We start from the raw sequence: 115,343 nt of genomic DNA, 5'->3' as shown, positions 1-115,343 counted from the left end.
GATCTCGGCCAGCTCCAGCGGCAGGTCACGCGTCACCTCGTAGCAGAGCAGCATCCCGATCTCGTTCAGGATCTCGCGAAAGCTCTTGGTCGAGCGGTCCTTCTCCCGCATCAAGGAGAGCTTGTGCTGGACCAGGGGGTGGGCGACGACATTGACGCTGCTTGTGCTCATGAAACCGCTCTACACGGTTCCGTGAAATTGCGCCAGATCGGGCAGGCCCTTTCTGCGGGATAGCTGGCCTCAACCGGGCATTGCGGCTGCGCTGCGCGCGCGGTTGCTCGCTTCAAAGGCAGCCATGGTCAGCTCGCGTGCAGTTGCCGCGCGCGGCGGCGCGACCCTAAACGCCCAGGCCCCGTGCTGCCAGCGCGATCACGAGCGTCAGCACGGCGCCCCAGATCATGCTCAGCGTCATCGTCAAGACGATAACGGTGACCACCCGCTCCAGATTTCGCCTGCCGGTCTGCATGCGGGTTTAACCGACATTGTCGCAGCCGATCGGCTCGTAGAGCGGATCGCGGACCGGACGAACAGAGGGAACGCTCGGCCGGGCTGCCTCCGCGGTCCGCACCTGCACCTCGGCAAAGGCCGACATCAGAGAGAGCGCAAGGTCGGCATGGCGGGCCTCGACCGCCGAGTCCAGCCAGTCCGGCAGTTCGCGTTGGCGCGACAGGGCGCAATGCCACTCCCCATCGTCATAGGCGATACGGCGGACTTGCCAAAGCGGCAGCTCGAGCTCCATCAATGTGAGCGCGGCATCGGCCCAAGCCTCGACGTCGATCAGGCTCATGACGCGCGCGGTGCCTGCGCTTTGCCTGAGCGAGGGGAAGCGTCGGCACGCCGTATCGATGATCTCGATCATCAACGGCCGAGTCACTGCACTCGCGGCGCGAATGCGTTCACCCAGCAAGAGCAGATCACGGCGTTCGAGAGCGGCGGTCACTTAGACCTCGTGGACATCTGCGTCGGTCAGTCGGCCGGCGTGTCCAAGATGGCTGGAACGGCATTTGAAAACGAGGTGAGAAAGGGGCTGAAGATATAAGGATTTCATAAAGGCGCGGATGCGCTTGCCTGACCAAACACGGCAAGCCAGCTCGCAGGCCTTTATGAGATTCCTATAACTTCGCCGCGGCCTCCGTCTCGAAAACCTATGTCCGCAGTGGCACGTCAGCGTCGTGCTGCCGGCAGGCCGAGAATAATTGCCGGGCATAGGGACAGACGAGGATCATCTCCATGATGGACATTCTGATGCTGGCGCTGGGCTTTGCCTTCTTCGCGCTTGCGGTCGGCTACACCTACGCCTGCGAGCGGCTGTGACGGAGCGGGCCATGATCTTCGATTATGCGCTCGCGGGCGCCGTCTCGTTCGGCCTCCTGATGTATCTCACCTACGCGCTGTTGCGGCCCGAACGGTTCTGAGCGGGCGCCGCTCAAACGATTCCACAAAGGCTCTCTCCATGACCGTGATCGGTTGGCTCCAGATCATTCTCTATTGTGCCATCATCGTCGCGCTGACCAAGCCGCTGGGCTGGTACATGACGTGCGTCTTCAGCGGCGAGCGGACGTTCCTGTCGCCGGTGTTGCGCCGGATCGAGGCCGGCATCTACCGGATCTCCGGCGTCGACGAGAAGCGCGAGCAGCACTGGCTGACCTACACGGTCGCCATGTTGCTGTTCCATGTCGGCGGCTTCCTCATCATCTACGGCGTGATGCGGCTTCAGGCCGTGCTGCCCTTCAATCCGGCCGGGCAGAGCGCGGTCGCCGAGGATCTCTCCTTCAACACCGCGGTCTCCTTCATCACCAACACCAACTGGCAGAACTACGGCGGCGAGAGCACGCTGTCCTATCTCGTGCAGATGCTCGGCCTGACGCACCAGAACTTCCTGTCGGCCGCGACCGGCATCGCGCTGGCGATGGCCCTGATCCGCGGCTTCTCGCGCGCCTCGATGCGCACGGTCGGCAATTTCTGGGTCGACGTCGTCAGGTGTACGCTCTACGTGCTGCTGCCGATCTGCGTCGTCTATGCGCTGTTCCTGGTCTGGCAGGGCATGCCGCAGACGCTCGGGCCGTACATCGAGGCGACCACGCTCGAAGGCGCCAAGCAGACCATCGCGGTCGGGCCGGTCGCCTCGCAGGTTGCGATCAAGATGCTCGGCACCAATGGCGGCGGTTTCTTCAACGCCAACGCCGCGCACCCCTTCGAGAATCCGACCGCGCTGTCGAACTTCGTGCAGATGCTCTCGATCTTCGCGCTCGGCGCCGCGCTCACCAACGTATTCGGCCGCATGGTCGGTAACCAGCGGCAGGGTTGGGCGATCCTCTCCGTGATGGGCGTGCTGTTTCTGGCCGGCGTCGCCATCACCTATTGGGCGGAGGCGCACGGCACCTCGACGCTCCATGCGCTGGGTCTGACCGGCGGCAACATGGAGGGCAAGGAGGTCCGCTTCGGCATCGTGGCGTCCTCGTTGTTCGCCGTCGTCACCACCGCTGCCTCCTGCGGTGCGGTCAATGCGATGCATGACAGTTTTACCGCCCTCGGCGGCATGATCCCGCTGATCAACATCGAGCTCGGCGAAATCATTGTCGGTGGCGTCGGCGCCGGCATGTACGGCATGCTGCTGTTCGTCATTCTCGCGATCTTCGTCGCAGGACTGATGGTTGGCCGCACCCCGGAATATGTCGGCAAGAAGATCGAGGCGCGCGAGGTCAAGATGGCGATGCTGGCCATCCTGGTGCTGCCGCTGATGATCCTCGGCTGGACCGCCGTCGGCGTGGTCTATCCGGCGGCAGTCGCCTCCATGGCAAATGCCGGACCGCACGGCTTCACCGAAGTGCTCTACGCCTTCACATCGGCGGCCGGCAACAACGGCTCGGCTTTCGCCGGGCTCACCGGCAACACGTTGTTCTACAACCTGACGCTGGCAAGCGCGATGTTCGTCGGCCGCTTCTTCATGATCGTCCCGGCCATGGCGATCGCGGGATCGCTTGCGGAGAAGAAGTCGATTCCACCGTCCATGGGCACGTTCCCGACCACCGGCGCCCTGTTCGTCGGCCTCGTCGTCGGCGTCATCCTGATCATGGGCGGCCTGACCTTCTTCCCGGCGCACGCGCTCGGCCCGATCGTCGAACATCTGGCGATGAACGCCGGCAACCTGTTCTGATTGTTGGAGTGGCCTCCATGGATACGTTGAAACTGCAAAAACGTGCGCCGATGTCGGCAATGCTCGATCCCGGAATCGTGATGCCCGCGATCAGCGCCTCCTTCACCAAGCTCGATCCGCGGCTGATGGTGAGGAACCCTGTCATGTTCGTGGTCGAGGTCGTGGCTGCGCTCACCACGGTGATCTTCCTGCGTGACGTCGTCACCGGCGGTGCCAGCCTCGGCTTCACCTTCCAGATCATCGTCTGGCTCTGGTTCACGGTGCTGTTCGCCAATTTCGCCGAAGCGGTGGCCGAAGGCCGCGGCAAGGCGCAGGCCGAATCGCTGCGCAAGACCCGCACCGAAAGCCAGGCCAAGCTCCTGACCGGTGCCGAGCAGCCCTTCAAGCTCGTGCCTGGCACGAGCCTCAAGGTCGGCGACATCGTGCTGGTCGAGGCCGGTGACACCATTCCTTCCGACGGCGAGGTGATCGAGGGCGTCGCCTCCGTCAACGAGGCCGCCATCACCGGCGAATCCGCACCCGTGATCCGCGAATCCGGCGGCGACCGCTCTGCGGTCACCGGTGGCACGCAGGTGCTGTCGGACTGGATCCGCGTCCGCATCACCGCAGCCCAGGGCTCGACTTTCATCGATCGCATGATCAAGCTGGTCGAGGGCGCCGAGCGGCAGAAGACCCCGAACGAGATCGCGCTCAACATCCTGCTCGCCGGTCTCACCATCATCTTCGTGTTCGCCACCGTCACCATCCCGAGCTATGCGGCCTATGCCGGCGGCTCGATCTCAGTGATCGTGCTGGTCGCCCTGTTCGTGACGCTGATCCCGACCACGATCGGCGCGCTGTTGTCGGCGATCGGCATCGCCGGCATGGACCGCCTGGTGCGCTTCAACGTGCTGGCGATGTCCGGCCGCGCCGTCGAGGCTGCCGGTGACGTCGACACGCTGCTGCTGGACAAGACCGGCACCATCACGCTCGGCAACCGGCAGGCGACGGCCTTCCGTCCTGTGCGCGGTGTTACCGAGCAGGAACTGGCGGACGCGGCCCAACTCGCCTCGCTCGCCGATGAGACACCGGAGGGCCGCTCCATCGTCGTGCTGGCGAAGGAGAAATACGGCATCCGTGGCCGCGACATGGCCGAGCTTGGCGCCACTTTCATCCCGTTCACCGCGCAGACCCGCATGAGCGGCGTCGATGCCGGCAGTTCGTCGGTACGCAAGGGCGCGGTCGATGCCATGCTGAATTACGTCGGCGGCGGCGCGCCGCTGGCCGTTGCCTCCGGTAACGCGGCGCGGGCAATCCAGCCGGCCGCGCTGTCGGATCTCGGTCGCGAGATCCAGGCCATTGCCGATGATATCTCGAAGGCCGGCGGTACGCCGCTGGCCGTCGCCAGGGACGGCAAGCTGCTCGGCGTCATCCAGCTCAAGGACATCGTCAAGGGCGGCATCCGCGAGCGCTTTGCCGAGCTTCGGCGCATGGGCATCCGCACCATCATGATCACCGGCGACAATCCGATGACGGCGGCTGCGATCGCGGCGGAGGCCGGCGTCGACGATTTCCTGGCGCAGGCAACGCCGGAGGACAAGCTCAAGCTGATCCGCAACGAGCAGGCCAAGGGCAAGCTGGTCGCCATGTGCGGCGACGGCACCAACGATGCGCCGGCACTCGCGCAGGCCGACGTCGGTGTCGCCATGAACACCGGCACCCAGGCCGCCCGCGAGGCCGGCAACATGGTCGACCTCGATTCCAATCCGACCAAGCTGATCGAGGTGGTCGAGATCGGCAAGCAGCTCTTGATGACGCGCGGTGCGCTGACCACGTTCTCGATCGCCAACGACGTCGCCAAGTATTTTGCGATCATCCCGGCGATGTTCCTGGCGTTCTACCCCCAACTCAGCGTGCTCAACGTCATGAACCTGTCGAGTCCGCAGAGCGCCATCCTGTCGGCGATCATCTTCAACGCGCTCATCATCATCGCGCTGATCCCACTGGCGCTGAAAGGCGTTGCCTACCGCGCCGTCGGCGCCGGCGCGCTGCTCCAACGCAACCTCTTGATCTACGGCCTCGGCGGCATCGTCATTCCCTTTGTCGGCATCAAGGCGATCGACCTCGTCGTCACCGCCTTGCATTTGGCATAGCCGCGTCATTGCGAGGAGCCCTTGCGACGAAGCAATCCAGGCTGCCTCCATGGAAAGACTCTGGATTGCTTCGCCTCGCTCGCAATGACGGAAGACATAGGAGAACCAAGATGCTCAGAGAAATCCGCCCCGCCATCGTGCTGTTGCTGGCGCTCACCGCCATCACGGGCCTTGCCTATCCGCTGGCAATGACTGCCATCGCCGGCACGTTGTTTCCCGTGCAGGCGCAGGGCAGCCTGATCGAGAGGGACGGCGAGGTGGTCGGCTCCGCCCTGATCGGGCAGGAGTTCAAGGAGGACAAATACTTTCACGGCCGCCCTTCGGCGACGGTTGCGCCGGACCCTAATGATTCAACCAAAACGGTGCCGGCGCCCTACAACGCCGCCAATTCGGGCGGCTCCAATCTCGGCCCGACCAGCAAGGCGCTGGCCGACCGGCTCAAGGAAGATGTGGACAAGCTGAAGGCTGAGAACCCGAATGCGGCCGTGCCGGTCGATCTGGTCACGACGTCGGCCAGCGGCCTCGACCCTGATATCTCGCCGGAGGCGGCGCAATTCCAGGTGCCGCGCGTGGCGAAGGCGCGGGAGATGCCGGAGGATCAAGTCGAGCAACTCGTGGCTGCCAACACCGAAGGCCGTTTGCTCGGCCTGATCGGCGAGCCCCGCGTCAACGTGCTGGCGCTGAATCTCGCGCTCGACCGCGCCGCGAAGTAGTCTAGGCTCGGCACGCGGGGGTGATTATATTGGCCTGATGGTTCAACAGCGCCGTGATCCCGAACAACGTCCGTCGCCCGAGGCGCTGCTGGAAGCAGCGCGGCGGGAGGAGAGCGCGAGCGGCAGGCTGAAGATCTTCGTCGGCGCCGCCCCCGGCGTCGGCAAGACCTACGAGATGCTGCAAAGCGCTCACGCCAAGCGCAAGGCGGGTGTCGACGTCGTGGTCGGCTTCGTCGAGACCCACGGCCGCGCTGAGACCGAGGTGCTGGTGCGCGGGCTCGAGGTGGTCCCGCGCAAGCGGCTCGATTACCGCGGCCAGGTGGTCGAGGAGATGGACCTCGACGCCGTGATCGCGCGCCGGCCGCAGATTGCATTGGTCGACGAGCTCGCCCACACCAACGCGGCGGGCAGCCGCCACCCCAAGCGCTATCTCGACGTCGAGGAGCTGCTCTCCCACGGCATCGACGTCTATACCGCCGTCAACATCCAGCACATCGAGAGCCTGAACGACGTCGTCGCCCAGATCACCCATGTGCGGGTGCGCGAGACCGTGCCGGATTCGGTGTTCGACCGGGCCGATGCGATCGAGCTGATCGACCTCACGCCTGATGATCTGATCCAGCGGCTGAAGGAGGGCAAGGTCTATGTGCCCAAGCAGGCTGAGCGGGCGCTGGAGCATTATTTCTCGCCAGGCAACCTGACCGCGTTGCGCGAACTCGCGCTGCGGCGCACGGCCGAGCGGGTCGACGAGCAACTGCTCATCCATATGCAGGCGAACGCCATCGCCGGTCCGTGGGCTGCGGGCGAGCGCATCCTGGTCTGCGTCAGCGAGGATCCGCGCGCGGCTGGCCTCGTGCGCTATACCAAGCGGTTGGCCGATCGGCTGCACGCCCCGTTCACCGCGCTCTCGATCGAGACGCGGCGATCCCTGCAATTGTCCGACGATGAGCGCGACCGGCTGGCCGATACGCTGCGGCTGGCCGAATCGCTCGGCGGCGAGGCGCTGACGATTCCCGCCGTCGGCCGCCGCATCGCCGACGACGTCGTCAACTTCGCGCAAGGCAACAACGTCACCCAGATCGTGATCGGCAAGTCGACGCGTTCGCGCTGGTTCGAGATGACGCGCGGCTCAGTCGTGCATGACCTGGTGCGCCGCGCCGGCAACATCACGGTCCATGTCATCGCCGGTGACGAGCTGCCCGGCGAGGCCGTGCCCAAGACCGCGGTGCAGACCGCTGCTCGCTCGGAGCCGTTCAACCCTCGGCCCTATCTGAAGGCGCTCGGCATCGTGCTGATCGGCCTCGGCGCCGCCGAGCTGATCCAGCCCTATTTCGGCCTCGAGAACGTCGATCTCGTGCTGCTGACCTCGGTCGTCGCGGTTGCCGTCCGCTATGGCTTGTGGCCGTCCCTGATGGCAACAGTGGCGGCGTCGCTTTGCTACAACTTCTTCTTCATTCCGCCGATCTACACCTTCACGATCACCGACCCGACCAACGTTGCCGCCTTCGTGCTGTTCATGGTGGTGGCGATGATCGTCTCCAATGTCGCGGCGCGCGTGCGCATCCAGGCCGACACCGCGATCGGTCGGATCCGGATGACCGAGCAGCTCCATGCCTTCAGCCGCAAGCTCGCCGGCACCGCAACGCTCGACGACGTCTTGTGGGCAACCGCCTACCAGATCGCGCTGATGCTGAAGGTCCGCGTCGTGTTGCTGCTGCCGGAAGAGGGCCTGCTCACGGTGAAATCCGGCTATCCGCCGGAGGATGAGCTCGATCAGGCCGACCTCGCCGCCGCCAACTGGGCCTGGAGCAACGACCGCCCCGCAGGCCGCGGCTCGGACACGCTGCCGGGTGCGAAACGGCTGTTCCTGCCGATGCGCACCGGGCGCGGGCCGATCGGCGTCATCGGCATCGACAACGACCGCACCGGCCCGCTATTGACCCCGGACCAGCGCCGGTTGCTCGACGCGCTGGTCGACCAGGGCGCACTCGCGATCGAGCGCGTGCTGCTGGTCGAGGACATGGACCGCGTCAAGCGCACCGTCGAATCCGAGCGGCTGCGCTCGGCGCTCCTGACCTCGATCTCGCACGATTTGAAGACGCCGCTGGCCTCCGTGCTCGGGGCGGCCTCCACCATGCGCGACCTCGCCGGCGCGCTCTCGGACACCGAGAAGCGCGACCTGCTCGCGACCGTGATCGACGAATCCGAGCGGCTCAACCGCTTCATCGCCAATCTGCTCGACATGACCAAGCTCGAATCCGGCGCTATCGTGCCCAACACGGCGCTGCACGATCTCGGCGAGATCGTCGGTAGCGCGCTGCGGCGGGCGGCCAAGATCCTCGCTGCCCACAAGGTCGAGCTCGTGCTGGCGGCCGATCTGCCGATGCTCGAGCTCGATGCCGTGCTGTTCGAGCAAGTGCTGTTCAACCTGCTCGACAACGCCGCGAAATATTCGCCGCCCGACACCACGATTGCGATCCGCAGTCAGCGCGAGCGGGATCACGTCGTTCTCCAGATCGCCGATGAGGGCGGCGGCATCCCACCCGACGAGCTTGAGAGCGTGTTCGACAAGTTCTATCGCGTGCAGAAGGGGGACCATGTCCGTCCCGGCACCGGGCTCGGCCTTGCCATCTCCCGCGGCTTCGTCGAGGCGATGCGGGGCACGATCTCGGCCGCCAACCGCAGCGACCGGAGCGGCGCGATCCTCACCATCCGTCTGCCCGTCCCAGTGCAGACCCACGCATTGGATACCGCTGCATGAGTGCTGCCCTGATCAAGGTTCTGGTCATCGATGACGAGCCACCGATCCGAAAATTGCTGCGGATGGGGCTGACGACGCAGGGCTATGAAATCCTGGAGGCGTCGAACGGCAAGACCGCGCTGGACAAGCTTGCCGAAGAGCCGGCGCTGATCATCCTCGATCTCGGCCTGCCCGACATCCAGGGCCACGAGCTGCTGCGCACCATCCGGGCTCGCAACGAGGGCGTGCCGATCGTGGTGCTGTCGAGCCGCGGCGATGAGGCCGGCAAGGTGCAGGCGCTCGACCTTGGCGCGGACGATTACCTGACCAAGCCGTTCGGCATGGACGAGCTACTGGCCCGCTTGCGTGCCGCGCTGCGCCACCAACTTCAGGTCAAGGGCGAGCGCCCTGTGTTCCGCACTGGCGACCTCTCCGTCGATCTCGTGCGCCGCATCGTCAAGGTCGGCGAGCGCGACGTGAAGCTGTCGCCGAAGGAATACGATCTTCTTCGCGTGCTGGTGCAGCACGCCGGCAAGGTGCTCACCCACCGCTTCCTGCTCAAGGAGCTCTGGGACGAGCTGACGGATGCTCAATATCTGCGCGTCTATGTCCGTCAGCTCCGCCAGAAGATCGAAGCCGACCCGGAACGGCCGCAATATGTACTGACGGAGACGGGGATCGGATACAGGCTGAAGGCCGGGGATTAGGGTCAGCCGTCATTCCGGGGCGCGCGTCAGCGCGAGCCCCCGGAATCCATTTCTCCGCCAGTCGCGCTTGGCACGATGGATTCCGGGCTCGATGCTTCGCATCGCCCCGGAATGACAGTCAACCCGCCTTGCGATGCCGCGCTGGCGACCGGTGCGCCTTCCTGGCGGCTCGGTGCCGCCCCTGCGCACGCCGCGCATGGGACTTCGCCGCAGTCTTTTTCCCTCTTCCGCGTCCCTTCAGGCTCTGCTTCAGCGCATCCATGAGGCTGACGACGTTGCTCGGCCGTTCTTCGGGCTCCGGCAGCTCGATCTTCTTGCCGCTGGCCTTGCGCTTCACCAGCGCCTTCAGCGCGTTCTCGTACTCGTCCTTGAATTCGCTAGGATCGAAATGCGCGGCCTTGGAGTGCAGGATGTGGCCAGCGAGCTCGACCATGTCCTTGGTGATTTTCGGGCTCTTGATGTCCTCGAAGAACTGGTCCTCGTCCCGCAACTCGTAAGGATAGCGCAGCGTGGTGCCGAGCAGGCCCTTGCCGAGCGGCTCGATCGCCATCACGTGCTCGCGGTTGGTGAGCACGATTTTTGCGAGTGCCACGCGGTCCTGATCTTTCATGGCGTCGCGGATCACCGCGAAGGCGTCGACCGCGGCTTTGCCATCGGGGGCGATGTAATAGGGGTGGTTGAGGTAGCGCTGGTCGATTTCCTCGCTCGGCACGAAGCTCTCGATGTCGATGGTGTGGTTGCTCTCGATCTGGACCGCCTCGAGCTCCTCCGGTTCGACCTCGACATATTTGCCCTTGCTCAGCTCGTAGCCGCGCCCCTTCTGGTCGCTCTCGACGACGTCGCCGGTCTCGGAATCGATCATCTGCTGCTTGAGCCGGTTCCCGGTCTCGCGGTTGATGAGATGAAACCGAGTCTTCTCCGCGGCGGTCGCAGCCGGATAGAGCATGACCGGACAGCTGACCAGCGAGAGCTTCAACGTTCCCTTCCAATAGGCACGCGGGGCCATTCCATTCTCCAGCGTTTTCAAGGCGTTTTGGAACCCCAACCCGTCCGTGGGGTTTTGGTTCCGGGTGGGACTTTCGCCGTGATAGGCTTGGAATGCCGAAAGAGAAGCGGGACCGGTCGTGCTGCAAAAACTCTCCACTTACCGACAGAAGCGTGACTTCGAGAAGACGCCCGAGCCATCAGGCAAGACCCCTGTCGCGCCCTCGAAGCAGCGGCGCTTCGTGATCCAGAAGCATGATGCCAGTCGGCTGCATTACGACTTCCGGCTCGAGTTGGACGGCGTCTTCAAGTCCTGGGCGGTGACGAAGGGGCCCTCGCTCGATCCGCACGACAAGCGGCTGGCGGTCGAGGTCGAGGACCATCCGCTCGACTATGGTGATTTCGAAGGTACGATTCCAGAAGGGCAGTACGGCGGCGGCACCGTGATGCTGTGGGATCGAGGCACTTGGGAATCGGAAGATCCGGAAGCCGGCTTCAAGAAGGGCGATCTCAAATTCACCCTGCATGGCGACAAGCTGCACGGAAGCTGGGTGCTGGTGCGCATGCGCAACCGCGACGGCGAAAAGCGGACCAACTGGCTGCTGATCAAGCACCGCGACGAACATGTCCGCGAAGGCGCCGACAACGACATCCTCGACCAGGACAAGTCCGTCGCCTCCGGTCGCGCGATGGAGCAGATCGCCGAAGGGAAGGGCCGCGCGCCCAAACCTTTCATGCTGGCCAAGGGTCTTAGGGGTCCCAAGGGCAAGGCCAATGCGGTCTGGCAGTCCAACCGCGCCGAGGAGGCGAAAGGGCGAACGGTGAAGCCGGCGCCGCGCACGGCGTTGAAGGCCGGAACGACGGCAAGGAAGAAGGCGACGACAGCAGCAAACGCGAAGAAGGTTTCAGAGATACCGGATTTCGTGGCGCCGCAGCTCTGTACGCTGGTCGATCGGCCGCCGGCCGACCGGGGCTGGTGTCACGAGATCAAGTTCGACGGCTATCGCGTCCAGCTCCGGGTCGAGGACGGCGAAGCAACGCTCAAGACCCGCAAAGGCCTCGACTGGACCGGCAAGTTCGCCTCCATTGCCAAGGATGCGGGCGTGCTGCCGGACGTGATGATCGACGGCGAGATCGTCGCGCTCGATCACAACGGCGCGCCGAACTTCTCCTCGCTTCAGGCTGCGTTGTCCGATGGCAAGACCGACGAGCTGATCTTCTTTGCCTTCGACCTCCTGTTCGCCGAGAACCAGGATTACCGCCGACTGCCGCTCGGCGAACGCAAGGCCCGGCTGAAGGAGCTCCTGGAATCGCGCGAGCGGAAGTCGAGCCAGATCCGATATGTCGAGCATTTTGAGAGCGGGGGCGATGCCGTGCTGCAATCGGCGTGCAAGCTCGAGCTCGAGGGGGTGGTATCGAAGAAGCTGGATGCCCCGTATCGTTCCGGCCGCACCGAGAGCTGGGTCAAGTCGAAATGCCGCGCCGGCCACGAGGTGGTGATCGGCGGCTACAAGACCACGAACGGCAAGTTCCGCTCACTGATGGCCGGCGTTCAGCGCGGCGATCACCTCGCCTTCGTCGGCATGGTCGGCACCGGCTTTGGCGCGGACAAGGTCAAGCGCATCATGCCGTCGTTGAAGGCCATGGCGACCAAGGAAAGTCCCTTCGGCGGCAAGAATGCGCCGAAGAAGACCCGCGAGATGCACTGGCTGAAGCCGGAGCTCGTTGCCGAGATCGAGTTCGCCGGCTTCACCGCCGACGGCAATGTCCGCCAAGCAGCTTTCAAAGGCCTGCGGCAGGACAAGCCTGCCGAGGAGGTCGAGGCCGAAACGCCAGTCGACACCGAGCTCGCCAAACCCTCAGCCAAAGGAGTGAAGCGCGCAAAAGCGAAGCCAGGCGCGCGATCGGCCCCCAGCGGCAGCAACGCCGAGGTCATGGGTGTCGTCATCTCCAAGCCGGACAAGGAGCTCTGGCCCGACGACGGACATGGCGATCCCGTCACCAAGCTGGACCTTGCCCGCTATCTCGAAGCCGTCGGCGAATGGATGATCGTGCACCTGAAGGGCCGGCCTTGCTCGCTGATCCGCGCTCCTGACGGCATCAAGGGCGAATGCTTCTTTCAGCGCCATGCCATGCAGGGCACGTCGAACCTTCTGGAGCTCGCAAGGGTCTCCGGCGACCGTAAGCCGTACCTGCAGATCGATCGGATCGAAGGGCTCGCTGCAGTGGCGCAGGTCGGCGGCGTCGAGCTGCATCCATGGAATTGCGCGCCTTATGCCTATGACACGCCGGGACGGCTGGTGTTCGATCTCGACCCTGCGCCCGACGTCGACTTCGCCGACGTCGTCGAGGCGGCCAAGGAGATGCGGCAGCGGCTCGCCGATATCGGCATGGACAGCTTCTGCAAGACCACTGGCGGCAAGGGCATCCATGTGGTGGTGCCGCTGCTCTACGGCGCGCGCGACAAGGTGAGCTGGAAGGAGGCCAAGGCGTTTGCGCAAGGCGTTTGCCAGTGGATGGCCAATGACGATCCCGAACGCTATCTGCTCAACATGTCCAAGAAATTGCGCAAGGGAAAGATCTTCCTGGACTATTTGCGCAACGACCGTATGTCGACGGCGATTGCCCCGCTGTCGCCGCGCGCGCGCGCCGGTGCCACGGTGTCGATGCCGCTGACTTGGGCGCAGGTGAAGAGCGATCTCGATCCGAAGCGCTATACGATGCGCACCGTGCCGGGCCTGCTGGCGCGATCGAAAGCGTGGGAAGGTTATGATGATGCCGCCGCCTCAATCAAGGCGGCCATGAAGAAGCTGGCGTCGAAAAAGTAGGGTGGGTTAGCCGAAGGCGTAACCCACCAACTTCGTTCTATATTCGCAGGAAGCGTGGTGGGTTACGCTTCGCTAACCCACCCTACAAGCGTGCCTATATCCGTCCCATCAGGAGCAGGATTAGCAGGATGACGATGATGAGTCCGAGGCCGCCGCCGCCGTAATAGCCGGTGCCGTAGAACGGCCCGCCGCCAATGCCGCTGAAGCCGCCGAGCAGGGCGATGACCAAGATGATCAGAATGATCGTGCCGATAGACATGCGAGTCTCCTCCAGCCCTTTCTTGAAAGGGTCGTTGCACCTGTCCCGTCGTGCGGGGGCAACTTGCCGCAGGTTTTAAAGTTCCGCGTTCGCAAATGGGTCCCAGCTCCGGCATGCATGGAACTTTTGCCGTTTCATGCGGCATGATCAGGTGAGGGGCAGTCAGCAGGGGCACGGCCATGTCAGAACCGCTCGTCGTCTCAATTCCACATCGTCTCGGCCGCGATGAGGCGGTGCGCCGGCTCAAGACGGGGCTTGGCCGCGCCGCAGCAAGCATTCCCGTGTTGCAAGTCGAAGAGGAGCGCTGGAGCGGCGACAGCATGAATTTCCGCATCCGCGCGCTCGGGCAGATCGCAACCGGCCAGGTCGACGTCACCGAAGATCACGTCCGGGTCGAGGTGGTGCTGCCCTGGCTGTTGCAGCGCTTTGCCGAGATGGCCCAGATCGCAATCAGGAAGCGCGGACAGTTGCTGCTGACCAAGGACGGGGGCAAGTAGCCTCAGGCGCGCACGCGCTGCCGTATCGGCTTTGCTGCACTGGCGGTGCGCGCCTCGATGATTGTCGCGGGAAGATCGCGCAGAGCCTGCGCAAGCGGCAGTTCGTTGCTCGCAAGATCCGTCGCGGCATAGCCGGTGATGTCGACGGTGGCATCGAAGCCCTCCAGCGCGGGCCATTCCCGGCCCGCTTGCGTGAACGGCGCGAAGTGACGCCCGACCACGACGATCGCGGCCGCGCGGCCATGGCGGCGGGCGAAGGCGATGACGTGGTCAGCATGCCCGCCGCTCACCTCGAGCGGCTGATAGTCGCCCCGCACGAAGATGTCGGGAAGCCGGTTGCGCAGCTCGAGAAGATGACGCGTCCAGGCCAGCTTGAGCTGGCCGTCCGGCCAGGCCTTGATCAGGCCACGCCAATCCGGCTGGTCCAGTGAGCTCAGCGCTGCACGGCAGGCGACAAAGTCCACGGGACGACGGTTGTCGGGGTCGACCAGCGACAGGTCCCAGAATTCGGTGCCTTGGTAGAAGTCCGGCACGCCCGGCAGTGTCGCCTTGAGCGTGAGCTGGCTCAGCGAGTTCAACATGCCGAGCAGTGCAACGCGGCGGGCCAGGGTCTGCAGCGCCTCCAGGAATTCTGCGGACTGAGCGGGGTCGAGGATCTTGCCGATGAAGCTCTTGACGCCGTTTTCATACGCTTCGTGCGGATTGAGCCAGCTCGTCTCCTCCTTGCCTTCACGCGCGGCCTTGAGGGCATAGGCCTGGATGCGCTCGATGAAGCCGGCATCCGGTCCCTGGAGCGGCCAGGCCCCCAGCAGGGTCTGGTAGAGCATGTACTCGAAGGTCGCCGACGGCGCGCGGAAACTGCCGTGGTGTGTGAGATGCGGCGCGTTCAACACCTTCCAGCGCGCCACCGCGCTGGTCCATTCGCCGGGAATCTCGCTGAGCGCAGCAATACGCGCGCGGGCATCCTCGCCGCGCTTGGTGTCGTGGGTGGCCGTCGCGGTCATGCCGTGCGGCCATTCCTTGGCGCGCGCGTGCATCGCCTGATGGAAAGCGGGAAGGGTGAGGCCGATGCTCGCGGGATCGCCGCCGACCTCGTTCAGCGCGAGCAGCCGGTGGAACTGGTAGAACGCGGTGTCCTCCAGCGACTTCGCCATCATCGGTCCGGTGAATTGCTGCACCTTCAGCGCGAAGCGGCGCACGCGCGGGGCGCTGTGCGGGGGACGGCCGGGCTTGAGCAGGTCCATGGTCAGGGCGTCGCGCAGGAAATCGAAAATGCCGTCATCCGCGGCGAACCATTCTGCGCGCGCCCGCGCGATGGTCTCCTCGATCAGCTTGCGATCGTGCGCGGTCGGCGCGCTCGTCGTGAGGTAGGTGCGGTAGACCGGGAAATGCAGCACATAGAGTTCGAGCGCCTGGCGCAGGCTGTCGGCGGAGAAATCGCGCGTCGAGTAATGCCCGTTGGCGATGCGCGCCAAAAGCCGCGTCAGCACGGTGAACTCGCTGGTCAGCAGCGTCTCCAGCACCCGCCGCTTGGCGTCCTTGACGTAAGGCGCAAGCCGGGGCGGCCGGTTGCTGATCTGCCGCCAGGTCTCGTCCAGCGCCGCCAGCCCCTTGGCGTCGACCAGGACCTGGGTGAGGACGTTCATCCATTCATAGCCGGTGGTGCCCTGGACGCCGGCGAAGTGCGGCAGGCGTTCGTGCTCGCACAGGATCTTCTCGATCAGGGTATAGAAGGGCTTCGTCGTACCCTGTGCATCGCGGACCAGCCGGCGCAGCCGCTGGCAATATTGCGCGGGATCGCGCAGGCCGTCGATGTGATCGAGGCGGATGCCTTGCAATCTGCCGTCGGCGATGAGTTGCTTGACCAGCCGATGCGTGGCGGCAAACGTGCCGGGATCCTCGACGCGCAAGCCCGCAAGCCCGTTGACGTCGAAGAAGCGGCGATAGTTGATGTCACTGGAGGCGAGCCGCCAGTGACCGAGCTTGTAGTGTTGACGCTCGAGCAGGTGATGCAGCGCCAGCGTCTGCGCGGGACGGTCTTTGGCGGCGCGATAGGCGGCAAGACCTCGCGCGATGATGTCGGCAGCACCCGCAATGCCCTTGAGTTCTGCCTTAAAGGCGGGAGCTTCCTTGCGGTTGGGACGGCGCAGTCCGGTGTAGCGCGCCGCGAGCGCGAGCAGGCGCTTGCCGGGCTCCGTTTCTGCCGCCTCCGCTTCCTTGACGATCATCCGCAGCACTTCGCCATAGCGCTCCGGCGCGACAGGTAAGCGATGCTCGAAATACCAGGCGGAAAGACTTCCCTCATCCGGATCGTAGCGAAGCTCGATCTCGCCGCGCTCAAGCGCCTCGCCATAGGATACGCCGAGAATCGGCAGCAGCACGCCGCCGCGGGCGCGGAAGGCCAGTTGATCCCAGTCGATGTCGAAGGAGACCGCATGCGGTGAAGCTTGACCCCACTCCAGCACGTCGAGCCACCAGGGATTGTCGGCGAAATGCACGCCGACATGATTGGGCACGAAGTCAATGATCAGGCCGAGATCGTGCTGCTGAAGCGCCTCGCTCAGCCGCGCGAAGCCGGCCTCGCCGCCGAGTTCGGGACTGAGCTGGCTATGATCGACGGTGTCGTAGCCGTGGGTCGAGCCCTTGCGCGCCTTCATCACCGGCGAGGCATAGAGGTGCGTGATCCCCAGCGCCTTGAGATAGGGCACGACCGCGGCGGCCTTGTCGAAATCGAAATCCGCGGTGAGCTGGAGCCGGTAGGTCGCGAGCGGAATGGCGGGAGGCATGCTAACCTCCGAGATGCCAAACCACCGACCAGGGCGGAAGCCGCTCGCCGGCCTCGCCGCCCCAGATCGGCGTGCCCGCATTGCTGTTGGAATACGCGACATCCTTGTCCGAGAGATTCGCGGTCAGGCGGAGCGTCGCGCCGTCCCCCATGCGCCAATGTGCCGTGAGCAAGCCGGTATCTGCTGCCTCGGCATGGCCGAACCTCGCTCCTTTTAGCCGCGGCATGATCTCCTTGCGCCGGAGCGCGAGCAGCTCGCGCACCAGCGCAAGCCGCGCGTCCTGCTCGGGCGTGCGGCCGTTCCAGTCGAGCACGGCCAATTGCAGCGTTGCCGGATCGAGCGGATCAGGCACCTCATCGCCGTATTTCTCATAGGCCCAGGCATATTCCTGCTTGCGCCCCTTGCGCACGGCATCGGCCAATCCGTCGTGGAAGTCGCAGAAGAATGGGAAGGGCACCGTGGAGCCCCATTCCTCGCCCTGAAACAGCATCGGCACCATGGGCGCGAGCAGGGTGACCGCGAGCGCGGCCTCGATCTGTTTTGGCGATGCCAGGCTCTCGAGCCGGTCGCCGAGCGGGCGGTTGCCGATCTGGTCGTGGTTCTGGAGAAAGTTGACGAAGGTCGCCGGCGGCAGCTCGCCGCTCGGCTCGCCGCGCGGCTTCTTGCCCCAGAATTCCGAGATCTCGCCCTGGTAGACGAAGCCGGAGGCGAGCGCGCGCGCAAGATCCATGCGCGGCGTCTGGTAATCGCCATAATAGCCGGCATGCTCGCCGGTCAGCATCACGTGCCAGACGTGATGATAATCGTCGTTCCACTGGCCGCGATATTTGCCGTTCGGCGGGTCCTGCGCAGCGTCGAGCAGGCTGGCGCGATTGTCGCCGTTCTCCAGCACGAGGTGGATGTGGCGTCCCGTGGCCTTGGCGAGCTCGCCGGCGGCAACGCTGAGGTCCTGCAGCATGGACTGCTCGCCCGGGACAGCCATGATGTGATTGGCGGCGTCGAGCCTGAGGCCATCGAAGCGGTAGTCGCTGAGCCAGCACAGTGCGTTCTCGACCGCGAACGCGCGCACCTGCGGCACGCGATAATCGATTGTGCTGCCCCATGGCGTGTGCGCGTCGGTAAAGAAGGTCGGCGCATAGCGGCCGAGGTAATTCCCCTCGGGGCCGAAATGATTGTAGACGACGTCGAGGAATACCATGAGTCCGCGCAAATGCGCCTCGTCGATCAGCGTCTTCAGGTCTTCAGGGCGGCCATAGGCGCTGTCGGGCGCATACCACAGTACGCCGTCATAGCCCCAGCCGCGGCGGCCGGCGAAATCGGCCAGCGGCATCAATTCCAGTGCGGTGATGCCGCTCGCTGTGAGATGATCGAGCTTGTCGATCATGGCGCGGTAGGTGCCCTCTGGCGTGAAGGTGCCGACATGGGTCTCGATCAGCACCGTCTCTTCCCAGGGACGGCCGCGCCAATCGCGCGCGCGCCACACAAAGGCGTCGTGATCGATCACCTCGCTCGGGCCGAACACATCCTCGGGCTGGAACGCCGAGGCGGGATCGGGCACGTCGATCTCGTCGTCGATCCGGAATTTGTAATTGCTACCGGCGCGCAGGCCGGCAATGTCGGCCACGTACCAGCCATCCTGCCGGCGCTGCATCGCGTGCCTTCTGTCGAGCAGGAGATCGACGCGGCGCGCGCCGGGCGCCCACAGCCGGAACGACGCGCCGTCCTTGGTCGGCCTCGCCCCGAAGGATGGCCTCATAGCGCCCCCGCGAAGGCGAGCACGGATCGCGGCGGCGCCTTGCTGTCGCTTCCGGGCAGGAAGTCGATCGAGTTCAGCCTGGCCTCGGTCGTGTTGAGGATCTGCTGCCAGCTCTTGTATTCGGTCATTTTGGGCAATTTGAATGCGATCTCTTCGGGAGCGGCGTTCAGAACGATAAAGATCGCGGCGCTGCCCGGTTCCATCGGCCCCATCACATAGGAGAGAAACCGCCCTTCCGGGAATTTCCAGTCGTTCTCCGTCATCTCGTCCCCGGCGGGCGTCAGCCACAGCGCGCCGTAGGAGATGCCGTCCTTGGTGCGGCCGTCGAGCCAGCGATGGCTGCGGAGTTGCGAGAACCGGCGGCGGATGTCGGCGAGATGGGCGACGAAATCGACCATGTCGTCGCCCTCCTTGCCGAGATTGTCCCAGCCGACCCAGCCGATCTCGTTGTCCTGGCAATAGGCGTTGTTGTTGCCGGATTGAGAATTGCCGACCTCGTCGCCGGCGAGGATCAGCGGAACGCCTTGCGCCAGCATCAGGCAGGCCAGCACGTTCTTGCGAAGCTGCCGACGCAGGCCGAGGATTTGGGGATCGTCGGTCGGGCCCTCGACGCCGCAATTGTTGCTGTGGTTGTCGTTGGAGCCGTCGCGATTGTCCTCGCCGTTGGCCTCGTTGTGCTTCTCGTTGTAGCTGAAGAGGTCGGCGAGCGTGAAGCCGTCATGCACGGTGATGTGGTTGATGCCGGCGCGCGGCCGCCTTCCGTCATGGTTGAACAGGTCTGATGACGCCGTCATGCGGCTGGAGATGTCGCCGATCAGGCTGCCTTCGCCGCTCCAGTAGCGGCGCATGGCGCTGCGATAGCGATCGTTCCACTCCGACCATTGCGAGGGGAAGGCGCCGACCTGATAGCCGCCGAGCCCGAGATCCCACGGTTCGGCGACGAGCTTGACGGTCGCCAGCACCGGATCCTGCCGGACCGCAGTCAGGAACGAGATGCCGCGATCAAAGCCGTTCGGGCCGCGCGCCAGCGTGGTCGCAAGGTCGAAACGGAAGCCGTCGACATGGCAGACCTCGACCCAGTAGCGAAGCGAATCCATCACCATCTGGAGCACGCGCGGATGGGTGAGGTTCACCGACGAGCCGCAGCCGGTGAAATCGTCGTAATAGCGCGGGTTCTCGCGGTTCAGCCAGTAATAGGAGGCGTTGTCGATGCCGCGATAGCACAGCGTCGGGCCGAGGTGATTGCCCTCGGCGGTGTGGTTGTAGACAACGTCCAGCATCACCTCGATGCCGGCATCGTGCAGCCGCGCGACCGTGGTGCGGAAGGAATCCAGCGCGTTGTCCTGGGCGTAGCGCGGCTCGGGCGCGAAGAAGGATAGCGTGTTGTAACCCCAGTAATTGGCGAGCTTCTTCTCCACCAGGATGCGGTCGTCGACGAAGCTGTGGATCGGGAGAAGCTCAATCGTGGTGACGCCGAGCCTCTTCAGATGCTCGATCATCGCCGGCGATGACAGGCCACCATAGGTGCCGCGCAGATTCGGCGGCACGTCGTCGCGCTTCTGCGTCAGGCCCTTGACGTGGGCCTCGTAGATGATGGTGTCTTCCCAGGGGATGTTGGGACGGATCTCGCGCCGGCCCCAGTTGAAGGTCTCGTCGACGACGACGGCCTTCGGCATGCCGCGCGCATTGTCGCGCCGGTCGAACGACAGGTCCTCGCGCGGCGAGCCGGTGCGGTAGGCGAAATGCGCATCGCTCCAGACCAGCCGTCCGGCCAGCCGCTTGGCATAGGGGTCGAGCAGCAGCTTGTTGGCGTTGAAGCGGTGGCCGTGCTCGGGCTCGTAGGGGCCGTGCACACGATAGCCGTAGAGCTGGCCGGGCGAGACGTCGTTGAGATAACCGTGCCAGACGTCCTCGGTCCTCTCGGGCAATTCGATGCGTTCGAGCTCGCGGCGGCCTTGCGTGTCGAACAGGCAGAGCTCGACCTTCTGCGCGTTGGCGGAGAACAGCGCGAAATTGGTGCCGCGTCCGTCCCAGCTTGCGCCGAGGCGTGCGGGCGATCCAGCAGTCAAGCGCATGTGTCAGCTTTCTGGAACGAGGAAGATCGCGGCAAGTGGCGGAATTGTGAGGCGGAGCTCGCCGCCCTCGGCATGGACTTCGCCGATGTTGCCGACGTTGCTGCCGCCATAGTGGGCGGAATCCGAGTTGAGCACTTCCTTCCACTTGCCGCCAAAGGGCACGCGAACGCGATAGTTCTGGTAGACGTTCGGCGAGAAGTTGATGATCACCAGGCACCGCGCTTGCTCGTCGAAGCCCTTGCGCAGCCAGGCGAACACGTTGCGATTGGCGTCGTCGGTGATCAGCCATTCGAAGCCGGCCTGGTCGCAATCCATCTGGTGCAGCGCCGGCACCGCGCGATAGAGCCGGTTGAGGTCGCGGATCAGCGCCTGGATGCCGGAATGGTACTTGTATTCGAGCAGGTGCCAGTCGAGCGACTGGTCATGGTTCCATTCGCGGCTCTGCGCGATCTCCGCGCCCATGAACAACAGCTTCTTGCCGGGATGGCCGAACATGAAGCTGTAATAGGCGCGCAAGTTCGCGAAGCGCTGCCACTCGTCGCCAGGCATGCGGCCGAGGATCGAGCGCTTGCCGTGCACGACCTCGTCATGCGACAGCGGCAGGATGAAGTTTTCCGAGAACGCGTAGTGCAGGCCGAACAGGATCTCGCCGTGGTGGTGCTTGCGGTAGATCGGATCCTTGCTGATGTAGCTCAGCGTGTCGTGCATCCAGCCCATGTTCCACTTGTAGCCAAAGCCGAGCCCGCCGAATTCGACCGGGCGTGAGACCTGAGGCCAGGCGGTGGACTCCTCGGCCGCCGTGGTCGCCTGCGGGAAACGGGCGAAGACTTCCGTGTTGAAACGGCGCAGGAAGTTGATCGCCTCGATGTTCTCCCGCCCGCCATACTGGTTCGGAATCCACGCGCCGGGCGGCCGGCTGTAATCGAGATAGAGCATCGATGCCACGGCATCGACGCGCAGGCCGTCGATCGCGTAGCGCTCCAGCCAGAACAGCGCGTTCGACACCAGGAAGTTCGTCACTTCGGTGCGGCCGTAATTGTAGATCAGCGTGCCCCAGTCGAGGTGGCGGCCCTGGAGCGGATTGGCGTGCTCGTAGAGCGAGGTACCGTCGAAATGGCCTAGCCCGTGCGGATCGTCCGGGAAATGGCCGGGCACCCAGTCGAGCAGCACGCCGACGCCTTCGCGGTGGCAGGCATCGACGAGAACGGCAAAATCCTCCGGCGTGCCGAAGCGGCTGGTCGGGGCATAGAGGCCGGTCGGCTGGTAACCCCAGGAGCCGTCGAACGGATGCTCGCTCACCGGGAGGAATTCGAGATGGGTGAAGCCCATGTCGCGGGCATAGGCCGGCAGCTGCTCGGCCAGTTCGCGATAGGTCAGCCATTCATTGCCGTTCTTGCGCCGCCACGAGCCGAGATGGACCTCGTAGATCGACATCGGCGCCGACAGCGCGTTGATGCCGTCGGGCGCCGGCCGCGGCCGCGGCAGGCGCGCCTCGTCGAACACGATCGACGCTGTCTTGGGTCGCACCTCGCTCGCAAAGGCCAGCGGATCGGATTTCAACGGAAGCATATGGCCGTGCGGGCCGATGACTTCGAACTTGTAGTGATCGCCAATCTTCGCATGCGGGATGAACAGCTCCCAATAGCCGCTGCCGCGTACCCGCATGGGATGGCGTCGCCCGTCCCAGAAATTGAAATCGCCGACCACGGACACCCGCCGCGCATTCGGCGCCAGCACCACGAAGCCGATACCGTCGACACCTTCGTGCCGCATCGGATGGGCGCCGAGCTTGTCGTAGAGGCGCTGGTGGGTGCCTTCGCCGAGCAGATAAAGGTCGAAATCGGTCAGGATCGGCGGAAAGCGGTAGGCGTCCTCGAACTCGACGACGTTGCCGCCGAATTTCGCGCGCAGCTGGTAATGCTTCGAGCCGTTGGGCAGGGCCCCGATGAACAGGCCGGAATCGTGCACACGGTCGAGCGGGGCGACTTCGCCATGCTCGCCGACCGCCTCGACATTGGAGGCTTCGGGGAGAAAGGCGCGCACCACGCTTCTACCGCCCTCGGGATGCAGCCCGAGATAGTGGAAGGGGTCGGAGTGGCGGCCTTCGATGATCGCGTAGGCCTCAGCAGGGAGTTTAGGCATGGGCTTCGCTCTCGGCACTGGACAGAATGCGAAGCAGTCCGGTCAGCGGCGCATTGAGCCCCTCAGGCCGGTGGGACAGCTCGTACTCTACTTCGTTGAACGCTTGATCAAGCAGGAAGAAACTTATCAGGCCGTCCGCGGACTGCGGATCTTGCGGCCATAGCCGCCGATCGGTCATGGTTTCGCGATAGGCGGACAAGAAGGTTGCGGTAGCGCGCTCGCGCCATTCGTCGAGCGCGGCCGCGAGCCGGCCCTGCTCGTCGGAAGCGCCCGTCAGCGCGCGACTGAGGGCCGCGTTGACCGAAACATCAATCGAGTGGATCAGGCCCGCGACGTCGCGCGCCGCCGGCGCCTTGCGCCGCTTGTCGGCCAGTGGCACACGCGGATCGCCGTCGAAGTCGATGATGAAGATATCGTCCTTCACGATCAGAGTTTGCCCGAGACGGAAGTCGCCATGATGACGGATGTTCAACCCGCCGATCCCGGAAGGCAATAGCGCATTCAGCCGGTCGGGCAGGGTCGCGCGCGCCTCCGTGAGCTGATCGATCAGCGGCCGGTCCGCCTCCCGCAGACCGTCGCGGCTGTCGGCCAGCCATTCGAAGACCCGCTCGGCGCGCGCCTTGAGGTCGGAGACGAGGCGCGTGATGTACGAGGAGCCGATCGGCTCCGGAGCGAGTTCGTCCGGCTTTGCCGCGGCCAGCGCGACATGCAGCTCGCCGAGCCGCCGGCCGATCTGCGCGATGAAGTGCAGATAAGGCGCCTGCTCCTGGGTTTCGCGGAGCGTTTCGCCCGCCGGCAATACGCGCTGCTCGTCGATATAGCGATCGAGATAGCCCGTTGTCACAGTCCAGCCGTCGCCCTGGTTCTCGACATAGGCATGCAGCACGCCGAGCGCGCTGCGCTGCTCGCCCTCGACCAGCTCGACGCTACCCAGCAGGGCCGGCGTGTTGGCAAAGCGGGCGACCTCTGTGAGATAGTGGCCGATCTCGATCTCGGGACTGATGCCGCTTTCGAGCCGACGATAGATCTTGGCGACGTATTGATTGTCGATCAGCGCGGTGCTGTTCGACTGCTCGATCGCGCGGATGCGTTCGGGCTCCTTGATGATGTAATCGGCAAACCGGCTGGTCGCCTTGAATTCCAGCCGCAGGTTGTTCTCTTCCACTGCCAGGTTCTGCGACAAATTGCGCAGGAACAGGCCGATGAAGATCTGCTCGGTCGCGACATCGAGCAGCGTGCCTTCGCGCGCGCCCTGACGCACTGCGGCGAGCGCCTTCGGGTTGAAGCGTTCGCGATCGAAGCGCACCCACTCGATCTGCAACGGCAGCACGTAGCGTGTCGTCTCGTTCCCCTGCTTGGTCTCGAAGAACGCGATCCAGGGCCGGTTGTCGCCGATGTCGCAGAACGGCGCCGCCGAGGTCAGCGTGGTCTTGATGTGCTTGGCATTGTGCTCGGGATACCATCGCGTCCGCGACAGGAATCCCGGCAGCACGTCGCGCTCGAACACGCCGCGCTCGCGGGCGAGCGACACCCAATTGGAGTTCACCGGCACCACCAGCGTCTCGAACTCAGGCACCGCGCGCGGCGTCACCGGCTCGGACTTGTCGCGCTCCTGAAGCTGGAACCAGTAGAAGCCGTAGGGCCCCAGCGTGATCATGTAGGGCAGCTCGCCGATCGCGGGGAAGCGCGTGCGGCCGAGCATTTCCTGCGGGATGCGGTCCTTCCAGGGTGACAGGTCAAGCTCGGTCGCCTGCGCGGCGCGCGACAAATTGGCGACGCAGAGGATCACCTCGTCGCGATATTGCCGGACGTAAGCCAGCACGGCGCGGTTGGCCGGGCGGATGAAGGTCATGGTGCCGCGGCCGAAGGCAAGCGTCGACTTGCGCACCGAGATCAGCCGCTTGGTGGCGCTGAGCAGCGAGGACAGGCTGCGCGATTGCGCCTCCACGTTCACCGACTCGTAGCCGTAGACCGGGTCCATGATCAGCGGCGCGTAGAGGCGGGCCGGGTCGCAGCGTGAGAAGCCGCCGTTGCGGTCCGGGCTCCACTGCATCGGCGTGCGCACGCCGTTGCGGTCGCCGAGATAGATGTTGTCGCCCATCCCGATCTCGTCGCCGTAGTAGACGATCGGCGTGCCGGGGAAGGACAGCAGCAGCGAGTTCATCAGCTCGATCTTGCGGCGGTCATTGTCCATCAGCGGCGCAAGGCGCCGGCGAATGCCGACATTGATGCGCGCGCGCGGGTCGTTGGCGTAGGTGGTCCAGAGATAGTCGCGCTCGACGTCGGTGACCATCTCCAGCGTCAATTCGTCATGGTTGCGCAGGAACAGCGCCCATTGGCAGGTCGCCGGAATGTCCGGGGTCTGGCGCAGGATGTCGGTGATCGGGAAACGGTCCTCCTGTGCGATCGCCATGTAGATCCGCGGCATCAGCGGGAAGTGGTAGGCCATGTGGCATTCGTCGCCACGGCCGAAATATTCCTGCACGTCCTCCGGCCATTGATTGGCCTCGGCCAGCAGCAGCTTGCCCTTGGAGTAGGCGTCGAGCTCCTGGCGCAAGCGCTTGATGATCGCATGCGTCTCGGGCAGGTTCTCGTTCGAGGTGCCCTCGCGCTCGCACAGATAGGGAATGGCATCCAACCGGAAGCCGTCGACACCGGCATCGAGCCAGCGCTTCATCACCTGGATGAGCGCGCTCACCACGCGCGGATTGTCGAAATTGAGGTCCGGCTGGTGCGAGAAGAAGCGGTGCCAGTAGAAGGCGCCGGCCTCGGGGTCCCAGGTCCAGTTCGACTTCTCCGTGTCGGTGAAGATGATGCGCGTGCCCTGGTATTTCTGATCGGTGTCGCTCCAGACATACCAGTTGCGGGCGCTCGAGCCCGGATGGCTGCGGCGCGCGCGCTTGAACCACTTGTGCTGGTCCGAGGTGTGATTGACGACCAGCTCGGTGATGACGCGCAGGCCCCGCTTCTGCGCCTCCTGGATGAAGCGCTTGAAATCCTTCATCGTCCCGAAATCGGGATTGACCGCGCCGTAATCGGCGATGTCGTAACCGTCGTCGCGGCCAGGCGAGGGATAGAACGGCAGCAGCCACAGCGCGGTGACGCCGAGTTCCTGGAGATAGGGCAGCTTCTCCGTCAGCCCGGCGAAGTCGCCGATGCCGTCATTGTTGCTGTCGGCAAACGCCTTGACGTGGAGCTGGTAGATGATGGCGTCCTTGTACCAGAGCTCGTCCACGATCTCGGCAGCCTCGGCTTTCTTGGTGTCGACGGAAGACAGAACATTCATGGCATGAACCCTTACGCCAGGCCGCGGAACAAGAGCGCCGGATCGCGCTCGGGATCGATACGCAGCCTGACCCCGCCCCATTCGATGCGGGACTGTTCGCCGGTGAGGAGGTTTTCGAGTGCCGTCACATGTTGTCGCTGCCCGCCGACGTCAACGGTGACGTCACCGAGCGGCAGCCAGAATTCGCGCACATGGCGCGACAGCGCGATCACGACGATGACGGTGTTGGCGGGCTTGGCTGCCTCCTTGGCGAAGGCAATGGATTCGCCATCCTCGACGCCGAGGAAGCGCAAATTGGCCGTCTGCTGAAGCGCCGCATTCTCGTTGCGGACACGATTGAGCGCGGTGATGTAGGGCTTGATGTTGCCGGGCCTGTCCCAGTCGCGCTGCTTGATCTGGTATTTTTCGGAATCCAGATATTCTTCGCGGCCGGGAATCGCCTCGTGCTCCAAGAGCTCGAATCCGCCAAAGATGCCGTAATTGCCCGACAGCGTCGCGGCCAGCGCGAGGCGCGACTTGAACGCCCAGGCTTCGCCGCTCTGGAGGTGATAGGGCAGCAGGTCCGCTGTGTTGACGAACAGGTTCGGTCGATAGAAGTCGCGTTCGGGATAACGCGTCAGCTCGCCGAGATATTGCTCCAGCTCCCACCGCGAGGTGCGCCAGGGGAAATGGGTGAAGGACTGCGCAAAGCCGAGCTTGGCGAGGCCCTTCATCAGCTTCGGCCGCGCAAAGGTCTTGGAGAACAGGATCACCTCGGGATGGCGGCGGCGGATGTCGCGGATCAGCCATTCCCAGAACGGAAGCGGCGCGGTGTCGTGATTGTCGATGGCGAAGATGGTCACGCCATGGTCGATCCAGAACAGCATGGCATCACGAAACGCGTTCCACAGTCCAGGCCTGTCTACGGAGTTGAAATCTGGGATGACGATGTCCGAATAGGGGCCATCCGCCGTCCGTACCGAGCGATCCGGCCGCCACTTGAACCATTCCGGATGCTGCGTCAGCCAGGGATGGTCCGGCGAGCATTGCACGGCGAAGTCGAGCGCGAGCTCGACGCCGTATTCCAGGCAGGTCGCAACCAATGCGCGGAAATCCTCGATCGTGCCGAGCTCGGGATGCAGCGCATCGTGGCCGCCTTCCGTCGTGCCGATCGCATAGGGCGAGCCGGGATCGCCTGCACTCGCCACCTGCGCATTGTTGCGGCCCTTGCGGCGGGTGTGGCCGATCGGGTGGATCGGCGTGAAGTAGAGCACGTCAAAACCCATCGCGGCGATCTCGGGCACGCGGGCGATGCAGTCGCGAAGCGTGCCGTGCTGGCCAGGGATCCGGCTCTGGCTGCGCGGCATCATCTGGTACCAGGCGCCAAAGCGCGCCTTGTCGCGGTCGATGATCAGCGGAAAGAGGGCCGAGCGAGTGAGGTCGGGCCGCGACTGGCTCTCGGCCATGGCTTCGCCGAGCTCGGTTGCGAGCAGCGGGCCGACCTCGCCGCTCTGCAGATAGTCCTCGCATTGCCTGATGATGACCACTGCTGCGTCTTGCCGTGCGCCATGCGCCTTGGTCAAGAGGCCGGCGCCCTCGATCGCGTCGAGAGTGACGTCCGCACCGGCGCGTTGTTTGCGCGCGACGCCGTGGGACCAGGTGGCGAACTCGTCGGTCCAGGCTTCGATGGCGTAGATGTATTGACCGGCCGTGGTCGGGACGAAGGCGCCCGACCAGCGGTCATTGCCATGATGGCTCATCGGCTCACGCTGCCATTCGCGGTCCTGCTCGCGGCGCCACAGCAGCGCGGCGCCGATCACGGCATCGCCGTCGCGATAGATGTCGGCCCAGACCTCGACCCGGTCGCCCGCGATCCGCTTCACGGCGAAGCGGCCGCCATCGATCAAGGGATAGACGTCTTCGATGAGGAAAGCGCTGCCGGCGGCGGCACTTTCGACAGTTTGAATTGTCTTGTTCACGGTGATGCCATTGACAAGAAAGCAGGGGCCCGTTTCCCTTGTCGGGAACCTACGCTTGATACCTATATAAAAAGCCGCTTGTGTGTCATTAGTTCCGGCGGGGAACGGCAGGCGCGGTTTGTGAGTTAAGCCCGACTAACGTCTTTCGCTGCCTCGTTAAATCGATGCCCCCGGCAAAAGGGTGGCCTGCAAGCTGCGTGCCGAATGGATCTCATAACTCAAGCCCGGATCAAGGGCGTCCAGTCCGAATTCATCGATGCCCTGGGCAAGCTGCGGGTCACCGACCCCGTGGCCCTCAAATCCATCCTCGACGCCCTGCCCGAGAAGCGGGTTTACCGCTTCGTTGGCGGGCCGGTCGTGGTGCGCGCCTTGGGGCATCCGCGGACGGAATTGGCGGCCATCGGTGCGCCACCGCTGCAATGGAAATTGGCCGCAAACGGCAAATCGATCGCGCAAGGCGAGACGCGCGAGCCCGTGATCGCCTGGCCGGCCGGCCTGCCGCTCGGCTATCACCGTTTGACGCTGACCGATGCCGAAGGTGTGACGGAAGAGGTGCCGATGATCGTGGCGCCCGAGCGCGCCTTCGGCGGCGATTTCGACCGCGGCTGGTTGCTTGCCGTGCAGCTCTACAGCGTCCGCTCCAACCGCAATTGGGGTATCGGTGACTTCACGGACCTGGCCGATCTCGTCCGGCTCGCCAAGCAATTGGGGGCCGACGGCGTTGGGCTCAATCCGTTGCATGTGCTGTTCGATGACCACCCCGCCGATTGCAGCCCCTATTCGCCGAACAGCCGGCTGTTTCTCAATCCGCTCTATATCGACGTCGCAGCGATCCCGGAATTTGCGCCCGACCTCGTGCCGGATGCCGCCGCGACCGCAGCACGGCTGCGCGAGGGCGATCGTGTGCCATACGCGGACATGGCGGCGTTGAAATGGCTGGGCCTGCGCGCTGCCTTCAACAGTTTCGTGACGAGCGCGAGCGAAGCACGCCGCCGGGAGTTTGACGCCTTCCGCGCCGCCCGCGGTCCGCTGTTGTCCCGCTTTGCCTGCTTCGAAGTGCTGCGCCATCGTTTCACCGCGCCATGGTGGGAATGGCCGGTGGAATGGCAAAAGCCCGACGATGCTGCATGCGCTGCGCTGCGCAATGGGTCCGACAAGCGCGATGTCGAGTTCGTCGAATTCGTGCAATGGACGGCTGACAGCCAGTTGCATGCGGCCAAGGAGCTGGCCAGCCAGCTCGGCATGCCGGTCGGGCTCTATCTCGACGTTGCCGTCGGCGTGCAATCCAACGGCTTCGATGCCTGGAACGAGCAGATGGCGATTTCGCGCCATCTCGCCGTCGGCGCGCCGCCCGATGTGCTCAATACCGTCGGCCAGGACTGGGGCCTCGCCGGCTTCAACGCCGGCGGCCTGGAGGCCCAATCCTTCGTGCCGTTCGCCGACATGCTCGCGGCCTCGATGCGCCATGCAGGTGCCATCAGGCTCGATCACGTGCTCGGCTTGAAACGGCTTTATCTGGTGCCGCGCGGTTTCAAGCCCGACAACGGTGCCTATGTGCAGATGCCGTTCGAGGCGCTGCTGGCGGCGGTGGCGTGCGAGAGTGCGGCTCATAAATGCATCGTGATCGGCGAGGACCTCGGCACCGTGCCGGAAGGCTTCCGCGAGACCATGCAGGATTTCGGCATCTGGTCCTACCTCGTCATGATGTTCGAGCGGGACGATGCCGGCCACTTCCGCAATGTCGACCACTACCGGCCCAACGCACTCGTCACGCTGAATACGCACGACCTGTCGACCTATGCCGGCTGGCGCTCCTTCAGCGACCTCAAGATGAAGCTTTCGCTCGGGATCGATCCCGGCGAAAGCGAGCAGGCGCGCTGGGACGCGCTCGGCAGGCTCGACGAGGTTTTGCGCCAGAACGGCATCAACGCCAACGATCTCTATTCCGTACTCGCCTTCCTGTCGCGCACGCCGTCGCGGCTGCTCGCGGTCTCGCTGGAGGATCTGCTCGGCGTGATCGATCAGCCCAACATCCCCGGCACGATCGACGAGCATCCGAACTGGCGCCAGCGGCTTCCTGTTACACTCGACAAGATCGCCTCCAAGGTCGATCTCGCGGCTTTGAAGGCCGCGACACGGGAACGTTCATTGACCGGCGGGAGTTGAACAGCCGGGGTTTCTCAGGCTCGAACGACATTGTCTCAGAGGATCGAGGACTATGCGCTGATAGGCGACTGCGAGACCGCGGCGCTGGTCGGGCGCAACGGCTCGATCGATTGGCTGTGCTGGCCGGCCTTCGATTCCGACGCCTGCTTTGCCGCGATCCTCGGCACGCACAAGAATGGCCGCTGGCTGATCGCACCCAGCGAGGATGTCACGGCTACGTCGCGCCGTTATCTTGGTCATTCACTCATCCTCGAAACCCGCATCGAGACGAAGAGCGGCACCGTCGCGCTGATCGACTTCATGCCGCCACGCGGCAAGGCATCCGACATCGTGAGGCTGGTCCGCGGTATCAGCGGCGCGGTGAAGATGCGGATGCAGCTCGTCATCCGGTTCGGCTTCGGCGCCGATATTCCCTGGGTGCGGCGGATCGACCATTCTCTGATGGCAATCGCCGGCCCGGACATGATTGTGCTGCGCACGCCTGTCGAGACCCGCGGCGAGGATCTGACCACGGTTTCCGACTTCGAGGTGACGGCCGGCCAGACCATACCCTTCGTGCTGACCTACGGGCCCTCGCATATCGAGCCGCCGGCGCCAATCGACCCGGAGATCGCGCTACAGGAGACCGAAAGATTCTGGCACGACTGGTGCAGCCATTGCACCCGCGACGGCGGCTATCACGATCTCATCGTACGCTCGCTGATCACGCTGAAAGCGCTGACCTTCGCCCCGACCGGCGGCATCGTGGCGGCACCCACCACCTCATTGCCGGAAAAGCTTGGGGGCAGCAGGAACTGGGATTATCGCTTCTGCTGGCTGCGCGATGCCACCTTCACGCTGCTTGCGCTGATGAACTCGGGCTATACCGACGAAGCCTTGGCCTGGCACAATTGGCTCTTGCGCGCCGCCGCCGGCTCGCCCTCGAACATGCAGATCATGTACGGCATCTGGGGCCATCGGCGACTCTTGGAATGGGAGGCGGGCTGGCTCGACGGCTATGAGGGCGCCCGGCCGGTGCGCGTCGGCAATGCCGCGCATGCGCAGCTTCAGCTCGACGTCTATGGCGAGCTGATTGACGTTTTCCACCAGTCGCGCATGGTCAAGCTCAAGCTCGACGAGCAGAGCTGGGCGCTGGAATGCGCAGTGCTCAATCATCTCGCCGAGGTCTGGGACCGGCCCGATCACGGCATCTGGGAGCGCCGCGGCCAGCCCAAACACTACGTCTTCTCCAAAGTCATGACCTGGGTCGCCTTCGATCGCGGCATCAAGAGTGCGGAGACATTTGGCTTCAAGGCGCCGGTGCTGCACTGGCAGGCCTTGCGCGAGGCCATTCATCGCGACGTCTGCAACAACGGTTTCGACGCCGACCAAAACACGTTCGTCGAGTCCTACGGCACGAAGCTGCTCGATGCCAGCGTGCTACTGCTGCCGGCGGTCGGCTTCCTGCCGGCGGCCGATCCGCGCATCTGCGGCACCATCGCTGCTGTCGAGAAATCCCTGATGCGCGATGGCTTCGTGCTGCGGCACGATCCGCGCGAGCTGCCTGCTGGTCAGCCGCCGCTCGAAGGCGCGTTCCTGGCATGCACGCTGTGGCTGGCCGATGCCCATGTGCTGTCGGGCAATCTCGAAAAGGCGCAAGTCTTGTTCGATCGCGTGGTGGGCATCGCGAACGATGTCGGGCTGCTGGCGGAGGAATACGATTCCGTGGCGCGGCGCCAGACCGGCAACTTCCCGCAGGCGCTGACCCACATCGCGCTGATCAACACCGCGCATAATCTGTCGGCGGCCAGGCGGGAGAGCGAGAAGCCGGCCGTGCAGCGGTCGCAGTAAGGTGAGCGCGTAACAGTGCCAAGTGCGATGAAATGCGGCTTGATCGCTGTCAGGGCGGAGGTGCGCCCCCTCTCCCGCTTGCGGGAGAGGGTTGGGGAGAGGGTGCCTCCACAATGGGACAATCCCCAAGAGGAGAAAGCCCTCACCCGCCGCTACGCGGCGACCTCTCCCGCAAGCGGGAGAGTTGAACGAGCGGCAGGCCCCCTTAACCAACCCCATTCAGCTTCAATATCATCTCCATCGCCTCGGCAAAACCATCCTGCTCGTTGGTCGCGGTGACGTGGGTGGCGTGGTCCTTGACGTTGTCGGTGGCATTGCCCATGGCAATCGAGACGCCGCTGACGCGGAACATCGCGAGGTCGTTCTGCATGTCGCCGATGGTCGCGACGGCCTCGGTCGTAATGCCCACGCGCTTGGCAATGGCCTGAACGAAGGTGCCCTTGTTGAATCCGGGCGGGGTGATATCGAGATAGTAGGTTTGCGAGCGCACCGCGGTGGCCTCGCTGCCGAGCGCCTCCTGCATCGCCTTCTCGCAACGCTCGAGGCCGACGGCATCGGCACTGGCGCCGACGATCTTGCAGGCGCTCGCAAGGTACGGCGAAAAATCCGTCACGATGGTCGGATCGGCGCGGATCGTGCGCTGCTCATGCGCGACATAGCTGCCCTCGGGATTGTCGATCAGCCATTTGTCGGTGGTGAAGAGCCACGCGTCTGCGCCGAATTCGCGCAGGATTCGCAACGACCGCTCGGCCACGCCGGCTGGGATGAGGTGCTGCTCGACCGGCCTCATCTCGGGATCGACGATCGAGGAGCCGTTGAACGGCCCGACTGGCAGCCAGAGCGCCAGCGGCTCGATCAGGAAGCGCATGCCGATCGCGGGCCGGCTGGAGGTGATGGTGAAGCCGATACCCGCCTGGTGCAGCCGCTGCACGGCAGACCTCGCACGCTCCGTCAGCGTCTTGTCCTTGGTCAGCAGCGTGCCGTCGACGTCGGAGACGATCAGTGAGATCTTCGTCATGGCATGACCTTAAGGTTCAGGTTTCTTGAAGGTTCAGCTTCCTGGCCTCAGCGCCTGGCCCCACTCAACCTCAATTGCCGCACCACGCCGTCCACGATCGCCTCGACGGATTCGTCGATCGAGACGGTGATGGCGTGCTCGCCGGCTTCCGGCGGCTCCAGCGTGTTGAACTGGCTGGTCAGCAGCTCGGGCGGCATGAAATGACCCTTGCGGTGCGCGAGCCGCTCGGCGATCAGCTCCTTGGTGCCCTTCAGGAAGACGAAGCGGACGTCGTCGCGACCACGCAGCAGCACGTCACGATAGGCGTGTTTCAGCGCCGAGCAGGCGATGATGACGTGCTCGCCTCGCCCGCAGACCCGTGCGATCTCGTCGGCGATGGCGTTGAGCCAGGGCCAGCGGTCTTCGTCGGTGAGCGGATGGCCCGCCTTCATCTTCTCGACATTGCTGGCGGGATGAAAGCTGTCGCCGTCCTCGAAGCGCCAGCCAAGGCGCTGGCCGAGCGCTTCCGCGATCGTGCTCTTGCCCGAGCCAGACACGCCCATCACGATCAATGCACAAGGTGCTTCAACGCCCGCCACGAATTCCCTCCGGAAGCGCGGCCTGGTCGACCAGCCAGACAGTCTCACCATTCGAGCGCGCGCGTAACGCCGGCAGAGTCTCGCCATTGAGGAGGCGCGTCAAGATCGCCTGCTTGTCGTGCCCGGCAATCTCGAACAGCATTTCGCGGCAGGATGCCAGAACGGGCAAGGTGAGCGAGACCCGCGGCACGAAAGGCGCGACATTGGCGTTGGGCACCCCGATGACCCAGCGTTCGGTCTCCTCGATTTCGGGATAGCCGGGAAACAGTGAGGCGGTGTGGCCGTCCGGCCCCGCGCCCATCAGGACCATGTCGAACAGCGGCCGCACCGAATTGAGCCGGTCAGCGCCGTAGAAGGCTTGCAGCTCGCGCGCATAGGCCTCGGCGGCGCGATCGGGATTTTCGGTCGTGGTCGGGATCGGGTGGATATGGCCTGAGGGGGCACTGCGATCAAGAAATGTCGCGCGGGCCACTGCCATGTTGTTGAGGGGATCGCTTTCCGGCACGAAACGCTCGTCGCCGATGAACCAGTGCACGCGCTCCCACGGAATTTTTTCACACCAGGCATCGCTGCCGAGCAATTGATAGAGCTTCTTCGGGCTGGAGCCGCCGGTGAGGCAGATTGCGATGCGCGAGGGGTTGGCGGCGATCCGCGCCATCACCCGTTCGGCCGCGGTCTGCGCCAGCGCCTCGGCGTCGGCCGCGACGATCAGCTTCGGCTGCTCGGCCGCCATCACGAGTACTTCCGCCAGCTTCGTCCGTCGCGCCGGAGCAGCTCGTCCGCGCAGGCCGGGCCGTCGCTGCCGGCTTGATAGGTCTCGATGCCGTTGGTGCCCGCACTTTTCCAGGCGTCCAGGAACGGCTGCACCGCCTGCCATCCGGCCTCGATACCGTCGGCGCGCTGGAACAGGATGTTGTCGCCGATCATGCAGTCGTAGAGCAGCGTCTCGTAGCCGGTCGAGGGATCGGCGCGGAAATAGTCACCATAGCGGAACTTCATTTCGACGCCGTCAATGGTGACGCTCGGTCCCGGGATCTTGGCGTTGAACTGGAGCTCGATGGTCTCGGTCGGCGCGATGCCGATGGTGAGGAAGTTCTGCGACAGGCGGTCGACTGTCGTGCCTGAGAACATCGACAGCGGCGCCTGCTTGAACTTGATCGCGACCTCCGTGCGCTTGTGGCCCAGCGCCTTGCCGGTGCGCAAATAGAAGGGCACGCCGGCCCAGCGCCAATTGTCGATCATCAGCTTCAGCGCGACAAAGGTTTCGGTGGTGCTGTCGGGCTTGACGTCCGCCGTGGTGCGATAGTCCGGAATCTCCTCGTCGCCGATGCGGCCCGCGAGATACTGCGCGCGCACCGAGCTCCTCAGCGCTTCTTCTTCGCTCGGCCGCTGGATCGCGGTGAGCACTTCGGCCTTCTCGGAGCGGACCGAATGCGCGTCGAAACGGCTCGGCGGCTCCATCGCGACCAGCGACATCAGCTGGAACAGATGGTTCGGCACCATGTCGCGAAGCGCACCAGTGGCATCGTAGAAGCCCCCGCGGTGGCCGACGCCGAGCTTCTCCTCCACCGTGATCTGGACGTGGTCGATATGGTTGCGATTCCAGATCGGCTCGAACATGCCGTTGGCGAAGCGCAGAACCAGGATGTTCTGCACCGTTTCCTTGCCGAGATAATGATCGATCCGATAGATCTGGTGCTCGTCCATGATCTTCAGCAGCTCGGCATTCAGCGCGCGCGCCGAGGCGAGGTCCGTGCCGAACGGCTTCTCGATCACCAGCCGCCGCCAGGCGCCGTTCTGCTTCGTCAAGCCGGTGCGTCCTAGCTCGCGCGCGGTCGGCGCGAAAGCCGCGGGCGGGGTCGCGAGGTAGAACAGCCGGTTGCCGCCGGTGCCTCGCGCGCATTCCAGCGAATCCAGATGCTCGCCCAAGCGATCGAAGGAGGGCGGATCCTTCGCATCGGCCTCGACGAAGGTCACGCATTGCAGCAGCTGTTTTGCGACGTCGTCGTCGACCGGGCGGGTTGCAAACTCGCGCAGGCCCTTCATCAGGCTGTCGCGCAGCTCGCCATCCGACTGAGCCTTGCGGCCGACGCCGACGACGCAGAATTTCTCCGGCAAAAGGTCTTCGGCGGCGAGATTGTAGAGCGATGGCATCACCAGCCGATGGGTCAGGTCGCCGGTCACGCCAAAGATGACGAAGGCGCAATTTTCCGGCCTGCGCTTTGGCTGCTGGTCTTTTGTCACGAATTGTGGCCTTCGCTTGAGTAGGTTTTACTTCGGCTTCGGCGCGCCGGGCTGCTTCGGCTCCTTGTGGCCGCCGAACCCTGCGCGCATCGCGGAGAGAATTTTCTCGGCAAAGGTGTGTTCCTTGCGGGAACGGAAACGTGTGTAGAGTGCCGCGGTCAGGACCTCGGCGGGCACCGCCTCGTCGATCGCCGCATTCACGGTCCAGCGTCCTTCGCCGGAATCCTCGACGAAACCGGAATATTCCGACAATGCCGGGCTGTCGGCGAGCGCCGTCGAGGTGAGGTCGAGCAGCCAGGACGGGATCACGCTGCCGCGCCGCCACACCTCGGCAATGTCGGCGAGATCGAAATCGTAGCGATGGTCCGCCGGCAGCGCCTCGATATTGGCGTTTTTGAGGATGTCAAAACCTTCGGCATAGGCCTGCATCAGGCCGTATTCGATGCCGTTATGGATCATCTTGACGAAATGGCCGGCCCCGACGGGGCCTGCATGGATGTAGCCCAGCTCGATCCGGGGATCGCGGCCATCGCGCCCCGGCGTGCGCGGAATGTCGCCGGCACCGGGCGCGAGCGCGGCGAAGATCGGATCGAGCCGGTCGACCACCGGTTTCTCGCCGCCGATCATCATGCAATAGCCGCGGTCGAGCCCCCAGACGCCGCCTGACGTGCCGACGTCGACATAGTGGATGCCGCGCTCCTTCAGCGCCTTGCCGCGGCGGACGTCGTCCTGCCAGAAGGTGTTGCCGCCGTCGATGATGACGTCGCCAGCCTGCATCACGCCCGCGATCGTCTCGATCGTGGTCTCGGTGATCCGCCCCGCCGGCAGCATCACCCAGGCCGTACGCGGCCGCTCCAGTTTCGAGATGAATTCCTCGAGCGTCGCGGCGCCGACTGCGCCGTCTGCGGCCAGGCCGGCGACGGCCTTGGCGTCCTTGTCGTAGACCACGGTCGAATGGCCGTGACGCATCAGGCGGCGAACGATGTTGCCGCCCATCCGACCGAGGCCGATCATGCCGAGTTGCATGTGAGAGCTTCCTTTAGTTCAGTGCATCGTTAAGCGCCGCATTGAGCGCCACGAGACCTTTCTTGAGCCCGCCCTTGAGGTGGACGCGCAGCGCGCGCCGGCCGCGTTCGGTAAGCACGTCGAAATCGCCGCGCGCCTGGGCTGCCTTGATCACACCAAAACTCGCCTTCTGGCCCGGCACCGGTAGATCCTTGGCATCGTCTGCCGTGATCTGGAGGAACACGCCGCTGTCCGGTCCGCCCTTGTAGGCCTGACCGGTGGAGTGCAGGAAGCGCGGTCCGAACTCGGCGCAGGTCGCGACATGCCGCTTCTCGCGCACTTCGAGCCGCATGGCCTGGAGTGCGTCGATGGTCGCCTTGTCCCGCGCGATGTAGCCGAGCAGGGCGACATAATCGCCATGGCCCGAGCGCGACAGATGCGCCTTCAGCCAGGAGGAGAGATCGCCATTGGCGCCGGCGGCACGCAGCGCCGTGGCGTTAGCCTCATCGGTGTAGAGATCGGCTTCATCGGTGCTGACCACCGGCTCCTCGGCCGGCAGCGCGCCGGTCTTCTCGAACTCTGAAGTGAGCTCGCGGGTCTTGATCTTGGCCGCTTCCACGTCCGGCTGGTCGAACGGGTTGATGCCGAGAATACTGCCGGCCACGGCCGTCGCCATCTCGAAGCGGAAGAACTCCTGGCCGAGATGGTCGATCGACTTCATGACGATGCGCGCCACGGGATGGCCGGCCGCCTCGATCGCGGCAAGCTTGGAATCATGGGCCGCGTCCGCCTCGCCGTCGATGCGGATGTCGATGAAGAACCGGTCGTTGCCGTAAATCGCGGGTTCGCCCAGCGGCTCGCCTTCGATCGGGATCAGGCCCTTGCCCTCCTTGCCGGTCGATTCCGCGATGAGCTGCTCGGCCCAGGCGCCGAAATCGGCGATCTTCTTCGATGACAGGATCGTCACCTTGTCACGGCCTTCGAGGCCGGCGAGGCCCATGGCAAGGCCGAGCTGCACGCCCGGGTTCTCGGATGGCGGCACGTCCGGCCCGCAGGAGCGGGCCATCGCGAGCGTATGCTTGACGAAGGTCTTGACGTCGATGCCCGCGGTTGCCGCCGGCACCAGGCCGAACGGCGAGAGCACCGAATAGCGGCCGCCGATCGTGGGCTCGCCATGGAAGATGCGGGCGTAGTTCAGTTTCTTCGCCGCCTTCTCCAGCGACGAGCCGGGATCGGTGACCGCGATGAAGCGATGGCCGGTCTTCACCTTCGGCCCGACCGCCTTGGCAACCTGCTCATGGAAATAGTCCTTCATCGCGTTCGGCTCGGTGGTGCCGCCGGACTTGCTGGAGACGATGAAGACGGTGTTGGCGATGTCGATCTTCGCCTCCATCGCCCGCACTTCCGCCGGATCGGTGGAATCCAGCACATGCAGTTTCGGGAAGCCGGGCTTTTTCCCAAAGGTCTCGGCCAGCACCTCCGGCCCGAGGCTCGATCCGCCCATGCCGAGCACGACGGCGTCCGAGAATTTCTGGCCCTTCACGCGGCCCGCATAGTCCTCGTAGTCGGCGATATCGGCCTTGGCCACGCTGTCGAGCCAGCCGAGCCATTTGTCCTCATCGGTGCCGGTCCAGACCGACTTGTCGCGCTGCCATAGCCTGCGGATCTTGGCGGATGCGCGCCATTCCTCGGTGCTCTTGGCCACGGCCTTGCCGAGCCCATCACCGAGCGAGAGAAGCTGGCGGTCGAGCGCGGGCCCGAGTACCACGGCGCGCTTATGGGCGACGGCGCCATAGAGCTTGTCGGCGGCGTCGGCGAACAGCTTGACGCCGTCCTTGACGAGTTCCTCGGTGATCGCATCGAGCGAGATGCCGGAGCGTTCCAGCTCCTCCAGCACGCGCCTTGCGTCGTCGACATTCTCCTCCAGGGTGTCGCGCAGCTTGCCATGGTCGCGGAACGCCTCCAGCGTCGCCGGCGGCATCGTGTTGATGGTGTCGGGGCCGATCAGCTCCTCGACATAGAGGACGTCGCTGTAGTCCTTGTTCTTGGTGCCGGTGGACGCCCACAGCATGCGCTGCGGCTTGGCGCCCTTGGCGGCGAGCTTCTCCCAGCGCGGGCCGGAGAACAGGCGCTTGTAGTCCTGATAGGCGAGCTTGGCATTGGCGATCGCGACCTTGCCCTTCAGCGCTGCGAGGCGCTCCTTTTCGCTGGGGTCGTTGGCGCGGGCGATCTTCTCGTCGAGCTGCTTGTCGACCAAGGTGTCGATCCGGCTGACGAAGAAGCTCGCGACGCTCGTCACATGCGACGGATCGCCGCCGCCCGCGACGTATTTTTCCAGACCGGCGAGGTAGGCCTCGGCGACATCAAGATAGACCTCCTTGGAGAACAGCAGCGTGATGTTGATGCTGATCCCGTCGCCAATGAGCTGTTCGATCGCCGGCAGGCCCTCCGGCGTCGCAGGTACCTTCACCATCAGGTTCTTGCGATCGACGTCCTTCCAGAGCCGTCGCGCCTCGGCGACCGTGCCGGCCGTATCCATCGCCAGATAGGGCGAGACCTCCAGGCTGACATAGCCGTCGCCTCCCTCGAGCCGGTCGTAGACCGGGCGCAGCACGTCGGCGGCGTTCTGGATGTCCTCGACCGCGACGGCCTCGAACAGGTCGGCCACGGCCCGGTCGCCGCGCTTCAGCGCCTTGCCGATCGAGGCGTCATATTCGTCCGAGCTGCCGATCGCCTTCTCGAAAATCGAGGGATTGGAGGTGACGCCCTTGACGCCGTCGGTGTCGATCAGTCCCTTCAGGTCGCCCTTGGCGATGAAGCCACGGGCCAAGAAGTCCAGCCAGACGGCTTGTCCGTGCTTTTCCAGTTCTTTGACGGGATTCATGATGTTTATTTATCTCCAAGCCTGCGGGCGAGGGGGTTCCGCGCCGGTCCTGACGCGCTATCCTCTAGCCTACATGCTCCCGGGAGGGAACCAATCAAGAGGATAAGCGTCATACCCTCGGGTGTAACTCCGTCGCGATCATGGCGATCCAGGGGCCGTAGGTGTGTTGCGTAAAGGGCGTTGGCCGGGAAGACTCGGCCGGCGGTTTCGTTGCGTAACGTCAGCCGGCTACGTCTCGCCGGTCAGGGGTTGTGTGGCGTGCGATCGACAGATTCCGGGGCGTCGGTGGATTTGTCGCGAACGGCCATGCGGGGGGAAGCATGCACGCACATCATGGTGGGTGCTCGCTGTCACTGACAGTGCTCCGCATCGGCAATGAATTTCTGCCGTCGGATTTGATTGCAGAGATCTCTGCTGAAGAATGTCGCGACCACAAGATGATCGTGCTGACGCCGACGCCGGGCTTGCGGCCGATTTTGGTACACTGATGCGCTTGCCGCGACGGTGCACGCAGCCGACGGTCCACGCACTGCATTGCAGCAGGAAGATGAACGCGGCGCTCAAGGCTTCGCCCTACAAGCGTCATAAGATCGCCGCTGGCAGATCGCTATGCTGCAGCGCCGGATGGTCCAATCCCCGGTAATGCCCGGATGTTGCGACCAAGTGACATTTCCTGGAAATGAGCCAATATGGATGTAGATTCGCTCAAATTACAGGCATGTGCCTGTTCGTAACTCAACGAGTGCCTACGTTGTGCATTGCGTCGAGTCGTCACCCGGGTGTCCAATGATCGTCATGTGCTCACGCTGATTCGAAACGGCCTGAGGAACGGTCCGGTAACTGCTTTCGTTTCAGCTTGTAGCGGAACTCACGCGGAGAGGGATCATGTACAACGATTCTCTATTCAACGCTTTCGCTCGGTCGTTCGAGGCGAGAAGCCAGCACGACATGTCGATGGCGGAATATCTGGAATCGTGTCGAAGCGATCCCATGAAATACGCGAATGCGGCCGAACGACTACTAGCGGCGATCGGTGAGCCTCAGACGATTGACACGGCCAAGGACCCACGCCTTGGCCGCATTTTTTTGAACCGCACGATCCGCACCTATCCGGCCTTCGCCGGCTTCTACGGCATGGAAGAAACCATCGAGCGCATCGTCGGCTTCTTCCGTCACGCGGCGCAAGGCCTCGAAGAGCGCAAACAGATCCTCTATTTGCTCGGTCCGGTCGGTGGCGGCAAATCCTCGCTCGCCGAGCGGTTGAAGTCGCTGATGGAAGTGCAGCCGATCTACGTGCTGAAGGCCGGCGACGAGCTCTCGCCCGTGTTCGAGAGCCCGCTCAGCCTGTTCGATCCCGATCAGCTCGGGCCGATGCTGGAAGAGAAGTACGGCATTCCGCGCCGCCGCCTCACCGGCCTGATGAGCCCGTGGTGCTACAAGCGGCTGGAATCCTTCGGCGGCGACATCTCGCAATTCCGCGTTGCCAAGATCCAGCCGTCGAGGCTGCGCCAGATCGCGGTCGCCAAGACCGAGCCCGGTGATGAGAACAATCAGGACATCTCCTCGCTGGTCGGCAAGGTCGACATCCGCAAGCTCGAGACCTACGCGCAGAACGATCCCGACGCCTACAGCTATTCCGGCGGCCTCAACCGCGCCAACCAGGGCATCCTCGAATTCGTCGAGATGTTCAAGGCGCCGATCAAGATGCTGCATCCGTTGCTGACCGCGACGCAGGAAGGCAACTACATCGGCACCGAGAATATCGGCGCGATCCCCTTCACCGGCATCATCCTCGCGCACTCCAACGAAGCCGAGTGGTCGAGCTTCAAGGCCAACAAGAACAACGAGGCGTTCATCGACCGCATCTGCGTCATCAAGGTGCCGTACTGCCTCAGGGTCACCGAAGAGCAGAAGATCTACGAGAAGCTGATCCAGGGTTCCGAGCTCGCCTCGGCTCCTTGTGCGCCTTCGACGCTGGAGACGCTGGCACGGTTCTCGGTGATGTCGCGCCTGCGCAAGCACGAGAACTCCACCCTGTTCGGCAAGATGCGGGTCTATGACGGCGAGAGCCTGAAAGAGTCCGATCCGAAGGCGCGCAGCGTCCAGGAATATCGCGATGCCGCCGGCGTCGACGAGGGCATGGACGGTGCCTCCACCCGCTTCGCGTTCAAGGTTCTGGCCGCGACCTTCAACCACGATCCGCAGGAGGTCGCCGCCGACGCCGTGCACCTGATGTACGCGCTGGAGCAGGCGATCCGCCGCGAGCAGCTTCCGGAGGAAACCGAGAAACGTTATCTCGAATTCATCAAGGCGGAACTCGCGCCGCGCTATGCCGAGTTCATCGGCAACGAGATCCAGAAGGCCTATCTCGAATCCTACTCCGATTACGGCCAGAATCTGTTCGACCGCTACGTCGACTATGCCGACGCCTGGATCGAGGATCAGGACTTCAAGGATCCCGACACCGGCCAGCTGCTGGATCGCGAGTTGTTGAACCAGGAACTGACGAAAATCGAGAAACCGGCGGGCATTGCCAACCCGAAGGACTTCCGCAACGAGGTCGTCAAATTCTCGTTACGCTCGCGGGCCCAAAACGCTGGCAAGAATCCGACCTGGACCTCCTACGAGAAGATTCGCGACGTGATCGAAAAGCGGATATTCTCCCAGGTCGAGGACCTGCTTCCGGTCATCTCCTTCGGGTCGAAGAAGGACGGCGAGACGGAGAAGAAGCACGGCGAGTTCGTCGCACGCATGGTGGAGCGCGGCTACACCGAGCGTCAGGTTCGCCGGCTCGTCGAATGGTACATGCGCGTGAAGCAGGCCGGTTAAGGCGGATGGGACAGTGGCCATTCACATTATTGACAGGCGCCTGAATCCAGGCGGCAAGAGTCTTGAGAACCGGCAGCGGTTCTTGCGTCGGGCCAAATCCCTGGTGCAGGGCGCCGTCAAGAAGACCTCGCAGGAACGCGACATCAAGGATGTCCTGGAGGGTGGCGAGGTCACGATCCCGCTCGACGGCATGCACGAGCCGCGTTTCCGCCGCGAGGGCGGCACGCGCGACATGGTGCTGCCCGGAAACAAGAAGTTCATCGAGGGCGACTATCTCCAGCGCTCCGGCCAGGGCAGCGCCAAGGATTCCGGTCCCGGCGAGGGCGACAGCGAGGACGCGTTCCGCTTCGTGCTGAGCCGCGACGAGTTCGTCGACCTCTTCCTCGACGACCTCGAGCTGCCGGATCTTGCCAAGCGCAAGATCGCGCAGACCGAGAGCGAGGGAATCCAGCGCGCCGGCTACACCACCTCGGGCTCGCCCGCCAACATCTCGGTGAGCCGGACGGTGCAGCTCGCGCTCGCCCGCCGCATCGCGCTCCGCCGTCCCCGCAAGAGCGAGATCGACGAGCTGGAAGCCGAGATTGCCGCCTGCACCGACGAGGACGTGCGCGCCGAGCTGCTGGCCAAGCTCGAAAAGCTCAAGGCGAAATCCAAGCGCATCCCGTTCATCGACCCGCTCGACATCCGCTATCGCCGCTTCGAGACCGTGCCGCGGCCGGTGGCGCAGGCCGTGATGTTCTGCCTGATGGACGTCTCGGGCTCGATGTCCGAGCACATGAAGGATCTGGCCAAGCGCTTCTACATGCTGCTCTACGTGTTCCTGAAGCGCCGCTACAAGCATGTCGAGATCGTCTTCATCCGCCACACCGACCGCGCCGAGGAGGTCGACGAGCAGACCTTCTTCTACGGCCCGGCCTCGGGCGGCACGCTGGTGTCCAGCGCGCTCCAGGCGATGCACGAGATCGTGCGCGAACGCTTCAATCCGGCGGACTGGAACATCTACGCCGCGCAAGCCTCCGACGGCGACAATTCCTATTCCGACGGCGAGCTCACGGGCCTGCTGCTGACCGACAAGATCCTGCCGGTCTGCCAGTTCTTTGCCTATCTCGAGGTCGGCGAGTCCGGCGGCAGCGCCTTCGATCTTTCCGACTCCTCGCTCTGGACCCTCTATGAGCGCCTGCGCAGCAGCGGCGCACCGCTCTCGATGCGCAAGGTGTCGGAGCGCAGCGAGATCTTTCCGGTGTTCCACGACCTGTTCCAGCGCCGCGAAACCAGCCAGGAGAAGGCCGCTCCATGACGGAACGCTTGTTCGAAGGCGCGGATTGGGATTTTCGCACCTTGCAGCGCATCACCGATGCCTGCGAGGAGGTCGCGTTGAAGGATCTCGGTCTCGACGTCTATCCGAACCAGATCGAGGTCATCACCGCCGAGCAGATGCTGGACGCGTACTCGTCGGTCGGCATGCCCTTGTTCTACAAGCACTGGTCGTTCGGCAAGCATTTTGCGTTTCACGAGGCGTCCTATCGCAAGGGACTGATGGGCCTTGCCTATGAGATCGTGATCAACTCCTCGCCCTGCATCTCCTACCTGATGGAGGAGAACACGGCGACGATGCAGACGCTGGTGATCGCGCATGCCGCCTTCGGCCACAACCACTTCTTCAAGAACAACTATCTGTTCAAGCAGTGGACCGACGCCGACGGCATCCTGGATTATCTCGACTTCGCCAAGAATTATGTCGCGAGCTGCGAAGAGCGCTATGGCCGCATCGAGGTCGAGCGCACGCTCGACGCTGCACACGCGCTGATGTCGCACGGCATCGACCGCTATCCCGGCAAGAAGAAGCTCGATTTGCGCGCCGAAGAGAAGCGGGCAGGGCGCCGCCGCCAGCATGAGGAGGAGGTCTTCAACGACCTCTGGCGCACAGTCCCGAAGGGCGCCGCCAAGAGCCGGTCCGCGCTCAGCATCGAGCGCCGCCGCAAGCTGCTCGGCCTGCCGCAGGAGAATTTGCTCTATTTCCTGGAGAAGAGCGCACCGCGGCTGGCGCCCTGGCAGCGCGAGCTGCTGCGCATCGTGCGCCACATCGCGCAATATTTCTATCCGCAGAGCCAGACCAAGGTCATGAACGAGGGGACGGCGACCTACGTCCACTACCGCATCATGACCATGCTGCACGAACGAGGCCGCATCACCGACGGCAACTTCCTCGAATTCCTGGGATCGCACACCAACGTGGTGTTCCAGCCCGAGTTCGACGATCCACGCTTCTCCGGCTTCAATCCCTATGCGCTCGGTTTTGCCGTGATGCAGGACATCGAGCGCATCGTCACCAAACCGGAAGACGAGGACCGCGAATGGTTCCCGGACATTGCCGGCAGGGGCGACGTGATGGGCGTGCTGCGCGACGTCTGGGCCAATTACCGCGATGAAAGTTTTATCGGCCAGTTCCTAAGCCCCAGGCTGATGCGGCACTTCCGCATGTTCCACCTGCATGACGATCCCGAGGAGCGCGCGGGAATCCGGGTCGACGCCATCCACGACGAACGCGGCTTCCGCCGCGTCCGCCGCGAGCTGGCACGGCAGCATGACGTCGGCTTCATCGACGCCAATATCGAGGTGGTCGATGTCGATCTCTCCGGCGACCGCCGGCTGATCCTGCATCACCACGTCATCAAGGGCTCGCAGCTCAACGAGACCGACGCCAAGCGCGTGCTTCAGCACCTGGCCGATCTCTGGACCTACGACGTCTCACTGATCGAGGTCGACGCCAACGACAAGGTCCTGCGCGAATACGTCGTAAGCCCGCGCCCGATCCCGGCGGCAGTGGCGTAAAGAGGCCAGCCGCTAGCTCCTAGAGCACGATGAAACTGGCCCTTGTGATTACCGCGAGGCAGATGCGCTCCCTCCCCCGCTTGCGGGGGAGGGCTGGGAGAGGGTGTCTCCGCAGTGGGACTCTCCCAGAGGAGAGAGCCTTTACCCGCGCCTTCGGCGCGACCTCTCCCGCAAGCGGGAGAGGTTGAAGCCAGCCCGCGGCTCATCCTTCGAGACGCTCGCCTTTGGCGGGCCCTCAGGATGAGGACGGAATGCGCGGCAGCACTTTCAACGGGCACGGATGCCGATTAGCCTCATTCTGAGGAGACCGCGGCGCGGTCGTCTCGAAGGACGAGGCGGTTGCTTTGGCCGTCGCCAAGAATTTACATCAACCTAGGTCGATCGGTTCTTGGCCGGCTTCTTCTTGGCCTTGGACGCATTCAACTCCACCGCCGCGCGAATGAGCGCCTTCAACGCCTTCTCGTTGATCTTCTCGCCCTCGCGAATATCGATCGCGCGGCGCACGTTGCCGTCGAGGCTGGAGTTGAATAGCCCCGCGGGATCCTCCAGCGCCGCGCCCTTGGCAAAGGTCATCTTCACCACTTCCTTGTAGGTCTCGCCGGTGCAGATGATGCCGTCGTGCTCCCACACGGGAACGCCGCGCCATTTCCATTCCTCGACGACATCAGGGTCGGCTTCCTTGATCAGGCCACGGATCCGCCCCAGCATCTCACCGCGCCAGTCGGCGAGCTCCTTGATCCTGCCGTCGATCAGCTTGGAGGGGGAGGCCCCATTCGCTTCCTTCGCGCTAGCCTTCTTTGTCGTCACAGCCTTCTTCATCATCTCGCCTCGTTACGCGTTGCTGCGGCTGACATAGGGCCGCGCGAACAGATATAACCCGGTCGCGAGCAACGGAATGAGTGGGACGAGCGCCAGGAAGCCGATCCAGATGGCCTGGACCTGCGTTATCATCGCCACGATGTTCGCGATGACGGCGAGCGTGAAAGCCATCGACAGCCAGCGATGAATCTGCCGAATCCACATCTGCGTGCTCATTGGACCTCTCCTTTGAAAATGATCGGAATGGATGGCGGGGGGCTAGCCTGTCCGCGCCAGTAGCTCATCGAGCTTGGCAAAAAACTGCTTCCAGCCGGCATGCGCGCCACCATAAGCCTGCTTCTGCGTCGGGCTGAAGCCCGCTTGCTCGACGCGCAGATGCGTGCCGGCGCCGGTCGGCGTCAGCGTGAAGGTCACGACGCTTTTCAGGTCGAACGCCGCATCCTCATGCGAGAAATTCCAGGTGTAGGCGAGCCTCTTCTGCGGCTCGATGGTGAGCACCTCGCAGTCGAGCACGCCGCCCCATTCGCCGCGCAGATTGAAGCGATGGCCGACGACCGGCTTGAAGTCGTTCTTCATCAGCCATTCCTCGATCAGATGCGGCTGCGTCAGCGCGCGCCACAGCCGCTCCGCCGGAAAGGCAAATTCGCGTTCGACGACTACGGAGCGTGTTTCAGTCATTGGTCCATCCTCTTCAGGAGATCGTCGAGCGCATCGAGCCGGTTCTGCCAGAAGCCGGCCATCTGGCTGGTCCAGTCGATCAGTGGATTGAGCGCACCGGGCAGCGCGCTGTAATGAGTCTGGCGTCCTTCATGGCGGTCGCGCACGAGGCCGGCCTGCTTCAAGGCGCCGAGATGCTTTGAGACCGCCGGCTGGGACACGCCCGACCGCGCCGTCAGTGCCCCGACCGTCTGCTCGCCCTCCCGGCACAGCCGTTCGAAGATCGCTCGCCGGGTCGGATCGGCGAGTGTCCTGAACAGGAGGTCGTGAGTGGCGGACATGCAAGATACATAACTCATAGGTTATGGATCAACCTCATAACCGGGAAGTTATGGATGAGTCAAGCGCGATGCGAATGAATCGGGAAGGGCGGCCACAAACTCCCCTTACCTCTCCCGCTTGCGGGAGAGGTCGACGCGAAGCGTCGGGTGAGGGTTTCTCCTCTCGGGGAGTCCCACTGCGGCGACACCCTCTCCCCAGCCCTCCCCCGCAAGCGGGGGAGGGAGCGCACCTCCCTTTGCGGCGCCTTACGGCCGCAGGTACAAATACCCCTGCGCCTGCAGCTCAGCCAAACGGACCACGCCGCCGTTCTCCGCGCTGACGAAGCCCGGCAACAACTCCTTCAGTGAGACGTTCTGCGCCTTCATCGTGTTGCCGCAGGCGGCGAGCTCGACGCCGTCCTTGGAGAAGTCACCGACACGCTTGCTGACGTCGGGGTTGGCCTGCGCCGCGTGAAACGCCTTCAGCGCCGGTCCGTGGATCACCAGCGCGATCGTGACATGGTCGGGACCACCGACGCCGTCGATGTGGTTCTGGATGTTGCCGAGCACGAAATTGACCTTCTCGGCGTCGCTGAGGTGATAGGCCACCTTGAGCTTGTTGCCCGCGCTTGCCTCAGTGGCGGCTCGTGCACGCGAGACGCCAAAGGCCGCGCCCAAAGCGGAGACGGCGCTCCACAACATGTTCCGGCGATTCATGGCGATCTCCCTCGACCAAGACTTTGCCGGACACAAATCATTTGTGGCGCAGCGCGGCGAGTTCCTTGCGGTCGGTCACGAGCGAAGCGCACTCGCCGGTGTCGGTGCGGTCGAGGCGGAAGATCTTGTCGTCGGCGCCGGCGACCAGCGATTGCTCCGCCTCGTCATCCGGCTTGTTGTTCTGCCAGACCCTGACCTGTTCGAGCCGGATGATCGCGGACTTGTTGTCCTTGGCGAGCGCCACCTCGATCCCGCCGCCCTCGCAGTCGACGCCACAGCCCATGCGGACCTCGTCCCCCTGACTGAGAAGCACCGCATGACTGCCGCACGAGCCGCTGGAGTCGAAGTCGCCCGAGCGATGGCGATAGCGAAAACCGAGTCGGAAGGAATTGTGCAGCTGCTTGTCCTCCTTGTCGGTTTCCGCCGAAATCAGCAGCTTCATGGAAGCGACTTTCTGCTTGGGATGCCGCGCCAGATGCTCGGCATCGTAGCGGCGGACGAAGCAGGCATAGGCCTTGTCCGCAGGCGCTCCCGCATAGAGCCGCGCATTGAAGGCGTCGGCTTCGGCCTTTGTGGTCTCGCGGACCTTGTCCTCATCGGCGTGGGCGACGCTGGTTAGCGCAGCCAAAGTGAGGGCAGCAAAGATGGAAAGCTTCATGACAACCTCGGGCGCGTGACAACCTTGCCGCAGCAGGACAGAACTCCTGTCCGTTAGACGCAGGCGAGGTGCATCGCGTTCAAGCTTCAGAAGTCGCTTCGTGCGACCATCGCGGCGCCGATTTGGGCCAGTGGGTTCGCGCCGGGCCTTAGTCTTTGATGGGATCAAGAAGGTTCAAGCGGTGCAGCGCCTCGATGCTTCGGAACCCGATGCCGGCGATTGCCGCGACATTGTCTTGGTTCGTCAATGTGATAGCTTTCACAGACGACCGCCTTTGGCGGTCGTAAGCTGGGACTGCCTTGTAAGCTTGTGGAGTCCCCCGCATGGGCGAAATTCGCAACTTCAGATCCGGCAACCAGGATGAGCCGCCTCCACACGGGCCCATGCCTCGCCGTCTTGCGGCGATCATCGTCGGTGACATCGCTTCCTACAGCCGCATCATGCAGGCCGACGAGGAGGGGACGCATGTCCGCGTCAAGCGCATCGAGCGCGATATCATCCAGCCCACCATCATCGAGCACCATGGAAGTCTGGTGAAGACGACGGGCGATGGCTTCATCGCCATTTTCGATAGCCCTGTTGAGGCCGTTCGCTGCAGTATCGTCATCCAGCAGAACCTCATCGGCCGCAACGCCTCGCTTCCGAAACATTCGCGCCTTGAATACCGGATTGGCGTCAATCTCGGCGATGTGATCGTAGAGCCGGACGATGTCTACGGCGATGGCGTCAACATCGCCACCCGCATCGAGGGCATTGCCGAGCCCGGCCAGGTCTATATCTCGGGCGCGATCTACGAGCAGATCAAGCACAAGGTGGTGTGCGGCTATGAGTCGCTCGGGGATCGCAAGGTCAAGAATATCACCGATCCGGTGCGCATCTATCGCGTGCTGCCGGATGCCGATGCGGTCGGCAGGACGCGAAGCCGGCGCGAGAGCGTCCTGCTATTTCTTCTGATCACGGCATTGCTGGTGATTGCCGGCTACGTGCTTTGGTACGTGCTGACGCAGCCCGGCAGGATGGGCGAGCAGGCCGCTACGCCAACCGCTTCCCCGGCCGCGTCACCGATCCCGCAGCCGTCGCCGCGCGAGGCGGCGACGCAGACGCCGCAACCATCTCCGTCATTGGCTTCGGCCCCTCCGTCGCCGTCACCGGTGCCCAGCCCATCGGCGACGCCACCTCGCGAACCCGAGATGATCGGCATTCGCGGCGGCAGCTTCGCGATGGGAAGCAATGACGATCCGACCGAACGGCCTGTCCACCAGGTCTCGATCAAGCCGTTCTCGATCGCAAAATATCCGGTGACGGTGCAGGAATGGAACGAATGCGCCGCCGCCAAGGCGTGCGGATTCATCGCCACCGGCAAGGATGATTCCCCGGTCGGCAATGTGAGCTGGACCGACGCGCAGCAATATGCCGCCTGGCTCGCGCAGGCGACGAAGAAGGCCTACCGGCTTCCGAGCGAAGCCGAATGGGAATATGCCGCCCGCGGCGGAACGCAGACCAAATATTGGTGGGGCGACAAGCTTCAGCCGGGCATGGCCGGGTGCAAGGATTGCGGTGATCTTGCGGCCGAGCAGCCGGCCAAGGTCGGCAGCTTCAAACCCAATCCATTCGGGCTCTACGACATGGGCGGCGGCATCGATCAGTGGGTCGAGGACTGCTGGCACAGGACCTATCAGGGCGCGCCGAGCGACGGCTCGGCGTGGAGCAGCGCGGACTGCAGCTCTCATGTCCTGCGGTCGGGCTCCTGGAAGAACGATTCAAGATATGTCCGGCCGTCAAACCGCGATGGTTACGACACCAATGTCCGTTACCCCACGCATGGATTCCGTGTCGCGCTCAGTCCATAAGTGCTGGAGTAGATTTGATGAAGATCATTTCCTGCGCCGCCCTGGCGGCCGCGATCGCATTGCTCCCGGGCGCGGCCTACTCGCAGGGCAAGAGCGCGCACAAGGACGCCAAGCTCTATTTCATCACGCCGCATGACGGGCAGAAAGTTCGCGGTGGAGTCTGGGTCCGGTTCGGCTTACGCAACATGGGTGTGACGCATGCCGGTGATGACTACCAGAACGCCGGTCATCACCATCTGCTGGTCGACGTCAATGATCCCATCGATCCCAAGGAGCCGATCCCGCAGGACAAGTCGCACCTGCATTTCGGTGCAGGGCAGACTGAAACCATGCTGGACCTTCCGCCGGGCACCCACACGCTGCAGCTGGTGCTCGGTGACGCCAAGCACTATCCGTTCGTTCCGCCGGTCGTGTCGGAGAAGATCACGATCCGCGTCAGGCCGACTGCTTCAGCGCGGAGTAAATGATCACCGCAAGCTGGCGTTGATCTTGTCCAGCACCGCCGAGCCTGGGCAGAGCGCATCCGCTTCCAGCGTGTTAAGCGGCGTCTCGACCGTGTTGAGATGCTCGTGCAGGTCTTCGGCGTCGGGGTCGACATAGAGCAGCCCGGTGACGATCTGCCCCTTGGCGGCGTGCTTTTGCAGGAAGGTCATCGCGCCCAAACGGTCATGCGGATCGTAGTCGGCGTCGATCTTGCGCAGCGCGACCTTGCTGCCGTCGTGCTGTTCCACCACCTGCACCGTGCCCGGCGCATAGTCCACCGCGATAGGATCGCGGCCGACCAGCACGTCGAGCCGGTTCACTGCGTCATTGTGCTCGCGGACATAGTCGAAGCTCTTGGTCGAGCCGGCGTGATTGTTGAAGGCGATGCAGGGGCTGATGACGTCGATGAACGACGCGCCCTTGTGGCGGATCGCCGCCGCAATCAGCGGCACGAGCTGGGTCTTGTCGCCGGAGAAGCTGCGCGCGACGAAGGTGGCACCGAGTTGCAGCGCGATCGCGACGAGGTCGATGGCGTTGTCGGTGTTGGTGACGCCCTTCTTGCTCTTCGAGCCGCGGTCAGCGGTGGCCGAGAACTGACCCTTGGTCAGGCCGTAGACGCCATTGTTCTCGACGATATAGGTCATGTTGACGGCGCGCCGGATCGAATGGGCGAACTGGCCGAAGCCGATCGAGGCGGAATCGCCGTCGCCGGAGACGCCGAGATAGATCAAATCGCGGTTGGCGAGGTTGGCGCCTGTCAGCACGCTGGGCATGCGGCCATGCACCGAGTTGAAGCCGTGTGAGTTGCCGAGGAAATAGTCCGGCGTCTTCGACGAGCAGCCGATGCCGGAGATTTTTGCCACCCGATGCGGCTCGATCGAGAGCTCATAGCAGGCCTCGATGATCGAGGCCGTGATCGAATCGTGGCCGCAGCCGGCGCACAGCGTCGAGATCTTGCCTTCGTAATCGCGGCGGGTATAGCCGAGCTCGTTCTTCTTCAGGCCCGGATGGTGGAATTTCGGTTTTGCGATGTAGGTCATGCGAGCACCTGAAATTTCCGCGGCGTCATGGCCGGGCTTGTCCCGGCCATCCACGTCTTGGCCAGGAGAAAGAAAGGCGTGGATGCCCGGGTCAAGCCCGGGCATGACGGAGGAGAGCGCAAGGTGTTGTTCATGACACGGCCTTGCGGAGCGGGGTCACCTTGAGGTGATCCTGATGGTCGCCAATGGCTTTTGCGATGAAGCGGGCGGTGATCGGGGTGCCGTCGTAATGCACGATCGGCACGAGGCGGACGGGATCGATGCCATTCTCGTTGACGATGAGCTGGCGGAGTTGGCTGTCGCGGTTCTGCTCGACCACATAGACGAAGTCGTGCTCGGCGAGGAAGCTCGCCACGCTAGAGTGGAACGGGAAGGCGCGGATGCGCAGACGGTCGAGCTGGTGCCCGCGCGCTTCCAACAGGCCGACCGCTTCGTCCATCGCCGGTGAGGTCGAGCCGAAATAGATCACGCCATATTTGGTCGGCCGTTCCGCATTGGCCTGCAGCGGGCGCGGCACCAGATCCTGCGCGGTCTCGAACTTGCGCACCAGGCGCTGCATGTTGTCGGCATAGACCGTGCCTTCCTCGGAGTAGCGCGCATAGCGGTCGCGCGAGGTGCCGCGGGTGAAGTAGGAGCCCTTGGTCGGATGCGTGCCGGGATAGGTGCGGTAGGGGATGCCGTCACCGTCGACGTCGAGATAGCGGCCGAAGTCGCGGCCTTCCTCCAGCATCTCCGCCGTCATGATCTTGCCGCGGTCATATTGCCGCGCATCGTCCCACTTCAACGGACGGCAGAGCCGGTGGTTCATGCCGATGTCGAGGTCGAGCATCAGGAAGATGGTGGTTTGCAACCGCTCGGCGAGATCGAACGCGGCAGCGGCGAATTCGAACGCCTCGGCGGGATCTTCGGGGAACAGCAGCACATGCTTGGTGTCGCCGTGCGAAGCATAGGCGCAGGCGATGATGTCGCATTGCTGGGTGCGCGTCGGCATGCCCGTCGAGGGGCCGGCGCGCTGGATGTTCATGATCACGGCCGGGATCTCGGCGAAATAGGAGAGGCCGATGAACTCGGTCATCAAGGAGATGCCGGGGCCCGAGGTCGCGGTGAAGGCGCGGGCGCCGTTCCAGGAGGCACCGATGACGATGCCAATCGAAGCCAGCTCGTCCTCGCCCTGCACGATGGCGTATTTCGCCTTGCCGGTCTCAGGATCGTGGCGGTACTTCTTGCAGTGGGCGGTGAAGGCCTCTGCCACCGACGACGATGGCGTGATCGGATACCAGGCGCACACCGTGGCGCCGCCATAGACCGCGCCGAGCGCGGCGGCGCTGTTGCCCTCGATGAAGATGCGGTCGCCGACCTTGTCGGACTTCTTCACCCTGAGCCCGATCGGGCATTTCAGGTTTTGCAGCGCCCAGTCGCGGCCGAGATGCAGCGCGTGGACGTTGGAGGAGAGCAGCTTCTCTTTGCCCTTGTACTGCTCGCCGATCAGTTGCTCGATCAGCTTCGGATCCATGTCGAGCAGTGCACTGAGGCTACCTAGATAGATGATGTTCTTGAACAGCTGGCGCTGGCGCGGATCGGTATAGGTCGAGTTGGTGATCGCGGTGAGCGGCACGCCAATCACGGTGATGTCGTCGCGGAATTTGGTCGACGGCATCGGCTTGGTGGAATCGTAGAACAAATAGCCGCCGGGCTCGATGCCGGCGACGTCCTTGTCCCAGGTCTGCGGGTTCATCGCCACCATCATGTCGACGCCACCGCGGGCGCCGAGATGGCCCTCTTCGGTCACCCGCACCTCGTACCAGGTCGGCAGGCCCTGGATGTTGGAGGGGAAGATGTTGCGTGGGGACACCGGCACGCCATGGCGCAGGATCGCGCGCGCGAACATCTCGTTGGCGCTGGCCGAGCCCGAGCCGTTGACGTTGGCGAAGCGGACGACGAAGTCGTTTACGCTGCTGAGCGGCTTTTTGTCGGGCATGTCGAACCTGCGTGGGTCATCTCGATGAAATATTTCTGCATGTCCCAGGCGCCGGTGGGACAACGCTCGGCGCACAGCCCGCAATGCAGGCAGACGTCCTCGTCCTTCACCATCACGCGCCCGGTCTTGAGATCCGAGGAGACGTAGAGATCCTGGTCCGGATGCGGCGCGGGCGCCTTCAGGCGCTGGCGCAGGTCGTTCTCCTCGCCGTTGTCAGTGAAGGTGATGCAATCCATCGGGCAGATGTCGGCGCAAGCATCGCACTCGATGCAGAGCGAGGTCGAGAACACGGTCTGGACGTCGCAGTTCAGGCAGCGCTCGGCTTCACCCAGTGCGAGCTTGACGTCGTAGCCGAGCTCGACCTCGGCGCGGATGTCCTTCAGCGCGATGACCTTGTCGCGATGCGGCACCTTGAAGCGCTTGTCGTTGGAGATGTCGTTGTCATAGCTCCATTCGTGGATGCCCATCTTCTGCGAGGAGATTTGCACCTCCGGCAGCGGGCGCTCGGTGATGTCCTCGCCCGAGAGCATCTTGTGGATCGACAGCGCAGCGTCATGGCCGTGCGCGACCGCCCAGATGATGTTCTTCGGCCCGAATGCGGCATCGCCCCCGAAGAACACCTTTGGATTGGTCGACGCGAAGGTCTTGGGATCGACCTTGGGCATGTGCCATTTGTCGAACTCGATGCCGCAATCCTGCTCGATCCAGGGGAAGGCGTTTTCCTGGCCGACCGCGACCAGCACGTCGTCGCATTCGAAGGTCTGGTCGGGCTCGCCTGATGGAACGAGGTTGCGGCGGCCCTTGGCGTCGTATTCGGCCTTCACCTTCTGGAAGGTGATGCCGGTGAGCTTGCCATTGTCGTGGATGAAGGCGACGGGAACGAGGAAGTTGAGGATCGGGATGTCCTCGTGGATCGCGTCCTCCTTCTCCCAGGGCGAGGCCTTCATCTCCTCGAAGCCGGAGCGCACGACGACCTTGACGTCTTCGCCGCCGAGGCGGCGCGCGGTGCGGCAGCAATCCATCGCGGTGTTGCCGCCGCCCAGCACGATCACGCGCTTGCCTATTCCGTCGGTATGGCCGAACGACACCGAGGCCAGCCATTCGATGCCGATATGGATGTTGGCAGCGGCTTCCTTGCGGCCGGGAATGTCGAGCTCGCGGCCGCGCGGCGCGCCGGAGCCGACGAAGATCGCGTCGTACTTCTCCGCGAGCAGCGCCTTCATGCTCTCGATGCGATGGCCGCCCTTGAAGTCGACGCCGAGACCCAGGATGTAGCCGGTCTCCTCGTCGATGACCGAATTGGGCAGGCGGAATTTCGGGATCTGCGAGCGCATCATGCCGCCGGCTTCGGGATCGCCGTCGAACACGGTGCAGTGATAGCCGAGCGGCGCGAGGTCGCGCGCCACCGTCAGCGAGGCCGGACCGCCGCCGACCAGCGCAACGCGCTTGCCGTTCCTCGGCGAGGGGCGCGGCAGGCGCTGCTTGATGTCGTCCTTGAAGTCGGCGGCGACGCGCTTGAGGCGGCAGATTGCGACCGGATTGTCCTCGACACGTCCGCGGCGGCACGCCGGCTCGCAGGGGCGGTCACAGGTGCGTCCCAGGATTCCGGGAAACACGTTCGATTTCCAATTGATCATATAGGCGTCGCTGTAGCGGCCTTGGGCGATCAGTCGGATATATTCGGGAACCGGGGTGTGCGCAGGACAAGCCCACTGGCAATCGACCACTTTGTGAAAGTAGTCGGGGGCCGCAATATCGGTCGGTTTCATTCCTACCCTGTCCGCGCAGGCCCCAAAGACCCCGCGGCCTTTTCTTGAGCTTGGCGAGCGCTTAATGCGCTTCGATCTGGTTTCTGAATGACGTCATTGGGTTAGCTTATTAGAACGGCTCCGAAGTACAACGGCAAATTTGCGCGATCACCGCCTTTCATGGGAGCTACGCGCGCACAGCATTAACGCCGCGCACGATGTGCGTGCGGTGCAGCATATTGCGGTGCGTGTGTGCGCGCTAGCCGCGCGGGATGTCGCTCTTGGCCAAATCCCACATCAGGCAATAGGTGCCGACGGAGATGGGAAGCGGCAAGGGCGCGGCGGCGGGGCCGGTGAAGCGTTCGGCGATGACGGCCGAGACCGCGCCGACATGCGTGCCGTCGATCAGCACGAACCAGTCGTGCGCGCCTTCATTGCGCACCGCCGGAATGTCCGCCGTTGCACCCGACAATTCGGGCTCGCTCTCCAGAAGATGCATGGAGATGATGCCGTCGCGCTGGTCCGGCGCCAGCTTGTCTTGCAATGCATCGCGCCATCGCGCTGCTTGGTCGGGTGTCGGCCGCAGCCGTACCACGCCGAGCGCGGCGCCACGTCCGGTGCCATTGCTGATGGTGACGCGCGCGACGACGCGGAGCATATCCTTGAAACGTGCCATGCATTGCCGCGACCAGTCGGTCGGGCTCGCGAGCCGCGCGCGGTAGGCGGGGCTATCGAGCACGTCGAGCGTGGCGGTCGAATACAGGCAGAGATATTTGGGATTGGCGGCATGCGCGACATAGCGCCGCGCCTCCAGGAATCCGTCGATCGCGACGCGTTCTTCCAGATGCTCGCGATTGTACCAGCGGTTGAAATCGGCCTCATCGGCCGCGTCGATGTTCATCGACGTCAGCAGCATGCCTTTCCCGGCGAGCGGCATTCTTCTTATCCTGTTATCGCGCGGTTTTCGATGCGAGATCCGCGATCGACTTCATGACCGCGTCCCGCACGCCGGCATCATAGAGCGAATGTCCGGCTTCTTCCACGACGCGAAGCTCGGAATCCGGCCAAACCTTCGCGAGTGCCTGCGACGTCTCGGGCGGGCACAACAGATCGTAGCGGCCTTGGACGATGATGCCGGGGATGCCGGCGAGCCGCCCTGCATTGCGCAACAGCTGGTTCTCGGTCATGAAGCTGTCGTTGACGAAATAGTGCGCCTCCATGAACGGTGTCGCAGGCAGCGTGCGCCAGACGTTCAGCGAGGCCAGGTCCAGCCGCGTCTTGGCGGGCTTGTGCTCGGACAAGGTGCGCTCGGTGTCGTGCCAGGCCCGCGCGGCGGGGCCGTGCACGGCCGGGTCGCTATCGAGGATGCGGCGCCAATAGGCCTCCACCGGCCGCGTCCGCTCCTCTAGCGGCAGCACGCTGAGAAAATCCTCGTACAGCGCGGGATAGAATTGCGACAGGCGCGAGGTGAACGCCGTCTCGACCTCCGCCCGCGTGCCGAGAAACGTTGCGCGCAGCGCGATGCCGGAGACGCGCTCGGGATGCGCCTCTGCATAAGCCAGCGCCAGCGTCGCGCCCCAGGAGCCACCGACCACCATCCAGCGCTGGAAGCCAAACTTGTCGCGGATCTTCTCCATGTCCGCGATGAGGTGCGCCGTGGTGTTGTGCTCGCGCGATCCCTTCGGACGGCTGCGGCCGCAGCCGCGCTGGTCGAACAACACGGCACAGAAGCGATCAGGATCGAACAGGCGGCGATGGTCGGGCTGGCAGCCGCTGCCAGGCCCGCCATGCAGATAGATCGCGGGGATGCCGTCGGCGCGGCCGATGCTTTCGACATAGAGCTCAAAGCCGTCGCCGACATCGAGCATGTCGGAGGTCAGCGGCGCAAACGGATCGGCCCGCCTGATCGAGCTGGCCGCGTCGGCGTCAGGTCCCATTCTCGGATTCCAGAGTGCCGCCGGCGAAGTTGCGATAGAGGAAGCGGTTGGTCTCGCCCTCGGCCTCGCGCTCGGCCTGCTTGAAGATGGTCTCGTGCAGCGGCGACAGCGCGCAGGCTGGATCTGTGTTGGCGGCATCGCCCGTCAGCGCGAAGGCTTGGCAGCGGCAGCCGCCGAAATCGATCTCGCGGAATTCGCAAGACTTGCACGGCTCCTTCATCCAGCCGGTGCCGCGATAGCGGTTGAAGGCGTCGGAGTTCTGCCAGATCCAGGCAATCGAGTGATTGGAGCGCACGGATTCGAACTCGAGCCCGGTGATGCTCTCGGCGGCGTGGCAGGGCAGCACCTTGCCGGCGGGCGAGATGTTGAAGAACTGCCGGCCCCAGCCGCCCATGCACTTCTTCGGCCGCAGCGCGTAATAGTCGGGAACGACGTAGTCGATCGCGAGTGTCCCCTTCAGCCGTTCGCGCGCCTCCTCGACGAGGCGGGTGCATTCGTCGAGCTGCGCCACCGTCGGCATCAGCGCGGCGCGATTCTTCAGCGCCCAGCCGTAATATTGCACGTTGGCGACCTCGAGCCGGTCGGCATCGAGATCGACCGCCATCTGGATGATGTCGGGGAGCTGGTGCAGGTTCTGCCGATGCATCACCGCGTTCACGGTGAGCGGCAAATCGAGCTCGCGCGTCCATCTGGCGACTTCGAGCTTCTTGCGGTGACCGTTTTTGTAACCGGCGACGCGATCGGCAAGGCCCTCTTCAACGCCCTGGAAGCTGATCTGGACGTGGCAGAGCCCGGCATCCGCAAGATCGCTGAGCTTGTCGCGCGTCAGCAGCACGGCCGAGGTGATCAGGTTGGTATAGAGGCCGGCGTCGCTGGCGTGCTTGACCAACTCGACCAGGTCCTTCCGCGCCGTCGGCTCGCCGCCGGAGAAATGCACCTGGAGCACGCCGATCTCGGCGAGCTCGCTCAGCACCTTCTTCCATTCCTCTGTCGTGAGCTCCTTGCTCGAGCGGTCGAGCTCGACCGGGTTGGAGCAATAGGGGCATTGCAGCGGGCAGCGATGGGTGATTTCGAGCAGCACGGCGAGCGGAATGCCGAAGGTCTCGGCCGTCGAGCGCTGCTTCTCCAGCACCGCGAGGCTGTCGCTGACATCTGGCGGGATGGTGGGATTGCCGAGCACATCGCTCATGACGTCTTCTCCCGGGCCTCCGTGAGAAAGCCCTTGTCGGCGAGATCCTGCAGCATGACGATGACGTCGGCGAGGATCGCCTCGCGCGGCGCGGCGTATTTCGCCGCCAGCTGATCGGCGACGTCGCCGACATTGCGCTGGCCGTCGCAGAGCTGCAAGACCTCGACCGCGATCTCGTCCGGGGCCAGCACCCGTTCTGGCGCCAGGATCACCCAGACTTGTCGCGTCTCGTCGTATTTCAGCTTGGCATGCCGCGGCAGCACGGGGCGGCTTGCCTCGCTGACGCTGATGTTCCGCGGCCCGGCCATTGCTGTTCCTCGTTAGCTCGCCTTCTTAGTTTTCTTTGGGCACGAAGGCGCCCGGCGGAATGTGACCCTCGACATAGGCGTGTTGGAGTGCGTCCAGCTGCACCCACAGCACGTTGGTCTTGAAGATCAGCGCGTTGCACACCTGCGCGCGCTGCTCCGGCGTCGTGGCATGCGCCTTGACATAGTCGAGCGCAAAGCCGGCATCGCGCGGCGCCTGGGTCAGGCGTCGCTTGAAGTAGCTCATGATGTCGGGGTTGACGAAGTCGTAATGCGCCAGCATGCCCGAGATGCGCTCTTCGTGCAGGTTCGGCGCGAACAACTCGGTGAGCGAGGAGGCGATCGCCTCCAGCGGGCTCTTCTCGCGGCAGTAATGGACATAGGCTTCGACCGCAAAGCGCGTCGCCGGCAGGATGCCCTCGGTCGATTCCACGTAAGCCGTGTCGAGGCCCAGGCCTTCGGTCAGTTTCAGCCAGCGCTCGATGCCGCCCTCGCTTCCGACGTCGCCGTCATGGTCCTCGATGCGGTGGCGCCATTCCAGGCGCGTGGCGCGGTCGCGGAAGCGCGAGATGACGACCGCGTCCTTGATCGGGATCGTGCTCTGGTAATAGTAGCGGTTCAGCGCCCAGGCCTGCACCTGACCCTTGTTCAGCTTGCCGCCATGCAGCAGCTTATGGAACGGATGCAGGCTGTGATAGCGCGTCGCCCCGATATGGCGCAGCGTCGCCTCGAGCTCCTCGGCGCTAGTGAGCTTGATGTCCTTGCCGATCGAGAGCGCGGTTATTCCTGTCAGTGACGCGGCATTCACAGCACAATCTCCGTTCCATCCGCGGGTATCTGCCAGCCCGCCTCTTCAGTGGCTTTCCGCTCGGGTGAAGCGGGCAGCAGCGCCGGATTCGAGTTATTGATATGCAGAAAAATCTTCCTGTCGATAGTGAGGTCAGCCAGCCGCGCGATCGCGCCGTCGGCGCCGGACATCGCGACATGGCCCATGCTCTTGCCGGTCTTGTGGCCGAGCCCGGCCCTGATCATCTCGTCGTCGCGCCAGACCGTGCCGTCGAAGAACACCAGCGCCGCGCCGTCGATCTCGGCCTTGAGCGCATCGGTGACCTCGGCGCAGGCCGCGATGAAATAGAAGCACTTGCCGCTTGTCTTGTCGGTGATCTTCAGGCCCAGCGTATCGCCGTCGCCGGTCTCTCCGCCAGGATGGGCCTTGCCTTCCAGATACCAGGCCGACTTGCCCGGCACCGCAAACGGCAGCACCTCGATCCCTGAACGCGCGCCGTCCGGCAGTCGCGGCTCGAACGGCTCGCCGATGTCGGTCGGCTGGCGCCGTACGTTCTTCTCGTTCAGCACGTTGAAGATGCTGTTGCTCTTCAGGATCGCCAGCACCTTCTCATGCGCGTAAATCGTGAAGGGCGAGCCCTCGCGCATCGACAGCAGGCCTGCGACCGCGTCCACTTCGCCGTTGGTCAGGATCACGCCGGCAATCGGCGTATGGCGCAGCGCGCCCGCCTTCGGGTGCAGCTGCGGCGTGGCGTTCAATTGCTGGCGAAGGTCGGGGGAGGCGTTGATCAGGAACCAGTGCTCGCCGTCGCCGCTGAAGGCGACCGACGCCTGTGTTCGCAAGAGGTTATGGCCGCTGGCACGGGCCGCTCGGCAGCCCTCGCAGCCGCAATTCCATTGCGGCACTCCGCCGCCGGCTGCGGCGCCCAGGACGACGACGCGAAGCATGATCCGTCTCCTGGAGGGAACATACCCGGTGGATCTCAAGCCGACGCAAATGCCGACACAGATTCTTTCTTTCGGCAACGCGTCGTGACTGAAAGATCCACCGGCGCAGAACGCGAAATCGCCCGCCGCTTACTTGCGGGTGGCGCTCACATACATGTTGATTTCCATGCCGCAGGGCACTTCGACGATCTTCGGGGCTTTCCAGGCCATTTGGCTCTCCATTTTCGCGAAACCGGACGTATCCGCCCGCGCTCAAGTTAATGCGGGCGGAGAAGTTCGCCAGTGAAATTTTCCCGACCAAGGTAGTAGGCCGGCGGAATTGTTGCGCTGCAAAGAGAGCATATTGCCGCCGCAAGATCAGCTACTGACAGACGCAAAAAAACGCCGATAGGTCGTGATCCCTGTCGGGATAAAGCAGTTGTGAGTATAGAACGGCTTCCAATCGGCTACAGGCGACCCCATTGGATCAGGCATGCCCAGATATTTCTTCAACACCCGTATCGGCGACGAACTGATCGTGGATCCTGACGGCGAGGATCTGCGCAACCCCGATCGCGCGTGGGAGGTCGCCCGCCAGATGATCCTGGAGGTGGTGAAGTCGGAGGGCGCCCAGCCGGCCCTGCTCGAGGCCGTCATCGAGGTGACCGACGATGACGGGGAGATCGTGCTGGAGTTTCCCTTCACCGAGGCGCTCCTGGACATGCCGGACCAGTCCGCGACAAGGCATTGAGGCCCGCGGACGGGTAAGGGGCGCGCAGCTCCCTCCACGTCATTGCGAGCGTAGCGAAGCAATCCAGAATCCCTCGGCGGAGGCAGTCTGGATTGCTTCGTCGCAAGGGCTCCTCGCAATGACGGAGAATGAGGCACCACTCCGGCACCAAACCCGCCCTTCCTCCCTGCGAAATCCGCATGGCTTTGCCGCGGTCCCGGCGCTAAAAGACGCCGGTCATACGGAGCAAGCCATGCAAGATCTCTGGCGCCTGTCGGCCGCCGACCTCGCCACCCTCGTCAAGTCCAAAAAGGTGTCCGCCAGGGAGGCCGCCAAGGCCGGTCTCGCCCGCCTGGACGCCGTCAATCCCGCGCTCAACGCGGTGATCGACCACCGGCCGGACGACGTGTTCAAGCAGGCTGACGCCGTCGACGCCGCCATCGCGCGGGGCGAGGACCCCGGCGTGCTCGCGGGCGTGCCCGTCACCATCAAGGCGAATGTCGACCAGGAGGGCTTTGCCACCACCAACGGCCTGAAACTCCAGCGCGACTTGATCGCGCGCGAGGACAACCCGGTGGTCGCCAATTTCCGCAAAGCCGGCGCCATCCTGCTCGGCCGCACCAATTGTCCGGCCTTCTCCTACCGCTGGTTCACCACCAATCTGATCCATGGCGACACCAAGAACCCCCGCGATGCTTCGCTGACCCCCGGCGGCTCCTCCGGCGGCGCCGGCTCGGCGGTCGCGGCCGGCATCGGCCATATCGCGCATGGCACCGACATTGCCGGCTCGATCCGCTATCCCGCCTATGCCTGCGGCGTGCACGGCCTGCGCCCGACGCTCGGCCGCATTCCCGCTTTCAATCCCGCGCTGCCGGAGCGCCCGATCGGGCCGCAGATCATGGCGGTCTCTGGCCCGCTGGCGCGCACCGTCAACGACTTGCGCATCTCGCTCGCCGCGATGTCGGCCCGCGACATCCGCGATCCCTGGTTCGTGCCGGTGCCGCTGGAAGGCCCCGCACGGCCGAAGCGTGCCGCGCTCTGTCTCAATCCGGGCGGCCTTGCCACCACGCCGGAGGTGAAGGCGGCGGTGAGCGATGCCGGCAAGCGGCTGGAGCGCGCGGGCTGGACCGTCGACATCATCGAGGATACGCCGCCGACGCGCGAGGCGGTCGAGTGGCAGATCAAGCTGTGGCTCGGCGACGGCTACGAGGCGCAGCTGGAGGCGGCCGAGCGCGAGGGCGATCCCGGCGCGCTGGCGTGCCTACGCGGCAACCGCAGCAGGGTCACGCCGATGGACCAGGCGAATTACGCGAAGGCGCTGACCCGCCGCGCGACGCTAACCCGCGAATGGATGCTGTTCTTCGAAAAATATGCCGTGCTGCTGACGCCGGTCTCCGGCGAACTGCCGTTCCCCGATCATCTCGACCTCAAGGATGACGCGTCTTTCAAGCGCGTCTGGGAAGCGCAGCTGCCGCAGATTGCGATTCCCTTCATGGGCTTGCCGGGGCTCGTGGTCTCCACCGGTCTCGTCGGCAAGGCGCCGGTCGGCGTGCACATCGTCTCCGGCCGCTACCGGGAGGATCTGTGCTTGCTCGCAGGCGAAGCGATCGAGGCCGGCGGCGTGCCGCCGTCGCCGATCGATCCCGTGGGCTAGCGATGGCCGCCATCTACGACTTCAAGGCCAACTCGCTCGCCGGCGAGGAAGTGCCGATGCGCCGTTTCGAGGGACAGGTGCTGCTGATCGTCAACACCGCGAGCAAATGCGGCTTCACGCCGCAATATCGCGGCCTCGAGGATCTCTATCGCGATCTGTCGCCGCGCGGCTTCTCGGTGCTCGGCTTTCCCTGCAACCAGTTCGGCGCGCAGGAGCCGGGACAGGCGGACGAGATCCAGGCGTTCTGTTCGACCAATTACGACGTCACCTTTCCGCTGTTCGAGAAGATCGACGTCAACGGCGCCAACGCACACCCTCTGTATGAGTACCTGAAACGGCAGCAATCCGGGCTCTTGGGCGCCTCCATCAAATGGAATTTCACCAAATTCCTGGTGGACCGTGCCGGCAAGGTGGTCGCGCGCTACGCGCCGACCGCGCGGCCCGAAGGATTGCGCAATCAAATCGAAACACTGCTGTGAGCGAAACAATCATGAGCGACGAATTTCCGGACCGCCTGTCGGTCGATCCGAACAGCCCCTATTACAACGCGGACATCCTGGCGCGCGACGTCGGCATCCGCTTCAAGGGCATCGAGAAGACCAATGTCGAGGAATACTGCATCAGCGAAGGCTGGGTCCGCGTCACCGCCGGCAACGCCAAGGATCGCTACGGCAACCCGCTGACCATCAAGGTGCATGGTCCCGTCGAGCCGTATTTCAGGGATAAGAAATAGTTTGAGCTGAGCGCGCGCCGCTCTCTCCTCGTCATTGCGAGGAGCCCTTGCGACGAAGCAATCCAGAGTCCTTCCGCGGGTAGCAGCCTGGATTGCTTCGCTTCTCTCGCAATGACGAAAGTGAAAGGCCAACCCCATGTCCGTCCGCATCGTCGACGTCCGCGAAATCACCAAACCGATCTCCTCGCCGATCCGCAACGCCTATATCGACTTCACCAAGATGACGACGAGCCTGGTCGCCGTCGTCACCGACGTGGTGCGCGATGGCAAGCGCGTCGTCGGCTACGGCTTCAACTCCAACGGCCGCTACGGGCAGGGCGGCCTGATCCGCGAGCGCTTTGCCGCGCGCATTCTCGAAGCTGATCCGAACTCGCTGCTCGATGCCGCCGGCGACAATCTCGACCCCGACAAGGTCTGGGCCGCGATGATGACCAACGAGAAGCCGGGCGGCCATGGCGAGCGCTCGGTCGCGGTTGGCACCATCGATATGGCGGTGTGGGACGCGGTGGCGAAGATCGCGGGCAAGCCGCTGTTTCGCCTGCTTGCCGAGCGGCACGGCGTGACCGCCAATCCGCGCGTGTTCGTCTATGCCGCCGGCGGCTATTACTATCCCGGCAAAGACCTCTCGATGCTGCGCGGCGAGATGCGCGGCTATCTCGACCGCGGCTACAAGGTCGTGAAGATGAAGATCGGCGGTGCGCCGATCGAGGAGGACCGCACCCGCATCGAGGCGGTGCTGAAGGAGATCGGCAAGGATGCGCAGCTCGCCGTCGACGCCAACGGCCGCTTCAACCTCGAGACCGGCATCGCCTACGCAAAAATGCTGCGCGACTATCCCTTGTTCTGGTACGAGGAGGTCGGCGATCCCCTCGACTACGCACTACAAGCCGCGCTCGCCGAGTTCTATCCCGGCCCAATGGCAACCGGCGAAAACCTGTTCAGCCACCAGGACGCCCGCAACCTGATCCGCTACGGCGGCATGCGCCCCGATCGCGACTGGTTGCAATTCGACTGCGCGCTGTCCTACGGCCTGTGCGAATACCAGCGCACGCTGGAAGTCCTGAAGACCTACGGCTGGTCGCCCAGCCGCTGCATCCCGCATGGCGGCCACCAGATGTCGCTCAACATTGCAGCCGGCCTCGGCCTCGGCGGCAATGAGAGCTACCCTGACCTGTTCCAGCCCTATGGCGGCTTCCCGGACGGCGTCCGCGTCGAGAACGGCCACATCACCATGCCCGAGCTGGCAGGCATCGGCTTCGAGGGCAAATCCGATCTCTACAAGGAAATGAAGGCGCTGGCGGAGTAGCCCGCCTGGTCGCCACACACTCCGTCATTGCGAGCGCAGCGAAGCAATCCAGAGTTTTTCCGCGCAGGCAGTCTGGATTGCCTCGTCGCGAGAGCTCCTCGCAATGACGATGGAAAGAGCGAGCGCGACTGCGGACGCCTTGGTCCGCGGCGAACGGCAGGTTGAGATACACGAGCTGCTGCAACACACTCCGCCATTGCGAGCGCAGCGAAGCAATCCAGAGGCTTTCTGCGGAGGCAGTCTGGATTGCTTCGTCGCATCAGCGCAAAATTGCTGCGCAATTTTGTCGCGAGCTCCTCGCAATGACGGTGGCGCGAGCAAGCGCCCCTTACGACAACCGCATATCCAAGAGCCGCCGTCCTTCGCCCTTCAGCAGCTTCTTCACCGCGCTGGACGCCACGACCTCGCCGTCGTTGGCGTAGGCTTCGTGGTTCTTCTCGATGTCGTCGAGGCGGTAGAGGTAGTTGACCATGACACCGGCAGACTCGCGCATGCCCTTCGGTGAGAGGTCCCCTAGCCAGTTGATGCGCTCGAGCCGGGCGCCGTTGCCGAGATGGAAGCGGGCGACGGAGTCGATCAGCTTGCCCTTCGGCGTGCGTGCCTTCAGGAAATAGTACGCCGCGAGCGGCTCCAGCAAGCTGCGGAGCAGCGCTGTCGTCTCGGGATGCTCGAACCATTTGGGATCGTCGAGACGCTTCAGCGTCTCGCAGTCCTCGTCCGACAGCGGCAGGTCCTTGTCCTGCTTCACCCATTGCATGAAGCCCGGAACCGGCGAGAGCGTCACGAAGGTGTCGAGCTTCGGCAGCTCGCGGCGCAGCTCCTCGACCACCTGCTTGATCAGGAAGCTGCCGAACGAGATGCCGCCAAGGCCACGCTGGGTGTTGGAGATCGAATAGAACACGGCAGTGCGCGCGCGCTCGATCGGCAGATGTTGGCGGTCCACCGCGAGCAGCGGCGCAATCGCACCGGGGATGGTCTCGGTCAGCGCCACCTCGACGAAGATCAGGGGCTCGTCGACCATCGCAGGGTGGAAGAAGGCGTAGCAGCGGCGGTCGACCGGATCGATGCGGCGGCGCAGATCGTCCCAGTCGGAGATCTCATGCACGGCTTCGTAACGGATGATCTTTTCGAGGATGTTGGCCGGGGTTGACCAGTCGATCCTGCGCAGCACGAGAAACCCCCTGTTGAACCACGAAGAGAGAAGATGCGAGACGTCGCGATCGAGCGCAGCGAGATCGGTGTGCCCGTTCATCATGCCGAGCAAATCGGCCCGCATGCTGACGAGGTCGCCGGTGCCGCCCGGCGCGCGGTTGAGGCGGCGGATCAGCTCCTGCCGTCGCGGCTCGGAAGCGAAATGCAGCGAGCTCGCGTCCTCGTCGGTGGGCTGGGCGCGCCATTTCTCGATCGCCTTGGACAGCCGCTCCCGATCGGGGCCGAAATCGCGCACCAGCGCCTCGAAGAAAGCGCGGCGTCCGGCCGCATCCAGCTCCTGGTAGAGATCGAGCACCTCGCGCGCCATCGCCGTGCCCGAGGCTTCGCCCCGGCCCGAGAGCAGCGCGTCGCAAAGCGCCATCAGCCCGGCGGCGTCTGGTTTGGTATCCGAGCCGTCGCCGCGCCGAAGCAGCGTGCGGCCGCGCTCGGAGATGGTGGCGAGCAGGTCGGAGAAGAAGGCGTTGGCCATCTGGACTTTTCGATTCCGGTTTGTGCGATGCGGAAGCTTACATGGGATTTAGGCGGAAGCCGATGACAATCAAGCAGGGGAATGCGGCATCTTTAGTTGGGCTGTGCGTTTCGAGAATGCTGTCATGCCCCGCGAGGGTTGTGTGACGCCACGCAACGCGCTGTCATGCCCCGGCTTGACCGGGCATCCAGTACGCCGTGGCTTCTCGGTTCAAGCCGCGCCGTCTCTGGATACTGGATTGCCCGCCTTCGCGGGCAATGACGCCGAATTTGGAATAGCAGCCTACTTCCCCGCAAATTCCGTCGGCGTCCGCCCCGTCACCTGCCGGAACGCTGCCGAGAACGCCGGCACGCTGGCATAGCCCAGCTGCGTCGCAAGCTGCTTCACCGACACGTTCGCATCCGTCGATAGTCGCTGGATCGCCGCCGCAATCCTTGCGCGCTGGCACCAGCTCTTGAAGCTCAGCTGCGTTTCCGTGGAGAACAGCCGCGACAGCGTGCGCGCGGAGGTTCCGACCGCGCGCGCCAGCGTGTCGATGTCGTGCAGGCCGGTAGGATCGTCGAGCACGATCATCGCGGCGCGGCGGCAGCGCACTTCGCGCGGCAGCGGCACGAAGGTCGTGGAATCCTCGGCCTGGTGCAATTCCAGCATCACGAGACGAACCAGCAGCTCGGTCCGCGCCTCGGTATTGCCCGCATCGAACAGCGCCAGGATCGCCTGGTGCAGCAGCGGCGACACCCGGACCACGAACTCCTTGGTCAGTCCCTCATATTGCTGCTCGCGCTTCAGCCAGGGCAGATCGAAATACAGCGTGCGCATCTCGATGTCGGCGAGCAGGTCGATAGCGTGCTCGAGCCCGGCGGGCACCCAGACCGCGCGGTCCGGCGGCACCAGCCAGCGCCCTCCGGGTGTCGTCACCTGCATGGTGCCCTTGGCGGCATAGATCAGCTGCGCCTCGCGGTGCAAGTGCGGGTCGATCCGCAACCCCTTGGGATAGTCGCGCGCGACCAGGTGCACGCCCGCGGTCGAGCGGTGGTTGCCCCGGACCTCCCGGAGGATTGGCGTTTCGACGACAGTCATTGGCAGCATCCCGTCATGCCCAGGACATATAACTCATTTCGGAGCAGGAGAGGATTCGTATGAACAGCCCCAGCCGGGTCATCAGTTTCGTCAATGCCGGCCATTTCATCGACCATTATTCGATGCTGATCTTTGCCGCCGCCGTTATCATCATGGGGCCGGCGCTCGGCATGGCCTATTCGGAACTCTTGCCTTACGCGACGCCGGGCTTCGTCGCCTTCGGCGCGGGCTCGCTGCTCACCGGCTGGCTCGGGGACCGCTGGAGTCGCCGCCACATGATGCTGATCTTCTTCGTCGGCATCGGCGCCTCCATGATCGCGGTCGGCTTCGTGCAGACCCCGGCGCAGCTCGGCGCGGCGCTGCTCGCGATCGGCATGTTTGCCTCGATCTATCATCCCGTCGGCACCGCGATGATCGTGTCCTATGCTGACAAGCTCGGCCGCGAGATGGGGCTCAACGGCGTCTGGGGCAATCTCGGCGTCGCCTCCTCGGCGCTGGTCACCGGCGTGATCGGCCAATATCTCGGCTGGCGGTTTGCTTTCATCGTTCCCGGCATCGTCACCATCCTGATCGGCATCGCGTTTGCGCTGACGGTCGTCCACGAGGACCGCAAGGGCTCCAAGCAGGCAGCGGCGCAGGCGCGCGTCGCCAAGCAGGACATGTGGCGCGTGGTGTTGTCGCTGCTGATCGTCGTGGTCGCGATCTCGACGACCTTCAACGCCGTCACCGTGGCGCTGCCGAAACTGTTCGCCGAGCGGCTCGCGGACCTGACCAAGAGCCCGGCGCTGCTCGGTGTCATCGCGGCCGGTGTCTACGTGTTCGGCGCGATGACGCAGTACACGATCGGGCGGCTACTCGACCGTTACTCGCTGAAGACGGTGGCGCTGCCGCTATCCTTCATGCTGGCGCCGTTCCTGTATCTGGCCGCAAGCCTGTCCAATCTGCCGCTGATCGTGGTTTCGATCGGCATCGTCATGGGCGCGTTCGGGCAGGTCACGGTGAACGATGCCATGGTCGGCAAATACACCACGGAAGAGTGGCGCTCGCGCGCCTATGCCGTGCGCTATTTCGTCGGCTTTACCGCGGCCGGTGCCTCGGTCGGCCTGGTCGCCTGGCTCTACGAGCAGGGCGGCTTCGTCACCATGCTGCACGCCTTCGCCGCCCTCTGCCTGCTCGCGATCGCCGCCGCATTGATCCTGCCGCGCGAGATCCGGGCGCCTCAGGCGGCGTGAAGCGCCATCGTGAGGTGCACTGCTCACGCCACACCGTCATTGCGAGCGCAGCGAAGCAATCCAGAATCTTCCGTGGAGGGACTCTGGATTGCTTCGTCGCAAGAGCTCCTCGCAATGACAGAGAACAGTCGCAATGATGGGGGATGTGGGATGTGGCGGCACGGCCTGCCGATGATGCCATTCTGCCGGTGTTTTGCCCGACGTGTCAAACCGCCGGAAAACCTCAACGCCAACAACGCTGTTCTACTGTGCATGGGGTTGTTTTCGCATTTTTTGTTGAAGCACCCCCAAGGCCCGGCAGCGCAAAGCCGGAACTCCCTCCGCCTCCCGCGGGTTCTATTCCTGTTGCGCCGGCGCTTCGCCGGGCAGATGAAGGGGGAATGACACCCGCATGCAGTGGAGCCTGCTCCGACCGGTCGGCCTTGTCCCCGCGGCGCTTGTCCTCACCACCATTGCGGCGAGTGCTGAGGGCGGCAAATCGGCCGGCCCGTCCGAATTCCTCCTGGTGGCGCAGATCGTCTTGCTGATCGGGGTCGGCCGCGGTCTCGGCGAGATCATGCAGCGCATCGGCCAGCCCTCGGTGATGGGCGAACTGCTCGCCGGCATCATCCTGGGGCCGTCGCTGTTCGGCTGGATCTGGCCCGAGGCGCAGCACGCGATCTTCCCGAAGACGCCCGAGCAGAAGGCGATGATCGACGGCATCGCCCAGTTCGGCATTCTGCTGCTGCTGCTGCTGACCGGCATGGAGACCGACCTCAAGCTGGTCCGGAGGGTCGGCAGGGCGGCGATCGCGATCTCGATTGCCGGCATCCTCGTGCCCTTCGCCTTCGGCTTTGCGCTCGGCGAGTTCCTGCCGGATGCGCTGCTGCCCGATCCGCACGCGCGCCTCGTGGCCTCGCTGTTCATGGGCACGGCACTGTCGATCTCCTCGGTCAAGATCGTCGCCGTGGTCGTGCGCGAGATGAACTTCATGCGCCGCAATGTCGGGCAGATCATCGTCGCGACCGCCGTCATCGACGACACCATCGGCTGGATCATCATCGCCGTCATCTTCAGCCTGGCCTCGCACGGCACGCTCGATATCGCCTCCGTGGCCAAGGCCATGCTGGGAACGTTCGCCTTCCTGGCCGTCAGCTTCACCATCGGCCGCCGCCTGGTGTTCCAGCTGATCCGCTGGGCCAACGACAATCTCGTCAGCGCGGCGGCCGTCATCACGGTGATCCTGCTGCTAATGAGCGTCATGGCAATGATCACGCATCTGATCGGCGTCCACACCGTGCTAGGTGCCTTCGTCGCCGGCATCCTGGTCGGGGAGTCCCCGATCCTGACCCGGCAGATCGACGAGCGCCTGCGCGGCCTGATCTCGAGCTTCTTCATGCCGGTGTTCTTCGGCCTCGCCGGGCTCAGCGCCGACCTTTCGGTGCTGCGCGATCCCAATCTCCTGATGCTCACCGGCCTGCTGGTCGTGATCGCCAGCGTCGGCAAGTTCGGCGGCGCGTTCGTCGGCGGCACCCTGGGCGGGCTGAATGCGAGGGAATCGCTGGCGCTCGCCAGCGGCATGAACGCGCGCGGCTCGACCGAGGTCATCATCGCCACCATCGGCCTCTCCATCGGCGTGCTCAGCCAGAACCTGTTCACGATGATCGTGACCATGGCGATCCTGACCACGATGGCGATGCCGCCGATGCTGCGCGCGGCGCTGGCAAAGCTGCCGGTGAACGAGGAGGAGAAGGAACGGCTGGAGCGGGAAGAATTCGAGAAGCGTGGCTTCATCGCCAATCTCGAACGTCCCTTGCTCGCGGTGGACGAGAGCGTCAACGCCACCTTCGCCGCGCATGTCGCGGGCGTGATTGCCGGCATGCGCGGCCTGCCGATCACCGTGCTGCACATCGGCGAGCGCACCAGGGAGCAGGACAAGGGCGAGGGCGAGAGCCACGAAGCCGTGGTGAAGAAGGCGGCCGCAACCGTCTCCGCCAATGGTGACGGCGAAGCCGGCAGCGTCGATGTCGTCACCCGGACCAGGCGCGCGGAGCTCGGCGAGACCATTGCCGACGAAGCGCGCAAAGGCTTTGACCTTCTCGTCGTCGGCATCGACAAGGTCGCTGCCGCCAAGGATCGCTTCGACCGCAAGATCGAGGACATCGCCGCCGAGTTCGAGGGGCCGCTCGCGATCGTGGTGGCCAAGGGCAGGCACCTGAAGCAGCCGGTGCCCGACGCGCTCAACATCCTCGTTCCGGTCTCCGGCAGCGGCGTCTCCAAGCGCGGCGCCGAGGTCGCGGTGGCGCTGGCGCAGGCCGGCTCAGGCTCGCTACGGGTGATCTATGTGACGACGACGCGCGACAAGGGCGCGCAGCGCGGCACCTCTCGCGGACTGAGCCAGGAGACGGGCATCCTCAAGGACACCAGCGATCTCGCCGCCCGTTACGACGTCGACATCACCACGACGCTACGCGTGAACCGCGCGCCGGAGACGGCGATCCTGCGCGAGATCGATACCACCGACGTCGACCTCGTGGTCATGGGCGTCGACCGGATCCAGGCCGAGCATCTCTCCTTCGGCAGCGTCGCCGCCGCTGTGTTGAGGCAGTCGAAGGTGTCCGTGCTGCTGGTCTCGAGCGGCGAGGCGCGACAGGCACCGGCGGAAAAGGCGTAGAAGACGGTGCGCTCCCTCTCCCGCTTGCGGGAGAGGGTTGGGGAGAGGGTGTCTCCACATTGGGACACTTCCCCAGAGGAGAGAGCCCTCACCCGGCGCTACGTGCCGACCTCTCCCGCAAGCGGGAGAGGTTACACCGAGAACGCCGCGCCGCTGATCGTACCGACACTCTCAGGTCTTCACCTCCGCGACCACCTTCGCCTTCGGCGCTTTCTTCGACGCGCGCCAATTCTCGAAGCGCTGCACCACCACGAAGAAGGCCGGCACGAACAGCACTGCGAGGCAGGTCGAGGCCAGCATGCCCGAGAACACGGTGATGCCGATCGACTTTCGCGCGCTGGCGCCGGCGCCGGTGGCGAGCACCAGGGGCACCACGCCGAGGATGAAGGCGAACGAAGTCATGAGGATCGGACGGAAGCGGGCGCGCGCCGCCTCGATTGCGGAATCCAGGAGCGGCTTGCCGTCGCGGCCGTGCAGCTCCAGTCCGACCTCGACGATCAGGATCGCGTTCTTGGCCGACAGCGCAATGAGCAGGATCAAGCCGATCTGGCAGTAGAGGTTGTTGTCGATCTTGAGGCCGCTGAGGATCAGCATCGGCCCGAGCAGCGACAGCGGCACCGCGAGGATCACCGAGATCGGCGCGTACCAGCTCTCATACTGGCCGGCGAGCACGAGATAGACCAGCAGCATGGCGAGGCCGAACACCCAGTAGATCTGGTTGGAAACCGCCTTCTCCTGGTAGGACATCGCGGTCCATTCATAGCCGGTGCCCGGCGGCAGCGTCTTGTCTGCGATCTCTTCCATCAGCTTCAGCGACTGGCCGGAGGAATAACCCTGCGCCGGCAGGCCGATGACGGTCGACGATGGATAGAGGTTGTAGAGGCTGATCAGCGACGGGCCGGTGGCCGGCGTGATCTTGGCGACGGTGCCGATCGGGATCATGTCGCCGTTCGAGTTGCGGACCTGCATGTTGGCGATGTCGCGCTCGGTGACGCGGAAGGCCGGATCAGCCTGGGTGTAGACCTGGAACACGCGGCCGAACTTGTTGAACTGGTTGACGTAGGATGAGCCCAGATAGGTCGACAGGGCCGAGAACACCTGATCGGTGGTGACGTGCAGCGTCTGGGTCTTGACGCGATCGATCTCGACGTTGAATTGCGGCACTGACGAGCGGAACGAGGATTGCACGCGTTGCAGCGCGCTCTGGCTCTGGCCGTTACTGACCATCGCCCCGGTGATGGCCTGCAGCTTGGCGAAATCGCTGTTGCCGTCGCGCAGCTCGACCTGCATCGAAAATCCCGCGGCGTTGCCGATGCCCTGGATCGGCGGCGGCGGTAGCACGATGGTGCGCGCCTCCATGATGGTCGCGAGTTTGTCGTTGAGCCCGTACACCAGCGAGCGCAGATCCTCGCCGGGCCCTTTGCGGGCTTCCCAGTCCTTCAGGATGATGTAGGCGACGCCTGCATTGGCAAGGCTGGCGCTGTTGTCGAGCGCGGAGATGCCGGCGATGGTGATGACCTGCTGGACGCCTGGAGTGTCCTTGATCAACTCGCTCGCTCTGTCGAGCACCGTCTGGGTTCGCTCCAGCGCGGCGCCGTCGGGCAGCTGCACGGCAGCGATCAGATAGCCCTGGTCCTCGATCGGCAGGAAACCGGTCGGCACCCGCGATAGGCCGTAGCCGCCGATCCCGATCAGGACCAGCGCCACCGCGACCGAGACGGTGGCGTGCCGGACCAGGAAGCCGATCAGGCGGGTGTAACCGCGCTCGAGCCGGTTATAGACGGCGTTGAAGCCGCGGTAGAAGAAATTGCGCTGCTCCGGCGGCACCGCCGGCCGCAGCCAGAGCGCACACTGCGTCGGTTTCAAGGTCGCCGCGTTGATGGCGGAGAGAAGCGCGGTCGCGGCGATTACCAGCGCGAATTGCGAATAGATGCGCCCGGTCAGTCCTGCGAGGAACGAGGCCGGCAAGAACACCGAGATCAGCACCAGGGTGATGCCGACGATCGGCGCGAACAGCTGGTCCATCGCCCTGATCGCGGCGTCGTGCCCATTCATGCCCTGCTCGATATTGTGAGCGGCGCCCTCGACCACGACGATGGCGTCGTCGACCACGATGCCGATCGCCAGCACGATCGCGAACAGCGTCGACATGTTGATGGTGAAGCCAAGCGCCGCCATCGCGGCGAAGGCGCCGATGATGGTCACCGGCACGGTAGTCGCCGGCACCAGCATGGCGCGCCAGTCCTGCAGGAACACCAGGATCACGACCAGCACCAACAGGCCGGCCTCGATCAGCGTCATGTAGACCTCGTGCACCGAGGCCTCCACGAACTTGGTGGTGTCGAACGGCGTGTCGTATTTGATGCCTTCGGGGAAGTGCTTGGCGAGTTCCGCCATCTTCTTCTCGACCGCCTGCTCGACCTGGAGCGCATTGGCGCCGGGCGACTGGAATACGCCGATGCCGGTCGCGGGCTGCTTGTTGAGCGAGAATATCTGGCTATAGGTCTGCGCGCCGAGCTCGACCCAGCCGACGTCGCGCACGCGCGTGACGTCGCCGCTGGTGCCCGATTTGACGATGATGTTCTCGAACTGGCTGGTGTCGTCGAGCCGTCCGTTGACGTTGAGCGTGTACTGAAACGCCTGGCCCGGCGGCGTCGGTGGCGCACCGACCTGGCCGGCGGAGACCTGCTGGCTCTGCTGCTGGATCGCGTTGATGACGTCCTGCGGCACCAGGCCACGGACTTGCAGCTTGTTGGGATCGAGCCAGACCCGCATCGAATACTGGCCGGCGCCGAACACCGTGACGTTGCCGACGCCGGGCAGGCGCGAGAGCTCGTCGCGGATGTTGATGGTGGCGTAGTTGCTCAGATACAGGCTGTCGTACTTCGCGTCGGGCGAGGTCAGCGTCACGAACAAGAGGATCGAGGTCGACCGCTTCTGCACGGTGACGCCCTGGTTCTGCACCGCCTGCGGTAATTGCGCCAGCGCGCTGGAGACGCGGTTCTGCACCAGCACCTGCGCGAAATTGAGGTCGGTGCCGATCTTGAAGGTCACGGTCAGCGTATAGGTGCCGTCGGAGCCGCTGTAGGACTGCATGTAGAGCATGTCTTCGACGCCGTTGACCTGCTGCTCGATCGGCAGCGCCACGGTGTCGATCACGGTCTTGGCGCTGGCGCCGGGATAGCGCGTGGTGACCTGCACGGTCGGCGGCACCACATCGGGATATTGCGCGATCGCGAGATTGAACAGCGCGACGCCGCCGATCAGGATCATCAGGAGCGCGATGACGTTCGAGAGGACCGGCCGCTCGATGAAGAATTTTGAAATCATGGCCGGCGCTCCTACTTGGCAGAGGCCTGCGGCTGCTCGATCTTCGTCACTTGCGGGTCGATCTTCTGGCCCGGGATCACCCGCAGCAGTCCCGCAATCACCACGCGGTCGTCCGGCTTCAGACCGCTCTCGATCACGCGCAAGCCGTTGTCGACGGGGCCGATCTGCACCTTGCGCTGCTCGACGACGTTGTCGCCGTTGACCACCAGCAGGTAGCGGCCGCCCTGGTCGCTGCCGAGTGCGGTGTCGGGGACGAGCAGGGCGCTCTTCTCCTGGTCGAAGGGCACGCGGACGCGGACGAAGTAGCCGGGCAGCAGCACCCGCTTGTCGTTGGGCACGACGCCGCGCACCGCGAGCGTGCCCGTCGATGTATTGAGGGTCGGCGAGACGTAGTCGAGGTGGCCTTCATGCGGATAGCCGGTCTCGGTCTGGAGGCCCACCTGGACCGGCAACTGTTTGAGGTCGGCGACGGTCAGGCCGCGGCGGGCCGCTTCGGCGCGAATGCGAAGGACGTCCTGCTCGTTGACGGTGAAGTTCACCCAGATCGGGTCGAGGGCGACGATGGTCGCGAGCTGGGTCGGGGAGGAGACGCCGACGAGCTCGCCGACCGAGACCAGGTGCGCGCTGACGATGCCGTCGAACGGCGCCGTCACCTTGGTATAGCTGTAATTGACCTCGGCGAGCCTGGTGTTGACCTGGGCCTGCTGCAGACTGGCCTGCGCGTTGTCGCGGGTGGATGTCGACGTGTCGAGGGTGGATTGCGAGACCGCCTGGCGCTGCACGAGCTCGACCTGGCGCTTGTAATCGGCTTCGGCCTGCTTGACGGTGGCCTGCGCGCCGACCTCCGCGGCCTTCGCCTGCTCGACCTTGAGCTTGTAGGTCTCCGGCTCGATGGTGAAGAGCTGGGTGCCCTGCTTGACGAAGCTGCCGTCCTGATAGTCGATCGATTGCAGAAAACCTTGCACGCGCGCGACGAGATCGACGCTCTTGATCGGCGCGGTGTTGCCGGTGGCTTCGACATAGCGCGTCACGGCGCGCTGCACCGGCTTTGCCACGTCCACCTTGGGCGGCGGCGGCGCCACGAAGGTGTTCTTGTCCTCGCAGCCGGCAAGCGCGATCACGGCGATTGCCGTTACCAAGGCTCGCCCGACATGTCTCCACGCTTCCTTACATCGTGCCGGAGATGCGGGATTCGCGCGTGTCATTCGGTGGCCCCCGGGTTGCTGTCTGTCGGTGCGGCAGGCTACCAACAAATGCCCGTCCGTGGAACACCATAGCCATGGCAGTCAGCGGCCTTGCACTGCAAACGGCGGCGTGGCCTTTGACAGGTTTGTCATGACAAATGGCTTTTCACTGAGCGCACGATCGACCAGAATTGTGTCAAAGGCCATGTGACCGACGTTCTGCATTCAGAAGAAGAAAAGGTGAGGAGACCATGACATGCCCACGTCGCTCCAGTCGGCCCTTGCCAGCCTCGTTCTCGCAGCGGCGGTCGCCATGCCCGCGCTAGCTGATGGCCTGAAGGACGAGATCGCACCGACCGGCAAGCTGCGGGTTGCGATCGCGATCAGCCCGGCGGGCGGTGCGTTCTGGTCGACCAAGACCGAGGCCGGCTATGCCGGCGTTCCCGTCGATCTCGGCAAGGAGTTGGCGGCGCAACTCGGCGTGCCCGTCGAATATGTCGTGCATCAGAATTCCGGCCAGATCACCGACGCCGCCTCGAAAGGCACATGGGACGTCACCTGGCTTCCCAAGGATCCCGAGCGCGAGACCAAGATGATGTTCGGCCCGATCTACGAGGTCGCCGACGCCACCTATATCGTCAAACCCGGTTCGAACATCGCCAACTTTGCCACGCTCGACCAGGCGGGCGTCAAGGTCGCGGCCGTCAATGCCACCACCACCATGCGCGGCGCCATCGCGCATCTGAAGAACGCGAAGGTCACGGGCTATCAGACCTATGACGAGATCTTCGGCCTGCTGAAGAGCGGCGAGATCGATGCCTTCGCGCTGTCGCGCGACCAGCTCAACAAGATGGCGCAGAAGATTCCGGGGACAAAGGTGCTCAACGAGACCTTCAAGAAGACCGTGACCGCTGTCGCCGTCCCGCCCGGCCACAGCCAGGCATTGGCGTTGGTCACCAAATTCATGACGGAGGCCACCACGAACGGCACGCTGCGCAAGGCCTATGACAACAACGGCCTGAAGGATTCGCCGATCCGGACGGAATAGCATGACCCACGTTGCGGCGCGCCGATCTGTCAGCGCCCCCTGATCTCCGCGTACTTCGCCATCGCGCGCTCGAACTTCCGATTGAACAGCCACATCGCGGCAAGGATCTCGCGGAAGCTTGCGGAGGCTCGCGCCCGGTCGGCCTGTCCGAAAGCAAAGATGCTGTTGTTGCGCAGGTGCTTCATGATCGTGGGGCTCGACACCCTGTAGTTCAGGAGATCGCCCGACTTGAGCGCGGATCTGGTCGGGGTGGGCACGATCTGGATCAGCTCGAATAGCTTCATCTGGTCGATCGGGTCGGGCAGCGTCTTCACGATTCCCGGGATCTCCCGGAACAGATCGGCATGCGCGTTCATCAGGCCGTCGCGCACGTTGGTCCAGTGATTGAAGCGGTGATCGGAGCCGCGGGCGCGCGCCTCCTCCTTGTCGTCGCGCGCGCTCAGTTCGGGATCGAGCGCTGCGACCGCGCTCTTGATGGCTTCCCATTTCCTGCGGCCGTTGCGGTCCTCGGACGGGCCGGTCTGGAAGCTGCCCATATAGGTGTTCGAGCGTCCGTTGCGAACATTCTGCTTGCCGTTGGTTTCTGCAAAGAACAGCCCGAGGCTGATGCGCCCCGCAGCCTGCGCGTGGCCAGGTGCAAGTCCCTTGGCACGCGCGATCGCCGTGGCGAGATCGACGACGTCCTTGAACGGCGTCGGCGAGTTCTGCGCATTGGCGGGCGGCGCCTCCATGATGTCGAACAGTTTCGAATATTCGTCGATCAAAGGTTCGATGTCGGCGTCGAAATAGGCCGGAGGAATCTCGAACTTATTGGGCTTTCCGATTCTAGCGGGAATGGCGTCAGTGAGATCCTTGTAGGTGCTGATGACGGCGACGCGCGCCAGATACAGCGCCTGTCCCGGCAGGTTCGGCAGCGGCTGCTTCGCCTCGATCTGGCGCCGCCGCTCGGCCAGGACCGACTTGAAGTCGGCGAGCGCCCGCTCGTAGGCGGCGAGCGCCTCGGATTGTTTCGCCGTGAGCGTGCCCTGCTGTCCGACGGCCGGTGCCGTCAAGAGGGCGAGCGCCGTCAAGGCAGCGGCAACAAGATATCTCGGTCCCATGCGGTTCCCCGGCAGCTGTCGAATCGTCGCCACGGAACGTAAGCATCAGACGCGGAGGCTGGCGAGATACAATCTCTCCTCTCCTGAGCCGACGGCTGCCCTCTCCACCTATAGCGCGCGCTTCGAACTTTCCGGGGCGAGCAGGATGCCGATGAAGGCGCAGGCCGCGATCGCCTCGAAGTAGAGGATCACAGGGGTGAAGCTGCCGCTCGATCCCATCAGGGCGGTGCCGACCAGGGGCGCGATGCCGCCGCCCAGGATGATGCCGAGCTGCTTGCCGAGCGAGGAGCCGCTGACGCGAACCTCTGTCGGAAACTGCTCCGCCGTGAAGGCTGCTTCCGGCGCAAACATCATGGCGTGAATGATTCCGATCGAGACGACCAGGCCCATGACGAGCAGTGTCGGGTCCTTGGTCGCGACGAGCTGGAAGTAGATCGGGTACCACGCCGCCGCCAGCAGGATGCCGAGCGCGATGAACGGGCGGCGGCCCAAGCGATCCGAATAGGCCGCGATCAGCGGCACCATGCACATTTCCAGCACGTTGGCGACCATCGTCCCGAAGGTGACGCTGGACTGCGCCATGCCGAGCGACTTGACGGCATAGCCGAGCACGAAGACCGTGCTCATGTACTGGAACGTGCTGTGCGCCATATTGGCGAGGCAGCCGAACAGCACCGATTTCTTCCACGACCGCGCCACGTCGAGCAGCGGTGCCCTCTGCCGCGCGGCTGAGGCCTGGACCGCCTTGAAAAGGGTCGACTCGTCGACCTGGAGGCGGATGTAGGTGCCGAGCACCACCAGAACGAGGCTGAGCACGAAGGGCACGCGCCAGACCCATTGCGCAAAATCCTGCGGGGTCGAGACGAAACCGAGCAAGGCGATGAAGCCGGAGGCCAGGATCACGCCGATCGGACCGGACGCGTTGACAAAGGAGGCGAAGAATCCGCGTCTTGCTGACGGCGCATTCTCCAGCGTCAGCGACACCGCGTTCATGTATTCGCCGCCGAAGGCAAACCCCTGCACGAAGCGCAAGGCGACCAGCGCGATCGGCGCCAGGAGCCCGATCGAATCGTAGCTCGGCAGGCAGCCGATCAGGAAGCTCGCGACACCCATCAGCACGAAGGTGATCGTCAGCATCGCCTTGCGGCCGAGCTGATCGCCGTAATGGCCGAACACCATGCCGCCGAGCGGGCGGGCGACGAAGCCGACTGCAAACGTCGCGTAGACCGCCAGCATGCTCGCCGTCGAATCCATCTTCGGAAAGAAGAAGCGGTCGAACACGATGGGGGCGGTGAAGGCGTAGATGAAGAAATCGTAGTGTTCGATCACCGATCCGAGCGAGGATGCGATCACGAGCTTACGGAACGCCGGCGTGATTGGTGCCGCCTCGGCGCGACTGGTCGCCCCGGTTATGACCTCGGCAGTGTTGCTCATACGTTTCCCCTCTCTGCTTTTGCTTATGTCGTCTCTAGGCGCGCCGGCCTGGCGGCGGAACGAGGCAGGCCTCGCCGCCGCCCAGGATGCAAAGACTTGTCAAATGGCGCTCACCGCGCCTCGTCGACGACCGGATTGCGCAGGATTGCGAGCTTCTCGACCTCGACCTCGACGACGTCGCCGGGCTTCATCCAGAGCGGCGGGGTGCGCTTGGCGCCGACACCGCCGGGCGTGCCGCTGACGATGACGTCGCCGGGCTCGAGCCGGGTGAAGGTCGAGCAATATTCGATCTGGCGCGGGATATCGAAGATCATGTGCTTGATCTGCGCTTCCTGCACGACCTGCCCGTTGAGACGTGTGATGAGCTTGAGCTCGCCAAGCTCGCCGAGCTCGTCCGGCGTCATCATCCACGGGCCGAACGCGCCGGTATCGGGAAAATTCTTGCCCGGCGTGAACTGGTGGGTGTGGCGCTGGAAATCGCGGATGCTGCCGTCGTTGTAGCAGGAGTAGCCGGCAACGTGACCCATCGCTTCGCTGCGGGAGATGTATCGTCCGCCCTTGCCGATGATGACCGCGAGCTCGCCCTCGAAGTCGAGATGGGTCGAGACGCGCGGCCGGATGATGGGCTTCAGATGCCCGGTCTGACTGTTGGAATAGCGCGAGAAGATGGTGGGGTGCTCGACCTCGGGGCGGCCGGTTTCCTTCCGGTGCGTCTCGTAGTTCAGGCCGACGCACAGGATCTTGTCCGGGTTCGGAACGACCGGCAGCCAGCTGAGCCCCGCAAGCGGCGTGGCGTCCGCCTTGGGCTTCGCGTCCGCGACGCCTGCGAGCGCACCGGCGATGGCGGCCCTCAGATCGGCATAGCGGGTGGCGAGCACGGCGCCGACATCGAGGAAATTGTCGCCCTCGACGAGGCCCCAGGTCGTCCGTCCGTCGATCGCAGCGGTCGCGAGTTTCATGCTGTCTTCTCCATTTTGAAATCCGGATCGGGATGGCCGTGCAGGCGCGAAGTGACCTCGTGCAAGAGACTGCCGAGCTCGGCCGCGTTGCGCGCCGCCCCGAACACGTAATGATCGGGCCGTACGATCGCGGCCACGACGCCGTGGCGGTCGAACCAGCCGGCCAGTACGCCGTCGGTCTCTTCGAGCACGCCGGATGCATCGGCGCCGGCAGGCGCGATTGTCGTCGCGATCAACTGCCGATGCGCGGCGCAGAGCGCCATTAGGGAGGGGGCCTCGCTGCGGCGGCCGTCGATGAGCACGCGTAAGCGGGGTCCGGTGATCTTATCGAGCAGGCAAGGCGCGCCATCGTGCAGGACCTGAGGCTGCGGAAACAGGCTGCCGCGCGCGGCTCCATCCTGATCGGCCAGGAAGCCCGTGCGGAGCGGCGGGATGATCTCCTGCCGCGTGATTTCGAGCGGCTTGCCGCCGCCTGCAATCAGGATCTGCGCATCGCGGCGTCGCGCGGCGGCCGGATCACGCTCGCAGATCGACTGGCCGATCGCCTTGATCTTTCCGGTCAGCTCGATCACGTGCTGCTTGCGCTCGGCCGTGTAGCTGTCGAGCAGGATGTCGGGCGAGACGCCCCTCAGCACGGAATCGAGCTTCCAGACGAGATTGGTCGCATCGCGCAGGCCCTGGCACATGCCCTGGCCGATGAAGGGTGGCTGTTGATGCGCGGCATCGCCGGCGATGATGATGCGATCGTTGCGCCAATCAGCGGCAACGAGGGCGTGGAAACGATAGGATGCCGCGCGCCACAATTCGCCATCCTCCGGCGCGAGCCACGGTGCGAGCAGCTTCCATACATTTTCCGGCCGCGCCGTCTGCCTGGGGTCTTCGCCCGGCAGCAGCATGATCTCCCAGCGGCGATGGTTGTTAGGGCCGATCAGGAAGCTGACGGGGCGCGTCGGATTGCAGAACTGCGCGGAGTTCTGCGGCAGCTTTGCGAGCGCGGCCTGATTGACCCGGACGTCGACCACGAGCCAGGGCTCATCGAAGATCAGGTCTTCGAGCACGATGCCGGCGATCTGTCGCACCGTGCTCGAGGCACCATCGCAGCCGAGGACGTAACGCGCCGTCACCGTCCGCGATTGTCCTGCCGCATCCTTCAACGTCGCCCCGACGCGGTCTGTCCGTTGCACGAGATCGATCAGCTCGACGCCGAGCTCGGCACGGACACAAGAAAAGCTCAAGGCGTGACGGCGCAGCTCGGCCTCGACCGGCGGCTGGCTGAACACCATGCTGGGCGTGTAGCCGAGCGGGTAGGGCTTTTCGATCATGTGGACGCGCCGGATCAATTGACCGTCGACGCCAAAATGCTCGGAGGCGGTGAAGGGCTCGACATGGGGCGCGATCGCATCGGCCAATCCCATATTGTCGAAGTGACGAAAGATCTCGTGATCGAGCGCGATCGCACGTGGCTTGTCGTAGATGTCGGTGAGGCGATCGACGACCAGCGTGCGATGGCCGAGACGGCCGAGCAGCCCGGCCGCGACGGCGCCGGTCGGTCCGAAGCCGACGACGAGCACATCGTAATCCGCGGTGGCGGCGGACATCATCATGCGCGGCGATCCCTATCGAAGAGCACGGAGAGTTGCGCGGTCTTGCAGGCCTCGCTCTTGGGCGGCGCAATGCCCCATTGGTCGGTGCGTCCCGGCGGCCAGACCCATTCCTCGGGCCCCTTCGCGCGATAGCTGTCGTCGACCTGGAGGACTTCGGCGGTGTATTCGATGACGACCCCGTCCGGATCGATGAAATAGGCGAACACGTTGTCGCCGGGCCCGTGCCGGCCGACTCCCCAGCCGATCGGAAAGCCGTGATCAATCATGCGGCCGGAGCCGCGCATCACCGACTCCAGATCCGGCATCAAGAAGGCGACGTGGTTGAGACCGTTGCTTGGTGCTTCCGCGAGCACGACGGCGTGGTGATCGCTGTTGCAGCACAGGAATGCCATCAGCTTCGAGCGGTCGGTCAGGCGAAAGCCGAGCACCTGCTGGTAGAACGTCGAGAGCTTTTCGATGTCGGCGCTGTTGATGTTGACGTGGGCGAGCCGCTCGGGGCGATCAGCCACGATGCGCGCCGTCTTGGTGCGATCGCCGTGGACGAACTCCATGCAGCAGCCCTGCGGCTCGCGGATCACGAAGTGCGTGCCGCCCGATGGCGCGTGCGATGGCCCGGGCGGCGTGATGATCTCGCAATCCGCCTCGCGTGCGCGCGCGAACAGGCGGTCGAGATCGTCGCGCGAGCGGACGCGAAAAGTGACTTTGCAGAGCGCAGTCCGCTCGCCCTGCGAGAGCTCGAGAACGTGGAAATCCGCGCCCGTCGCGGCGAGATAGACCGTGCCCTCGGCTTCGGCTGCGACATCGAGGCCCCAGACCTTCGTATAGAAGTCGGCGGAGACGCCAAGGCGCGGCGTCGCAATCTCGACGCTGCGCAACGCGACCACCGGAAAATCGGACATCGGGCTTCCTCGTCAAGGCAGAGGGCCGCACCCGAATAGCCGCGGATCGCCCACCAAGCCGGTTGTTGTTGGCGAACGAGTAATCTATATAAATCTATCCATAAAGGCAAAATTTATAAATTATTTGGCGCTAGCCGCCTGATGTACAAAAAATCTCGATGAATCAGTGGGACGCCATGAGCTCAGACCTGTCGAGCCCGAAGACCGACGCGCCGGCGACGCTGGCGACGAGCATCTATGCCCGCCTCAAGGCCGACATCCTGACCACGCGCCTTGCGCCCGGACGCAAGCTCCAGTCGCGCTTTCTGATGGAGCACTACAATGTCGGGCAGACCCCGCTCCGGGAGGCGCTCAACCGTCTCACCACCGAGGAGTTCGTCGTCGGCATGGAGCAGCGCGGCTTCTACGTGAAGCCGGTCAGCAAGGACGAGCTCCGGGAATTGACCAAGACGCGCTGCTGGGTCGAAGGGCTGGCCTTGCGCGAATCCATGCAGAACGCGACGCAAGAATGGGAGGAGGCGCTTCTGGTGACGCATCACCGCCTCGACCGCACGCCGCGTTCGCTCGATCCGGAAAGGTTCGCGGACAATCCCGAGTGGGAAAAGGCGCACCGCGCGTTTCACGCGACGCTGATTGGCCTGTGCGGCTCGCGCCCGCTGCTCGGCTTCTGCGAGCAGCTTACCGACCGGCTCTACCGCTATCGCATGATGTCGATCGCGAAGGCCTACCCGGTCCGGAAGATCGGGACCGAGCATGCACAGATCCTCCAGGCCGTGCTCGACCGGAAGACCGACGATGCCGTCGCGCTGCTGCAGCAGCACTATCAGCGCACGGCGGATGTTATCGATTCGGATCTCGAGACGGTGCTGCCGAAGTCCGACACGCCTTACGCCGCGCGATAGTCCGGCGCCGTGGCCAAGAATTTGGCATAGGCATCCGCATCCGGCGGCGAGAAGCGCCCGGCGAGCCCGCCGCGCTTCTGGTTCTTCGCGCCGATATCGGCCATCAGCTCGTCGAAATGGCGGTAGTGATACGGCGCGACGCACAGGCCGCCATAGACGCCCGCGGCCGGCCGTTCGACGCGCTTGAAGTGCAGCATCATCTCGATGTTGTCGCGCATGGCTTGCGCCGTCGGTTGGTTGGCGAGCTGGCCATCGGCATAGCGCACCAGCCAGTTCGCGGCGAGATCGGCGCAGAGCACGGTGCAGAACGATGAATTGAAGCCGACGAAGCCGAGCTCGGGCAGATCAGGGTTGGCGATCAGGCGATAGAGCCGGTACTGCCCATCGGCATCGACCAGCTTCTGCTGGTAGGCCGCGGGCAGGAACGGCACGCCGAGCTTGTAGCCGATCGCGAGCACCGCGATGTCGGCACCGATGCGCTCGCCGCCGCTCATCACGATGCTGTCGCCGTCATAATGATCGAACGTGCCGAACACGGCCTTGATGCGGCCGTCGGCGACCATGGGATAGAAGCCCGGCGTTGCGATCGGCACCGAGCAGTTGACGCCGTCCTCGATCCGCTCCTTCGGGACCATGTTGCACCGGTTGAGCTTGAGCTGCGCCTTCAACAGGCTCTCCAGCCCGCGCCAGTTCGCCCAGACCAGCGGCGCGGCGAGGCGGTGCGCGAGCCGGGCCATCGTGCTGATGCCCCAGCCCGGAAACATCTCCTCCTGCGCGCGGATGTAGAGGATGCGCTTGAAGTTCACGAGCCCGCCGATGAAATAGGGGATGCGCCAGACCGGCTCGCGCATCACGATGGTGACCTCGCGCGCGCCTGCCTTGACTGCGTTCACGGCGATATCGGTCGCGGATTTCGAGCCGCCGAGCACGACGACGCGCCGCCCTTTTGCCAGGGCGGCATCATTGTATTTCGACGAATGCAGGATTTGGCCGCCGTTTGCCACAAAGCCGTCCTCGCCCGGGCAATGCAGCTCGCGCGGTTCGTTGAACTGACCGGTGCAGACCGCGACGAAATCGAAGTCTTCCTGCGACGTCGCACCGTCCTTGCCGCGCAGCCCCAGCGCCCAGCCCGGTTTGCCGTCGGCGCGCCGCGCCATCCCGGCGATCTCGGTGTTGAGGCGCAGCATGCGGTCGAGGCCAAAACTCTTCGCGTAGTCGGCGAGATAGGCGTGGACCTGCGGCCCGGTCGGCCATTCCGGATAGGCGTCCGGCATGGCGCGGTCGGTGTAGCGGTAGAGCTCCTTCGGGCTCTGGGTCTGCACTTCGGGATAGGAGCGCGCCGGCTCCCAGACGCCGCCGAGATCGCCGCTGCGCTCGATGATGGTGACGCGGTGACCGCGGATGGAGAACGCTTTTGCGGCGGCAAGGCCGGAGACGCCGGCGCCGATCACGCAGACATGCTTCGGAGTGATCATGGGTTTGCTCGCAATCAGTGTGTTTCGCGCGCAAGCGGCCACGTTCGGCTGCAAGGCGCGGCCGGCGGAGCTGCAAGCAGATGAAAGTGACGAGGAGGCGGGCTGCCTAGTCGTTCGCCTCTGGCGGCAGGAAGTCGACCTCGTGCAGCGCCGAGATGCGTACGACTTCGGCAGGGTCGGTCAGGTTGTGCAGCTGGTTGAACAGCGCCTCCAGCTTCTGCATCGGCGAGACCCAGAACAGCGCGCGGCACGGCTTGTCGGACTTGTTGAAATAGCCGTGCGGGATGCCGCGCGGCATGCGCACGAGGTCGCCGGCATGGGCCTTGACCCATTGGCCGTCGAGCTTGAGGTCGAGCGTGCCCTCCTGCACCAGGATGAACTCGTCCTGGGTCAGATGGATGTGCACCGGCACGAACTGGCCGGGATCGCTGTTGGTCTCGAACGCGAAGGTGGAGTCGGTCACGGCCTTGGGGAAATAGACCTGGCCCAGAATGTTCCAGCTCTTGCCGCCATAGCCCGTGCCGTTTGCAGTAATGCCCTTTTCGAGTGCAGTCATGCTCGCCTCCTCATGGATTCCGGCGGGGATGGAGCATCGGCCAGTCGTGGCCCGCCTGTCTATCCGCTAAACGAATCCGCAACGGCTGTTGCCATGCAGCACGACGATTTTGTGGATGCGGCCCTTTTCGCTGTCACGGAACTATTATAGGCTTAAAGTAATTCCGTGACGCGAAGCGTGGTCGACGATGTCCGCAGCCGTGCTGGAAATGAGCGCGAGACCAACCGCAGCCGAACGGCTTGCGGATTTCGCCCGCGTCACCACTGACGACGTCGACGAAGCAGCCGAGCAGATCGGACGCATCTTCTGTCCGCACGATCTCAAGCCGACGCGTGCGCGCGCCGCCGGCTTCTCCGCCCGGCACAATTGCGCGGCATTCGCAGGCTTTTCCATCAACTATGTCGCCTATGGCGGATCGGTCAGCATCGATCCCGGCTGCCTCGAACGCTTCTTCCTGGTCCAAGTCCCGCTCACGGGCACCGCCCGCATTCGTGCCGGCGCCTGCGAGCTCGATGCGGTGCCGGACCGGACGGCGTCACTGCTGTCGCCGACGATCCCGACGCGCATGACCTGGGCCGACTGCGCGCAAGCGATCCTGCTGCTCGATCGTCGCATGGTCGAGCAGCGCGTCGCGGCGCTGTCGGGCAGGGCGGCCGGCACGGTCGAGTTCGATCCTGTGATCGACCTGGACGCGCCGTCGGGGCGGGCGTTGCGGGCCAGCCTTGCCGAGCTGATGACGCTTGCCGAACGTCTCGGTCCCGCCGGCAGGCTGTCACCGGTCGCGATGGCCGATTGGCGCGAGGTTCTGCTGGATCACCTCCTGAATGGCCAGCGGCATGACCTGTCGGATGCGATCAGGACGTTTTCGGGCCGGGCCGAGCGTCTGCCGCGCGCGCTCCGCGCCGCGCGGGATCATCTTGCGGACAATGCCGGCGAACCGCTCGACCTCGCGCAGCTCGCCTGCGCCTCCGGCATCGGCATTCGCGCGCTCCAGCTCGGCTTCCGCCGTCACTTCGGCCTCTCGATCTCGCAGATGCTGCTCGATATGCGCCTCGCCGGTCTGAACGCCCGCCTCGCGCAGGCTTCGCCCGATGCCTCCATCACCGAGATCGCTTTCGATCTCGGCTTCACCCATCTCGGCCGCATGGCGGGGGCCTACCGCGAAAAATTCGGCGAGACGCCCTCGGCGACGTTGCGGCGAAGGATGAGCTGAAGCGAGACGCCTATCTCCGCGGCCGCGTCGTGCCTTTGTCTTCGGCCGCCTGCCTGCGCAGAAAAGCCTCGACGTCAGCCTGCACGGAGTAGGGCGTCGGGATCGCATCGCCGGCGGAATCGACTGCGGTGTCGAGACAGCGGCGCAGCATGCGTGCGAGTTCGGCCTTGCGATAGGGCTTTCTCAGCAGCGGCGCGCCCATCGTGGCGCGTCCCTGCGTGTGCAGCGAATCATAGGCATATCCGGATGTGAACAGCACCCGCAGGGACGGCCGCGCGGCCACCATTTGCTCGGCGAGCTCCCGTCCGTTCATGCCGCCGGCCATCACGATGTCGGTAAAGAGCAGGTCGAACGCGGTGCCTTCGGCCGAAACGGCCAGCGCTTCGGCCGCATTGGCGGCGGAGATGACCTTGTAGCCGAGGCTCTCGAGCTGGACGGTGACGTAGCGGCGGACGTCGCGGTCGTCCTCGACGCAAAGGACGGTTTCCTTACCCCCGACGATCTTGCGGTCGTCATAGCCGGTCGGGCGAAGCGCGCTCGTCTCCGCCTTCGGCAGGTAGATCGTGAAAACCGTGCCGCTTCCTTCTTCGGACGCGACCTTGATGCCGCCGCCGGACTGCTTGACGAAGCCGAACACCATGCTGAGCCCGAGTCCCGTACCCTTGCCGACCTCCTTGGTCGAGAAGAACGGATCGAAGATGCGTTCGAGGATGGCTTGCGGAATGCCGGTGCCGGTATCGGCAATCTCGATCTCGACATAGTCGCCGGCATAGCCGGCGCCGACCGCCACCGCTTCGCGGACGCCAAACACGACGTTGCGCGTCGTCAGCGTCAGCTTGCCGTCGTCCAGCATGGCATCGCGGGCGTTGATCGCGAGGTTGAGCAGCGCCGAGCTCAGTTGGCCGCGGTCGGCGTAGGCGAGCCAGACGTTGCCGCCAAGCCTGGTCACGATCTCGACCTTCTTGTCGAAGGTCGCCAGCAGCAGCTTTGCCAGCTCCTCGATCAGCTCGTTGACGTCGATCTCGGCCGGCTGAAGGGCTTGCTTGCGCGCAAAGGACAGCAGGCTCGACGTCAGCGCGGCGCCGCGGTCGGCGGCCTCGCTGATCAGCTTGGTGATGGTCGCAAGCGGAGGGTTGTCCTTGACGGCGTCGGCGAGGATCTCGATCGTGCCGGTGATCACGGTGAGCATGTTGTTGAATTCGTGCGCGATGCCGCCGGTGAGCTGGCCGACCGCCTCCATCTTCTGGGCCTGGATCAATTGCTCCTCGGCAGCGCGCTTCTGGGTGATGTCCCTGACGAAGGTGTTGATGATGGAGCGCTCTCCTACCCGTAACACCGTGCTGGACGCCTCGGTCAGGATGCGGTCGCCGTTCCTGTGGATCAGGCTGACCTCGAAGCGCATGCCGCTTGGTGCGGCCGACAATTCCGGAACGAGTCGCGCCATGCGCTGCCTGAAGGCGGCGCGGAGCGGCTCGGCGACGATGAGATCGACGACATCAGCGCCGAGAGCCTCCTCGCGCGCCCATCCGGTCAGGGCCTCGGCCTGAAGGCTCCACTCCAGCACGACACCGCTGTCGTCGATCTGAATGAAGGCATCGAGTGCGGTCCTGATGACGGCTTGCGTCATCTGCGCACTGTCGCTGCGTGCTTGCGACAGTGCGGCCGATTGCGCGGCGGCGCGTTTTGCCTCTGATGTCTCGATGGCCCGCGTGCAGAGCCGCGCGAGCAGCGCTGCAACGGCGGCGCTCACCAGCAGGGCAATGATTTGGGCCGTGCCGAACCCTGCGCTGCCAGTCACGGCATCGGAGGCGAGAAGGGCCGCAGCGGTCACGATGACCTGGGCGGCCATCGCAAGTGTCAGAAGCCCCCTGAGTTTCATGGTCTCACACCAAAGACGCCAACCGCGGACCGCCCGGCCGCTCCGTCCGGCTTGATGTGAGCTACAGACTCCGCGTGGCTCCGTCGAGGGGCAATTTACGGTGGTAGCGGGCGGCGGGGCCCCCTCAGGAGAGGGAGTACCGTATCATCCCGCCGGCGGATCGGTCTGGCGCAGCGTCGTCACCCAGATCACGCGCGCCACCTGCTGGGTCGGGTTGTCGAACATGTGCGGCACGATGCTCGGAAAGCGAAAGCTGTCGCCGGCCTCCAGCACATGAGCCTGGTTGTCGAGCCACAGCCGCAGGCTGCCCGAGAGGATGTAGCCGGCCTTCTCGCCAGTGTGTTGCAGGAAGTCGGTGCCGGACGAGGCGCCGGGATTGAGCGTGAGCTCGTAGAGCTCGAGCTGGCCCTTGCCGTCAGGCGTGAGCGCTTCCTTGACCACGCCGCTGGCGGTGAGCCGCAGCAGCCGCCGGTTATTCTTGCGCACGATGTAGCGCTGCACGTCGGCGGGATCGCTGCTCTCGAAGAAATAGGAGATGGGAACGTCGAGCGCGATGCTGAGCAGGCGCAGCGTACGGATCGACGGCATGGCACGCGCGCGTTCGAGCTGGCTGATCATGCCGGTGGAGAGGCCGGTCTTGTTGGCGACGTCTTGGATCGAGAGGCCGGCGCGCTGACGCAGCAGCCGCACGGTCTCGCCGAGGCGCTGGTCGACCGCATCGTCGGCCTCGATCGCCGGGGCGTCCTTCGGATCCTTCGTATCGCCGCGACCATCCATGTCGCTCTCCCATGCATCATCTCAGCCTCGGCCCACTAGGCCCTGGCTTTAGTCGGAGTGAAAAGGTCGCGCATTCTAGCAATGCGATTGACAGCTGTATTTAGTCGTGATGAAATTTTGGCTGAAAAATTTAGAAGCACTAAAGCCCACTCCTGTCCCTTCGCCGGGGTCTCGGGGCGCGGGGGACGGTGCCGCGTGCGACAACGGAGAGTGGCCATGGCAGACGGCACCGGCAAGTTCGGCGTTGGAGCAGTGCATCTCGGCATTCCGAATCGCCGCCAGTTCTTCCAGCTTGGGGCCGGCGCCGCGGCAGGATGGACCCTTGCAGGCAACGCCTTCGCGCAGGTCGAACGCCCGACCAATCCGCCGGACAAGCCGCGCGGGCAGGTGATCGCAGCGCTGTCGCAGGAGCCGACCGTCTTTCATCCCTTGATGCCCGGCATCGAGGTCGATCAGGGCGTCTGGTGGCAGGTGTTCTCTCTGCTCTGGTTCATCGATCCCGCCGGCAATTTCGTTCCCGACCTCGCACGCGAAGTCCCGACCATCGAGAATGGCGGTCTGTCGGCCGACGGTCTGACCTGGAAGATCAAGCTGCGCAGCGACGTGAAGTGGCATGACGGCACGCCGTTCACGGCCGATGACGTCAAGTTCTCGCTCGAGCTGATCAACAATCCCGATTTTCGCGCCCGCAGCCGCGTCGGCCATAGCCTGGTCAAGGACATCAAGGTCGTCGCGCCCGACGAGATCCACTGGCGAATGGAAGCGCCTTATTCGCCCTACATGTCGATCCTGGGATCGCTGACCTTCATCGTGCCCAAGCACATCCTGGAGAAGGTCTCCGATCCGAACGCCTCACCATTCCACAATGCGCCTGTCGGCACCGGGCCGTTCCGCTGGGGCGAGCGCGTGCCCGGCGACCACATCCTGCTCAATGCCCACACCGGCTATCACGGCAAGGGACCGTACGTCGAACGCGTGGTCTTCAAATACATTCCTGATCTCACCGTTCTCTACACCCAGTTCCGCACCGGCCAGGTCGACTACACCGGCCTGCAGGGTATCTTGCCGAATTTCGTGCAGGAGGCGAAGACGCTGAAGGGGCGCAAGATCGTCGTCTCCTCGACGTCCTCTGTGGAGCACATCGCGCCCAATCTGGAGTTCAGTCCCTTTGCCGACCGCGCGGTGCGCGAGGCGCTCTATCTCGCCATCAACAAGCAAGCGATCATCGATGCGCTCAATTACGGATTGCCCAAGCAGACCGAGAGCTTCGTGCCGCAGCAGGCCTGGTCGTTCCAACAGGGACTGCCGCAGCATAAATATGATCCGGCCAAGGCCAACGCGCTGCTCGATGCCGCCGGATGGGTTCGCGGCTCCGGAGGCATTCGCGAGAAGGGCGGCGTCAAGCTCGAATTCGCCAACTCCACGACGTCAGGCAACGCGGTGCGCGAGCAGACCCAGCAGCTTCTGATCCAGGACTGGCGTGCGATCGGCGCTGCGATGCGCGTCAACAACATGCCGGCGGCCGTGATCTGGGGCGACTTCTGGCAGCAGTCGAAGTTCAACTCGGTGATCGTGGGCGTGAATTTCATGTTGGGCAGCGACCCCGACGTGACGCCGCGCTTCGGCTCGGGCTCCATTCCCGCCAAAGGCGGCCGCGGCTACAACACCTATCAGTACCAGAGCGCGGAGGCCGATCGGCTGCTCGCCGAAGGCGCCAAGCAGTTCGATCTGTCACAGCGCAAGGCGACCTATGGCGAGCTGCAGAAGCTGATCCGTAACGATCTCGCCATCCTGCCGCTGTTTCAGGGGTTCATTGCCGAGGGCGTCAAGGAGGGGCTGCAAGGCTTCCGTCCCAACATCAACACCTCCATCAACTGCTGGAACATCCGCGAATGGTACTGGGCCTGATCTATCAGGTGTGCAGGGCAGCCTGAGATGGCCCGTTACGTCGTCAACCGCCTGGCCCAGGCGATCATGCTGCTGGTGATCGTCTCGGGAATCGGCTTTTCCATCCTGCACCTGGCGCCCGGCGGTCCGCTCTCGCAATTCGCGGCCTCCGCGCAGATGACGCAGGAGGATCTCGACCGCGTCACCAGGCAGCTCGGGCTCGATCGCCCGCTGCCGATCCAGTACCTCGACTGGTTCGGCCGCATGGTGCGCGGCGATTGGGGCCGCTCCTATCGCGACGGCGAGGCGGTGCTGTCGGTGATCTCTTCGCATCTCGGCGCAACCCTCGAATTGATGGCGACGGCGACGATCATCGCCGTGCTGCTCGGCTGCTGGATCGGCGTGCTGGGTGCGCTGCGCCGCTATTCGCTGTTCGACACGCTCGCAACCGTCGGCGCCATGATCGCACTGTCGATCCCGACCTTCTGGTTCGGGCTCGTCACCATCTATGTCTTCTCGGTGAAGCTCGGCTGGCTGCCGGCCGGCAACCGCGAGACCGTCGGCGATGGCTCATTCCTCGACCTGGTGCATCACCTGATCGCGCCGGCGATGGTGCTGGCGCTGGTGGAGACCGCCATGTGGGGCCGCTTCATGCGTTCCTCCATGCTGGAAGTCATCAACCAGGATTACATCCGCACCGCCCGCGCCAAGGGCATGCCGGAATGGCGGATCCTCACCGTGCACGCGCTGCGGAACGCGCTGCTGCCGATGATCACGGTGGCCGGTCTGCAGTTTCCGACGCTGCTCGGCGGCGCGCTGGTGGCCGAAACCGTCTTCACCTGGCCCGGCATGGGCCGGCTGTTCCTCGATTCCATCGGCTATCGTGACTATCCCGTGGTGATGGGCATCTTGATGTTCTCGGCGACCATGGTGCTGATCGGCTCGTTGCTCGCCGACATCTTCTATGCCGTCGTCGATCCGCGCATCCGGGTGGGCTAGGCGATGGCGACCGCGATCCTTTCCACAGTTCAGCCCGCCCCCGGCCAGGCCGCCTGGCGGCGCTTCCGCCGGCACCGGCTGGCACTCGCGGGCGCCGTGATCATTCTGGTGCTCGTGCTCGGCTCGGCGTTTGGTCCTTATCTGTTGCCGTTCGACGACACCTATATCGACATCATGAAGCGGTTCGCGCCGCCGCTGTCGGGTGCGCATATCCTCGGTACCGACGAACTCGGCCGCGACGTGCTCGCGCGCTTGATGATGGGCGGCCGCGTCTCGCTCTCGATCGGCATCGTCGCGATGGTGATCGCGATGGCGGTCGGCATCGTCGTCGGCGCCTTCGCCGGCTTCTACGGCGGCGTGGCCGGCGCGGTGCTGATGCGGCTCGTCGACGCCGTGCTGTGCTTCCCGACCATCTTCCTGCTGCTTGCGCTGGCGGCGCTCACCGAGCCTGGTCTCATCACCACCACCGTGCTGATTGCGGCAACTGCATGGATGGCTGTTGCCCGCGTCGTCGAGGCGCAGGTGCGATCGCTGCGGGAGCGCGAGTTTGCGGTCGCCGCGCTCGCCTTCGGCTCCTCGAACCTGCGGATCATGTTCCGCGAGCTCGTGCCCAACGCGATCGCGCCGATCGTGGTCGCGGCGACGCTGAACGTCGCCAAGGCGATCCTGCTCGAATCCTATGTCAGCTATCTCGGCTACGGCATCCAGCCGCCGGCTGCGAGCTGGGGCAACATGCTCAACAACGCCCAGATCTATCTCACCAGCGCGCCCTGGCTCGCGATCGCGCCGGGCGTCGCCATCACGCTGGCGGTCACCAGCTTCAACTTCCTCGGTGACGGCCTGCGCGATGCGCTCGATCCGCGAATGAACATCCCATGACGAGCCCAGGTCCGTTCGAACTGAAGTCCAGGAGTGCCCCATGTCCCCGCCGCTCAACCGTATAAACAGCGATGAACGCCTGCCGGCACAGGCGGATGTCGTCGTCATCGGCGGCGGCGTGATCGGCGTGTCTGCGGCCTATCATCTGGCGAAGAAGGGCCTTTCCGTCGCGCTGGTCGAGAAGGGGCATGTCGGCGGCGAACAGTCGAGCCGCAATTGGGGCTGGTGCCGCCAACAGGGCCGCGCGCGCGAGGAGATTCCGCTGGCACGTGAGGCGCTGCGGCTGTGGGAGGACATGCAGAACGACGCCGGCGTCGATGCCGGCTTCCGCCGCACCGGCGTGCTGTTCCTGACCAAGAGCAAGGACGAGCTTGCGAGCTGGGAACGTTGGGCCGCGGTCGCGCGCGAGCAGCAGGTCCACTCCACCATCCTGACGCCGGCCGAGATCGCCGAACGCATGCCTGGCAATGCCGACAAATGGGTCGGCGGCCTGCACACGCCGAGCGACGGCCGCGCCGAGCCGTCGATGGCCGTGCCCGCGCTCGCCACTGCCGCGCGAAAGCACGGCGTCACCATCCATCAGGGCTGCGCCGCGCGCGGACTGGAGACTCTGGGAGGACGGGTCAGCGCCGTCGTCACCGAGAGGGGCACCATTCGCACGCAATCCGTGCTGCTGTCGGGCGGTGCCTGGTCGTCGCTGTTCTGCCGCCGTCACGGCATCGAGCTGCCGATCGGTCTCGTTAACGCCACGGCATGCCGGACCACCCCTGGACCGGAGATCACCTCCGGCGCGCTCGGCACCGATTTCTACTGCATCCGCCGCCGTCTCGACGGCGGCTTTACGCTGGCGCTGCGCAACCGCGGCACGGTCGAGCTGTCACCCGACCTGTTCCGCTACGCCCGCACCTTCTGGCCGACCTATCAGCATCGCAAGAACGGGCTGAAATTGTCGTTCGGCAAGTCGTTCTTCGACCAGATCGTACGCGGCACCAGCTGGAGCTTTGATAAGCCGTCGCCGTTCGAAGCCGAACGCGTGCGCGATCCGGCCCCCGACATGTCGCTGGTCAATGCGGCGCTGGCGTCGCTGATCCGTTCGAATCCGGAATTGAAGGACATCGAGATCGCGGAAGCCTGGGGCGGCACCATCGACTGCACGCCTGATACCATCCCCGTGATCTCGCCGGTTGATGCCTTGCCCGGCTTCTTCCTCGCCACCGGCTTCTCCGGTCACGGCTTCGGCATTGGTCCCGCGGCCGGCAAGCTCGCCGCCGATATCGTGACCGGCTCGACACCACTGGTCGACCCGGTGGCTTACAGCCACAAGCGCATGATCGACGGCCGGCGGCTCGCGCCGGTCAGCCCGTTTTGAGGCGGCATGACGGTTCTCTACAAGGCCAATATGGTTCGCGGCGCCGAGTGGGCGCGCTTCTTTGCGGAGCGCGCGCCGCATCTGCCGTTCCGGCTCTGGCCCGACATCGGCAATCCCGCTGATATCAGGTATCTGGTGGCGTGGGTGCCGCCGGAGGATATCGCCACGACGTTCCCGAATCTCGAACTGGTTTTCTCGGTCGGCGCGGGTGTCGATCAATTCGACGCCACAAAGCTTCCCGCGCATATTCCTCTCGTCCGCATGCTGGAGCCCGGCATCGCCGAGACCATGGTGGAATACGTCACCATGGCCGTGCTCGGCCTTCATCGTGATCTCCTCCACTTCATCAATCAGCAGAAGGAGCAGGTCTGGCGCGAGATCCGGATCACGCCGGCGAAGCGGCGGCGCGTCGGCGTGATGGGGCTCGGCCAGCTTGGCCAGGCCGTGCTCGATCGGCTCAAGGTGTTCGGCTTCCCGCTGCTCGGCTGGAATCGCTCGCCGCGCGAGATCGAGGGCGTAACCTGCTTTGCGGGCGCGGGCTCGCTGCCGGACTTTCTGTCGCAGACTGACATCCTCGTCTGCCTTCTGCCGCTGACCGACGAGACCCGCTGTATCTTGAACGCGGACCTGTTCGCGCGCCTGCCGCGCGGTGCCTCTCTCGTCAATGTCGGCCGTGGCGCGCACCTCGTCGAAGCCGATTTCCTCGCCGCGCTCGACAGCGGCGCGCTCTCGGGCGCCGTTCTCGACGTCGCCGAGCCCGAGCCGCTGCCCGCGGGCCATCCTTTCTGGAGCCATCCGCGCATCCTGCTGACGCCGCACAATGCCAGCATGACCACGCCGGACACGGCCGTCGATTTCGTGCTCGACGTCATCGCACGCCACCGCCGCGGCGAAGATCTGCCGGGACTCGTTGACCGTAGCCGCGGCTATTGAGGTTGAGATGGTGATGGGAACATCAGCGCAGCCACGAGCTCAGTTCACCTCTCCCGCTTGCGGGAGAGGTCGGCGCGAAGCGCCGGGTGAGGGGTCTCTCCTCTTGGGGGTCTTTCATTGTGGAAGCACCCTCTCCCCAGCCCTCCCCCGCAAGCGGGGGAGGGAGCGCCCCTTCCTTGCGGCACGATCCAGTCTCATCTCGCAAAGCTCCTGGTGCTTCGCATGAGCACCGCAAACGCACCTGATCAACTCGTTGCCGAAGCGCAGGCGCCGGTGCTGTCGGTTGCCGGCCTCACCACGTCCTTCCTGCTCGAGCGGCAGTGGATCCCCGTCGTCCGCAACGTGTCGTTCGACATCGCCCCCAAGGAAACCGTCGCGATCGTCGGCGAGTCCGGTTCGGGCAAGAGCGTCACCGCGCTCTCGATCATGCGGCTCATTCCGCAGGAGATTGGTCGCGTCGAGGGCCGCATCATGCTCGCCGGCCGCGATCTCCTCGCGCTGCCCGAAGCGGGCATGAAGGACATTCGCGGCAACGACGTCGCGATGATCTTCCAGGAGCCGATGACGAGCCTCAATCCGGTGCTCACCATCGGCTTCCAGATCGCCGAGGCCTTGATCCAGCATCGCGGCCTGTCGCGCGCGGCGGCGGAGGCCGAGACCATCCGCCTGCTCGATCGCGTCCGCATTCCCGCGGCGACATCGCGCTTCCACGAGCATCCGCATCGCTTCTCCGGCGGCATGCGCCAGCGCGTGATGATCGCGATGGCGCTGGCCTGCAAGCCGAAGCTCCTGATCGCGGACGAGCCGACCACCGCGCTCGACGTCACCATCCAGGCCCAGATCCTGGAACTGCTGAAGGAGCTTCAGCAGGAGGAGGGGATGTCGATCCTCTTCATCACCCACGACATGGGCGTGGTCGCCGAGATCGCTGATCGTACCGTGGTGATGTATGGCGGGCAGGCGGTCGAAACCGACGCGACGTCGCGCATCTTCGCCGCTCCGTCGCATCCCTACACCCGCGCACTGCTCGCCGCCGTGCCGCGCCTCGGCTCGATGGACGGACGTGAGCGGCCGATGCGTTTTCCCATCGTCGACAAGGTCACGGGCACCTCGGATCAGCCGATGGAGACGCCCGACACGGTCTCGACCGCCGAGCGTCCGTTGCTCGAAGTCGCCAATCTCATCACGCGCTTTCCGATCCGCTCGGGCCTGTTCGGAAAGGTCTCGGGCCGTGTCCACGCGGTCGAGAACATCTCCTTCACCTTGCGCGCCGGCGAGACGCTGGCGCTGGTCGGCGAATCCGGTTGCGGCAAGTCGACGACAGGCCGCTCGATTCTCAGGCTGCTCGAGCCGGACAGTGGCACCGTCCTGATCGACGGCCAGGACGTGCTCGCCATGAACGGCCGAGCTTTACGCGATTTCCGCAAGCACATGCAGATCGTGTTCCAGGATCCGTTCGCGAGCCTCAATCCGCGCATGTCGGTGGGAACGGCGATCGCGGCTCCATTGCTCGCCAACGGGCTCGCGTCGGCGTCGCAGGCGCGCGACAAGGTCGCCGATCTGCTCGTGCGCGTCGGCCTGACTGCCGACATGGCCGCGCGCTTCCCGCATGAATTCTCCGGCGGCCAGCGCCAGCGCATCTGCATCGCGCGTGCGCTTGCGCTGGGGCCGAAGCTGATCGTCGCGGACGAGGCGGTCTCGGCGCTCGACGTCTCGGTCAAGGCGCAGGTCGTGAACCTGATGCTCGACCTTCAGGCCAGCATGGGCCTTGCCTATCTCTTCATTTCCCACGACATCGCGGTGGTCGAGCGCATGAGCCACCGCGTCGCGGTGATGTATCTCGGCGAGATCGTCGAGATCGGTCCGCGCGCGGCAGTGTTCGGCAATCCGCAGCATCCCTACACGAAGAAGCTGATGGCTGCCGTGCCGGTGCCCGATCCATCGCGCCGCGGCACCAGGCGCGAGGCTTCCAACGACGAGATCAGAAGCCCGGTGCGCGCGCCGGACTACCAGCCGCCTCGCCGGCAATATCGCGAATTGTCGCCTGGCCACGTCGTCCAGGTCTGGGGCGAGGAATGGTTGGCCTGATCGAGGGCACCTTTCAGCTCCTGCTCCTGCTGCCGAGTGCGCGACGATACAGGCTCCTGAAATCGTGACTGGATGGAGCGACAGGGAACTGCGGCATGTGAACCGTCTCATATTCCATCAGTTTCTTTTCGAGCTATTACTCCCGCAAGAAATTGCCACACCCGGAGCTAACTGACAGACACGGGTGAGATGCAATGCCTGCGAAGCCGGATGCTCGCAGCTTTGGATTGGCTCTCGTCTTGGTCACGAGCAAGCCAGTCCCAACACTCAGCACAGATCTTTTCAAAAATTGGAATCAGGGCATCGCGAAACGTGTTTACGCAGCTTCTGTTCGGGGTCGGCCGGTAGGCTGCTACTTACCAAGGAGCCCCCAATGAAGATCAGCAACGAAGTTTCCAGTGCATTTTCGCCGACAAGACACGCCGGCAATTATCGGATCGCCCGTTCGAGCCTTATCAAGGCGGCCCATCTTCTTGAAAGAATTGGGCTCGCAGCCGTTGGGGCCACTTGCGGCCTCTATGTGGGGGCGACCGTGTTACGTCAGAAAGGCGGACTGTTTGAAAGCGGCTGGATCGTGCTGCTCATGATGATCTACGGAGCTGTCAGCTTCTATATTGGAATTGATTTGTCTCGTACGTTCGCTCGGAAGTCGATTTCGAGCACCTCGGAGCAATACAATGGGTCCGAGGCGGTTGAGATCATGAGTGCGGCCGGGACGTTCAGCGCGGCGATTGCAGCAGCTCTGTCCGTCAGCATCCTTGTCCTTGATCAAAGCCTTCCCGATGGCCTGATTGTCTTTGTTGCGGCCTGTTGGATCGTCGGTTCTTCGCTTCAAGTTGCGGCAGGAGCGATGGCGCGCAGCTACGAAGTGACCATGGACAAGGAGTGAAGACGACTGTCCTCACGGAAAAAGCGCATGCCGGGCATCTTGGCGTGGGCAAAAGCCCGGGTGCCGGATTCGGCTTCAGATCTGAAGGAGTCATTGACGATCGCAACCTCTGTCGTTCGACGCTACGTGCAGACGATTTTTAGTAGCGCAGACGTTCGCATCGAACTTTCCTGCTTGGACGCGTATCGGTCCTGCGCAACCTAAGTTGTCGCGCAACAAACAAGACATGCCATCATGGTGGCGTTGGGATATTGTCCCTGCGTGCCGTGGTCCAAAATTCTGCTAACCGCCAAACCACACGATAGGTGGAGCCAATGCAGATTGCGGAGTGGCTCGAGAAGCTGGGGCTTGGGCAATACGCAGAGCGTTTTGTCCAAAATGGGATCGACATGGGTGTCCTTCCCGAACTGATGGATGACGATTTCGAGAAGCTCGGAGTGCTGCTCGGCCATCGCCGCAAAATGCTCCGTGCTATTGCCGACCTCGATCCAGCCGCGCTGATCGCATCGCCCGCTCCTCCTCAAGACGCCGAGCGGCGTCATCTCACCGTTATGTTTTGCGATCTGGTCGGTTCGACTGCGCTCTCGGCGCGGCTCGATCCCGAGGATATGTGGGAAGTGATCCGCGCCTACCGCGCCGCCTGCGCGAGCGTCATTGCTGCTTACGACGGCAGGATAGCCAGGTTCGTTGGTGACGGAATACTCGTCTATTTCGGCTATCCTCGCGCCCACGAGGATGATGCGGAGCGGGCAGTGCGAGCGGGCCTCGACATCATCTCTGCGGTCGGGCAACTCAAGACAGGCGCGGACGAACGGGTCGAACTGCGGATCGCAATCGCGACCGGACTTGTGGTGGTCGGCGACCTCGTCAGCGGAGATGCGTCAGAGGAGCACGGAACGATCGGCGATACACCGAACCTCGCTGCCCGGCTCCAGAGCCTGGCGGAGCCGGGAGCGGTCGTCGTTGCCTCGTCGACGCGCCGGCTGCTGGGCGATCTCTTCGCGCTTCGTAATCTCGGCCGCCGCGAGGTCAAGGGGATAGCCGAACCCATTGCGGTCTGGGCGGTCGAGGGAACGACCGCATCGGAGAGTCGCTTCGAGGCGGTTCGTGCTGCGCGCTCGATCGGCTTTGTCGGCCGCAAGCAGGAGATCGAATTCGCGCTCTCACGCCAGCAACTGGCATGGCAGGGCCGAGGCCAGATGGTCCTGATTTCGGGCGAAGCGGGCATCGGCAAGTCGCGCATGGTCGCAACGCTGTCGGAAAGCCCCGCGTTGGGGACGCACCGCCGGGTGCGATATCAGTGTTCGCCCTACCACACCAACAGTGCGCTTCATCCCTTTGTCGCGCAGCTCGAGCGCGCCGCCGGCATCCGCTCGGATGACACGCCCGGGCAAAAGCTCGACAAGCTCGAGGCTATGCTGGCGCTTGGAACGCAGCAGGTCGCCCGAGCGACACCGCTGATTGCGGCTCTCCTTTCGATTCCAACCGGCGACCATTGTCCGCCGCTTGGTTTGAGCCCGGCGCAGCAGCGGCGACAGACATTTGCCGCCCTGCTCGATCAGCTCGAGGGGCTGGCGCGCGAGCAACCGCTGTTGATCATCTGCGAGGATATGCACTGGGCCGATGCCACGACACTTGAACTGCTCGATCTTGCGGTTGATCGGATCAGGGGACTGCCGATACTCGTGCTCACGACATCCCGGCCAGAGTTCGAGCCCTCATGGTCGGGCCTTGCCAACGTCAGTCTGTTGCGGCTCGACCGACTAGACCCGCAGGACACGCGTGCGCTGGTCGAGCAGGTGACCGTCGGCCGCCAGCTGCCACGGGAGATGATGAAGCAGATCATCGACAAGACGGATGGCGTCCCGCTGTTTGTCGAGGAACTCACCAAGATGGTGCTGGAATCCGGATTGCTCGTCGAAGACGCCGGGCGTTATCGCCTCGATAGTCCGCTCCCGCCGCTCGCTATTCCCGCGACGCTGCAGGATTCGCTGATGGCGCGGCTCGACCGGCTGGCTCCAGTCAAGGAGGTGGCGCAAATCGGCGCCGCGATCGGCCGCGACTTTTCATATGCGCTGCTGAGATATGTGGCAGGACGCGATGATCTGACGCTGACCGCCGCGCTAGCGCAGCTCGAAGAGGCGGAACTGCTGGTGCGTCACGGGGCTCCGCCCGAAGCAAACTACAGCTTCAGGCACGCTCTCGTTCAGGAAGCAGCCTATGAGGGCCTGCTCAGGAGCAAACGGCAGCTGCTTCACAAGCGCATCGGTGATGTCCTGCGCGAGAAGTTTCCGATCGTGGCCGAGACTGAGCCGGAAGTTCTGGCGCATCACTTCACCGAGGCGGGGCTGAGCGAGGTCGCGCTCGAATGGTGGCGCAAGGCGGGCCAGCAGGCGCTAAAACGCTCGGCCTATTCCGAGGCGATCGCGCATCTCGGCAAGGCGGTTGCGACGGCCGATCAACTGCCCGATGAGCCCCGCCGGATGATGAGCAGGCTGCATCTTCAAATCGCATATGGCCGTGCATTGCGGGGCAGCCTCGGGCACAGCGCCCCCGAAACGGTCGCCGCATGGACGCGCGCCCGACAGTTCGCTGCCGACATCAATGATCCCGTTGAACTTGCGCCGGTCCATTCGGGCCTCTTCAATGCTTGCCTGACACACGGCGAGCTCGCTCCGATGCGGGAGCTGGCGGATGCCATCATGAGCGCCGCTGAACGACGGCCGAACTCACCGGTGGCCGCCATCGTTGCCCATTGGACGGGCGGGGTTACCTGCTGGTTCGGCGGTGATTACTTGAATGCGCGGGGGCATCTCGAGCAAGCACTGGATATCTATGGTGCCGAGCCGGATCCGGCGATGTTCAGGGCTTCGGCGCTGGATCTTCCGTTCGTGATCATGAGGTTTCTTGCCTTGGTACTCTGGCCGCTGGGCAGCATCGGCCGCGCACGCCAGCTCGCCGCCGAAGCGGTGCGCGCTTCCGGAGAACAACGGGCGCTTTCCCAGGCCAATGCGCTTGTTCATCGCGCTGTGTTCGACGGACTGTGCGGGGGCTTGTTGCAGCAAACAGAGACAATCCTGGCGCTCGGTCTCGCGCGCGACCACACGATGCCGCTCTACGTGGCCGCCGGCACCTACCTGAATGGGCTGGCCAAGTGGCGTGCTGGCGAGCGAATGGCCGGATTGGCAGAAATGCGCCGCGGCTGGACCTTGCTGCACGAGAATGACTGTTACCTCTGTGAACCGTTTTGGGGAATGCACGTCGCCATGGCGGACGCAGAGGTGGGCCAAGTCGAAACCGGGCTCGAAATCTTGAGTGAGCTGATTGCGTGGGCGGAACAATCCGGTCAGCGTTGGCTCGATGCCGAGCTGCACCGCGTCCACGGCGAGCTTTTGTTGCGCCGTGACCCTCCCGACGATTCCGGTGCCGAGAATGCCCTCAGGCGAGCGCTGGACATCGCACGAAGCCAGCAGGCGAAGACTTTCGAGCTGCGCAGCGCCCTTGGACTTGCGCGTCTGCACAAGAGGAATGGTCGAGCGGGCGCGGCATCCGAACTGCTCGTTCCTGTGCTCGCCGAATTCGATGTGGAGCGAAATCTTCCCGAAATCACAGAAGCGAAAGAGCTGCTCAAGCAAGAGCATTAGAGCACGTGCCGTTACCCCGGCTGGCGCCTTGGGGGCCAGGCAATGATGGTCATGAATTGACGTGCACGAAATCCCGCAGCAGCGGATAAATCTCGTTGTTCCAGCGCTTGCCCGAGAACACGCCGTAATGGCCGACGCCGGCCTGCATGTGATGGACGCGGCGATAGGCGCGCACGCCCGTGCAGAGGTCCTGTGCGGCGAGGGTCTGGCCGATCGAGCAGATGTCGTCCTTCTCGCCCTCGACCGTCATCAGCCCCATGCGGCTGACGGCCTTGGTGTTCACCGGGCGTCCCCGATGCATCAGCCGACCCTGCGGCAACAGGTGCTCCTGGAACACGTCGCGCACGGTCTCGATGTAGAACTCCGCGGGAAGGTCCATCACCGCGAAATATTCGTCGTAGAAGGTCTTGATGCTGGCGGCCTTGTCCTTCTCGCCCTTGGCGATGTGGTTGGCGAGGTCGAGATGCTGCTTGATGTGGCGCTCGAGATTCATCGAGACGAAGGCGGTGAGCTGCACGAAGCCGGGATAGACTTTGCGCAAGGCGCCGCGGCACTGCATCGGCACGTAATTGATTAGGTTGCGCTCGAACCATTCGATCGGTTTGCTCTTGGCGAAGTCGTTGACCTTGGTCGGCTGGATGCGGGTGTCGATCGGCCCGGCCATCAGCGTCAGCGTCGCCGGCCGCGAGGGGTGGTTGTCCTCGCACATGATCGCGGCGGCCGCGAGCGCGGAGACCGATGGCTGGCAGATCGCCACCACGTGCGGGCGCGGGCCGAGCTGTCCGAGGAAATCGATGAGATGCTCGGTGTAGTCGTCGAGCCCGAAGCGGCCCTCGCTGCGGGGAATGTCCCGCGGATTGTGCCAGTCGGTGATGTAGACGTCGTGATCCTGGAGCAGCGTCTTCACGGTGCCGCGCAACAGCGTGGCGAAATGGCCCGACATCGGCGCCACCAGCAGCATGCGCGGCTGCTCGCCCACGCCGTCCTTGCGAAAGTGCAGCAGCGAGCCAAACGGCGTCGCGTAGGCGATCTCCTCGGTGACGCCGATTTCGCGATTGCCCACCATCACGCTGTCGATGCCGTAGGCGGGACGATCATAGGTGAGGGTGGAGCGCGAGATCAGCTCAAGCGCTGCCGAGAGCCGGCCGACCACCTGATGCGAGACGCCCTGCGGTACCAGGTTGAGGAATTTGAGCGCGGACGAGGCCCCCGCCCGCCATGGCGCGGTCAGGTCCATATGGTTCTGGAAGGCCTGATAATACATCGACATCATACTGAAACGCCCACTTGTCCCCGGCGATTATGCAATATCGAAGCCAGACGGGAGCGGACCGCCCTCGAAACTGGCACATCGCTTGCTCCTCATCTTGCGGGAAGCACAGCTCATGGGCACGCCCGCGGGGCGAGCGGGTGTCGAGATCAGGCGCAGGGAAGGGCCAAATGGTGAAGGCGACACTGACCATCAGCAGCAAGAACTACTCGTCCTGGTCGCTGCGTGGCTGGCTGCTGACGAAATTTTCCGGGCTCGATTTCGAGGAGATCGTCACAGCGCCGGATGATCCCTCGGCGCGCGCCGAAATCCTCTTGCTGTCGTCCTCGATCCTGGTGCCGTGCCTGCGGCACGAGGGCGCCGTGGTCTGGGATACGCTGGCGATTGCCGAATATCTCAACGAGGTGATGCCGGACGCCGGACTGTTGCCTGATGACCGCATCCAGCGCGCGCATTGCCGCTCGATCTCGGGCGAAATCCATTCCGGCTTCACCACGCTGCGCGCCTCGCTGCCGGTCAACCTGAAGGGACACTTTCCCGGCTTCAAGATCTGGTCGCGCGCGCAGGCCGACATTGACCGTGTCTGGTTGATCTGGCGCGACTGCCTGGAGAAATCGGGCGGCCCGTTCCTGTTCGGCGAGCGGCGCACCATGGCGGATGCAATGTACGCCCCGGTGGTGACGCGCTTCGTCACCTATGACGTCAAACTCGCGCCGCCGCTGATGGCCTATGCCGACACCATCATGGCCATGCCCGAGATGCAGGAATGGATCGCGGCGGCGCGGGAAGAGCCGGCCGAGATCGAGGAGCTCGAGGTCGAATATTAGGCAGGTCTCGCGCTGTCCTGCCCGTTTCGACGGCTGGAGCCGTCGCCCGGCAGGCACATGGTGTGCCCCCGGCATGCCCTTGATGCGGTTAACTTTTGCCGCCAATACGCGGTCCAAATCCAATCCTGCGCTGCGCAGATATTGTGCGCGCGGGCGGCCGGCTGGCGACATCTAGCCGTGAACAGATGCGTACGAAGCCCTACGGCCGATTCGGACGTGATTTGTTCGGGCCGCGTTCCGAAGGTTAAAGCGGAAGCGCGGCTCCGTCGCATTTTGAAACACAGATCGCCGTCAGGCGGCGCCGCGCTGCTTCACGCGCGGCAGACGCCAGCCGATGACGGTCGCTTCGACCGCGATGCCGGCCTCGTGGTTGCGCCAGCGTCCCTCCACATAACGGCAGGCGAACGGCAGCTGATACGTTCCGCTGTGGTCCTCGCACAACACTTCGACCGCAAGGCCGGGTGGTGGTTCTCCGGTGCCATCGAATTCCGCCAGACGTCTATCCCGCGTTGCCATTCCAAAAATCTCCCCTAAACAAAGCCGCGGAAAGAACGCCCACTTCTTTCCGCGTGCCGATCATCGTTCCCCGTCCCAGGGAACAGGCGCAAGCTCACGCGAGAATGCGGTACGAGTGTGGTAGCCTCACGCGCTTGCGCGCAAAAAGCGCACATTGATGTGATCGATTGACGAGGAACCTTTCATGCTGATCCGAAGCGCCGGCGTCTGTTTCGCAATGTTGCTGCTCGCAGCGCTGGCGCCGCTGTCGCTCCGCGCGCAGGACGTGCCCGGCATTGAGATCTGCACCGTCGAGAAGACCATGGAGCGGCGCACGAGCTGCCTCCAGAGCAATGTCGACTTCCTGCAGAAGACTATCACCAAGCTCACGCTCGATCATCAGCAGAAGCTGGATGCGGCCAATCGCCAGATCGACGCGCTGAAGACGAGTCTCGCCAGCTTGCAAAAGACGCTCGCCGATCTCCAGGCCGCCCAAGTGAAGACGGCCGACGATGCGAAGAAGAAGCAGGACGCGCCGGCGGCGGCGAAGGACGCTGCGAAATAAGCGCGGCGATCACGCGACGCGATATCGCTCCATCACGCCGCGATCGGGCTCGTAGCCAAGTCCAGGGCCATTCGGTACCGCGACATGGCCGGTCGCATCGACATTGGCGCGGCCGCCCCAGAGGCAGGCCTCGCGTTTCAAATAGAACATCTCGACGAGCCCGTCCTCGTGCAGTGCCAACAGATGCAGCGTCGCCAGCAGGCCCGGACCGAAATAGGGAGAGTGCGGGACGATCTTGACGCTGAGCTGATCGGCCAGCGCCGCGACCTTCAGGAACTCCGTGATGCCGCCGACCTTGATCACTGAGGGCTGGGCATGGCTCACCGCGCCCGCATTCATCATCTGGCGGAATTGATACTCCGTGCAGGCATTCTCGCCGGCGGCAATGTCGAGCCCGCCCTTGCTGCGGACGTCGGCGAGCGCAGCAAAATCCTCCGGCGGCCAGACCGGCTCCTCCAGGAACATCGGTTTCGCGTCCGCACATGCCTTCGCAAACGCGATCGCCTGATCGGCGGTGAGAGGACAGTTCATGTCGACCATCAGCGGAATGGTTGGCCCGATCGCCTCGCGTGCAGCGAATACCGCAGGTGTCGTGGTCTCGTGCAGCTTGATGGCGCCATAGCCGAGCGCGAGCGCCTTCCTGCATTCGGCGGCGATGTTGTCGGGCGAGCCGATCCGCAGCAGGCTCGCGTAAGCGGGAATGGCTGTGCGCCTGGTCTCGCCGAGCAGGCGATGCACGGGCACGCCCTCCACCTTGGCGGCAAGGTCCCACAGCGCGATGTCGAGTCCAGAGATCGCGAACATGGTGATGCCGTAGCGGCCGAACAGATGCAGATTGCGCTGGATCTGCTCCATGACCCCTGGGATGCCGGCCGCATCAGGTACCTTCAGCCCACGCGCCTGCGGCGCGATCATTTCCTCGACGGCGCTGCGCGTGGTGCGGGGGCAGACATAGGCGAAGGCATCGCCCCAGCCGGTCAGCCCGGCATCGGTCGTGACCTCGACCAGCACCATGTCGAGCGCGGTAATTGCGGAAGCGCCCTGGCGAAAGCTGGCGACACCGGCGTCATAGGGGATGCGGATATGGTGCGCCCGCACATCTGTAATTTCCATGACGCGGTTCCTCCGTGCTTTCTGGTGAGCGGTTTCAGCGACCCCGGGAGTGTAGCCACGGATGCCCGGATGTTGCCAGTAGCCGTTGCCCGGCTATCCTCATGCCAGGACCGCAATGCCGATCAAGCGGGCCGGCGGCATTGCTGCGCATCATGACCGCGCTTCGAACGAGGACGACCACCGTGAACCCAGCCCAGCGCGCGCTCTGGTATATCGAGAGCCATCTGGCCGAGCCGATGACGCTCGACGAGATCGCAGCGATCTCAGGCGTGTCGCGGTTCCACATCGTGCGTGCGTTTGCCGCAGCCACCGGTCTTCCGGTGATGCGCTACGTGCGCGCGCGGCGGCTGACGGAAGCCGCGCGCAGTCTTGCGAACGGTGCGCCTGACATCCTGTCACTGGCGCTGGAGGCGGATTACGGCTCGCACGAAGCATTCACCCGCGCGTTCCGCGACCAGTTCGGCACCACGCCCGAAGCAGTGCGGGCCGCGACATGCGCCAGCCACCTCAAGCTTCAGGAGCCGATCCTCATGGACTCCACCATGCTCGACCATCTTGCCCCGCCGCGTTTCGAAACCGCAAAGGCCTTCCTGGTCGCCGGTCCCGCCGAGCGCATCTCCTGCGACAATGGCGCCATGATCCCCGGTCTATGGCACCGCTTTCACCAGGAGGTCGCCGACATTCCCGCGCGCGTCGGTAACGTCGCCTACGGCGTTTGCTGCAATGGCGATGATGCCGGCAATTTCGACTACATCGCCGGCGTCGAGGTCGCCGATTTCTCGGACCTGCCGCGTCGCTTCGGCCGCATCCGCATCCCCGAGCAGCGCTACGCCGTCTTTACCCACACCGATCACGTCGCCTCGATCCGCCGCACGGTCAACACGATCTGGAATCAGTGGCTGCCGGCCTCCGGCCTCAAAGCCGCGGACGCACCGAACTTCGAGCGCTATGACAAGAAGTTCGATCCAGCAACCGGAAATGGCGGCTTCGAGATCTGGATGCCGGTGAGGGAGTAGGGGGCTTCCGCAACGCTGGCATACCGTCCCGCTTGCTTGGCAAGCCCCGGCGACTTTGTCATAACCGCAGGCAAATCTTGCGTGTGGGCCCGTGCCGGACATCCCGTGCAAGTCATAACAAGCAGCCGGGAGGGTCCCAACATGTCCAACGTCCGCGTTCTCGCCACCGACCTCGAATTTCCAGAAGGGCCGGTCGTGATGCCGGACGGTTCGGTCGTGCTGGTGGAGATCCGCGGCCAGCGCCTGACCCGCGTTCATCCCGACGGCCGCAAGGAGATCGTCGCGAAGGTGCCGGGTGGCCCCAATGGGGCCGCGCTCGGGCCCGACGGCAAGATCCACATCTGCAACAATGGCGGCTTCTCCTGGCTTCCGGCCGGCAAGATGATCATGCCGGGCCCGCAACCGGACGATTACCGCGGCGGCTCGATCCAGCGCGTCGATCTGCAATCCGGCAAGGTCGAGACCGTCGTGACCAGATGCGGCGAGCACGATCTGCGCGGCCCCAATGATCTGGTGTTCGACAAGCAGGGCGGCCTCTGGTTCTCCGACCTCGGCAAACGCCGCGCGCGCGAAATGGACGTTGGCGGCATCTACTATCTCAAGCCCGGCATGACCGAGATCGTCGAAATCGTGCATGGTGTGCTGCCCGCGAACGGCATCGGGCTCTCGCCGGACGAGAACACGGTCTACATCGCGGAGACCCCGACGGGACGGCTCTGGGCCTACGAGCTCTCGGCTCCGGGCACGCTGAAGCCGCGCGAGGTGATCTATCGCGGCGAGCGGGGCAAGCCGATCTGCGGCCTCGGCGGCTACCAGATGTTCGACTCGCTCGCGGTGGAGGCCAACGGCAATGTCTGCGTCGCCACCCTCGTCTCCGGCTGCATCTCGGTGATCGCGCCCGACGGCACGCTGGTGGAACAGGTGCCGACCGGCGACCGCGTCACCACCAACATCGCCTTCGGCGGCCCCGAGCTGAAGACCGCCTACATCACCCTGTCAGGCAAGGGCGAGCTGATCGCCATGGACTGGCCGCGCAGCGGTTTGCCGTTGAATTTCTTGAACAAGTGAGACAAGCCGTCATTGCGAGGAGCCCGCGATAAAATTGCGAAGCAATTTTGCCCTGGCGACGAAGCAATCCAGGCTGCCTCCGCCGTAAGACTCTGGATTGCTTCGCTTCGCTCGCAATGACGCAAGGAGAGACTTTCAATGCCCTGGCCCGACCCCATCACCCTGCGCGGACAGCACGCCCGTCTCGAGCCGCTGTCGCATCAGCATCGGGAGGGGCTGGTCGAGGCCGTCAAGGACGGCGAGCTGTCAAAACTCTGGTACACGGCGATCCCACTGCCGGAGAACATGGGCAAGGAGATCGACCGCCGCCTCGGCCTTCAGGCCGCAGGCTCGATGCTGCCGTTCACCGTGTTCGATGCCGCCGGCAGGATCGTCGGCATGACCACCTACATGAACATCGATGCCGCCAACCGCCGCGTCGAGATCGGCTCGACCTGGTACGGCAAGAGCGCGCAGCGCGGCCCGCTCAACACGCAGTGCAAGCTCCTGCTGCTGCGGCACGCCTTCGAAACCCTGAACTGCATCGCGGTCGAGTTCCGCACGCATTTCTTCAACCACCAGAGCCGCCGCGCCATCGAGCGTCTCGGCGCCAAGCAGGACGGCATCCTGCGCAGCCACCAGGTCGGGCCGAACGGCACGCTGCGCGACACCGTGGTCTACAGCATCACCGCCGCCGAATGGCCGACGGTACAGGCGCATCTCGAATTTCAACTCAACGACAAGCCGCGCTAGCTATAATGTGCTCCAGATTTGCTGTTTGCTCGGTCACCTCTCCCATGGGGAGAGGTGAAGAGCGCCCGTTTCCGGCACCGATTCAATTGAGACTCATTGCGCGCCAAGGACGCTGCCACCATGGACAAATTTGATTATGTGATCGTCGGCGCGGGTTCTGCCGGTTGCGTGCTCGCCAGCCGGCTCAGCGAAGACCCCGCGACCAGCGTCTGCGTGCTGGAGGCAGGCCCTTCCGACTGGCACCCCTACATCCACCTGCCGGCGGGCTTCATCAAGACCTTCCACATGAAGAGCATCAACTGGGCCTACCAGCAGGAGCCGGGGCCCTGGACCGGCGGCCGCAGCATCTATGCGCCGCGCGGCAAGACGCTCGGCGGCTCGTCCTCGATCAACGGCCACATCTACAATCGCGGCCAGCGCATGGATTTCGATACCTGGGCGCAGATGGGCAATCGCGGCTGGGGCTATGCCGACGTGCTGCCCTATTTCCGTCGGCTGGAGAAGCGCGTCGGCGAGGGCGAGGCGCTCTATCGCGGCCGCGAGGGCAGCCTCACCGTCACCACGATGGAGTGGCGCGATCCGCTCTGCGAGGCCTTCATGGAAGGCGCGGTCTCGCTCGGCATCCCCCGCAACCCCGATTACAACGGCAAGACCCAGGAAGGCGTCTCCTACTGCCAGCGCACCATCAACAACGGCCTGCGCGTCTCCGGCGCCACCGCCTTCCTCAGGCCCGCGATGAAGCGCCCCAACGTCCATGTGCACACCCACGCGCATGCGACCGAGATCATCTTCGAAGGCAAGCGCGCCGTCGGCGTGCGCTACATGAAGGGCGGCCGCGGCGGTCATCCCGTCGAGGTGCGCGCCAACAAGGAAGTGATCCTGTCTGGCGGCACCTATAATTCGCCGCAGCTCTTGCAGCTCTCCGGCATCGGCTCGCCCGATCTGTTGCAGGCCCATGGCATCCAAGTGCGCCACGCGCTGCCGGTCGGCGAAGGCCTGCAGGACCATTACGCGCCGCGCACGGTGGCGCGGGTGAAGGACATCAAGACCATCAACGAGCTTCGCCGCGGCTTCTCTCTGTGGATCGAGGCACTGAAATGGGCGACCGCGCGCCGCGGCCTGCTCTCGCTGTCGCCGACCATGGTCTATTGCTTCTGGCACTCCGGCGAGAGCGCGGAGAGTTCCGATCTCCAGCTCACCTTCACGCCGGCGAGCTACAAGGAAGGCGTGCAGGGCCAGCTCGAGGACGAGCCCGGCATGACGGTGGCCTCCTGGCAGCAGCGCCCGGAGAGCCGCGGTTATGTCCGCATCCGCTCCAATGATCCGTTCGCGCCGCCGATCATCCAGACCAACTATCTCGACGCCGAACTCGACCGCCGCGTCATCGTCGGCGGCATGAAGCTGGCGCGACGCCTTTTGAAGTCCGCGCCGCTGTCCCCCTATTACGCCTACGAGGATTTCCCCGGCCCGAACGTCAACACCGACGACGAATTCCTGCACGCCGCCACCCAGCGCGGCACCACCACCTTCCACCCCGGTTGCACCTGCCGGATGGGCCCGGCGGACAGCACCTGGGCGGTGGTCGACGACCAGCTCCGCGTCCACGGGTTGGAGGGCCTCCGCGTCATCGACGCCTCCGTCATGCCCCGCATGATCTCGGCGAACCTGAATGCGTCCACCATGATGATCGCCGACCGCGCCTCGGACCTGATCCGCGGCAAGCAGCCGATGGAAGCGGCAAGGATTCCGGAGACTGCGGTGGGCACAGCAGCGTAGGGTGGGTTAGCGGGCGGCTGCGCAAAGCGCAGTCCGCTGGCGTAACCCACCAGTGTGGAAACGAAAGAGGTGGGTTACGCTGACGCTAACCCACCCTACGAATTTTGCTGTGTCGCTCGTTCGTCAACCCCTCCGCATAAGAATATTCCACTTTACCGAAATTCGGAATTGCGGCATAAGTCGAAACAGCCCGGCCCCGAGGAAGAGGGGCGGTTCGCGAGGTCGTTCGAAACGCGGGCCGGGTTGCGGTGGACGCGGCAGCGTCGTGCACGAGATGTGCGGGTAGGGCGGATTGCTCTCCGTGAGCCCGAGGCTTTCGTGCGGACGAGCGGCGCTGTCAGGTTCGTCTCGCCAGCAAGTTTCCGGCTCCGTCGACAGGGTTGGAAAAACTGCGGCGCATAGCGAACCGTGCGTACGGCAAAACCGTGTGGTCCTGGCCGTCGTTGCTACGGTCAAGCCTTGGCGGATGCGGCATTGGCGTCAACCGGCGCGATGCCGGCGACTTTCGCTGGGGTGAGGGAGGCCAGAACGAACTCGGCTCCCGGGAGAGCGCGGCATAAGCCGTCCAACCACTGCGCAGGGAAGGCCGTGTGTTGGGCTTCACCTGTATGCCGCTGTGCAGTTTTTCTGCGTGTGCCTTCGCACAGCGGACCGTGGGTGCCAGCCGGCACCCGGCCTTCCCTGCGCCCTCTTTCTTTGGGGGCGATGGAGAGAGCAAAGCTCGGGCGAAATGCGCCGCGAGGATGCGAAGCCGTGTCTGCAACGCAGATGTGAAGTGGAGAACGGCGCCGTTGCCCCTTGCTCGGTCATTGCGAGCGCAGCGAAGCAATCCAGACTGTCTCAGCGGAAAGATTCTGGATTGCTTCGCTGCGCTCGCAACGACGATGTGGAGGCAGCAAGCGCTTATCTCTCCCCGTCACCCTGAGGTGGCCGCTTCTTCAGCGGCCCTCGAAGGGCGACGGCCCGGCTGCATCTCGGCCGTTCATCCTTCGAGGCTCCCGGCGCGATGCTGTGCATCGCGCCACTCGCACCTCAGGATGACGGGAGCAGCAGTTAGTTCAGACTTCCCTTCTGCTCAAGAACGCCAGCCGCTCGAACAAATGCACGTCCTGCTCGTTCTTGAGCAGCGCGCCGTGCAGGGGCGGGATCAGTTTGCGCGGGTCGCGTTCGCGCAGCTGCTCGACGCTCATGTCCTCGTTGAGCAGCAGCTTGAGCCAGTCGAGCAGCTCGGAGGTCGACGGCTTCTTCTTCAGGCCGGGCACCTCGCGCACCTCGAAGAAAATGCGCAAGGCTTCTTCGACGAGGCGCTTCTTGATGCCGGGGAAGTGGACGTCGACGATGCGGCCCATGGTGTCGGCGTCGGGGAACTTGATGTAGTGGAAGAAGCAGCGGCGCAGGAAAGCGTCCGGCAGCTCCTTCTCGTTGTTCGAGGTGATCATCATGATCGGGCGCTGCTTGGCCTTGATCGTCTCGCCGGTCTCGTAGACATGGAATTCCATGCGGTCGAGCTCGAGCAGCAGGTCGTTCGGGAATTCGATGTCGGCCTTGTCGATCTCGTCGATCAGCAGCACCGGGCGCTGCTCGCTGGTGAAGGCTTCCCAGAGCTTGCCGCGCTTGATGTAGTTCCTGATGTCGGACACGCGGGCGTCGCCGAGCTGGCTGTCACGCAGGCGCGACACCGCGTCGTATTCGTAGAGGCCCTGCTGCGCCTTGGTGGTGGACTTGATGTGCCAAGTCAAAAGCGGCGCGTTCAGCGCCTTCGCCACTTCCTCGGCCAGCACGGTCTTGCCGGTGCCGGGCTCGCCCTTGATGAGGAGCGGGCGCTCCAGCACGATCGAGGCATTGACGGCGACCTTGAGGTCCTCGGTCGCAACATAGTCGTTGGTGCCCGTAAATTTCATTGCGTGTCCTTGGGTATCGTCGGCGTGAGGCGCAGGCCCCGGTCGCGACAAGGAACGGCCGCGCGTGGGCGGCCGTTCCCGGTTCGGTCAGGCTTTCAGACCCGTCTTACCAGCGAAAGGATGACCAGCACAATCACCGCGCCGATCGTGGCGTCCACGATGGCGCCGACCGTGCCGGTGGCGAGCGCGATATGCAGCTGCGGCAGCACCCAACTCGCCACCAGCGCGCCGATGATGCCGACGACCATGTTGCCAATCAGCCCAAATCCCGCCCCGTGGACAATCTTGCCCGCCAGCCAGCCGGCGATCGCGCCGATGATGAGCGCTGCGACAATTCCCATTGCAAACGTCCCCCAAAACAGCCCCTTGAAAGGGCCAATTCTAGAGCAAAAAGCCTCCCGGTCCAGCGCGGAGCAATGGCCTCCGCCCCTTGACGTTCGCCACCCGACGGGCAATCTGTCATCCATGTTCCTGCAATTCTTCACCTCTCTGCGCGACGCGCAGGTCCCTGTGACGCTGCGCGAATACCTCACGCTGATGGAGGCGCTCGACGCTGACCTCGCGGACTACACGGTCGAGAATTTCTACTATCTGTCGCGCGCCTCGCTGGTGAAGGACGAGCGCAACCTCGACAAGTTCGATCGCGTCTTCGGCACGGTGTTCAAGGGGCTGGAAAACCTGCTCGACGCCATGGAGAAGGCGGAGATCCCCGAGGAGTGGCTGAAGAAGCTCGCCGAGAAATACCTCACCGAGGAAGAGAAGAAGCAGATCGAGGCCATGGGCTGGGACAAGCTCATGGAGACGCTGAAGAAGCGCCTCGAGGAGCAGAAGGGCCGGCATCAGGGTGGCTCGAAGTGGATCGGCACCGCCGGCACTTCGCCGTTCGGCGCGCACGGCTACAACCCTGAAGGCGTGCGCATCGGCCAGGAGAAGAACCGCAACAACCGTGCCGTGAAGGTGTGGGACAAGCGCGAGTTCAAGGACTTGGACGGCAATGTCGAGCTCGGCATCCGCAACATCAAGGTGGCGCTGCGCCGCCTGCGCAAGTTCGCGCGCACCGGTGCGCCTGACGAACTCGATCTCGACACCACGATCCGCGAGACCGCCAATCACGGCTATCTCGACGTGCACATGCGCCCCGAGCGGCGTAACGCGGTGAAGCTCCTTGTGTTCTTCGATATCGGCGGCTCGATGGACGCACATATCGAGCAGGTCGAGGAGCTGTTCTCGGCGGCGAAGAGCGAGTTCAAGCACATGGAATACTTCTACTTCCACAACTGCCTCTATGAAGGCGTGTGGAAGCAGAACAAGCGCCGCTTCACTGACCGCACGCCGACCTGGGACGTGCTGCACAAATACCCGCACGACTACAAGGTCGTGTTCGTCGGCGACGCCTCGATGAGCCCTTACGAGATCATGGTGCCGGGCGGCTCGGTCGAGCACGTCAACGAGGAGCCCGGCTCGGTCTGGCTCGATCGCATCATCCGCACCTATCCACATGCGGTGTGGCTGAACCCGGTGCAGCAGAAGCATTGGGACTATTCGGAATCGACCACCATCATCAAACGCATTTTTGCGGGCCGCATGTATCCGATCACGATCGAAGGTCTGGAAGGTGCGATGAAGGAATTGACGCACTGATG

At 64.3% G+C, this 115,343-nt stretch carries 92 protein-coding genes (1 of these 92 only partly in view); 41 read left to right on the top strand and 51 right to left on the bottom strand.

Annotated features, from left to right (window positions below):
* The 3 genes from upp to ACNJX8_RS35200 form a co-directional block, all read right to left on the bottom strand.
* Positions 1-171: the 5' end (the start) of a uracil phosphoribosyltransferase gene (upp, locus tag ACNJX8_RS35210; protein WP_439358453.1), read on the bottom strand. 465 nt of this gene lie to the left of the window's left edge; the window shows 171 of its 636 coding nt (coding positions 1-171); its start codon is at positions 169-171; the stop codon falls past the left edge of the window.
* A gap of 166 nt (positions 172-337) precedes the next feature.
* The gene (locus ACNJX8_RS35205) at positions 338-466 is read right to left on the bottom strand and encodes a hypothetical protein (RefSeq protein WP_256477640.1); all 129 of its coding nucleotides are present in this window, start codon (positions 464-466) and stop codon (positions 338-340) included.
* Between the two features lie 6 nt (positions 467-472).
* Positions 473-940: a hypothetical protein gene (locus ACNJX8_RS35200; protein WP_439358452.1), complete on the bottom strand. Its 468-nt coding sequence runs from the start codon at positions 938-940 to the stop codon at positions 473-475.
* 385 nt (positions 941-1,325) lie between these two features.
* Here ACNJX8_RS35200 and ACNJX8_RS35195 point away from each other — a divergent pair, with 385 nt between their 5' ends.
* The 6 genes from ACNJX8_RS35195 (at position 1,326) to ACNJX8_RS35170 (ending at position 9,449) form a co-directional block, all read left to right on the top strand.
* Positions 1,326-1,415 carry a K(+)-transporting ATPase subunit F gene (locus ACNJX8_RS35195; protein ID WP_091879689.1) on the top strand — a complete coding sequence of 30 codons (90 nt, stop codon included), beginning with the start codon at positions 1,326-1,328 and terminating at the stop codon, positions 1,413-1,415.
* A 38-nt stretch (positions 1,416-1,453) separates the two neighbouring features.
* Positions 1,454-3,157 (top strand): potassium-transporting ATPase subunit KdpA, encoded by a 1,704-nt coding sequence (kdpA, locus tag ACNJX8_RS35190; RefSeq protein WP_439358451.1) that lies wholly within the window; start codon positions 1,454-1,456, stop codon positions 3,155-3,157.
* Positions 3,158-3,174: 17 nt separating this feature from the next.
* Complete coding sequence (kdpB, locus tag ACNJX8_RS35185) at positions 3,175-5,289, top strand: potassium-transporting ATPase subunit KdpB (protein ID WP_439358450.1); 2,115 nt, start codon at positions 3,175-3,177, stop codon at positions 5,287-5,289.
* 110 nt (positions 5,290-5,399) lie between these two features.
* Positions 5,400-6,002: a K(+)-transporting ATPase subunit C gene (locus ACNJX8_RS35180; protein WP_439358449.1), complete on the top strand. Its 603-nt coding sequence runs from the start codon at positions 5,400-5,402 to the stop codon at positions 6,000-6,002.
* Between the two features lie 37 nt (positions 6,003-6,039).
* On the top strand, positions 6,040-8,763 hold the full coding sequence (locus ACNJX8_RS35175) for a DUF4118 domain-containing protein (protein WP_439358447.1): 2,724 nt from the start codon (positions 6,040-6,042) through the stop codon (positions 8,761-8,763).
* A complete protein-coding gene (locus ACNJX8_RS35170) occupies positions 8,760-9,449 on the top strand; it encodes a response regulator (protein WP_439358446.1) in 690 nt (229 codons plus the stop codon). Before ACNJX8_RS35175 ends, ACNJX8_RS35170 begins: the two co-directional genes overlap by 4 nt.
* Positions 9,450-9,567: 118 nt before the next feature.
* On the opposite strand, the gene ACNJX8_RS35165 is transcribed toward ACNJX8_RS35170, so the two are convergent.
* Entirely contained in the window at positions 9,568-10,455 is an 888-nt protein-coding gene (locus tag ACNJX8_RS35165; RefSeq protein WP_128936175.1) for a non-homologous end joining protein Ku, read from the bottom strand.
* Between the two features lie 118 nt (positions 10,456-10,573).
* On the opposite strand from ACNJX8_RS35165, the gene ligD reads away from it, so the two are divergent.
* The gene (ligD, locus tag ACNJX8_RS35160) at positions 10,574-13,261 is read left to right on the top strand and encodes a DNA ligase D (protein WP_439358443.1); all 2,688 of its coding nucleotides are present in this window, start codon (positions 10,574-10,576) and stop codon (positions 13,259-13,261) included.
* Positions 13,262-13,355: 94 nt separating this feature from the next.
* Here ligD and ACNJX8_RS35155 read toward each other — a convergent pair whose 3' ends face one another.
* On the bottom strand, positions 13,356-13,520 hold the full coding sequence (locus ACNJX8_RS35155; protein WP_211384334.1) for a DUF3309 family protein: 165 nt from the start codon (positions 13,518-13,520) through the stop codon (positions 13,356-13,358).
* 179 nt (positions 13,521-13,699) lie between these two features.
* On the opposite strand from ACNJX8_RS35155, the gene ACNJX8_RS35150 reads away from it, so the two are divergent.
* A complete protein-coding gene (locus tag ACNJX8_RS35150; RefSeq protein ID WP_128936174.1) occupies positions 13,700-14,017 on the top strand; it encodes a polyhydroxyalkanoic acid system family protein in 318 nt (105 codons plus the stop codon).
* 2 nt (positions 14,018-14,019) lie between these two features.
* Here ACNJX8_RS35150 and treY read toward each other — a convergent pair whose 3' ends face one another.
* From treY to ACNJX8_RS35120, 6 genes are read right to left on the bottom strand one after another with little or no spacing between them, the layout of a single operon-like run.
* Positions 14,020-16,803: a malto-oligosyltrehalose synthase gene (gene treY, locus ACNJX8_RS35145; protein WP_439358442.1), complete on the bottom strand. Its 2,784-nt coding sequence runs from the start codon at positions 16,801-16,803 to the stop codon at positions 14,020-14,022.
* A gap of 1 nt (position 16,804) precedes the next feature.
* The gene (gene treZ, locus ACNJX8_RS35140; RefSeq protein WP_439358441.1) at positions 16,805-18,559 is read right to left on the bottom strand and encodes a malto-oligosyltrehalose trehalohydrolase; all 1,755 of its coding nucleotides are present in this window, start codon (positions 18,557-18,559) and stop codon (positions 16,805-16,807) included.
* Positions 18,556-20,634, bottom strand: coding sequence for a glycogen debranching protein GlgX (gene glgX / locus ACNJX8_RS35135; RefSeq protein ID WP_128936171.1), 2,079 nt, complete (start codon positions 20,632-20,634; stop codon positions 18,556-18,558). Before glgX ends, treZ begins: the two co-directional genes overlap by 4 nt.
* 3 nt (positions 20,635-20,637) lie before the next feature.
* A complete protein-coding gene (gene glgB / locus ACNJX8_RS35130; RefSeq protein WP_439358439.1) occupies positions 20,638-22,776 on the bottom strand; it encodes a 1,4-alpha-glucan branching protein GlgB in 2,139 nt (712 codons plus the stop codon).
* On the bottom strand, positions 22,769-26,062 hold the full coding sequence (gene treS, locus ACNJX8_RS35125; protein ID WP_439358438.1) for a maltose alpha-D-glucosyltransferase: 3,294 nt from the start codon (positions 26,060-26,062) through the stop codon (positions 22,769-22,771). Before treS ends, glgB begins: the two co-directional genes overlap by 8 nt.
* An 11-nt stretch (positions 26,063-26,073) precedes the next feature.
* Positions 26,074-28,020: a maltotransferase domain-containing protein gene (locus ACNJX8_RS35120; protein ID WP_439358436.1), complete on the bottom strand. Its 1,947-nt coding sequence runs from the start codon at positions 28,018-28,020 to the stop codon at positions 26,074-26,076.
* A 204-nt stretch (positions 28,021-28,224) separates the two neighbouring features.
* Here ACNJX8_RS35120 and malQ point away from each other — a divergent pair, with 204 nt between their 5' ends.
* Both malQ and ACNJX8_RS35110 read left to right on the top strand, forming a co-directional pair.
* Complete coding sequence (gene malQ, locus ACNJX8_RS35115; RefSeq protein ID WP_439358434.1) at positions 28,225-30,186, top strand: 4-alpha-glucanotransferase; 1,962 nt, start codon at positions 28,225-28,227, stop codon at positions 30,184-30,186.
* Between the two features lie 30 nt (positions 30,187-30,216).
* Entirely contained in the window at positions 30,217-32,016 is a 1,800-nt protein-coding gene (locus tag ACNJX8_RS35110) for a glycoside hydrolase family 15 protein (protein WP_439358433.1), read from the top strand.
* Positions 32,017-32,221: 205 nt separating this feature from the next.
* Here ACNJX8_RS35110 and ACNJX8_RS35105 read toward each other — a convergent pair whose 3' ends face one another.
* The 6 genes from ACNJX8_RS35105 to ACNJX8_RS35080 are packed head-to-tail and all read right to left on the bottom strand — an operon-like array spanning position 32,222 to position 39,745.
* Complete coding sequence (locus ACNJX8_RS35105) at positions 32,222-33,034, bottom strand: HAD family hydrolase (protein ID WP_439358431.1); 813 nt, start codon at positions 33,032-33,034, stop codon at positions 32,222-32,224.
* 47 nt (positions 33,035-33,081) lie between these two features.
* Complete coding sequence (locus ACNJX8_RS35100; protein WP_439358430.1) at positions 33,082-33,612, bottom strand: gluconokinase; 531 nt, start codon at positions 33,610-33,612, stop codon at positions 33,082-33,084.
* The gene (pgl, locus tag ACNJX8_RS35095; protein WP_439358428.1) at positions 33,599-34,348 is read right to left on the bottom strand and encodes a 6-phosphogluconolactonase; all 750 of its coding nucleotides are present in this window, start codon (positions 34,346-34,348) and stop codon (positions 33,599-33,601) included. The genes ACNJX8_RS35100 and pgl overlap by 14 nt, the downstream gene beginning before the upstream one ends.
* A complete protein-coding gene (gene zwf / locus ACNJX8_RS35090) occupies positions 34,345-35,856 on the bottom strand; it encodes a glucose-6-phosphate dehydrogenase (RefSeq protein ID WP_439358426.1) in 1,512 nt (503 codons plus the stop codon). The genes pgl and zwf overlap by 4 nt, the downstream gene beginning before the upstream one ends.
* A gap of 27 nt (positions 35,857-35,883) precedes the next feature.
* Entirely contained in the window at positions 35,884-36,882 is a 999-nt protein-coding gene (gene gnd / locus ACNJX8_RS35085) for a phosphogluconate dehydrogenase (NAD(+)-dependent, decarboxylating) (protein ID WP_439358424.1), read from the bottom strand.
* A 13-nt stretch (positions 36,883-36,895) separates the two neighbouring features.
* Positions 36,896-39,745 (bottom strand): bifunctional transaldolase/phosoglucose isomerase, encoded by a 2,850-nt coding sequence (locus ACNJX8_RS35080; RefSeq protein WP_439358422.1) that lies wholly within the window; start codon positions 39,743-39,745, stop codon positions 36,896-36,898.
* Positions 39,746-40,065: 320 nt separating this feature from the next.
* On the opposite strand from ACNJX8_RS35080, the gene ACNJX8_RS35075 reads away from it, so the two are divergent.
* The 4 genes from ACNJX8_RS35075 to ACNJX8_RS35060 all read left to right on the top strand — a co-directional run bounded on the left by ACNJX8_RS35075 (position 40,066) and on the right by ACNJX8_RS35060 (position 45,406).
* Positions 40,066-40,233 (top strand): hypothetical protein, encoded by a 168-nt coding sequence (locus tag ACNJX8_RS35075; protein WP_439358420.1) that lies wholly within the window; start codon positions 40,066-40,068, stop codon positions 40,231-40,233.
* Between the two features lie 397 nt (positions 40,234-40,630).
* Positions 40,631-42,574 (top strand): PrkA family serine protein kinase, encoded by a 1,944-nt coding sequence (locus ACNJX8_RS35070; protein WP_091879622.1) that lies wholly within the window; start codon positions 40,631-40,633, stop codon positions 42,572-42,574.
* Between the two features lie 19 nt (positions 42,575-42,593).
* Complete coding sequence (locus tag ACNJX8_RS35065) at positions 42,594-43,871, top strand: YeaH/YhbH family protein (protein WP_206732717.1); 1,278 nt, start codon at positions 42,594-42,596, stop codon at positions 43,869-43,871.
* Positions 43,868-45,406, top strand: coding sequence for a SpoVR family protein (locus tag ACNJX8_RS35060; RefSeq protein WP_370989431.1), 1,539 nt, complete (start codon positions 43,868-43,870; stop codon positions 45,404-45,406). Before ACNJX8_RS35065 ends, ACNJX8_RS35060 begins: the two co-directional genes overlap by 4 nt.
* 372 nt (positions 45,407-45,778) lie before the next feature.
* Here the strand turns inward: ACNJX8_RS35060 and ACNJX8_RS35055 are convergent, their stop codons facing one another.
* The 6 genes from ACNJX8_RS35055 to ACNJX8_RS35030 all read right to left on the bottom strand — a co-directional run bounded on the left by ACNJX8_RS35055 (position 45,779) and on the right by ACNJX8_RS35030 (position 48,577).
* Positions 45,779-46,225, bottom strand: a complete 447-nt coding sequence (locus ACNJX8_RS35055; protein ID WP_439362022.1) for a DUF1801 domain-containing protein — start codon at positions 46,223-46,225, stop codon at positions 45,779-45,781.
* Between the two features lie 12 nt (positions 46,226-46,237).
* Complete coding sequence (locus tag ACNJX8_RS35050) at positions 46,238-46,441, bottom strand: hypothetical protein (RefSeq protein WP_439358419.1); 204 nt, start codon at positions 46,439-46,441, stop codon at positions 46,238-46,240.
* 42 nt (positions 46,442-46,483) lie between these two features.
* Positions 46,484-46,903, bottom strand: coding sequence for an SRPBCC family protein (locus ACNJX8_RS35045; protein WP_439358417.1), 420 nt, complete (start codon positions 46,901-46,903; stop codon positions 46,484-46,486).
* Entirely contained in the window at positions 46,900-47,223 is a 324-nt protein-coding gene (locus tag ACNJX8_RS35040; RefSeq protein WP_439358415.1) for an ArsR/SmtB family transcription factor, read from the bottom strand. Before ACNJX8_RS35040 ends, ACNJX8_RS35045 begins: the two co-directional genes overlap by 4 nt.
* A gap of 246 nt (positions 47,224-47,469) precedes the next feature.
* Complete coding sequence (locus ACNJX8_RS35035; RefSeq protein WP_439358413.1) at positions 47,470-47,919, bottom strand: DsrE family protein; 450 nt, start codon at positions 47,917-47,919, stop codon at positions 47,470-47,472.
* Between the two features lie 37 nt (positions 47,920-47,956).
* Positions 47,957-48,577 carry a hypothetical protein gene (locus tag ACNJX8_RS35030; protein WP_439358412.1) on the bottom strand — a complete coding sequence of 207 codons (621 nt, stop codon included), beginning with the start codon at positions 48,575-48,577 and terminating at the stop codon, positions 47,957-47,959.
* Positions 48,578-48,900: 323 nt separating this feature from the next.
* Here ACNJX8_RS35030 and ACNJX8_RS35025 point away from each other — a divergent pair, with 323 nt between their 5' ends.
* A complete protein-coding gene (locus ACNJX8_RS35025) occupies positions 48,901-50,427 on the top strand; it encodes an SUMF1/EgtB/PvdO family nonheme iron enzyme (protein ID WP_439358410.1) in 1,527 nt (508 codons plus the stop codon).
* A gap of 17 nt (positions 50,428-50,444) precedes the next feature.
* Positions 50,445-50,894, top strand: a complete 450-nt coding sequence (locus tag ACNJX8_RS35020; RefSeq protein ID WP_439358408.1) for a DUF4399 domain-containing protein — start codon at positions 50,445-50,447, stop codon at positions 50,892-50,894.
* Here the strand turns inward: ACNJX8_RS35020 and ACNJX8_RS35015 are convergent, their stop codons facing one another.
* The 10 genes from ACNJX8_RS35015 to pqqA all read right to left on the bottom strand — a co-directional run bounded on the left by ACNJX8_RS35015 (position 50,895) and on the right by pqqA (position 61,051).
* On the bottom strand, positions 50,895-51,950 hold the full coding sequence (locus tag ACNJX8_RS35015) for a 2-oxoacid:ferredoxin oxidoreductase subunit beta (RefSeq protein ID WP_128936150.1): 1,056 nt from the start codon (positions 51,948-51,950) through the stop codon (positions 50,895-50,897).
* A gap of 130 nt (positions 51,951-52,080) precedes the next feature.
* Positions 52,081-53,928, bottom strand: coding sequence for a 2-oxoacid:acceptor oxidoreductase subunit alpha (locus ACNJX8_RS35010; protein ID WP_164939498.1), 1,848 nt, complete (start codon positions 53,926-53,928; stop codon positions 52,081-52,083).
* Positions 53,898-55,697, bottom strand: coding sequence for an FAD-dependent oxidoreductase (locus tag ACNJX8_RS35005; RefSeq protein ID WP_439358406.1), 1,800 nt, complete (start codon positions 55,695-55,697; stop codon positions 53,898-53,900). The genes ACNJX8_RS35010 and ACNJX8_RS35005 overlap by 31 nt, the downstream gene beginning before the upstream one ends.
* A gap of 238 nt (positions 55,698-55,935) precedes the next feature.
* Entirely contained in the window at positions 55,936-56,613 is a 678-nt protein-coding gene (locus ACNJX8_RS35000) for a hypothetical protein (RefSeq protein ID WP_439358404.1), read from the bottom strand.
* A gap of 13 nt (positions 56,614-56,626) precedes the next feature.
* On the bottom strand, positions 56,627-57,613 hold the full coding sequence (pip, locus tag ACNJX8_RS34995) for a prolyl aminopeptidase (protein WP_439358403.1): 987 nt from the start codon (positions 57,611-57,613) through the stop codon (positions 56,627-56,629).
* Complete coding sequence (gene pqqE / locus ACNJX8_RS34990; protein WP_439358401.1) at positions 57,603-58,802, bottom strand: pyrroloquinoline quinone biosynthesis protein PqqE; 1,200 nt, start codon at positions 58,800-58,802, stop codon at positions 57,603-57,605. Before pqqE ends, pip begins: the two co-directional genes overlap by 11 nt.
* On the bottom strand, positions 58,799-59,110 hold the full coding sequence (gene pqqD, locus ACNJX8_RS34985; protein ID WP_128945754.1) for a pyrroloquinoline quinone biosynthesis peptide chaperone PqqD: 312 nt from the start codon (positions 59,108-59,110) through the stop codon (positions 58,799-58,801). Before pqqD ends, pqqE begins: the two co-directional genes overlap by 4 nt.
* A gap of 25 nt (positions 59,111-59,135) precedes the next feature.
* The gene (gene pqqC / locus ACNJX8_RS34980; protein WP_439358399.1) at positions 59,136-59,915 is read right to left on the bottom strand and encodes a pyrroloquinoline-quinone synthase PqqC; all 780 of its coding nucleotides are present in this window, start codon (positions 59,913-59,915) and stop codon (positions 59,136-59,138) included.
* The gene (gene pqqB, locus ACNJX8_RS34975; protein ID WP_439358397.1) at positions 59,912-60,841 is read right to left on the bottom strand and encodes a pyrroloquinoline quinone biosynthesis protein PqqB; all 930 of its coding nucleotides are present in this window, start codon (positions 60,839-60,841) and stop codon (positions 59,912-59,914) included. The genes pqqC and pqqB overlap by 4 nt, the downstream gene beginning before the upstream one ends.
* Positions 60,842-60,970: 129 nt before the next feature.
* Positions 60,971-61,051 carry a pyrroloquinoline quinone precursor peptide PqqA gene (pqqA, locus tag ACNJX8_RS34970; protein WP_007595659.1) on the bottom strand — a complete coding sequence of 27 codons (81 nt, stop codon included), beginning with the start codon at positions 61,049-61,051 and terminating at the stop codon, positions 60,971-60,973.
* Between the two features lie 262 nt (positions 61,052-61,313).
* Here pqqA and ACNJX8_RS34965 point away from each other — a divergent pair, with 262 nt between their 5' ends.
* From ACNJX8_RS34965 to tarD, 5 genes are all read left to right on the top strand, one after another.
* On the top strand, positions 61,314-61,571 hold the full coding sequence (locus tag ACNJX8_RS34965) for a DUF6894 family protein (protein WP_124162551.1): 258 nt from the start codon (positions 61,314-61,316) through the stop codon (positions 61,569-61,571).
* A 232-nt stretch (positions 61,572-61,803) separates the two neighbouring features.
* On the top strand, positions 61,804-63,204 hold the full coding sequence (locus ACNJX8_RS34960) for an amidase family protein (protein WP_439358395.1): 1,401 nt from the start codon (positions 61,804-61,806) through the stop codon (positions 63,202-63,204).
* Positions 63,205-63,206: 2 nt separating this feature from the next.
* Positions 63,207-63,683 carry a glutathione peroxidase gene (locus tag ACNJX8_RS34955; protein WP_439358393.1) on the top strand — a complete coding sequence of 159 codons (477 nt, stop codon included), beginning with the start codon at positions 63,207-63,209 and terminating at the stop codon, positions 63,681-63,683.
* A gap of 11 nt (positions 63,684-63,694) precedes the next feature.
* Complete coding sequence (locus tag ACNJX8_RS34950) at positions 63,695-63,937, top strand: DUF3297 family protein (protein ID WP_035730878.1); 243 nt, start codon at positions 63,695-63,697, stop codon at positions 63,935-63,937.
* Between the two features lie 136 nt (positions 63,938-64,073).
* Positions 64,074-65,243, top strand: coding sequence for a D(-)-tartrate dehydratase (gene tarD / locus ACNJX8_RS34945; protein ID WP_439358391.1), 1,170 nt, complete (start codon positions 64,074-64,076; stop codon positions 65,241-65,243).
* 328 nt (positions 65,244-65,571) lie between these two features.
* On the opposite strand, the gene ACNJX8_RS34940 is transcribed toward tarD, so the two are convergent.
* Entirely contained in the window at positions 65,572-66,924 is a 1,353-nt protein-coding gene (locus tag ACNJX8_RS34940) for a malonyl-CoA decarboxylase (protein ID WP_249757857.1), read from the bottom strand.
* Positions 66,925-67,206: 282 nt separating this feature from the next.
* Positions 67,207-68,004, bottom strand: coding sequence for an AraC family transcriptional regulator (locus ACNJX8_RS34935; protein WP_249757856.1), 798 nt, complete (start codon positions 68,002-68,004; stop codon positions 67,207-67,209).
* A gap of 59 nt (positions 68,005-68,063) precedes the next feature.
* On the opposite strand from ACNJX8_RS34935, the gene ACNJX8_RS34930 reads away from it, so the two are divergent.
* Positions 68,064-69,236: an MFS transporter gene (locus ACNJX8_RS34930; protein ID WP_128936135.1), complete on the top strand. Its 1,173-nt coding sequence runs from the start codon at positions 68,064-68,066 to the stop codon at positions 69,234-69,236.
* Positions 69,237-69,627: 391 nt separating this feature from the next.
* Positions 69,628-71,889, top strand: coding sequence for a cation:proton antiporter domain-containing protein (locus tag ACNJX8_RS34925; protein WP_439358389.1), 2,262 nt, complete (start codon positions 69,628-69,630; stop codon positions 71,887-71,889).
* Positions 71,890-72,060: 171 nt separating this feature from the next.
* On the opposite strand, the gene ACNJX8_RS34920 is transcribed toward ACNJX8_RS34925, so the two are convergent.
* Both ACNJX8_RS34920 and ACNJX8_RS34915 read right to left on the bottom strand, forming a co-directional pair.
* On the bottom strand, positions 72,061-75,219 hold the full coding sequence (locus ACNJX8_RS34920; protein ID WP_128937856.1) for an efflux RND transporter permease subunit: 3,159 nt from the start codon (positions 75,217-75,219) through the stop codon (positions 72,061-72,063).
* A gap of 11 nt (positions 75,220-75,230) precedes the next feature.
* Positions 75,231-76,424 (bottom strand): efflux RND transporter periplasmic adaptor subunit, encoded by a 1,194-nt coding sequence (locus ACNJX8_RS34915; protein ID WP_439358388.1) that lies wholly within the window; start codon positions 76,422-76,424, stop codon positions 75,231-75,233.
* A gap of 235 nt (positions 76,425-76,659) precedes the next feature.
* On the opposite strand from ACNJX8_RS34915, the gene ACNJX8_RS34910 reads away from it, so the two are divergent.
* Positions 76,660-77,451 (top strand): ABC transporter substrate-binding protein, encoded by a 792-nt coding sequence (locus ACNJX8_RS34910; RefSeq protein WP_439358387.1) that lies wholly within the window; start codon positions 76,660-76,662, stop codon positions 77,449-77,451.
* A gap of 29 nt (positions 77,452-77,480) precedes the next feature.
* On the opposite strand, the gene ACNJX8_RS34905 is transcribed toward ACNJX8_RS34910, so the two are convergent.
* The 5 genes from ACNJX8_RS34905 to ACNJX8_RS34885 all read right to left on the bottom strand — a co-directional run bounded on the left by ACNJX8_RS34905 (position 77,481) and on the right by ACNJX8_RS34885 (position 83,447).
* Entirely contained in the window at positions 77,481-78,551 is a 1,071-nt protein-coding gene (locus ACNJX8_RS34905) for a hypothetical protein (protein WP_439358386.1), read from the bottom strand.
* Between the two features lie 108 nt (positions 78,552-78,659).
* Positions 78,660-79,985: an MFS transporter gene (locus ACNJX8_RS34900; protein ID WP_439358385.1), complete on the bottom strand. Its 1,326-nt coding sequence runs from the start codon at positions 79,983-79,985 to the stop codon at positions 78,660-78,662.
* A 110-nt stretch (positions 79,986-80,095) separates the two neighbouring features.
* The gene (locus ACNJX8_RS34895) at positions 80,096-80,944 is read right to left on the bottom strand and encodes a fumarylacetoacetate hydrolase family protein (RefSeq protein ID WP_439358384.1); all 849 of its coding nucleotides are present in this window, start codon (positions 80,942-80,944) and stop codon (positions 80,096-80,098) included.
* Positions 80,941-82,545 (bottom strand): bifunctional 3-(3-hydroxy-phenyl)propionate/3-hydroxycinnamic acid hydroxylase, encoded by a 1,605-nt coding sequence (locus ACNJX8_RS34890; RefSeq protein WP_439362021.1) that lies wholly within the window; start codon positions 82,543-82,545, stop codon positions 80,941-80,943. Before ACNJX8_RS34890 ends, ACNJX8_RS34895 begins: the two co-directional genes overlap by 4 nt.
* A complete protein-coding gene (locus tag ACNJX8_RS34885; RefSeq protein WP_439358383.1) occupies positions 82,545-83,447 on the bottom strand; it encodes a VOC family protein in 903 nt (300 codons plus the stop codon). The genes ACNJX8_RS34890 and ACNJX8_RS34885 overlap by 1 nt, the downstream gene beginning before the upstream one ends.
* Positions 83,448-83,623: 176 nt before the next feature.
* Between ACNJX8_RS34885 and ACNJX8_RS34880 the strand changes: the two genes are divergently transcribed.
* The gene (locus ACNJX8_RS34880) at positions 83,624-84,349 is read left to right on the top strand and encodes a GntR family transcriptional regulator (RefSeq protein ID WP_439362020.1); all 726 of its coding nucleotides are present in this window, start codon (positions 83,624-83,626) and stop codon (positions 84,347-84,349) included.
* Here ACNJX8_RS34880 and ACNJX8_RS34875 read toward each other — a convergent pair.
* Both ACNJX8_RS34875 and ACNJX8_RS34870 read right to left on the bottom strand, forming a co-directional pair.
* The gene (locus tag ACNJX8_RS34875; RefSeq protein ID WP_439358382.1) at positions 84,334-85,824 is read right to left on the bottom strand and encodes a flavin-containing monooxygenase; all 1,491 of its coding nucleotides are present in this window, start codon (positions 85,822-85,824) and stop codon (positions 84,334-84,336) included. The two genes, ACNJX8_RS34880 and ACNJX8_RS34875, sit on opposite strands and share 16 nt — an antisense overlap.
* Positions 85,825-85,930: 106 nt before the next feature.
* Positions 85,931-86,380, bottom strand: coding sequence for a cupin domain-containing protein (locus ACNJX8_RS34870; RefSeq protein WP_439358381.1), 450 nt, complete (start codon positions 86,378-86,380; stop codon positions 85,931-85,933).
* Positions 86,381-86,567: 187 nt separating this feature from the next.
* On the opposite strand from ACNJX8_RS34870, the gene ACNJX8_RS34865 reads away from it, so the two are divergent.
* Entirely contained in the window at positions 86,568-87,593 is a 1,026-nt protein-coding gene (locus ACNJX8_RS34865) for an AraC family transcriptional regulator (RefSeq protein WP_439358380.1), read from the top strand.
* A 10-nt stretch (positions 87,594-87,603) separates the two neighbouring features.
* On the opposite strand, the gene ACNJX8_RS34860 is transcribed toward ACNJX8_RS34865, so the two are convergent.
* The gene (locus ACNJX8_RS34860; protein WP_439358379.1) at positions 87,604-89,472 is read right to left on the bottom strand and encodes an ATP-binding protein; all 1,869 of its coding nucleotides are present in this window, start codon (positions 89,470-89,472) and stop codon (positions 87,604-87,606) included.
* Positions 89,473-89,616: 144 nt separating this feature from the next.
* Positions 89,617-90,249: a cupin domain-containing protein gene (locus ACNJX8_RS34855; RefSeq protein WP_128937846.1), complete on the bottom strand. Its 633-nt coding sequence runs from the start codon at positions 90,247-90,249 to the stop codon at positions 89,617-89,619.
* Between the two features lie 216 nt (positions 90,250-90,465).
* Between ACNJX8_RS34855 and ACNJX8_RS34850 the strand changes: the two genes are divergently transcribed.
* The 8 genes from ACNJX8_RS34850 (at position 90,466) to ACNJX8_RS34815 (ending at position 102,937) form a co-directional block, all read left to right on the top strand.
* The gene (locus ACNJX8_RS34850) at positions 90,466-92,157 is read left to right on the top strand and encodes a peptide ABC transporter substrate-binding protein (RefSeq protein ID WP_128937845.1); all 1,692 of its coding nucleotides are present in this window, start codon (positions 90,466-90,468) and stop codon (positions 92,155-92,157) included.
* Between the two features lie 27 nt (positions 92,158-92,184).
* On the top strand, positions 92,185-93,135 hold the full coding sequence (locus tag ACNJX8_RS34845) for an ABC transporter permease (protein ID WP_439358378.1): 951 nt from the start codon (positions 92,185-92,187) through the stop codon (positions 93,133-93,135).
* A 3-nt stretch (positions 93,136-93,138) separates the two neighbouring features.
* Complete coding sequence (locus tag ACNJX8_RS34840; protein ID WP_439358377.1) at positions 93,139-94,014, top strand: ABC transporter permease; 876 nt, start codon at positions 93,139-93,141, stop codon at positions 94,012-94,014.
* Positions 94,015-94,054: 40 nt separating this feature from the next.
* Positions 94,055-95,383, top strand: a complete 1,329-nt coding sequence (locus ACNJX8_RS34835; protein WP_439358376.1) for an NAD(P)/FAD-dependent oxidoreductase — start codon at positions 94,055-94,057, stop codon at positions 95,381-95,383.
* A 6-nt stretch (positions 95,384-95,389) separates the two neighbouring features.
* Positions 95,390-96,316 (top strand): 2-hydroxyacid dehydrogenase, encoded by a 927-nt coding sequence (locus tag ACNJX8_RS34830; RefSeq protein WP_439358375.1) that lies wholly within the window; start codon positions 95,390-95,392, stop codon positions 96,314-96,316.
* A 222-nt stretch (positions 96,317-96,538) separates the two neighbouring features.
* Positions 96,539-98,404 (top strand): ABC transporter ATP-binding protein, encoded by a 1,866-nt coding sequence (locus ACNJX8_RS34825; RefSeq protein WP_439358374.1) that lies wholly within the window; start codon positions 96,539-96,541, stop codon positions 98,402-98,404.
* Positions 98,405-98,777: 373 nt separating this feature from the next.
* Entirely contained in the window at positions 98,778-99,293 is a 516-nt protein-coding gene (locus tag ACNJX8_RS34820; RefSeq protein ID WP_128936115.1) for a hypothetical protein, read from the top strand.
* Positions 99,294-99,607: 314 nt separating this feature from the next.
* Entirely contained in the window at positions 99,608-102,937 is a 3,330-nt protein-coding gene (locus tag ACNJX8_RS34815) for an adenylate/guanylate cyclase domain-containing protein (RefSeq protein WP_439358373.1), read from the top strand.
* A gap of 49 nt (positions 102,938-102,986) precedes the next feature.
* Here ACNJX8_RS34815 and ACNJX8_RS34810 read toward each other — a convergent pair whose 3' ends face one another.
* Complete coding sequence (locus tag ACNJX8_RS34810) at positions 102,987-104,210, bottom strand: polyhydroxyalkanoate depolymerase (RefSeq protein WP_439358372.1); 1,224 nt, start codon at positions 104,208-104,210, stop codon at positions 102,987-102,989.
* A 167-nt stretch (positions 104,211-104,377) separates the two neighbouring features.
* Here ACNJX8_RS34810 and ACNJX8_RS34805 point away from each other — a divergent pair, with 167 nt between their 5' ends.
* On the top strand, positions 104,378-105,034 hold the full coding sequence (locus tag ACNJX8_RS34805) for a glutathione S-transferase family protein (protein ID WP_439358371.1): 657 nt from the start codon (positions 104,378-104,380) through the stop codon (positions 105,032-105,034).
* Between the two features lie 291 nt (positions 105,035-105,325).
* Here ACNJX8_RS34805 and ACNJX8_RS34800 read toward each other — a convergent pair whose 3' ends face one another.
* Positions 105,326-105,550 (bottom strand): hypothetical protein, encoded by a 225-nt coding sequence (locus ACNJX8_RS34800; protein WP_091879473.1) that lies wholly within the window; start codon positions 105,548-105,550, stop codon positions 105,326-105,328.
* 184 nt (positions 105,551-105,734) lie between these two features.
* Here ACNJX8_RS34800 and ACNJX8_RS34795 point away from each other — a divergent pair, with 184 nt between their 5' ends.
* The gene (locus ACNJX8_RS34795) at positions 105,735-106,094 is read left to right on the top strand and encodes a hypothetical protein (protein ID WP_439358370.1); all 360 of its coding nucleotides are present in this window, start codon (positions 105,735-105,737) and stop codon (positions 106,092-106,094) included.
* Between the two features lie 9 nt (positions 106,095-106,103).
* Here the strand turns inward: ACNJX8_RS34795 and ACNJX8_RS34790 are convergent, their stop codons facing one another.
* Positions 106,104-107,207, bottom strand: coding sequence for a mandelate racemase/muconate lactonizing enzyme family protein (locus tag ACNJX8_RS34790; protein ID WP_439358369.1), 1,104 nt, complete (start codon positions 107,205-107,207; stop codon positions 106,104-106,106).
* A gap of 182 nt (positions 107,208-107,389) precedes the next feature.
* Between ACNJX8_RS34790 and ACNJX8_RS34785 the strand changes: the two genes are divergently transcribed.
* The 4 genes from ACNJX8_RS34785 (at position 107,390) to ACNJX8_RS34770 (ending at position 111,799) form a co-directional block, all read left to right on the top strand.
* Complete coding sequence (locus tag ACNJX8_RS34785) at positions 107,390-108,223, top strand: GyrI-like domain-containing protein (RefSeq protein WP_439358368.1); 834 nt, start codon at positions 107,390-107,392, stop codon at positions 108,221-108,223.
* A 141-nt stretch (positions 108,224-108,364) separates the two neighbouring features.
* Positions 108,365-109,291, top strand: a complete 927-nt coding sequence (locus ACNJX8_RS34780) for an SMP-30/gluconolactonase/LRE family protein (RefSeq protein ID WP_439358367.1) — start codon at positions 108,365-108,367, stop codon at positions 109,289-109,291.
* Positions 109,292-109,429: 138 nt separating this feature from the next.
* Positions 109,430-110,023, top strand: a complete 594-nt coding sequence (locus tag ACNJX8_RS34775; protein ID WP_091879462.1) for a GNAT family N-acetyltransferase — start codon at positions 109,430-109,432, stop codon at positions 110,021-110,023.
* Between the two features lie 120 nt (positions 110,024-110,143).
* Positions 110,144-111,799, top strand: coding sequence for a GMC family oxidoreductase (locus ACNJX8_RS34770; protein WP_439358366.1), 1,656 nt, complete (start codon positions 110,144-110,146; stop codon positions 111,797-111,799).
* Between the two features lie 1,058 nt (positions 111,800-112,857).
* Here ACNJX8_RS34770 and ACNJX8_RS34765 read toward each other — a convergent pair.
* Positions 112,858-113,700 (bottom strand): AAA family ATPase, encoded by an 843-nt coding sequence (locus ACNJX8_RS34765; RefSeq protein ID WP_439358365.1) that lies wholly within the window; start codon positions 113,698-113,700, stop codon positions 112,858-112,860.
* Between the two features lie 95 nt (positions 113,701-113,795).
* Complete coding sequence (locus ACNJX8_RS34760; RefSeq protein WP_439358364.1) at positions 113,796-114,041, bottom strand: GlsB/YeaQ/YmgE family stress response membrane protein; 246 nt, start codon at positions 114,039-114,041, stop codon at positions 113,796-113,798.
* A gap of 124 nt (positions 114,042-114,165) precedes the next feature.
* Between ACNJX8_RS34760 and ACNJX8_RS34755 the strand changes: the two genes are divergently transcribed.
* Positions 114,166-115,341 (top strand): vWA domain-containing protein, encoded by a 1,176-nt coding sequence (locus ACNJX8_RS34755; RefSeq protein ID WP_249757833.1) that lies wholly within the window; start codon positions 114,166-114,168, stop codon positions 115,339-115,341.
* The last annotated feature ends 2 nt before the right edge of the window (positions 115,342-115,343 follow it).

Source organism: Bradyrhizobium sp. SPXBL-04 (genome assembly GCF_051853035.1).
In the GTDB taxonomy this organism is placed as follows: Bacteria; Pseudomonadota; Alphaproteobacteria; order Rhizobiales; family Xanthobacteraceae; genus Bradyrhizobium; species Bradyrhizobium zhanjiangense.
This window is presented reverse-complemented; position numbering and strand designations above follow the sequence as displayed.

Bases quoted from the DNA above. Each gene is read 5' to 3' on its own strand.
- ACNJX8_RS35205 (WP_256477640.1), bottom strand. From the start codon at position 466: ATGCAGACCGGCAGGCGAAATCTGGAGCGGGTGGTCACCGTTATCGTC.
- ACNJX8_RS35195 (WP_091879689.1), top strand. From the start codon at position 1,326: ATGATCTTCGATTATGCGCTCGCGGGCGCCGTCTCGTTCGGCCTCCTG.
- kdpA (WP_439358451.1), top strand. From the start codon at position 1,454: ATGACCGTGATCGGTTGGCTCCAGATCATTCTCTATTGTGCCATCATC.
- kdpB (WP_439358450.1), top strand. From the start codon at position 3,175: ATGGATACGTTGAAACTGCAAAAACGTGCGCCGATGTCGGCAATGCTC.
- ACNJX8_RS35180 (WP_439358449.1), top strand. From the start codon at position 5,400: ATGCTCAGAGAAATCCGCCCCGCCATCGTGCTGTTGCTGGCGCTCACC.
- ACNJX8_RS35175 (WP_439358447.1), top strand. From the start codon at position 6,040: ATGGTTCAACAGCGCCGTGATCCCGAACAACGTCCGTCGCCCGAGGCG.
- ACNJX8_RS35170 (WP_439358446.1), top strand. From the start codon at position 8,760: ATGAGTGCTGCCCTGATCAAGGTTCTGGTCATCGATGACGAGCCACCG.
- ACNJX8_RS35165 (WP_128936175.1), bottom strand. From the start codon at position 10,455: ATGGCCCCGCGTGCCTATTGGAAGGGAACGTTGAAGCTCTCGCTGGTC.
- ACNJX8_RS35155 (WP_211384334.1), bottom strand. From the start codon at position 13,520: ATGTCTATCGGCACGATCATTCTGATCATCTTGGTCATCGCCCTGCTC.
- ACNJX8_RS35150 (WP_128936174.1), top strand. From the start codon at position 13,700: ATGTCAGAACCGCTCGTCGTCTCAATTCCACATCGTCTCGGCCGCGAT.
- treY (WP_439358442.1), bottom strand. From the start codon at position 16,803: ATGCCTCCCGCCATTCCGCTCGCGACCTACCGGCTCCAGCTCACCGCG.
- treZ (WP_439358441.1), bottom strand. From the start codon at position 18,559: ATGAGGCCATCCTTCGGGGCGAGGCCGACCAAGGACGGCGCGTCGTTC.
- glgX (WP_128936171.1), bottom strand. From the start codon at position 20,634: ATGCGCTTGACTGCTGGATCGCCCGCACGCCTCGGCGCAAGCTGGGAC.
- glgB (WP_439358439.1), bottom strand. From the start codon at position 22,776: ATGCCTAAACTCCCTGCTGAGGCCTACGCGATCATCGAAGGCCGCCAC.
- treS (WP_439358438.1), bottom strand. From the start codon at position 26,062: ATGAATGTTCTGTCTTCCGTCGACACCAAGAAAGCCGAGGCTGCCGAG.
- malQ (WP_439358434.1), top strand. From the start codon at position 28,225: ATGGATCTCATAACTCAAGCCCGGATCAAGGGCGTCCAGTCCGAATTC.
- ACNJX8_RS35105 (WP_439358431.1), bottom strand. From the start codon at position 33,034: ATGACGAAGATCTCACTGATCGTCTCCGACGTCGACGGCACGCTGCTG.
- gnd (WP_439358424.1), bottom strand. From the start codon at position 36,882: ATGCAACTCGGCATGATCGGCCTCGGTCGGATGGGCGGCAACATCGTT.
- ACNJX8_RS35080 (WP_439358422.1), bottom strand. From the start codon at position 39,745: ATGAATCCCGTCAAAGAACTGGAAAAGCACGGACAAGCCGTCTGGCTG.
- ACNJX8_RS35075 (WP_439358420.1), top strand. From the start codon at position 40,066: ATGCACGCACATCATGGTGGGTGCTCGCTGTCACTGACAGTGCTCCGC.
- ACNJX8_RS35070 (WP_091879622.1), top strand. From the start codon at position 40,631: ATGTACAACGATTCTCTATTCAACGCTTTCGCTCGGTCGTTCGAGGCG.
- ACNJX8_RS35060 (WP_370989431.1), top strand. From the start codon at position 43,868: ATGACGGAACGCTTGTTCGAAGGCGCGGATTGGGATTTTCGCACCTTG.
- ACNJX8_RS35055 (WP_439362022.1), bottom strand. From the start codon at position 46,225: ATGAAGAAGGCTGTGACGACAAAGAAGGCTAGCGCGAAGGAAGCGAAT.
- ACNJX8_RS35050 (WP_439358419.1), bottom strand. From the start codon at position 46,441: ATGAGCACGCAGATGTGGATTCGGCAGATTCATCGCTGGCTGTCGATG.
- ACNJX8_RS35045 (WP_439358417.1), bottom strand. From the start codon at position 46,903: ATGACTGAAACACGCTCCGTAGTCGTCGAACGCGAATTTGCCTTTCCG.
- ACNJX8_RS35040 (WP_439358415.1), bottom strand. From the start codon at position 47,223: ATGTCCGCCACTCACGACCTCCTGTTCAGGACACTCGCCGATCCGACC.
- ACNJX8_RS35035 (WP_439358413.1), bottom strand. From the start codon at position 47,919: ATGAATCGCCGGAACATGTTGTGGAGCGCCGTCTCCGCTTTGGGCGCG.
- ACNJX8_RS35030 (WP_439358412.1), bottom strand. From the start codon at position 48,577: ATGAAGCTTTCCATCTTTGCTGCCCTCACTTTGGCTGCGCTAACCAGC.
- ACNJX8_RS35025 (WP_439358410.1), top strand. From the start codon at position 48,901: ATGGGCGAAATTCGCAACTTCAGATCCGGCAACCAGGATGAGCCGCCT.
- ACNJX8_RS35020 (WP_439358408.1), top strand. From the start codon at position 50,445: ATGAAGATCATTTCCTGCGCCGCCCTGGCGGCCGCGATCGCATTGCTC.
- ACNJX8_RS35015 (WP_128936150.1), bottom strand. From the start codon at position 51,950: ATGACCTACATCGCAAAACCGAAATTCCACCATCCGGGCCTGAAGAAG.
- ACNJX8_RS35010 (WP_164939498.1), bottom strand. From the start codon at position 53,928: ATGCCCGACAAAAAGCCGCTCAGCAGCGTAAACGACTTCGTCGTCCGC.
- ACNJX8_RS35005 (WP_439358406.1), bottom strand. From the start codon at position 55,697: ATGAAACCGACCGATATTGCGGCCCCCGACTACTTTCACAAAGTGGTC.
- ACNJX8_RS35000 (WP_439358404.1), bottom strand. From the start codon at position 56,613: ATGCCGCTCGCCGGGAAAGGCATGCTGCTGACGTCGATGAACATCGAC.
- pip (WP_439358403.1), bottom strand. From the start codon at position 57,613: ATGGGACCTGACGCCGACGCGGCCAGCTCGATCAGGCGGGCCGATCCG.
- pqqE (WP_439358401.1), bottom strand. From the start codon at position 58,802: ATGAGCGATGTGCTCGGCAATCCCACCATCCCGCCAGATGTCAGCGAC.
- pqqD (WP_128945754.1), bottom strand. From the start codon at position 59,110: ATGGCCGGGCCGCGGAACATCAGCGTCAGCGAGGCAAGCCGCCCCGTG.
- pqqB (WP_439358397.1), bottom strand. From the start codon at position 60,841: ATGCTTCGCGTCGTCGTCCTGGGCGCCGCAGCCGGCGGCGGAGTGCCG.
- pqqA (WP_007595659.1), bottom strand. From the start codon at position 61,051: ATGGCCTGGAAAGCCCCGAAGATCGTCGAAGTGCCCTGCGGCATGGAA.
- ACNJX8_RS34965 (WP_124162551.1), top strand. From the start codon at position 61,314: ATGCCCAGATATTTCTTCAACACCCGTATCGGCGACGAACTGATCGTG.
- ACNJX8_RS34960 (WP_439358395.1), top strand. From the start codon at position 61,804: ATGCAAGATCTCTGGCGCCTGTCGGCCGCCGACCTCGCCACCCTCGTC.
- ACNJX8_RS34955 (WP_439358393.1), top strand. From the start codon at position 63,207: ATGGCCGCCATCTACGACTTCAAGGCCAACTCGCTCGCCGGCGAGGAA.
- ACNJX8_RS34950 (WP_035730878.1), top strand. From the start codon at position 63,695: ATGAGCGACGAATTTCCGGACCGCCTGTCGGTCGATCCGAACAGCCCC.
- tarD (WP_439358391.1), top strand. From the start codon at position 64,074: ATGTCCGTCCGCATCGTCGACGTCCGCGAAATCACCAAACCGATCTCC.
- ACNJX8_RS34940 (WP_249757857.1), bottom strand. From the start codon at position 66,924: ATGGCCAACGCCTTCTTCTCCGACCTGCTCGCCACCATCTCCGAGCGC.
- ACNJX8_RS34935 (WP_249757856.1), bottom strand. From the start codon at position 68,004: ATGACTGTCGTCGAAACGCCAATCCTCCGGGAGGTCCGGGGCAACCAC.
- ACNJX8_RS34930 (WP_128936135.1), top strand. From the start codon at position 68,064: ATGAACAGCCCCAGCCGGGTCATCAGTTTCGTCAATGCCGGCCATTTC.
- ACNJX8_RS34925 (WP_439358389.1), top strand. From the start codon at position 69,628: ATGCAGTGGAGCCTGCTCCGACCGGTCGGCCTTGTCCCCGCGGCGCTT.
- ACNJX8_RS34920 (WP_128937856.1), bottom strand. From the start codon at position 75,219: ATGATTTCAAAATTCTTCATCGAGCGGCCGGTCCTCTCGAACGTCATC.
- ACNJX8_RS34915 (WP_439358388.1), bottom strand. From the start codon at position 76,424: ATGACACGCGCGAATCCCGCATCTCCGGCACGATGTAAGGAAGCGTGG.
- ACNJX8_RS34910 (WP_439358387.1), top strand. From the start codon at position 76,660: ATGCCCACGTCGCTCCAGTCGGCCCTTGCCAGCCTCGTTCTCGCAGCG.
- ACNJX8_RS34905 (WP_439358386.1), bottom strand. From the start codon at position 78,551: ATGGGACCGAGATATCTTGTTGCCGCTGCCTTGACGGCGCTCGCCCTC.
- ACNJX8_RS34900 (WP_439358385.1), bottom strand. From the start codon at position 79,985: ATGAGCAACACTGCCGAGGTCATAACCGGGGCGACCAGTCGCGCCGAG.
- ACNJX8_RS34895 (WP_439358384.1), bottom strand. From the start codon at position 80,944: ATGAAACTCGCGACCGCTGCGATCGACGGACGGACGACCTGGGGCCTC.
- ACNJX8_RS34890 (WP_439362021.1), bottom strand. From the start codon at position 82,545: ATGATGTCCGCCGCCACCGCGGATTACGATGTGCTCGTCGTCGGCTTC.
- ACNJX8_RS34885 (WP_439358383.1), bottom strand. From the start codon at position 83,447: ATGTCCGATTTTCCGGTGGTCGCGTTGCGCAGCGTCGAGATTGCGACG.
- ACNJX8_RS34880 (WP_439362020.1), top strand. From the start codon at position 83,624: ATGAGCTCAGACCTGTCGAGCCCGAAGACCGACGCGCCGGCGACGCTG.
- ACNJX8_RS34875 (WP_439358382.1), bottom strand. From the start codon at position 85,824: ATGATCACTCCGAAGCATGTCTGCGTGATCGGCGCCGGCGTCTCCGGC.
- ACNJX8_RS34870 (WP_439358381.1), bottom strand. From the start codon at position 86,380: ATGACTGCACTCGAAAAGGGCATTACTGCAAACGGCACGGGCTATGGC.
- ACNJX8_RS34865 (WP_439358380.1), top strand. From the start codon at position 86,568: ATGTCCGCAGCCGTGCTGGAAATGAGCGCGAGACCAACCGCAGCCGAA.
- ACNJX8_RS34860 (WP_439358379.1), bottom strand. From the start codon at position 89,472: ATGAAACTCAGGGGGCTTCTGACACTTGCGATGGCCGCCCAGGTCATC.
- ACNJX8_RS34855 (WP_128937846.1), bottom strand. From the start codon at position 90,249: ATGGATGGTCGCGGCGATACGAAGGATCCGAAGGACGCCCCGGCGATC.
- ACNJX8_RS34850 (WP_128937845.1), top strand. From the start codon at position 90,466: ATGGCAGACGGCACCGGCAAGTTCGGCGTTGGAGCAGTGCATCTCGGC.
- ACNJX8_RS34845 (WP_439358378.1), top strand. From the start codon at position 92,185: ATGGCCCGTTACGTCGTCAACCGCCTGGCCCAGGCGATCATGCTGCTG.
- ACNJX8_RS34840 (WP_439358377.1), top strand. From the start codon at position 93,139: ATGGCGACCGCGATCCTTTCCACAGTTCAGCCCGCCCCCGGCCAGGCC.
- ACNJX8_RS34835 (WP_439358376.1), top strand. From the start codon at position 94,055: ATGTCCCCGCCGCTCAACCGTATAAACAGCGATGAACGCCTGCCGGCA.
- ACNJX8_RS34830 (WP_439358375.1), top strand. From the start codon at position 95,390: ATGACGGTTCTCTACAAGGCCAATATGGTTCGCGGCGCCGAGTGGGCG.
- ACNJX8_RS34825 (WP_439358374.1), top strand. From the start codon at position 96,539: ATGAGCACCGCAAACGCACCTGATCAACTCGTTGCCGAAGCGCAGGCG.
- ACNJX8_RS34820 (WP_128936115.1), top strand. From the start codon at position 98,778: ATGAAGATCAGCAACGAAGTTTCCAGTGCATTTTCGCCGACAAGACAC.
- ACNJX8_RS34815 (WP_439358373.1), top strand. From the start codon at position 99,608: ATGCAGATTGCGGAGTGGCTCGAGAAGCTGGGGCTTGGGCAATACGCA.
- ACNJX8_RS34810 (WP_439358372.1), bottom strand. From the start codon at position 104,210: ATGATGTCGATGTATTATCAGGCCTTCCAGAACCATATGGACCTGACC.
- ACNJX8_RS34805 (WP_439358371.1), top strand. From the start codon at position 104,378: ATGGTGAAGGCGACACTGACCATCAGCAGCAAGAACTACTCGTCCTGG.
- ACNJX8_RS34800 (WP_091879473.1), bottom strand. From the start codon at position 105,550: ATGGCAACGCGGGATAGACGTCTGGCGGAATTCGATGGCACCGGAGAA.
- ACNJX8_RS34795 (WP_439358370.1), top strand. From the start codon at position 105,735: ATGCTGATCCGAAGCGCCGGCGTCTGTTTCGCAATGTTGCTGCTCGCA.
- ACNJX8_RS34790 (WP_439358369.1), bottom strand. From the start codon at position 107,207: ATGGAAATTACAGATGTGCGGGCGCACCATATCCGCATCCCCTATGAC.
- ACNJX8_RS34780 (WP_439358367.1), top strand. From the start codon at position 108,365: ATGTCCAACGTCCGCGTTCTCGCCACCGACCTCGAATTTCCAGAAGGG.
- ACNJX8_RS34775 (WP_091879462.1), top strand. From the start codon at position 109,430: ATGCCCTGGCCCGACCCCATCACCCTGCGCGGACAGCACGCCCGTCTC.
- ACNJX8_RS34770 (WP_439358366.1), top strand. From the start codon at position 110,144: ATGGACAAATTTGATTATGTGATCGTCGGCGCGGGTTCTGCCGGTTGC.
- ACNJX8_RS34765 (WP_439358365.1), bottom strand. From the start codon at position 113,700: ATGAAATTTACGGGCACCAACGACTATGTTGCGACCGAGGACCTCAAG.
- ACNJX8_RS34760 (WP_439358364.1), bottom strand. From the start codon at position 114,041: ATGGGAATTGTCGCAGCGCTCATCATCGGCGCGATCGCCGGCTGGCTG.
- ACNJX8_RS34755 (WP_249757833.1), top strand. From the start codon at position 114,166: ATGTTCCTGCAATTCTTCACCTCTCTGCGCGACGCGCAGGTCCCTGTG.